Below are 115,343 nucleotides of genomic sequence, written 5' to 3'. Positions count from 1 at the left end.
CCGAAGCATCGCAGCAGTCGACAGTGGAAGAGTTGTCTTCCCGCCTTGACCGCTTGGGCAGTACAGTCAGTTTCTCGGCAGGCAAGTATGGCACAGTGGTCTCTGTGACCTCATTGACCAAGTTCTTGCCAGAGACGCTGGACATTATGCAGGAGCGTTTGTTCCAGCCAGCCTTTAACCAGGCCGACTTTGACCGTGTGAAGCAGCAGGCGCTTGAAGGGATCATCTACGAGCACCAACGCCCGGCATGGATGGCGGGGCAGGCGACCCGCGAGGTGCTGTTCGGTGGTACCTCCTTTAGCCTACCGCCGGAAGGCACCAAAGAGTCGCTTGAGTCGATCACGCTGGAAGATGTCAAAGCCTTCTACCGCCGCTACTATACCCCGAATGGAGCGGATATCGTCGTGGTTGGCGATATCGACAAAACCCAGCTGACCTCATCGCTAGGCTTCCTGGCTGATTGGCAGGGTATGCCGGAGCCGACGTATGTCACGCCGGAGTTGCCAGCGCAGCCAAAGCAGACCGTATGGCTGGTGGACAAACCGGGCGCACCGCAAACGGTGATCCGCTTGGCGCGCCAAGGGCTGCCATTTGATGCCACTGGTGAGCTATATGAAACCCAGCTGGCGAACTTCAACCTGGCGGGTAATTTCAACAGTCGGATAAACCTCAACCTGCGCGAAGATAAGGGCTACACCTATGGTGCCGGCGGTTACCAAAGCGGCGGCAAGGAAGTTGGTCTGTCGGTCTACTATGCCCAAGTCAGAGCGGATGCCACTTTGCCCTCGATAAAGGAGTTCTTGGCCGAGCTTGAGAAAATGTCGAGCAAAGGGGTGACCGACGAAGAGCTGAACTTCATGCGCTTGGCGGTGGGGCAGAAGGATGCCCTTAACTACGAAACGCCAAGTAAGAAGGCTCAGCTGCTGGGGCAGCTCCTGACTTACTCGCTGCCAGAGAACTTTGTCGAGACCCGCAATGAAATCGTCGCATCGATCACCAAATCGAGAATTGATGAGTTGGCGGCCAAGTGGTTCAACCCGGCGGATTACCAAATCATCGTGGTCGGTGATGCCGCCAGCCTAGAACCGCAGCTGGAAACCCTGGGTTTGCCGGTCAGGGCGTTTTCGCCAACCATGTAACCCTACTAGAGCCGGCCTTGTGCCGGCTTTCTTTTTTGTTATCGGCCCGGTATGTGTGATTGTTACTCCTAGGTAAAAGAGTTTCGATGTAATAATCATGGTAATCAGGATCATTTATGATTAATCTACCGGACTGAGTTGTTGAAGATTGAGAAGCACAGTGATGGATTTTTCACAAAGGCTGCAAAAAGTTGCGGCTAATCCTGATGCCCTAACCCAACTAGGGCGAGGCCTTGAGCGTGAAGCCCTGCGTATTACCCCAAACGGCAAGCTTTCCGGTGAGCCGCATCCGGCAGCGCTGGGGTCGGCATTGACCAATAAATGGGTAACGACAGACTTTGCCGAGCCATTGCTGGAGTTTATTACCCCTGTTTCTCAGGATGTTGACCACCTGCTGTCTCAGCTAAGTGATATTCATCAGTTTACCTACAGCAAACTGGGCAACGAAAAACTTTGGCCGATGTCGATGCCATGTGTGGTCGGGGATCAAGATGAGATCACCCTTGCCCAGTACGGCAGTTCTAACAGCGGTCAGATGAAGACCCTTTACCGTGAGGGCCTCAAGCGCCGCTACGGCAGCATCATGCAGGTGATCTCTGGGGTGCACTTTAACTTTTCCTTCCCGGACAGTTTTTGGGACGAGTTGTTTGGTGAGCAGCCGGAGCTAGAACGCCAAGAGGCTGTTTCCGATGCTTACTTTGGCTTGATCCGTAACTACTACCGTTTTGGTTGGCTGATCCCTTACCTGTTTGGGGCATCCCCGGCACTGTGCGGATCTTTCCTCGAGAATACCGAATCGAACCTAGATTTCGAGAAGATCGGCTGCGGTACTTACTTCCTGCCAAACGCCACCGCGTTGCGCCTGAGCGATCTGGGTTACACCAACCATGAACAAAGTTCGCTCAAGATTGGCTTCAATGGGCTGGAGCAGTACCTCGATGGCTTGAGAAAGGCGATCCGTACTCCATCTGCTGAATTTGCCAAGATCGGCGTTAAGGTTGACGGAGAATACCGCCAGCTGAACGATAACGTATTGCAGATCGAGAACGAGCTGTATGCACCTATCCGCCCTAAGCGTGTGGCACAGAGTGGTGAAAAGCCGTCAGAAGCCTTGAGCCGTGGCGGGGTTGAATATATCGAAGTTCGTTCATTGGATGTAAACCCGTTCAGCCCGATTGGCATAACTGCTGATCAGGTGCGTTTTCTGGATATGTTCCTGACCTGGGCTGTGCTGTCACCATCGGCTTCGATGGATGACGCCGAGTTAGAATGCTGGCGTGACAACTGGAACCGTGTAGTACTTGATGGCCGTAACCCTGATCTAATGCTTAAGATTGGCTGTAACGGCGAACGTTTGTCAGTCAAAGACTGGGGTACCCGTGTCTTTGGCGAGTTGGCTGATGTCGCCAAGGCGATGGATGCCGCTGCAGGAAACGATGCTTACCAGGATACGCTGGCCCGCCTGCAAACATGGATCGAACAGCCGGAGCTGACGCTGTCGGCACAGTTGCTTGATGCTATTCGCAAGCAGGATGGCATTGGTGCAGTGGGTGATAACCTGGCTGCCGGCCATGCTGCTAACCTTAATGATCGCCAGTATCAGTTCTATTCGGCGGATGTGTTCGAGCAGGAAGCGGTAGAGTCAGTCGAGCGACAAAAGCAGATAGAAAGCAGTGACGAGCTGTCTTTTGATGCGTTTCTTGATGAGTATTTCGCTGATATAAAATAAAAAAAGAGGGCAGCGACCTTGCTGCCCGATAATTCATTTCGCAGGGATGACAGCAGCGCTTGGCTGCTGTCATATATTCTGACCACAAGGATGGCGTGAAGTTCCATGTTTGCCCAATTAAAGGCTGCAAAACCTACCATGTCGCGGATGGCGCTGATTTTTTTTAGTGCTGTTATTCTTTCAGGCTGCGCTACACCTCCTCCCAAAGACCACGCCAACCTCTGTAATATCTTCCGCGAGTACCCGAAATGGTACGAGGCTGCATTGGATATGGAAGATGAGTGGGGGACGCCTATGCAAGTTGCGATGGCGTTTGTCAAACAGGAAAGCAGCTTCCGCCATGATGCCAGACCGCCCAAGAACTATGTTTTGGGGTTTATCCCATGGGGGCGGGTCAGCAGTGCCTATGGCTATGCCCAGGCACAGGATCCGGCTTGGTCGGATTACCAGAAAGCTACAGGTAATGGCGGCTCCCGAACTAATTTTGCCGATTCGCTGATGTTTATCGGCTGGTATACCCATGAAACCCAGCGTCAGCTGGGGATATCCAAGTGGGATGCCTACAACCAGTATCTGGCCTACCACGATGGCCGTGGCGGCTACCGCCGCGGTACCTACAAGTCCAAGCCCACTCTGTTACGGGTGTCCCGCCGGGTGGAGCAACAGGCCAAGGATTATGGCTGGCAGCTCAAGCAGTGTCGCCAAGAGCTGGAGAATAACCGCAGCTGGTGGCCGTTTTAACACCTGCCTATTAGGCAATCGCAAAACCCACTTGCTGGGTTGCTGCGGTGTGATATAACTTTTAATACGATTCTAAGTTGCGGGCTGTTGGTTGTGCCCGTTACTAGGCCAAGGAGTAAGGAAGCAATGCCTCTATTAGATAGTTTCACCGTTGACCACACCCGAATGCATGCCCCTGCCGTAAGGGTAGCCAAGACGATGCAGACCCCGAAAGGCGATACCATCACGGTGTTCGACCTTCGCTTCTGCCGCCCGAATGCCGATATCCTTAGTGAGCGCGGTATCCACACACTCGAGCATTTGTACGCGGGCTTCATGCGTAACCACCTTAATTCCGAGCAGGTAGAAATCATCGATATTTCGCCAATGGGTTGCCGTACCGGTTTCTATATGAGCCTTATCGGTACGCCCAGCGAGCTACAGGTTGCTGACAGCTGGACAGCGGCGATGGAGGATGTACTCAAGGTTGAGTCGCAGGACAAGATCCCAGAGCTTAACGAGTACCAGTGCGGCACTTACAGCATGCACTCGCTAGATGAAGCTAAGGATATTGCCCGCTATATCCTTGACCAAGGTATTGCTGTTAACAAAAATGATGAGTTGGCGCTGCCAGAGTCGATGCTGCAAGAGCTTAGCGTAAAGTAACTGGCGTTAAGCCACTTCGCGATTAAGGCGCGTTGCAATCGTTGATTTAGATATCACTGATTTTTAGATAAAACAAAGCCGGCGGTTGCCGGCTTTTTTGTTGAGTCGGGAAGGCAAGGTTAGCCTGTCTTCTTCAGCTGGTTGGGCAGTACCCGCACCTGCTTGATCATATTGTCGGACACCTCGATGATTTCCATTTGGTAGCCAGACACTTCAATGCTCAGTTGGCTGTCCGGGATATCTTCAAGGTGCTCCAGGATCAAACCATTGAGGGTACGAGGGCCGTCGGTGGGCAGTACCCAATTGAGGCTTTTGTTCAAGTCACGGATATTGGCGCTGCCTTCGATCATCAGGCTGCCGTCAGGCTGCGGCGTGATCTCCTCGGCCAAGGTTGGGCTGATTGAGGTGGTAAACTCACCAACAATTTCTTCCAGGATATCCTCAAGGGTGATAAGGCCCTGGATATCGCCGTACTCATCGACAATCAGGCCAATGCGCTCTTTGTTGCGCTGGAACTTCAGCAGCTGAATATTGAGCGGGGTACCTTCAGGAATGAAATACACTTCATCCGCCGCACGCAGCAGGTTTTCTTTGCTGAAATCATTCTTGTCCATCATCAGGCGGTAAGCTTCGCGTACCCGCAGCATGCCGACCACCTCGTCGATGGTATCGCGGAAAAGCACAATCCGGCCATGTGCCGAGTGGCTGAGCTGGCGGACGATCGACTTCCAGTCATCATTGACGTTGATAGCGGCAATTTCACTGCGCGGCACCATCAAATCTTCCACCGTGACATTTTCCAAATCGAGGATTGACAGCAGCATATCCTGGTGGCGGCGGGGAATTAACCCTCCGGCTTCATTCACCACGGTGCGCAGCTCTTCCGAGCTGAGCTTGCCGTCATTGGCCTTGTCGACCCTAAGGCCGAGTAGCATCAGGAAGCCGTTGGTGATGCCGTTGACAAACCATACCAGCGGGTAGAGCAGCTTCATCAGCAGCTTCAGTACGATGCTGCTGGCAAAGGAGATCCGCTCCGGGTAGAGCGTCGCAAGGGTTTTCGGGGTGACTTCGGCAAAGACCAGAACGACAAGGGTCAGGGCACCGGTTGCAATGGCAACCCCCATGTCACCGTAGAGGCGCATACCGAGGATAGTTGCGATCGCCGAAGCAAGAATGTTGACGAGGTTATTTCCAATCAGGATCAGGCCGATTAGCCTGTCTGGGCGCGCAAGGAGCTTCTCGACCCGTTTCGCCCCACGGTGCCCCTGGTTAGCCTGATGCCTCAGCTTATAGCGGTTGAGAGACATCATTCCGGTTTCAGAGCCGGAAAAATATCCGGAGATCACAAGAAGCAATATCAGGAGGGAGAATAGAACCCCCGTGGATATATCGTCCAAAAACCTATTTCCTTAACGTTTCTGTTACTTGAACTTTGTACCCAGACGAACCGGGTGTCAATGAATGGGGCATGGATTTATGCCCCAATAATGATTTCTTTGACGAAGCGGCTGCCAAAGTAGGCCAGCGTCAGCAGGAAGGCTCCGACCATGCTGAACCAGACAACCCGGCGTCCGCGCCAGCCTTTCTGGTAGTGGCCCCACAAGAGGACGGAATAGACACACCACGCCAGCAGTGAGAAAAGGGCTTTGTGGGTTTTGCCTTGGGCCAGTATGTCTTGGATGAAGATGAACCCGGTGACCAAGGTGACAGTCAGCAGGGAATTTCCGACTAAAATGATCTTGAAAAGCTGGCGCTCAACCATCATTAAAGGAGGGATGTTCGGGTTTATCAGCAGGCTCTTCTTATTCTTAAGCTTGTGATCCAACCAGGCCAGCTGGATTGCGTACAGGGTCGCAATCATCAGGGTCGAGTAGGAAAACAGCGCCAGCGAAATATGGAGCAGCACTTCTGGGTGGGTTTCCAGGTGGGTGATAAACGCGCCCGGCAGGAACGTTGCCGCAGTGAGGTTAATGGCGGCAAAGCTATAGACCACAGGCAGCAGGAACCAGACCCTCATCTTCAGCATGGCACCGGTAGTAATGGCGGCAATCAGCAGGCTGATCAGCGAGGCCACATTCAAAATACTGAGGTTTTGTCCCTGTCCACCCAGAATGAGATCTTTGAGCAGCAGGATATGCAGGGCAATAGCGGCCACGGCAAAAACAAAGACCGGCTTGGTCTTGATACCGTTGCTGTTGGTGAGGCCCGGTACAACCAGCCCTAGGGCAAGAAAGTAAAGGCATGCCGCTATGACGGCAATCAACATATCCATAGTAAACTTAACTATTTAAGATGGTAAGAGTTCGCAATTATACCTTGCTAGCCGCCCTCTCGCCATGGCAAAGCGAGATCAATGGCATACTGAAGCGGTTTTATCAGGGGATATCACAGTGAAAGTGTCCGTCAGGGCATGAAAGCAGGGTAAGGATTGCGTTATACTAGCCAGATCATATCGATTAGTTGCGTAACGAGCGAGTAGCACATGTTCGAAAATTTAACGGAGCGTTTATCGCGAACGCTTAAGAATGTCAGCGGCCGTGGTCGCCTGACGGACGACAACATCAAGGATACGCTGCGTGAAGTACGTATGGCGTTACTCGAGGCTGATGTTGCGCTTCCTGTTGTCCGTGACTTCGTCAAGCGCGTCAAAGAACGTGCGGTAGGTACCGAAGTATCGAAGAGCCTGACTCCGGGCCAGGAATTTATCAAGATCGTTCAGGCTGAGCTTGAAGCGGTTATGGGTGAAGGTAATGAAGACCTGAACCTCGCAAGTCAACCGCCAGCGGTTATCTTGATGGCGGGCCTGCAGGGTGCTGGTAAAACCACCAGTGTCGGTAAGCTGAGTAAGTTGCTCAAAGAGCGACAGAAGAAGAAAGTGATGGTAGTGTCTGCCGACGTCTACCGCCCTGCAGCGATCAAGCAGCTGGAAACCCTTGCCAACGATCTGGATGTTGACTTCTTCCCGTCGACGCCCGATCAGAAGCCGGTAGATATCGTTACCGCGGCACACGCTGAAGCCAAGCTGAAATTCTATGATGTCCTGATTGTCGATACCGCGGGTCGCCTGCACGTTGACGGCGAAATGATGGATGAAATCAAGGATGTCCATAAGGCTATCAATCCTGTCGAAACCCTGTTCGTGGTTGATGCCATGACGGGTCAGGATGCGGCCAATACGGCGAAAGCGTTTGACGAAGCCCTGCCTCTTACCGGTGTGATCCTGACCAAGGTCGACGGTGATGCCCGAGGTGGTGCGGCGCTGTCTGTTCGCCACATTACGGGTAAGCCAATTAAATTCCTCGGTATTGGTGAGAAGACCGATGCCCTAGAGCCGTTCTACCCAGACCGCGTAGCGTCTCGTATCCTTGGCATGGGTGACGTACTGTCTCTGATCGAAGATCTAGAGCGTAACGTCGACAAGGAAAAAGCCGAGAAGCTGGCAAAAAAATTCAAAGAGAAGAAAGGCTTCGACCTGGAAGATTTCCGCGGCCAGCTGCAGCAGATGAAGAGCATGGGCGGCATGATGGGCATGATGGACAAGCTTCCGGGTATGTCGCAGCTGCCAGACAATGTCAAAGATCAGGTTGACGACAAGATGTTCAACCAGATGGAAGCTATCATTAACTCGATGACGCCGAAGGAGCGCGAGCGCCCTGAGCTGATCAAAGGCTCGCGCAAGAAGCGTATCGCTATGGGTTCGGGTACCCAGGTGCAGGACGTCAACCGCCTGCTCAAGCAGTTCACCCAGATGCAGAAGATGATGAAGAAGATGCAGAAGGGCGGCATGAAGAACATGATGCGCAACATGAAAGGCATGATGCCACCGGGTGGTGGCATGGGCGGAATGTTCGGTCGCTAAGCGACAATCTTCCACTAAATCATTGAACTTGGGAAAGTCAACCTACTTTTACTGGTGAAAATTTAGCTAAAGCGGTTGCATTCGTCAGTTTAAAGAGTAAAATTCCCGAGCTTAATTTGGCACGGGCCCCGTTAGTATCCCTGGCGGGGCCGATTTCATTTACAGTAATGCAAAGAGGACGATATGGTTACCATTCGTTTGGCACGTCACGGCGCTAAGAAGCGTCCATTCTATCAAATCGTTGTTGCTGACTCTCGCGCTGCTCGCGACGGTCGTAACATTGAAAAAATTGGTTTCTTCAACCCGCTAGCTAAGGGTCAGGAAGAACGTCTACGTCTTGACCTTGACCGTGTTAACCACTGGGTTGGTCTAGGCGCAACTGTGTCTGACCGCGCAGCTAAGCTAATCAAAGACGCTGCTAAAGCGGCTTAATTAGCATGCCAGGTAATAGAGAAGCGATGAGTACACAAGACCGCATTGTTGTTGGCAAACTTGGTTCCACTTATGGCATCAAGGGTTGGCTCAAAGTTTTTTCTTACACCGAAGAAGCTGAAAGCATTTTTTCCTACCAGCCTTGGTTTATCAAAGTTAAGGGTGAGTGGAAGGAGTTCCGCGTTGAATCGTGGAAACGCCATGGTCAGGGGTTAGTCGCTAAGCTAGAAGGTCTGGATATCCGTGAGGATGCACAGATGTTCACTAACGCTGAAGTCTACGTATTGGCGGAACAACTACCAGCACTGTCAGACGACGAGTTCTACTGGCGTGAGTTGTATGGAATGACAGTGGTGACTACTGAAGGTTACGACCTAGGTAAAGTCACTGACATCCTGGAAACAGGTTCCAACGACGTTTTGGTGGTGAAAGCCAACCTGAAAGATGCTTTTGGCCAGAAGGAACGTTTAATCCCGTTCCTCGATGAGCAGGTCATCAAGTCGATTGATCGCACTGCTCAGCGGATCGAAGTTGACTGGGATCCTGGATTTTAATCCCCGGTAATAGGTGAACAAATGAAGGTAGGCATAATCAGCCTGTTTCCTGACATGTTTAATGCCATTACCAATTTTGGGGTAACAGGCCAGGCGGTAAAAAAAGGCCTCTTGTCAGTGGAAACGTGGAATCCTCGTGATTTTACCCACGACAAACACCGGACGGTTGATGACCGACCATATGGTGGCGGACCGGGTATGTTGATGATGGTACAGCCTTTGCGCGATGCCATTCACACTGCCAAAAAGTCTGTAGATGGCCAGGCTAAAGTGATTTACCTGTCACCTCAAGGCCGTAAGCTTGATCAAGCGGGTGTTGAGGAGCTGGCACAGAACGAGAACTTGATTCTTATCTGTGGCCGCTACGAAGGGGTAGATGAGCGCATTATCCAACAAGAGGTAGACGAAGAATGGTCTATCGGAGATTTTGTGCTGACGGGTGGTGAACTGCCGGCCATGACCTTGGTTGATGCAGTCGTCCGGTTTGTTCCGGGTGTACTGGGTGACTTTGCGTCAGCGGAAGAAGATTCTTTCGCAAATGGCTTGTTAGATTGCCCCCATTATACGCGTCCTGAAGTATTGGACGGGCAGGAAGTCCCTAAGGTCTTGTTGTCCGGCAACCACAAGGACATTAGCCGCTGGCGATTAAAGCAATCGCTGGGCCGAACTTGGCTGAGAAGACCAGAGCTCCTGGAAAATCTAGCTCTGACTGACGATCAGGAATTCTTGCTGGCGGAATTTATCCGCGAACATAAAGCAAGCATTTAATTAATTTAGTATCAGTTTATTCTAGGGTAAATACCAATGAGTAACATCATTAAGCAGCTCGAAGACGAGCAACTAAAACAAGACCTACCAACTTTCGCACCAGGTGACACTGTTGTTGTACAAGTTAAGGTAAAAGAAGGTAACCGCGAGCGTCTACAGGCTTTCGAAGGCGTTGTAATCGCTAAGCGTAACCGTGGTCTACATTCTGCATTCACTGTTCGTAAGATCTCGAACGGTGAAGGTGTTGAGCGTGCGTTCCAAACTCACTCTCCAATCGTTGACAGCATTACTGTTAAACGTCGTGGTGCAGTACGTCGTGCCAAGTTGTACTACCTACGTGAGCGTTCAGGTAAATCTGCACGTATCCGCGAGAAGCTTACTTCTAAGTAATTCGCGACGCGTAAGACGTTTATTGAAAAAGCCCACCGCAAGGTGGGCTTTTTTTATGCGTGAAAAATGGGTTTATATTTATCTGATGCAGGTGGGGTTTTATGTGCTTAAAAGTGAATAAGTGCAATGCATTCATTTTTATGTTATTGATTTAAAAGCGTAAAATTGCAAATGTCAGGGCGAAGTCAAAAATAATATAAATTTTGATTATATCTTATTCGTATTTTACATATTGAAATGAATGATGCATTGCGGCTCAGTCTTCATTCAGGATGATTAGTAACGCTATATACATAGGAGTTACTAATAATGAATAAATTTACAATTGCGTCTGTAGCAGTAGCGACTGCTCTTCTTGCCGGCTGTGGCGGCTCTTCAAGTTCTGGTGATGATAAAGACCTAGACCTACCTATTGGCGGTGAAGCAGAAGTATGTTTCAACCCAGTGCTTTGGCAAGATGGCACTCATGAAGTGAAGTGGCGTTATGACAATGATGCTTATAGTACAGAGCGACTAGCTATCACTAACGGTGTTGATTTTGATGAGCATAAAACAATTACACAGGTCGAACGTGTATATGCTTACTCAGAAACTCCATTTGGATCAGAGGCCGAAGCCAAACCACGCCGTGCACAACAGTCACGTAGTGGCCAATGGACGAATTCAAATTTCTATGTAATCGATGAGCAATCAGCATCGGTGTCATATGCTGGTGACATGGAATCTGACGACGTTAATTTTGATTCTGATGTAAATTCTCCTGCAGCACCACAATGGCTATTTGGCTCTAAAGAAGGTGAAACAACACCTGCTTCTTATACTACGACATGGGTTGAGGTTGAGGACGGACAGGAATTTCGTTATACCTGGGGACAAAGCAAGCGTAGTGTAACTTTTAATGGCTTTGATAAAGTTGATATCCTTGGTAAAGAAGTAAATGCATGCTCGTTTACAATTAAGACAACAACGGATGCTGACTTTGAGGGTGAAGCTGAAACAATGACTGAAACTTTAGAGCATTGGATTGACAAAGAAACAGGCCTTTTAGTTAAGTCTGTAACTCTCGAAGAGGGTGAAGATATTGAAGGATCATGGAGCTGGACAGAAGAAAAAGTACTTGAAAAGTACTCTATCGACGGCAAAGTGATCTTCTCTACTGAAGACGAAGAGCTTCCTGAAGTTTAATCGAGAAAACTGATTCTTCATTATGATAAACCAGCCCTGGTGGCTGGTTTTTTGTGTTTATATTCATAATAGAAAAATAACCTTTGCAGAGCCCAGAGCCCAGAGCCCAGAGCCCAGAGCCCAGAGCCCAGAGCCCAGAGCCCAGAGCCCAGAGCCCAGAGCCCAGAGCCCAGAGCCCAGAGCCCAGAGCCCAGAGCCCAGAGCCCAGAGCCCAGATATAAAAAAACCAGCCTTGCGGCTGGTTTTTGTGTTTTAGGGGGAAGTGAAAACTTACGCGGTTTCTGTGCTGCCTTCGACGTTCTCTTCGTCAGCAAGGTCTGTTTCGCCTTTGCCTTTAGAACGCTTGATAACATAGCCGGCGATAGATAGTGAGCCTACGATACCTGCGATAGTCGATACCGTCATTGGTAGGCCGAAACCTAGCTGGCCGTTGTTCAGGATGAAGGTAATACATACCGTGGTCATGAAGATGGCTGGAACAGTCGTCACCCAGTGCAGCTTGTTGTGGCGCAGTAGGTAAGCCGAAGCGGTCCATAGCATCATTACCGCGGTGCTCTGGTTGGCAAAGCCGAAGTAGCGCCAGATGATACCGAAGTCAACTTGGGTCAGGATGCCACCGATAACGAACAGTGGTAGTGCCATTAGCAGGCGGTTGCGCAGTGACTTCTGCTCCATGTTGAAGTACTCAGCCAGGATCAGGCGGCTTGAGCGGAACGCTGTGTCACCAGAAGTGATTGGCAGGATAACCACGCCTAGGAAAGCAATGATACCGCCGAATACACCTAGTAGACCGATAGACGAGCTGTAAACTACGTTGCCTGGGCCACCGTTGGCAACCGCGTCAGACAGTGCTTCAACTGAGCCGAAGAAAGACAGGGCTAGAGCACACCAGATAAGGGCGATAACACCTTCACCAATCATTGCTCCGTAGAAGACGAAGCGGCCGTTCTTCTCGTTTTCCATACAACGTGCCATCAGCGGAGACTGGGTTGCGTGGAAGCCAGAGATTGCACCACAAGCGATGGTGATGAACAGGGCAGGCCATAGTGGTAGGTCATTCGGGTTCATGTTGGTGAACATCTGGCTCATCTCGTAATCGCCAAGCAGTGTGTGCTCGCTCGAGAAGGCGATAGCCGTGATAAGGCCAACAGACATGAAGATTAGCAGCGCGCCGAACAGCGGGTAGAAGCGGCCGATAATTTTATCAACAGGGACGATAGTCGCGATGATGTAGTAAGCGAAGATGATAACCACCATGGTTGTCATCGACATGCCCATGCCGGTTTGCTCGTTCACCAGGTTAGTGATCATGCCAGCTGGTGCTGAAACGAAAACCACACCCACAAGCAGCAGAAGAACAATGGCAAAGATATTCATAAAGTGTTTTGCGCCATTGCCCAGGTAGCGGCCGGTAATGGTTGGTACAGACGCACCACCGTTACGAACTGATAGCATGCCTGAGAAGTAGTCGTGTACGGCACCGGCGAAGATACAGCCTAGTACAATCCACAGCATCGCGGCTGGGCCGTAAAGGGCACCCATGATTGGGCCGAAAATCGGGCCAACACCGGCAATGTTAAGTAGCTGAACAAGGTAAACTTTCTTGTTCGACATTGGAACGTAGTCAACGCCGTCTTGCTTGCTAAAAGCAGGCGTCTGGCGTTTTTCGTTGATACCGAAGATCTTTTCAATAAATGCACCGTAGATGAAGTAGCCACCTACCAGCGCCGCGACACACATCAGAAACCAGGCCATATCTTGTCTCTCTAATCCTATTGGAGTGGGGTTGGTATAGCTTTGCGTCCTTTGCCTCAACACCCTCGGCAACTGCGCAAAACTTATTTTAATAGCTGCCATCCTACTCGCTTGGGTTCAATATTCACCCGGTAAAGGGGTGAGTGGTTGTATGGCAGGGTGAGTGGTCGATAAAGCCATTAAGCGGTTTTATCGAGTTGGGTGAGCGGTTTTACCGAGGATTAAGCGGTGAAAGGGGGAATTTTAATTCCGTGATCATTGTCAGGGTATTGTGCCCTGAACCTTGCCAGTTGGCCGGTTTTGGACGGGTAACTTGGATGTGTTGGGGCTTTACTTATAACGGGATAGCCAAGGACAGGGGAGGCGTTCCCCCTGCTATTTCCTTGGCGGGAGAAAATGGGCTCAGGTTAACCCGAAGCGATCTTTGAGCTCTTTGAGGTAGCGGCGGCTTACTGGGACTTGGTGGTTGCTGAGCGTGGTAATTTCAGCCAGGCCGTTTTCCAATAATCTGATCTCCCTGATGGCGGTGGGGTGGATCAAATATTGGCGATGACAACGGATCAACGGGGTCTTTTCTTCCAGCGTTTTTAACGTCAGCTGGGTGGTTGCCTTGGTATCGCTGCTGACGACGTGGACGCCGCTCAAGTCAGAAAAAGCGGCTTCGATCTCATCGGGGCGAAGCAACAAAATTCGGTTGTGGCCGCTGCAGGGAATAAGCTCCAGCATGTCACTGATAAGTGGTGAGTAGTCGGCGGGTAGGCATTCCCGCACCAAACGCTTGATGGTCTTGGTCAGGCGGCAGGTTTCCACTGGCTTGAGCAGATAGTCAAAGGCATTGTCTTCGAACGCCTTGAGGGCGTATTCGTCGTAGGCGGTCACGAAAACTACCTTGGGCATGGTATCGGGGTCGAGCATACTCAGCATCTCTATACCGGTAATTTGCGGCATCTGGATATCGAGGAAAATCACATCGGGCTTGAGGGCATTGATTTTCTTTAGGGCTTCAATGGCATTGCTGCACTCGCCGATCACCTCGACCGACCCATTTTCTTCCAGCAGGTCGATCAGCTCTTCCCTGGCATATTTTTCATCATCAATGACAAGGGCCTTAATCATGCCGCATGCTCTCCGTTACGGTGTGTGAGGGTCTCAACGGGCAGCTTGATGGTTGCCCGGGTCCATTCGTGGGTTTGGTAGGTCATGGTCAGGCCATATTGCTTACCAAACATGTTCTTTAGGCGCTTGTCGACAATTTTCATACCAAGGCCGCTTTCTTCCCCGACAGGGGCATAGTTGCCTGCATTGTCCTCGACTTCGAGGATGACGTGATCCTGCTCGACAAAACCGTTGATGGAAATTTTACCATTTTCCAGTAGTGATGAAGTACCGTGTTTTATCGCATTCTCGACTAGCGGCTGGAGAGTAAAGGTGGGTACCTTCATGGCCATCAACTCGTTAGCGACATTTACCTCAACACTGAGCCGGTCTGAAAAGCGTGCCAATTCAATTTCCAGGTAGGCATGGATGTGCTGCAATTCTTCCTGTAGGGTGACCGTCTCGATATTTTGCTTGAGGTTACGGCGGAAGAACTGCGACAGGTGCTGGATCAACTGGCGCGCCTTGTCCGGGTCGCGCCTGACCACCGAGTTGATGGTATTGAGCGCATTGAACAGGAAGTGCGGGTTGACCTGGGCCTGCAACAGACGCAGCTCTGCTTGGGTAAGCAGATTCTGTTGCTGGATATAACGTCCAGTTAGGATCTGGTTGGACAGCAGTTTGGCGATCCCTTCGCCGAGAGTAAGGTTGACGGTAGAAAACAGCTTACGCTTTGGCTCGTAGAGTTTGATAGTTCCCAATACCTCATGGTTGCCGCCGACTAGCGGGATCACCAATGCTGAGCCGAGTTTGCATTTCTCATGGAGCGAGCACTGGTAGGGGATATCATAGCCATCGGCGTAGACCAACTCACAGCCATCAATGGCGCGGCGGGTGTAGCCGGAGGATATCGGCGTACCCGGCAAGTGGTGATCATCACCGATACCGATGAAGGCAAGGATCTTCTCTCGGTCGGTGATTGCAACGGCACCGACACCGGTTTCTTCATAGATGATCTTGGCGATCTTTTTAGTGCTCTCTTCATTGAAGCCTTGGCTGAAGATCCCTACCGATCGCTGGGCGATTTTCAGTGCCCGGCTGGAAAACGCCGCCGAGTATTTTTCGTAAATGGTTTTGCGGTCTTGGATGATACTCATGAAAAACGCCGCACCAACCGAGTTGGCGATTACCATTGGTAGGGCTATAGCGCTGACCAGCCCAAGGGCTTTTTCAAACGGCTGGGCAACCGCAAGGATGATCAGCATCTGGACGATTTCGGCCACCAAGGTGATCACAAATACCACTTGCGGACGGAAGATTTGATCAGCCTGTCCACGGCGGACATAGTAACTGTGCATGATCCCGCCAATCAGTCCTTCGGCAGTAGTGGAAATCGCACAGGCCAGGTCTGTAAAGCCGCCAAGGGTATAGCGGTGGAGGCCGCCGGTTAGCCCGACAGCAAAGCCAACAACAGGCCCGCCGAGCAATCCCCCCATCACTGCGCCAATTGCGCGGGTATTGGCAATGGCATCTTCTATGTGTAATCCGAAGTAAGTGCCTAAAATACAAAAGAGGGAAAACAGGATGTAGCAGGTAAAGCGCTGTGACAGCCGGCCTGAGATAGAGGTCAGAGGCATAAACAGCGGGGTTTTGCTAAGCAGGTAGGCCAGTACCAGGTACACGCTGAGCTGCTGTAAGAGAGAAAAAATCAGTTCCATTGCCATTGGGAGTGCGAGTGGGCATTGCCATTATGGTAACTGGCTTTGATGGATAGCGCCAAAAAAGCCATGCATGTAAACTTAGGTTTACAGTGGGTTTTTTTCTTTACATGGTGTTGCAATCATTACCTCAAGCCTGCTATTGTCAGCCTTACAGCAGGGTGTTCCTGTTTTTTCTTTTAGTTTTGTATTAATTAGTTTACAGGGAAGCCCGCATGCAAAAAGACCAGTTGAACAACGTCCATATCGAAAACGAGTCGGTACTGATCACTCCTCAGGAGCTACGAAGCAAACTGCCGGTCAGTGACAATGCCCTAAACTTCATTCGTGAATCTCGCCAGACGATTGCTGATATCATCCACAAACGCGACCACCGTTTGCTGGTGGTATGTGGCCCATGCTCTATCCATGATATTGAAGCCGCCAAAGAATATGCGGTGAAGCTAAAAGCGCTATCAGAAGAGCTGAGTGATCAGCTGTACATTGTAATGCGGGTTTACTTTGAAAAACCACGTACCACGGTGGGTTGGAAAGGCCTTATCAATGACCCTCACCTTGATGGCTCATTCGAAGTAGAGGAAGGCCTGCATATCGGCCGCCAGCTATTGATCGATCTGGTTGAGATGGGGATCCCGCTAGCCACTGAGGCTCTTGACCCAATCAGTCCGCAGTACCTCGGTGATCTGTTCAGCTGGGCTGCGATCGGTGCCCGTACCACGGAATCCCAGACCCACCGCGAAATGGCCAGTGGCCTGTCTATGCCTGTTGGTTTCAAAAATGGTACTGACGGTAGCTTGGGCACGGCGATCAATGCCATGCAGGCAGCAGCATCGGGCCACCGTTTCATGGGGATCAACCGTGATGGTCAGGTTGCGCTGCTAAATACTCAAGGTAACCCAGATGGCCACGTTATCCTGCGTGGCGGCAAGCAAACTAACTACGATTCAGTCTCTGTGACCGAGTGTGAAAACGAGATGAATGCGGCAGGTCTTTCTCCTTCGCTGATGGTAGACTGTAGCCATGCTAACTCCCGCAAGGATTACCGTCGTCAGCCGCTGGTTGCCGAAGATGTGATCCACCAAATCCGTGAGGGCAACAAGTCCATTATCGGTTTGATGCTGGAAAGCCACATTAATGAAGGAAACCAAAGTGCGGATCTTCCGCGTGGAGAAATGGCTTACGGTGTGTCTATCACTGATGCGTGTATCAACTGGGAATCGACAGATACCCTGCTTCGCCATACACACCAGGAGCTAACGCCATTCCTTCAAGAGCGTGTTGAAGACTAATTTCGCCACCTAAAGCAGAGAGCCATAGATGGTTGCTGAACTGAGTAAACTAAGAGATCAAATTGATGATGTCGACCGCCAGATGGTTGAGCTACTTGCTCGCCGTCTGTCTTTGGTCGAAGAGGTCGGCCATGTGAAAAGTCAGCATGGCTTGCCGATTTATGCCCCAGATCGTGAAGCGGCCATGTTGGCTTCACGCCGACAGGAAGCTGAAAGTAAAGGGGTACCGCCAGATCTTATCGAAGATATCCTGCGCCGTACCATGCGTGAGTCTTACGCCAGTGAAAATGATTCTGGCTTCAAATGCCTCAAGCCGGAATTGCGTCCGATTGTAGTAGTTGGCGGTCACGGCCAGCTAGGTGGTTTGTTCTGCCGCTTGTTTGAATTGTCGGGTTACCAGGTTCGCAAATTAGGCAGCCAAGACTGGGATAGGGCAGATGAACTGCTGGCTGATGCCGGTATGGTGGTGGTGTCGGTGCCGATCAATATCACCGAAACCATTATTTCCAAGCTGGGCAACCTGCCGGAAGACTGTATCCTTGCCGATCTAACGTCGGTGAAGAGTGGTCCGGTGCAAGCTATGTTGGAAGTGCACCGTGGGCCGGTTGTCGGCTTGCACCCGATGTTTGGTCCTGACATTGCCAGTTTGGCCAAGCAGGTTGTTGCGTACTGCGATGGCCGCAACCCGGAAAGCTACCAGTGGCTGCTGGAGCAGATCCAGATTTGGGGGGCGACCCTGAACCGGATCAGTGCGATTGAACACGATGAAGGCATGACCTTGATCCAGGCGCTGCGCCACTTTACGTCTTTTGCGTATGGGGTTCACTTAGCAGAGGAAGATCCTAAGCTAGAGCAGTTGATGTCACTCAGCTCGCCGATCTACCGCTTGGAGCTGGCGATGGTTGGCCGCCTGTTTGCGCAGGATGCCCAGCTGTATGCTGACATCATCATGTCATCGCCGCAGAACATTGCGATGATCAAGCGTTTCCACCAACGATTTGGCGAAGCGATTGCGATGCTGGATAACCAAGACAAAGAGACGTTCAAGCAGGCCTTTGGCCGGGTTGAAAATTGGTTTGGGGATTACGCCCAGCATTTTTTAACCGAGAGCCAGGGATTACTTAGACAGGCGAACGACTCGACTCACCGTACCTCGTCAGGTCGCTAAGCAAAGCGCCTTCGACATGAACAACAAAGCCCACGTACTTTGCAGTGCGTGGGCTTTTTAGTCTTTGGAGCCTAGAGCCCTAGAGCCCTAGAGCCCTAGAGCCTGTAGCTTAGAGAGTGGCATATTGCTGGATGGAATTTCAAAACCTACCTGACAGGGAAGTCAGGTTGGAGCTACATGGATGTATTTACCGCGTTTTTGAAATTCCCATCCAGTGATGTGCCTGTAGTGCCAGGCTACATCGCTTAGATCAAATCACCCGTCTCAGGATCAACTGGCTTGACGTTTTCGCTCGGGTAGCAACCCAGTACTTTGATAAAGCGGGTGAGGCGGGTCAGCTCTTCCAATGCTTCCTGCATCACTTCTGATTTCAGGTTTTCCTCGACATCGACGTAGAACATCTCTTCCCATGGGTTACCAATGACCGGACGTGATTCCAGCTTGGTCATATTGATGTTGAGGTTACGCAGTACCAACAGACACTCAACAAGTGAACCGGCTTTCTGCGCTGTTGACATGGTAAGGGTGGTCTTGGCTGGGATCAGCGAGGTGACTTCCACCGGTTTACGGGCAACCACAATGAAGCGGGTGTAGTTTTCCTGTTGGTTGGCAATATTGGTCTTGATTGGAGTAAGTCCATACAGCTCGCCACTTGAGGCATTACCGATAGCGGCTACGTTCGGCAGCTTGAGTTCAGCCACTTGCTTCATTGCTTCTGCAGTGCTTGAGCAGTACTCCTGGGTGATATTGCCCATTGAGTGCAGGTACTCGCTACACTGCTGGTGCGGTTGTGGGTGGGAGTATAGGGTATCAATGTCTTCTAGCTTGGTATCAACCGCTGCCAGCAGGCAGTGCTCGATAGGCTGGTTGATCTCACCGACAATCGACAGGCTAGTGTGCTGCAGCAAGTCGTAGACTTCGTTGATTGAGCCCGAGCTGGTATTTTCGATTGGCAGCACGCCATAGTCGGCATTGCCAATTTCTACCGTATGCAGCACATCGCGGAAGGTCGAGCAGCTGATCTCCACCAGTTTGGTTTGCTTCTTGCTGAAGTAGCTGCGGCTGGCCAGGTTGGAGTAAGACCCTTTGGCGCCAAGGAAAGAGACGCGGGCGACAGGTTGCAGGCTCTCTGGATTGGCAATCTTTTGCAGGAATGCCTGTTGGAACAAGACGGAGTCTTCGATAATGGTATGGAAGATCTGGGTAACGTACTGGGCATCCAGCTGCAATGACTGGCCTGTTTCGATCAAGCGAAGCAGCAGCTCTTGCTCGCGGGTCTGATCGCGCACGGGCTTGGCGGTTTGGATTTTGCTCTTGGCGACTTCAAGGCTGAGCTGACGGCGCTCGGCAAGCAGCTTAAGAATTTCGTTATCGATACGGCTGACGTTAGTTCGGATCTCGTCCAGCGAATACTGCGGTTCTGTCATTGTCGCTCCCTGTCTTATTCATACAAAAAAGCCCCCTTGGTTAAGGAGGCTGTCTGTTCGTCTTTAGCTTGTTTCTCGCGTAACGAATAGCCCCCACTAAGGTGACATAAAAAAGAAGCTAAAGAAAAACAGTTGGGTTATTTGCATAAATACTAAATGTTATGAATTTGGGTTAGTTATGGCTCAACATTATTAAGCCTTGGAAAGGTTGTCAAGCAGAAACTAAACAGCCCTGCTAGGCAGGGCTGTTTATAAAATCCTCTTGAATAATTATGCTTCTTCTTCGGCTTCTGTTTCTTCGATCTGCGGTTTATTGCTGTGGCTTGCACGGCGTGCCGTTGGTTTGTGAGCTTGTTTATTCAGTTGGCGTTCCAGCTTCTGGTATACCTCGGTAATCGCACCGTACATATCGTCATGCTCTGCTGAGGCGACTAGTTGACCTCCCGGAATAGCAGCAGATGCTTCAATTTTAAATTGGCGGTTTGGCTCAGTGCTGATCACAGCGTGTTTGCTGATGAGTGGAACTTGATACTTTTCTAACTTCTTGAATTTAAACTCAATACGCTCACGGATAGCAGGGGTGATATCTAGGTTTTTGCCGGTAATGTCTACTGTCATAATTATCTTTCCTCTTTTGCTACCCTTCGTTGGGTTGACTTCAGATTACTAAATTCAGGAATCAATAATGTGATCAAGATCACGATTGTGTTGTTAAAATATTGTCCAGAAAAATTCTGTGATCAGGCTTTGCTTGTTGCAAAAAAGTTTGAAGAAAGTGCTTGTAGAACACCAGAAACTTGGGGCAGTATGAGGAAAGAACGAACGCTGATGGCTGGTGCTGCTCAGGGTTTTTTTCGATTTATAACAACAACTTGAGTTAATTTTGACCAGTCTCTTTATCAAGCGGCAGTCTCTTATCAAAGCGGATAGTGACAGTATTCAGATATACATAAAAAAACAGCAGCCAATAGGCTGCTGTTTTTTTATGTTCGCTCAACTGCCCATTAAACTGGGTTGAGTGCGATAAGCTTGCGGGTGTTTTCCAGCGGCTCGCTCAAGCCGAGTTTTTCGTAGGCGCTTTCCATAATCAGCAGAGACTTACGGGCAGCCTCAGTATTTGGGTACTCGCGCTGAATAAGCTGAGAGCGATTGACGGCTGCCACCCAGGCTTCACGACGAAGGTAGAAGTCGGCAGCAGCTAGCTCGTACTCAGCCAGACGATTTTTCAAAAAGACCATACGCGCTTGGGCATCAGCAGCATAACGGCTGTTCGGGTAGCGCTCTAGCAAGCGTTTGAAGTCACGGAATGCTTTGCGGGCAGGTTCTGGATCGCGGTCGTGGCGATCGATATTGAACAGGTCATGCATAAAGCTACGATCTTGCGCCATGCTAGTCAGGCCACGCATGTACAATACCCAGTCGGCTTTTTCATGGGCCGGGTTCAAGCGGTTGAAACGGTCGATCGTTGCTTCTCCCAAAGCAAGATCATCGTTTTTGTAGTAAGCATAAATCAGATCCAGCTGAACCTGTTCAGAGTACGCACCGAACGGGTAACGGGAATCCAATGTTTCCAGTCGTTCGATGGCGGTTGTCCAGCTACCACTTTGCAGGGCCTGCTGGGCAGTGGCATAAAGTTCAGATGGCGGTACGTCCGGTACCACTTCTTCCGTGCTTGAACAGCCTGAAAGTATGGCGACGGCAAGAAGAGACGATAGAGTCAGGCGTTTCATTGCGGCGACTGTTTCCTTGATAAATAATTTTATTTCGGCGGATCCATTACGGTCTGAGCCGTTAACAGATACAATGACACTATTATGTTATTTTACGCAGCGTTTGACGTTTAGTCCCACGCTTTTTAAAAAAGTTCGCTATGGCACAGCAGATAGAGTTAACAAATACAGTAAATGATAGTCAACTTGGCTTGCGCCTTGATCAGGTTATCGCTGAATTATACCCCGATTACTCCCGCTCACGGATCAAAGAGTGGATCCTTAATGGCATGGTTTCTGTCGATGGGGAAATCACGACCAAGCCACGTTTGAAAATGATGGGCGGTGAAGAGCTGTTTATCAAAGCGGAGATCGAGGACGAAGTCCGCTGGGAAGCTCAGGATATCCCGTTAGATATCGTACATGAAGACGAGCACATTATTGTTATCAACAAGCCGCGTGACTTTGTCGTTCACCCGGGGGCGGGAACGCCAGATGGTACGGTGCTCAATGCGCTGCTGCACCATTGCCCGGCGTTGGCTGAAGTGCCGCGTGCCGGTATCGTCCACCGTCTGGATAAAGATACCACTGGGCTTATGGTGGTCGCGAAAACGATCCAGGCGCAAACCCGCCTTGTTCGCGCGCTGCAAAAGCGCCGCATCACCCGTGAGTACGAAGCGATTGCCATGGGCAAGATGACGGGCGGTGGTACGGTAGACAAACCTATCGGCCGTCACCCGACCAAGCGCATTTGTATGGCTGTCAGTGAGTTTGGCAAGCCGGCAATCACCCGTTTCCGAGTGGCGGAACACTTCCGCGAGCATACCCGTATCATTTTACGTCTTGAAACGGGCCGTACGCACCAGATCCGTGTTCACATGTCTTACCTGAGCCACCCACTGATTGGTGATGCGATATACGGTGGTCGCCCTCGTCCGCCGAAAAATGCATCTGATGAGTTGGTACAAGCTCTGCGAGCTTTCGACCGACAGGCCCTGCATGCGCGTATGCTTCGCCTTGAACATCCAATCACCGGTGAGCTGATGGAATGGCGTGCACCGCTACCAATTGATATGGTCGCGATGATCAGCATCCTGCGCAAGGACAAAGAAGCGCACCAAGAGGAAGAATACTGATATGTGGATCGTCCCTGACTGGCCAGCTCCAGCCAATGTCAAAGCCATTGCGACAACACGCGAAGGCGGTAATAGCGCTGGGCCATACCAAGGTTTGAATCTTGGTAACCATGTTGGGGATGACCCCGAAGTTGTGTTGCAAAACCGCCAGTGGTTACAGCAACAACTTGGTTTGGACACTGCCCCCGTTTGGCTGAATCAGACCCATAGTATTGATGTGGTCAACCTTGAGCGCCCAAGCGTAGAGGCAGTAGATGCTGATGGCAGCTACACGGCGCAAAAGCATCTCCCTTGTGTGGTGATGACGGCTGATTGCCTACCGGTGATTTTGTGTGATCGCCAAGGCACACAAGTTGCGGCAGTCCATGCCGGCTGGCGTGGCTTGGTCGATGGTATTATCGAACAGGCTGTCGCAAAGTTTTCAGTACCGGGCTCGGAGATCATGGCTTGGCTTGGGCCTGCTATTGGCCCACTGGCCTTCGAGGTGGGGGGCGAGGTGCGGGAACAGTTTCTTGCTCATGATCCTGCCGCTACGGACGCCTTCAAACCCCATGGTGAAAAATGGTTGGCCGATCTTTACCTGCTGGCACGCCAGCGCCTTGCCAGTGTCTCCGTGGGGGAGGTGTTTGGCGGGGAAGCTTGTACTTATGCGGATGCCGGGCAATTCTACTCCTACCGGCGCGATGGGGTAACAGGCCGCCAGGCAACCCTGATCTGGCTGGAATAGCTTTACTTGTTGGTTTCTTCAAGGCCCTGCATATGCAGGGCTTTTTTATTGTTTCTATATAACCGTATGAATTAGCACGTGAAACATACGTATCTAAAATTAAGGAAGGAAATTTCAGCTTGAAAAATGCACAGTAGGCCACCATATCTTATCGTGAGAGAAGATTAGGAGGACTTATGCGTCTTGACCGTTTTACTAGCAAATTCCAGATGGCAATCTCTGATGCTCAATCGCTAGCATTGGGACGGGACCATCAGTATATAGAGCCAGCCCACTTGATGGTGGCGCTGCTGAATCAGGATGGCAGTACCATCCGTCCACTTCTTACCCTATTGAATGTTGATATCGCCCAATTGCGCTCTGGCTTGTCTGAATTGTTGGAGCGGCTGCCTAAAGTGAGCGGTATCGGCGGTGATGTCCAGTTGTCACATGGCATGGGCATGTTGTTCAACATGTGTGACAAGCTGGCCCAGAAACGCAAAGACAAATATATCTCGTCTGAATTATTTATCTTGGCAGCCGTAGACGACAAAGGCCCGCTAGGCCAGCTGTTGAAGGAAAAAGGGCTGACTGCAGACAAGATAGAGCAGGCGATTGAAAAAGTCCGTGGTGGGCAGAATGTTGATGATCCCAATGCAGAAGAAAACCGCCAGGCATTGGAGAAATTTACCATTGACCTGACCGAACGGGCTGAGCAGGGCAAGCTTGATCCTGTGATCGGACGTGATGATGAAATTCGCCGTACCATCCAGGTATTGCAGCGTCGTACTAAGAATAACCCAGTCATTATTGGTGAACCGGGTGTCGGTAAAACGGCGATTGTCGAAGGCTTGGCACAGCGGATCGTAAATGGTGAGGTGCCTGAAGGTTTGCGTCACAAGCGTGTGCTCTCCCTTGATATGGGCGCGCTGATCGCCGGAGCAAAATACCGTGGTGAATTTGAAGAGCGCCTGAAGTCAGTGTTAAACGAGCTGTCGCAGGAAGAAGGCAGCATCATTCTGTTTATTGATGAGCTGCATACCATGGTCGGTGCCGGTAAAGGTGAAGGCTCCATGGATGCCGGCAACATGCTCAAACCGGCATTGGCCCGCGGTGAACTTCACTGTGTAGGCGCGACGACGCTGGATGAATACCGTCAGTATATTGAAAAAGATGCTGCGCTTGAGCGTCGTTTCCAAAAGGTGCTGGTGGATGAGCCGACGGTAGAAGATACCGTGGCCATTTTGCGTGGCCTGAAAGAGCGTTATGAGCTACACCACCATGTCGAGATCACCGATCCGGCGATTGTGGCTGCTGCCGGCCTCTCGCATCGCTACATCTCCGATCGCCAACTGCCGGATAAGGCCATCGATCTGATTGATGAAGCGGCATCAAGCATCCGCATGCAGATAGACTCGAAACCGGAATCTCTTGATCGTCTTGAACGACGGATCATCCAGCTCAAGATTGAACAGCAGGCACTGGAAAAAGAGAGTGATGATGCTAGTCAGAAGCGCTTGAGCGATCTACGAGATGAACTGGATAAAAAAGAGCGCGAATATGCCGAGCTAGAAGAGGTGTGGAATGCTGAGAAAGCCGCTCTGTCTGGCACCCAGCATATTAAAACAGCACTAGAGCAAGCCCGTACCGATATGGAAATTGCCCGTCGTGCGGGTGATCTCAACCGGATGTCTGAGCTGCAGTACGGCAAAATTCCTGAGCTTGAAAAACAGCTCGACTTGGCTGCCCAAGCTGAGATGCAGGAAATGAGCTTGCTCAAGAACAAGGTGACTGATGCTGAAATTGCGGAAGTGCTTTCCCGTCAAACCGGGATCCCGGTAGCCAAAATGCTCGAAGGGGAGCGCGACAAGCTACTTCGCATGGAAGAGGCGTTGCACAAGCGGGTTATCGGCCAAGATGAAGCGGTCGATGCTGTCGCCAATGCCATTCGCCGTAGCCGGGCAGGATTGTCAGATCCAAACCGTCCGATTGGTTCGTTCCTTTTCCTCGGCCCTACCGGGGTAGGTAAAACCGAGTTGTGTAAGTCATTGGCACACTTCATGTTTGACAGCGATGATGCCATGGTGCGGATTGATATGTCCGAATTTATGGAGAAACACTCTGTGGCTCGTTTGGTCGGTGCGCCTCCTGGCTATGTCGGTTACGAAGAAGGGGGCTACCTAACAGAAGCGGTACGCCGCCGTCCATATTCGGTAATTTTGCTTGATGAGGTTGAGAAGGCTCACCCTGATGTCTTCAATATCTTGCTGCAAGTGCTGGATGACGGTCGATTGACCGATGGTCAGGGACGGACAGTCGATTTCCGTAATTGCGTAGTGATTATGACGTCTAACCTAGGCTCGGATCGTATCCAGGAGCATTTTGGCGAATTGGACTACGAAGGCATTAAACAAACGGTAATGGAAGTGGTGGGACAGCATTTCCGACCTGAGTTTATCAACCGAGTTGATGAAACTGTGGTCTTCCATCCATTGGGCGCTGAGCATATCAAGAGTATTGTCAGTATCCAGATTGCTCGATTGGTTAAACGTCTAGAAGAGCGTGATTACCAGCTGAAGCTGGATGATAGTGCGTTGGATCTTATTGCCGAGGCTGGATTCGATCCTGTATTTGGTGCCCGTCCTTTGAAGCGTGCCATTCAGCAATATGTGGAGAACCCACTGGCTCAAGATATATTGTCAGGCAAGTTTGTTACAGGGAAACCAATTAACATCGTTGCTAATGAAGGCCATATCGAAGCGAAACAATAGCTAGCAGGTAATTATGTCGCCAATGAAGCCCTCCCCTTATAGGAGGGCTTTTTTACATTCATTTACCATTGAATTCATTTCATATTCATCCTCGTTTAACTAGCCTACGTAATGTCATTACAAACAAGATGATTCAGGCAATGAGACTCACTCCCTTTTCAATCTCTTTTTAGAGCCTAAATAAAAATGCCTGAGAACATAAGAAAGTGGAGGATGTATGAAATCAATGATGGATAAGCTGCTGGGCGAAGCGAGCAAGTATCTAGATACAAGCAAGTACTCAGATAAAGGGAAGTCGGATTCAGGAACAAAAGCCAGTTCGTCAAGCGACCTGTTAAAAGGCGCATTAGGTGGTGGGGTAGTCGGGGCGCTGCTAGGTAATAAGAAAACCCGAAAATTGGCAAAAAAATATGGGACAAAAGCAGCTGCTGTTGGGGGAACGGCACTTGTTGGTACTTTGGCCTACCAGGCATATAAAAATTGGCAGCAGGATGAAGCAGCACCAAATACAGCGTCGGTTTCAGAGCCAGTATTTCAACAACAGCTGGATACAAAAGCGGGTTTGCTGATACAGGCAATGGTGTTTGCTGCTAAATCTGACGGGCATATCGATCAGCAAGAACGTGCCGCTATTGCCAATTGGGCCGCTGAGCAGGGTTTGGGTGTTGATAGCGAAGCCGCTATTTTGCAGTGGGTAGATGCGCCACTGGATCCGAACGTGCTTAGCCAGCAGGTGGACAATATGGCATTGGCATCGGAAGTTTATTTAGTTTCACTTCTGGCAATAGATGTGGACCATTTTTTGGAGCGAGCTTACCTTGATGAGCTGGCTAAAGCATTGCAGTTACCTACTGAGTTGGTGATGCGAATAGAAGAACAAGCTGAAATGTAGTGTGATATTTCTTCTGAATTGCGCATATTGATTAACAAGTAATCATCTGGTTCGTTTTGAGAAAATAATTGAATTTAAAGTGTTGCCAAACCCAACCAAGTCTCTATAATGCGCCTCCGTTGTCACGGCAAAGCACTGAATCAGAGCGGTTGTGGCAAACATTGTTCTTTAACAATTTGACCATGCAATCTGTGTGGGCACTCGTGAAATGATAGTCAACAAAAGAATTATCAATGAAACTGAGTGACCAAATCGAATCGGAAACAGCCTTGAGCTGAATATGAGGAGAGCACAGTCAATTCATTCATTACTTCGGTAATGGATTAACAGTATTCATTGAGCCGCTATTTATTTAGCAGCAATCAAATTTTAATTGAAGAGTTTGATCATGGCTCAGATTGAACGCTGGCGGCAGGCCTAACACATGCAAGTCGAGCGGCAGCGACATAAACAATCCTTCGGGTGCGCTTATGGGCGGCGAGCGGCGGACGGGTGAGTAATGCCTGGGAATATGCCCTGATGTGGGGGATAACCATTGGAAACGATGGCTAATACCGCATAATCTCCTTGTTCTTTACGAACGGGAGCAAAGAGGGGGACCTTCGGGCCTCTCGCGTCAGGATTAGCCCAGGTGAGATTAGCTAGTTGGTGAGGTAAGAGCTCACCAAGGCGACGATCTCTAGCTGGTCTGAGAGGATGATCAGCCACACTGGAACTGAGACACGGTCCAGACTCCTACGGGAGGCAGCAGTGGGGAATATTGCACAATGGGGGAAACCCTGATGCAGCCATGCCGCGTGTGTGAAGAAGGCCTTCGGGTTGTAAAGCACTTTCAGTCGTGAGGAAGGCGTTATCGTTAATAGCGGTAGTGTTTGACGTTAGCGACAGAAGAAGCACCGGCTAACTCCGTGCCAGCAGCCGCGGTAATACGGAGGGTGCGAGCGTTAATCGGAATTACTGGGCGTAAAGCGCATGCAGGCGGCTTGTTAAGCCAGATGTGAAAGCCCGGGGCTCAACCTCGGAATAGCATTTGGAACTGGCAGGCTAGAGTCTTGTAGAGGGGGGTAGAATTTCAGGTGTAGCGGTGAAATGCGTAGAGATCTGAAGGAATACCGGTGGCGAAGGCGGCCCCCTGGACAAAGACTGACGCTCAGATGCGAAAGCGTGGGGAGCAAACAGGATTAGATACCCTGGTAGTCCACGCCGTAAACGATGTCTACTTGGAGGTTGGTGTCTTGAACACTGGCTTTCGGAGCTAACGCGTTAAGTAGACCGCCTGGGGAGTACGGTCGCAAGATTAAAACTCAAATGAATTGACGGGGGCCCGCACAAGCGGTGGAGCATGTGGTTTAATTCGATGCAACGCGAAGAACCTTACCTACTCTTGACATCCAGAGAACTTTCCAGAGATGGATTGGTGCCTTCGGGAACTCTGAGACAGGTGCTGCATGGCTGTCGTCAGCTCGTGTTGTGAAATGTTGGGTTAAGTCCCGCAACGAGCGCAACCCCTATCCTTGTTTGCCAGCACGTAATGGTGGGAACTCCAGGGAGACTGCCGGTGATAAACCGGAGGAAGGTGGGGACGACGTCAAGTCATCATGGCCCTTACGAGTAGGGCTACACACGTGCTACAATGGCGTATACAGAGGGCGGCCAACTTGCGAGAGTGAGCGAATCCCAGAAAGTACGTCGTAGTCCGGATTGGAGTCTGCAACTCGACTCCATGAAGTCGGAATCGCTAGTAATCGTGGATCAGAATGCCACGGTGAATACGTTCCCGGGCCTTGTACACACCGCCCGTCACACCATGGGAGTGGGCTGCACCAGAAGTAGATAGCTTAACCTTCGGGGGGGCGTTTACCACGGTGTGGTTCATGACTGGGGTGAAGTCGTAACAAGGTAGCCCTAGGGGAACCTGGGGCTGGATCACCTCCTTAACGATATGACTGCGTTTTATGCAGTGTCCACACAGATTGCTTGGTTGAAATGTAAAGAACATGTCTAGGTTCCCAAACCTAGAAAACACTTAGTCCCATTCGTCTAGAGGCCTAGGACACCGCCCTTTCACGGCGGTAACAGGGGTTCGACTCCCCTATGGGACGCCACGGGTCGTTAGCTCAGTTGGTAGAGCAGTTGACTTTTAATCAATTGGTCGCAGGTTCGAATCCTGCACGACCCACCATTCTTTCTCACGAAGGAATTAAAACTATCGTGGGCGATTAGCTCAGTTGGGAGAGCACCTCCCTTACAAGGAGGGGGTCACTGGTTCGAGCCCGGTATCGCCCACCACTCTTTTTTTTAGAAAGACACCATTTCGATGGGGCTATAGCTCAGCTGGGAGAGCGCCTGCCTTGCACGCAGGAGGTCAGCAGTTCGATCCTGCTTAGCTCCACCACTCTCTAAGGTTTTTTCCTTAAGAATCCTTAGAAAGTGGATATCGAAACCTATTCGTTTAGGTAGAGAAATACACATGCTCTTTAACAATCTGGAAAGCTGACTAGTAAATTGAATTCTTTGAATTCAATACTAATAGTTTTATCTCTCTTTATTTAAGAGAAGTAAAACGAGTTCTCAAGCAACACACATTCAAGTGTCTTGTGTAAGAGTCCGGCGAAACACAGTTCATCATACTCAGATGGACAACCTTGGTTGTTGAGCCATACGAAACCTCTTGGGGTTGTATGGTTAAGTGACTAAGCGTACACGGTGGATGCCTGGGCAGTCAGAGGCGATGAAGGACGTGCTAACCTGCGATAAGCCAAGAGAAGATGGTAAGAATCACTATACTCTTGGATTTCCGAATGGGGAAACCCAGCTGCATAAGCAGTTATCAATGCGTGAATACATAGCGCATTGAGGCGAACCGGGGGAACTGAAACATCTAAGTACCCCGAGGAAGAGAAATCAACCGAGATTCCGGCAGTAGCGGCGAGCGAACCCGGATTAGCCCTTAAGCTAGTTTTGCGACAGGTGAATGAGCTGGAAAGCTCAGCGATACAGGGTGATAGCCCCGTAACCGGTAGCGCATTTCGAGTGAAATCGAGTAGGACGGGACACGTGATATCCTGTCTGAACATGGGGGGACCATCCTCCAAGGCTAAATACTCCTGACTGACCGATAGTGAACCAGTACCGTGAGGGAAAGGCGAAAAGAACCCCTGTGAGGGGAGTGAAATAGAACCTGAAACCGTGTACGTACAAGCAGTAGGAGCCCTTCGGGGTGACTGCGTACCTTTTGTATAATGGGTCAGCGACTTAATTTTAGTAGCAAGGTTAACCGTTTAGGGGAGCCGTAGGGAAACCGAGTCTTAACTGGGCGTTCAGTTGCTAGGATTAGACCCGAAACCAGGTGATCTAGCCATGGGCAGGTTGAAGGTGAGGTAACACTTACTGGAGGACCGAACCGACTAATGTTGAAAAATTAGCGGATGACTTGTGGCTAGGGGTGAAAGGCCAATCAAACCTGGAGATAGCTGGTTCTCCCCGAAAGCTATTTAGGTAGCGCCTCGGACGAATACTACTGGGGGTAGAGCACTGTTAAGGCTAGGGGGTCATCCCGACTTACCAACCCTTTGCAAACTCCGAATACCAGTAAGTACTATCCGGGAGACACACGGCGGGTGCTAACGTCCGTCGTGGAGAGGGAAACAACCCAGACCGCCAGCTAAGGTCCCAAAGTTATAGCTAAGTGGGAAACGATGTGGGAAGGCTCAGACAGCCAGGATGTTGGCTTAGAAGCAGCCATCATTTAAAGAAAGCGTAATAGCTCACTGGTCGAGTCGGCCTGCGCGGAAGATTTAACGGGGCTAAGCTATACACCGAAGCTGCGGCAATGCCATTTATGGTATTGGGTAGGGGAGCGTTCTGTAAGCGGTTGAAGGTGCATCGTAAGGTGTGCTGGACGTATCAGAAGTGCGAATGCTGACATGAGTAACGATAAAGGGAGTGAAAAACTCCCTCGCCGGAAGACCAAGGGTTCCTGTCCAACGTTAATCGGGGCAGGGTGAGTCGACCCCTAAGGCGAGGCCGAAAGGCGTAGTCGATGGGAAACGGGTTAATATTCCCGTACTTCTTACTATTGCGATGGGGGGACGGAGAAGGCTAGGTGGGCCTGGCGACGGTTGTCCAGGTTCAAGGGTGTAGGCTGTAATCTTAGGCAAATCCGGGATTACACTAGGCTGAGACCCGATGTCGAGGTGCTACGGCACTGAAGTCATTGATGCCATGCTTCCGGGAAAAGCCTCTAAGCTTCAGATAGTAAGGAATCGTACCCCAAACCGACACAGGTGGTCGGGTAGAGAATACCAAGGCGCTTGAGAGAACTCGGGTGAAGGAACTAGGCAAAATGGTACCGTAACTTCGGGAGAAGGTACGCTGCCGGCGGTGACGAGACTTGCTCTTTAAGCTGCTGGCAGTCGCAGATACCAGGTGGCTGCAACTGTTTATTAAAAACACAGCACTGTGCAAAATCGAAAGATGACGTATACGGTGTGACGCCTGCCCGGTGCCGGAAGGTTAATTGATGGGGTTAGACTTCGGTCGAAGCTCTTGATCGAAGCCCCGGTAAACGGCGGCCGTAACTATAACGGTCCTAAGGTAGCGAAATTCCTTGTCGGGTAAGTTCCGACCTGCACGAATGGCGTAATGATGGCCACGCTGTCTCCACCCGAGACTCAGTGAAATTGAAATCGCAGTGAAGATGCTGCGTACCCGCGGCTAGACGGAAAGACCCCGTGAACCTTTACTACAGCTTGGCACTGAACATTGACCCTACATGTGTAGGATAGGTGGGAGGCTTTGAAACCATGTCGCTAGATATGGTGGAGCCGTCCTTGAAATACCACCCTTGTAGTGTTGATGTTCTAACGTCGCCCCGTTATCCGGGGTGCGGACAGTGCCTGGTGGGTAGTTTGACTGGGGCGGTCTCCTCCCAAAGCGTAACGGAGGAGCACGAAGGTGGGCTAATCACGGTCGGACATCGTGAGGTTAGTGCAATGGCATAAGCCCGCTTGACTGCGAGACTGACAAGTCGAGCAGGTGCGAAAGCAGGTCATAGTGATCCGGTGGTTCTGTATGGAAGGGCCATCGCTCAACGGATAAAAGGTACTCCGGGGATAACAGGCTGATACCGCCCAAGAGTTCATATCGACGGCGGTGTTTGGCACCTCGATGTCGGCTCATCACATCCTGGGGCTGAAGTCGGTCCCAAGGGTATGGCTGTTCGCCATTTAAAGTGGTACGCGAGCTGGGTTTAGAACGTCGTGAGACAGTTCGGTCCCTATCTGCCGTGGGCGTTGGATGATTGAGAGGGGCTGCTCCTAGTACGAGAGGACCGGAGTGGACGAACCTCTGGTGTTCGGGTTGTGTCGCCAGACGCATTGCCCGGTAGCTAAGTTCGGAATCGATAACCGCTGAAAGCATCTAAGCGGGAAGCGAGCCTCGAGATGAGTCATCCCTGAACCTATAAGGTTCCTGAAGGGTTGTTGGAGACTACGACGTAGATAGGCAGGGTGTGTAAGCGTTGTGAGGCGTTGAGCTAACCTGTACTAATTGCCCGTGAGGCTTAACCATACAACACCCAAGGGGTTTTGCACTGAAATCGTTCCAGACGATTATCAGTATTTCCTACATCCATGTAGGTTACGGACTCCACGAACACTTGAATGTGATTGAGATACTAGATTGCTGGTTCCTAGTTCCTAGGAAGAGCAAAAGACAGTTTTCCAGAGAGTTATGGGTTCCTTCTAGGATCTAGGTTCTAGGAACTCGTAACTAAAAGAATTTGCTTGGCGACCATAGCGCTGTGGACCCACCTGATCCCATGCCGAACTCAGTAGTGAAACGCAGTAGCGCCGATGGTAGTGTGGGGCCTCCCCATGTGAGAGTAGGACATCGCCAGGCTCCCAATTTAGTGCGGAGTGGTAGTTCAGTTGGTTAGAATACCGGCCTGTCACGCCGGGGGTCGCGGGTTCGAGTCCCGTCCACTCCGCCAATCATTAAGTCCCTAGCAGCAATGCTGGGGATTTTTTGTATGTGCAGTTCAGTTGGTTAGCTTATTTACCTTGAAAGCAGCGGCCTGTCACGCTGCCGTAGGCATTCGCGGGTTCGAGTCCCGCTTGTACGCCAGCCCGGCCGTTCCGCCACTTATTAAGAAGCCTCAGCAGAAATGCTGAGGCTTTTTTGTATTTATTTTTGGGTATATATGGTGATGGTTGCTGAACTGTAGGAATCGCATCTGCATGCTTTTGGGGAATATTCGTTCATTTTTAGAGCTTACGCTCTGTTTTTTAATGTTTTGAAATGATTGTAAGTTGTTGTATTGAATCGTGTTGTGATAATTTCTTGGCGCGATGTATGCCATGGTATGCAATTCGTTAAAACTCATATATGGAATAAAAATGGACATAAAAATAAAAAAACGGCTGCTTACAAGCGCCTTACTCTCTGTGTTGTTAGCAGGGTGTGGTGGGGATAGCAAGGATGCACCAAATGCCGAATTCGATGTGAATACTGAGTTTGCCGCGACTTACTTGCAGTCGATTGGTAATGAGCAGGCTGACTCAGTTTCGGGTTACGCATCAAAATCGGCCAAGTCGACACAGGTTACACAGGACAAGCGTTATGACGGTGAACTTGAAGTCACTGATATTTTGACGAATGACAAACAAACATTTGATTGGCCTGTCACCCAGAAAGTTGATAGTGATGGCAATGTCGAGACCATTTCGCATCGCTCATTGGCACTAAAACCAGGAACCTATGACTTTGTATTGCTACTGAGTTCAAGGGATTCCCAGCAGCGACAATATGTCGCCCAGGCCCTAGGCGAAAAAATTGTTGATGGCGTAGAACCTGAAATTGACTTTATATTGTTGCCAAACCTAGGCGATACAATCAGTGACTTTGATAAAGTACAGTATGTTTCTAAACTGACGTTCTCTTGGCCGTCAGAAGAGCTGGAAGCACTGAACAACCCACAGTTTGGTTTATCTATTAATAATGCAGCCGAAACGGTTTACACCATCAACAAGGAAACAGGGATTGCCGAGATCATCATGAATGTAGAGCCAGGGGAGTACCTGATGGCGATGCGTCTTTATGATGGTAACTTGATGGTGGGCAAGAGCGAGGATGAAGAGAACCGCATTAACTTCGTTGAAGGTGAAGATGCGAAGATGGATGTCATCCCTCTTCAGACCGATGTCGACTTTGTGCTTGATGAGCTTAAGGATGAAGGCACATTTAGCTTTGTCATTCCCAATGAAGTTGTGGAGGAAGCGGGCTCGGCACAAGATTTGGCGCTGATTGTCCGGTTGAGCGGCGAGCATGTTCCCCCGCAGGAGAAAGTGCTAGAAGTCAAAGATTTGAACGGCACCTATAAAGCCAGTGAGCTGTTTTTGACCGGCGGCCAAGATACAGTCGCGGCATACCTTGCATTCCACCAGGCTAATGAAGCCTCGGACCAATATAACTCGGTACCGTTCGCAAGCTGTAACACCTCTATCAATGTCGAGATTAACCAGACCCTAGGTTGTAAGCTTGAGCTTAAGCGGGAGAGCATTATTTCCGGCCGTATCCTTGGAACGATGATGTTAAGCGTTCTGGATCGGGATTGGCTGCCAGCGATGGGCGCTGAGGTTTATATCAATGATAAATTGGTTGGCCTGACAGGCTCTGAATACAATACGGGTTCTTTTAAGGCTCATTTGGTTGCAGGTGAGCATAACATTGCCGTTCGTGACAGTATCTTCGGTGCCTCTGAAACCTTGGTTATGGAGCCCTTGGCGGTTGAAAACCTGCTTTTGCACCTAGAGAAGCGTGATGATATTGGTGATGGCTATTTTGAGAAACACCAACAAATCTTTTATGGAGGAAGTGGTGAGGATCGCTATGCTGATTCGTCAGCGTTAGCTGATATTACTGGTAACGGTCATCTTGATCTCGTTGCGGGTAAGCGAACTAATGGTGTAATGATTTACCAAAATGATGGCAAGGGTAATTTCACCGAGTCTGAAATGAGTTTTGTAGATCAACGCCGCACTAACGCCATCGTTGCTGCTGATTTAAACGGTAACGGCCGCCAGGATCTTGTTCGAGCGACGTCTGATGGTGATCAGATTTTCTTCAATGATGGAAACGGCAAGCTCGTTGATTCCGGTGTCTTGCTTGGTAAAGGGGCGACAAGAACTATTGCTGTCGGTGATTTGAATGGAAACGGCTATCTAGATATTGTTGTTGGCCAACAATTTAGGGCGCCTCTGATTTATTTCAACGATCGCAAGGGTGGCTTTATTGATAGTGATGAGTATTTGAGTGAGCATAGTGCTGCATCTTATTCATCTAACGTGGCGCTTGCCGATGTTGATGGGGTAAATGGGTTAGACATCATCTATGGTGGCGGTGACAACAGCACCATGATTTACCTCAATGACGGAGAAGGTCATTTTACCGATTCCGGTCAACGCTTTGGCGTCAGCCAAAAAGAGAAGCGCTTTAATGTTGCCGTGGGTGATGTGAATGGTAATGGCAAGCCGGACATTCTCCTTACCAATATGGACTTTCAGGGCGTTGAGCAAAATAACTTGTATATCAATGATGGCACCGGAGTATTTGAAAAATCCGATGTTCCATTTGGTGTCAATGGCCGGGCTGCCGCTTTTGCTGATGTAAACAGTAATGGCCACTTGGATGTGGTTATTACAGGCACATATGTTGAAGATGCTCAGCTTTACTTCAATGATGGTTCTGGTCAATTTGCACCATCAAGTAACGGTAATTTCGGCAAATATCACAATGAACCGTTATTTGGCGATCTGGATGATGACGGCGATTTGGACTTGATTCTGTTTGGTTCGAGCGACAGTGGGGTTTACCTTAATCAACCCGCCCCATGATAAATAAATGGCAGCCTCGGCTGCCATTTTTTATTGAGGCTAACGTAGGGTGAATAACGCTTAATACCCTCGGTCAATCAAGCCATAACTCGAGCTTGATTGGCTATCTTGGCAGTCATCTGGATAACCCGGGTTGATCACCGTACCCACAGTTTGTTTCCCGGCACAATAATCAAATCGTCCTTTGAGATAACCGGCACGGTATTTCTCGTAGTCAATTTCAGCATAACCGCCGCGTTTACCGAGATCTATTTCACTCAGTTCACGATATCCTTGCTCTCCATGGTAGGCGCCAAGCTCTTCCCATTGTTGGTTTTTCGCCAAGTCGGCTTCATACTGGCTGGAACAGGCACCAAGGAAAACAAACGATACCGCCAATAAGCATATTTTCAGAAACCTAACCATGGTGCCCCCTCAATTTAAAGAACTGAGTTAATTATGGTTTATCCGTTGAGAGTTGCCACTGCCCGGCGCCCACTTTCGCTCATGGTGCCGAGCATAGCGAGTAGCAGTCCTAAACCTGCGCCAACGACCATAATACCGCCCAAGTGCCACGCTTGGCTGATCCCTAGTTTTAGCAGGCCATTGCTGAGCAGAGAGGCAAAGACCATCTGGCAGGCACCGGACAGGGCTGAAACCGTACCGGCCTTGTTACCATAAGGAACAAGCAGCAGTGACTGGGCGCACGGGAAGGCAATCCCATTGGCCATCGCCATCAAGAAGTGGCCGGTGACCATCCAGACTGGTGACAGCGGCGCAGCGATTAATACCGAGCCGGCGACAAAGTGAAGCAAAGGGGAGAGCATCAGCATTCTTTGCGTGCCCAGCCGTGGCCGCAGCCGCTGGCAGACCAAACCGCCACAGAGCAAACCAAATGCTGGCCCCATCGCCCAAAGGGCGTAGCGCTCGGAGCTCATTCCTATCTGTACCTGCATAATAAACGGCATCATCGAAATTGACAGGACAACCAGCGCGAAGTTAACCCACCCAATACCGGCAAATGACAGGAAGTGCCGCTCTTGAATCAACGACAGGTAGGATTTTGCCAGTTGTCTGACCGATGGGGGGCGCTGTGCTGTTGCAAGGGTTTCGCTGAAGCTAAGCAGCAATAATAACCAGACAACTGCGATATAGCCGAGCAGGACGATGAAGACCGTTAACCAGCCAAAGTGGTGGTTGACGATACCGCCGATAACGGGAGCCATAATCGGGGTAAAGGCGGCGACAATTGCCACCCAGGTCATTGCTTTCACCAGGTCTTGCCGTTGGTAGCTGTCGCGAATAGTGGCGCGGGCTAAGACTGCCACGCTACCCGCCCCCATCCCTTGGATGATGCGACCGAGTAGCAGCCACTGGAATGAATCGGCTTTCATCACCCCGACAGCCAGTCCGGAGGCGGCGATAAGCAAACCGGCTAGCAACACGGGCCTGCGGCCGAAGACATCAGATAACGGGCCGTAGAGAAGCTGTGAGGCGCCGAAGCTGAATAAATACCCTGAAACCAGCAGTTGTACCTGCTCGGTTGAGAGCTTAAGAGAGTGGGCGACGGCAGGGAGTGCAGGAAAAACCAAGCCAAGGCTTAATTGACCAATGCTGACAATCAAGCATGCAAGTAATAGTGGTTTCCAGTTAAATCCGGCCATCTTCCCCTCCTGTAATGTGACTGATACCCAAGTGGCTTGAGTCTGCTGGGTTCAGAGCGAAATCAATGTGCTCAGTTCAAGGAAAATAACCGAATGGAATAGCTAGCCTATTGCGAGGTTATCTGACGTTGAAGTGGGTGCATTAGGTTAGCTCCCGAAGGGCGAGAAGAGATGATGTTGAGCTGCTTTGGGCTGCACAATAGCAGCGGACTGGGCAAATGCTGCTTATCCTAGATATCTTGCCTTTCTCGCTGAACCAAGCATATTTAAGTGACTTGGATATCAATATTATGCACGGTTAGGCGGGGTAGGATAAGCAGCGCAGGCTCAATGGATTATTTCCTATATGGAACGAGCGGATAATTACTTGCTAATGATGTAGGTAAATGGGCTTGAGAAGGAAAATTTGCTGCCGCTAGTTTGTACCTTGCCCTGTTTCATGGCAACCAGTACCTCTTTTTGAACCTTAACCAGGGAAAAGAAGCGGATCACCATGAAGACAATAAATACTGGCATGATGATTTGTGTCACCGGCATGATATGCAGCACCATCTCATTTATCAGCCATACCGCCAACATTAGCAGCATCACGTATAGTGAGTGGGGTTTGAGGACAATTTTGACTTGATTATCAGTCTCTTCCCGTTCAAAGAAAAATGACATCTCTCTCTCCATGTTGTTATTTGCCGATACCCTCTCATAAACGCCAGTCAGTTGGCAATCTGACGAGGAGACTTTGTGACTGATCGTGCATGCCGTTTTGTTACATTTTAAGACCTGAAATAACGGTTAGCGTTGGCGGATTAGGAATAGAGGGGGAGAGGTCGCTCAGGGGAGAAGCAGCCAAGGGATAACTTGGAGGGGCTAAGTTGTGTTGAAATAAAAAACGCCTCACAAGAGGCGTTTTTTTCAGGCGATTAGTTGTTGCTGTGCAACTCACTGTTTAGTTCAACCGCTGATTTGTTTGCCAGGCACTCAATTTGGCCTGTCATTGAGTTGCGGCGGAACAGCAGATCAGAGACGCCAGCTAGGTCACGGGCTTTCACCACTTCGACTTCCTGGCCGCTCTTGTCCAGCATGCGTACTTTTGAGCCTGCAGTAACGTACAGGCCAGATTCAATCGTACAACGGTCACCCATAGGGAAGCCCAGGCCAGCATTGGCACCTAGCAGGCTGTTTTCACCGATAGAAACCACGACTTTACCGCCGCCAGATAGCGTACCCATGATAGAGGCACCACCACCGATGTCAGAGCCGTTGCCAACAACAACACCTGCGGAGATACGGCCTTCAACCATGCTCACGCCGGTTGTACCAGCATTGAAGTTGATGAAGCCTTCGTGCATAACGGTTGTGCCTTCGCCCACGTGCGCACCAAGGCGAACACGAGAGGTATCAGCAATACGTACGCCTGTTGGTACCACGTAGTCCACCATTTTAGGGAACTTATCGACACAATCGACAGTGATAGTTTCGCCGTTTAGGCGAGCTTCCATTTGGCGGTCTGCCAGTTCTGGCAGATCGATTGGGCCTTGGTTGGTCCAAGCGATGTTGTGCAGCAGGCCAAAGATGCCGTCCAGTACAACGCCGTGCGGCTTAACTAGGCGATGAGAGATAAGTTGTAGCTTCAGGAAGCCTTCGGCAACAGAGGCAGGCGCTTCGTCAGTCGCAAGGATCACTACAACCAGCGGTTGCTCTGATGCTGCCGCTTTAGTTGCGAAGTTAGCGCTGGCTTCTTCGCCTGCTGCGCTGAAAGCAGCTGCAAGGTCGGCGCACTGGGCTGCCGTGACTTCGATAGCCTGATTACCTTCCTTGTAATCAACGATAGCGGCAATGGCATCAACTAGCGCGTCAGCTGGGTTTAGGATCGGGGTTGGAAAAAACGCTTCGATGATTTTGTTATCGCGGTTTTTGGTTGCAGTACCAAGGGCTAGTGAAAAGCTGGCCATTACTGTTGGTTCTCCATGTCAAAGTAATTCATGCCGGACGCAGTTGGCCGGCAAAGTGTGATGAACCCATCATAAAGACACTTGCGCCGATATTGAAGGGGGGAGGGGGTAATCGGTGAAAAATGATGAAATTATGACAATGGGAAAACGCTCGCGCTGTTGATAAATTCAACGTCGGGATTTATAGCTGCAGGCAATAAAAAACCTCCTTGGAAAAGGAGGTTTATCATGAAGAAAACTAGCTGGCTTAGTAATTAAGCTGCAGCATCATCCTTCTGCTCAGCAATAAGCTCAGGCTTTACCGCTTTTTTCTTCGGAGCTGCTTTCTTCTTAGCCCCTAGTGCAACTAGCACGTCTTCACGTTTCTGTGCCAAGAACAGCGAAAGCTCTTCTTGCTTGGCTTCATCCTCGAAAAGTTCACTTTCGCCTAGCAAAGTAAACATCTCGTCAGCCATATCTAGCATCTTGTCGTATGCGTCGGCTTCGGACTTAGAGGTGAAAGTCATCTTTTCTTCTCCGTTGCGCTCAACTACATATTTGACGATAACAGCCATGGTCACCCTCTCCCGAAATTGATTTACTGGCTGTTTATACAGTAGCATTAAGGGCAATGTCCAGTGATAAGCGTGTTAATGTGATGGCAAGAGAAAAATTTTCGCAAATATATGCCCGAGCCGCGGAGCGCAAGGGTGGGGAAGGTGTGCTAGAGAGCATGTTGTCGGCACCATTGCCCGCTGAGGCACTCAAACAGATCGGTGATGACCGCTGGCTTGCCGCATTTACCCAGAAGGTATTTCAGTCCGGGATCAGCTGGCAGGTTGTGCGCAACAAATGGCCTAATTTCGAAGAGGTCTTTTTTGGTTTTGATATCGAGAAAATGCTGTTGATGCCGACTGAAATGTGGGAGCGAAAAGCGACTGAGCCAGCCATTATCCGCCATTTGGGCAAAGTGATGACTATTCCGGAAAACGCCCAGATGATCCACGAGGCCGCCCTTGAGCATGGTTCGTTTTCTGCAATGGTAGCCGACTGGCCGCAGGACGATATTACCGGCCTTTGGCGCTACCTGAAAAAGCACGGCAAGCGCCTGGGGGGCAATACTGGCCCTTATACTTTGCGCATTATGGGCAAAGACACGTTTATCCTGAGCGGGGATGTCGAAGCTTACTTGCGTCAAACCGGTATCATTGATGGTGGTAGGGATACCCAGAAATCCCTATTGGCAGCACAGGGTGCATTCAGTGAGTGGCAGCAGGAATCTGGCCGGCCGCTGTGTCAGATCAGCCAGATCATCGCATTTAGCTGTGGTGATAACCGCGTTTAACCACCTGCTGTTTCAAGGTTGGCTTGGCATAGCGGAGAATTCCACTGTTGGCAAAACTCGATAAACAGCTTTAGCAATGGGCTCTGGTATTTTTCCTTGTGGTAGAGCAGCCAGTATTGGCGGTGCATATCAAGGGGGACTGATAAAATTGTCAGGCGGTTGTCTTTCTCTGCGTGCTCAACGGCGCGGCGGGATAGCAGTGTGAGGCCGAGCCCGGCTGCCGTGCAGTTGATAATGGCTTCGGTGTTGTTGAGCTCAAAAGCTTGGTGCCAGCTTTCCAGCCTTGGTGCCAGGCGGCCGAGGAAATACTCACGGGTGCCAGAGCCAGGCTCGCGCAGGATCCACTCGCTATGCTCAAGATCGCTCAGGCTGAGTTGCTTTATCTTGGTCAGCGGGTGCCCTGGGTGGCAGGCTACCACCATTTCATCGCCTAGCCAGGGTATTACTGCCAGGTTGTCAGCCTGCACTTTGCCTTCGACCAGGCCGATGTCTAGCTCGAACTCACCTAGCATGTGGCAGATCTGGGCGGTATTGGCAATAAATAGGCTTTGATCGCAATGATCAGATTGCTGGCGGAAATCCCGTAGCAAAAACGGGGTGACCTGGTTACCTACCGTATCACTCGAACCAATCTTGAGTTTCCCGGTTACCGGGCCTTCCTGGCTGAAAAGCTGTTCGATATCTTGGCTTCTCGCCAACAGCTCATCGGCCAATGGCAACAAGCGCTTGCCTTGTTCGTTGATCAGCAGGCGGTTATTGTTGCGGTCAAACAACTTATGGCCAAGCTGCTTTTCCAGCTCGGAGAGCGCCATACTGACCGCTGGCTTGGAGAGGAACAGCTTTTCTGCAGCAGCAGTAATGGTCAGTTCCTGGGCGACAGTGACAAACACTTTCAATTGACGTAGGGCGATATTCATTGAATTAGCTCTTGTTCTGTTTTTCTTAACTACGCATTAAATATATTCAATTATCCTAAACCATAAACAGTCGTTACACTACCTGGGTGTTCAATAGTAGTGACGTAGCAGTCTTTGGGGAGTAACGAAATGATTACAGTAACAAAGCAAAAAGTGCTGGGCGCCCCGACTCCAATGGCTGGGCTAGCTTTGGGTATCGCAAGCTTGGGTTGGTGCTGGGAAAATGCCGCCGATCTGGGTGGCCGGGGGCAGCTCACCGGCGCCGGAATAGCGAGTGTTTTGTTGGTGGTGCTGCTTTTCAAGTTTGTTATTCACCCGCGGGCGCTGTGGCAAGATCTCAGCCACCCGGTCGTAGGCAGTGTAGTACCGACGTTTGCCATGGGAACCATGGTGGTATCCAAGGAACTGGGGATCTATTACCCAATTGCCGGGCAGGCCCTGTGGCTAGCAGCCGTGGTGTTGCACCTTATCTTCTTGGCTCTGTTCACATACCACCGAGTCAAGGATTTTGAACTGCACCATATGGTACCAAGCTGGTTCGTCCCACCGATTGGTATTATCGTCGCCGACGTTGCCTTTCCTGGCGGGGCATTACGCCCATTAGCGGAAGGTCTGCAGCTTTTCGGTATGGGGATCTACGCGGTCATGTTGCCTTTGATGGTATACCGTTTAATTTTCAGCCATGAAATCCCGGATGCGGCGAAACCAACCATTGCGATTATGGCAGCACCGGCCAGTCTGTCTCTAGCGGGCTACCTAACGGTCACCCAAGTGCCATCTCCGGTTATGATTGCTTTGCTCGGTGGGATTGCGGTATTGATGACCTTCGTGATTTATTTGGCGCTGGTACGCTTGCTACGTTTGTCATTTAGCCCAGGCTACGCGGCATTTACCTTCCCATTGGTGATTAGTGCCACAGCTATGTTTAAAACAGCAGCATGGATGACCGCCCAGGGTTACGGTGCGGAGTATGTCAACCAGGTGTCCTTACTGGCTCATTTGGAGCTGTATGTTGCCACTGCAGTCGTGGGTTATGTCGCGCTTCGTTATGCGGCATTCTACCGTCCGGTTTCCCAGCTGCTGCACTGCCTGACACCCAACCGTGTGTGAGGTTTCAGCTCGCCTTTATGCTTAAAATTCGGTGTCATAAAAGGCGTTTCAAAAGCGGCTTGATTAAATGCCCAGCAACGCTGGGCATTTTAATGATTTGAATTTGCAGCCAATCCATTGATGGTAGACAATCAAAGGTAATTTCCTCTACCGGTGAGTACCTGCGTGTTTACTGTCTATCACTCCAATCAACTGGATCTCCTGAAATCCCTGCTTGTCGAGCTAGCCCGCCTCGAACCTCTCGATAACCCGTTCGAGCAAGAGCAGATCTTGGTCCAAAGTCCAGGCATGTCGCAGTGGTTGAAGCTCGAGCTGGCCAAGTCTCAGGGGATCGCAGCCAATATCGAGTTCCCGCTGCCTGCGACGTTCATCTGGAACATGTTCACCAAGGTTCTCAGCGATGTGCCCGAGCGCAGTGCCTTCAATAAAGAGGCGATGACCTGGAAGCTGCTTCAGGTGTTGCCGGAGCAGTTGTCGAAACCCGAGTTTTCGCCGCTGGCCAACTATTTGAGTGATGATCCTAACCAGGTCAAAAGCTATCAGCTGGCAGAGAAAATTGCCGATATCTTTGACCAGTATTTGGTGTACCGGCCGGAGTGGATCCAGGCTTGGGAGTCCAATGCTATCGATCCGGAGCTGGTGGAAGAGCATCCTTGGCAGCCATTATTGTGGCAGGCGCTCTATGACCATACCCTTGCCCTGGGTCAGTCGCCGTATCACCGTGCCAACCTGTACGATAACTTCATCGAAACCCTAGAGGGCTATCTTCAAAGCGGCTCGTCATTACCGGAAGGCTTGCCGAAGCGATTGTTTGTTTTTGGTATTTCGGCCTTGCCACCCCGTTACCTAGATGCACTGGCGGCATTGGGTAAGCATATCGACGTGCATTTGATGTTCACCAATCCATGTCGCCATTACTGGGGGGATGTGCGAGATCGTAAATTCCTCGCCCGCTTGGCAGCCAAGCAGCGTCAGCAGCTGCAGTGGTGTGCCGACCACAGCGAGCACGGTGCGGTGATCTCACCGCTCAAGGGGGACATCGACGCCAACGTGGTCGATGAAACCCACGAGGGCGCGGTAGGCAATACCTTGCTGGCCTCACTCGGTAAGCTGGGCAGGGATAACCTGTATCTGCTATCGGATATGGAAGCCTATGAAGTCGAAGCCTTTGTTGATATCGAGCCCGACTCATTGCTCCATGCGGTCCAGGCCGACATCCTCAACCTCGAAGACCGGGTCAATGACGAAATTACCGAGTCCAGCCTTCACAAGCTGGCAATAGGCGCTGATGACTCTTCGCTAAGTGTCCATGCCTGCCACTCGCCGATGCGCGAAGTGGAAGTGCTGCACGATAACCTGTTGGCGATGCTGGCCGACAACCCTGGGTTATCGCCCCGGGATATTGTGGTGATGGTGGCGGATATCAACAGCTATAGCCCGTATATCCAGGCGGTATTTGGCAATGCGCCTGGTGATCGCTATATCCCATTCTCAATTTCAGATCGCAGTGCCGACCAGGAAAACCCGGCACTGTTGGCCTTCCTACGTTTGCTGGCCCTGCCGGAAAGCCGCTGTCAGGCCTCGGAGCTGCTGGAGCTGCTTGAAGTACCGGCAGTGATGGCCCGGTTTGGCTTTGATAGCGATAAGTTCGAGCGGGTCAAACTGTGGATCGAAGAAGTGGGGATCCGCTGGGGGCTGGATGATGACACCGCCGAAGAGTTTGCCTTGCCACGTCAGCAACAGAATACCTGGCTGTTCGGGTTACAGCGTATGCTGTTGGGTTATGCGATGCCGCAGGAAGCCGGTTTGTACCAAGGCGTGTTGGCTTATGAAGAGGTACAAGGACTGGATGCCGAATTGGCCGGCCAGCTTGGCCTGTTCATCGAAACCCTGATGCTTTACCGCCAGCATTTAGCCCTGCCACAACCGATCACTCGTTGGATTGCGGTGCTCAACCAGATGCTCGATGACTGCTTTGCGGTGGATATCGATGGTGAGCTAGTGCTGAGGATGATCCGCGATAAACTTCAGCAGCTTGAGCTGCAACTGGCCGATGCCGGCTATGATTCGGACATTACTCCTGCAGTGATGCGCGATTACCTTAACGGCAAATTATCCGGCGAGCGGGTCAGCCAACGCTTTTTGGCCGGGCAGGTTAACTTCTGTACCCTGATGCCAATGCGCTCGATCCCGTTCAAGGTAGTGTGCCTGCTGGGGATGAACGACGGTGTGTACCCGCGCTCAATCCCACCGGAAGGGTTTGATTTGATGGCTGGCCGTAACCGCCATGGTGACCGCTCGCGCCGGGATGATGACCGTTACCTGTTCCTGGAGGCTATCCAGTCAGCCCAGCAGGCGCTGTATATCAGCTATGTGGGGCGCTCTATCCAAGACAACAGCGAGAAGGTCCCGTCGGTACTGGTCAGTGAACTGCTTGAATACTGCCAGCAGGGATATTGTCTTGCCGGTGATGAGGCGTTGCCGGTTGATGAGTCGGCAAACAGGCTGGTGGCCAGTCTCACCCAAACCCACCCCTTGGTGCCGTTTAGTCCGCAGGCGTTCAGTGGTGGTAAGCATAGCTATGCCGCAGAATGGCTGCCGGTGGCCAACCAGGCCTTTATTGAGCCTGAAGCGTTCCAGTCGTCCCCGCTAGAGCCGGATCTGAGTGATGACCGTGCAGAGGGGATCCTTGAACTGGCAGAGCTATCGCGTTTCTGGCGTCTGCCAGTGCAGTATTTCTTCAACCGCCGCCTGAAAGTCTTCTTCGATGGCCAACAAGGCGGGCCGGAAGACGATGAGCCGTTTGCGCTCGATGGCTTGGGCCGCTACCAGCTGCGTGAAGCCCTGTTGACAACATTCCTTGATTGCCAGAGGCAATCACAAGGCCAACAAGCAGTTAGCCGCGATCAGGCGTTCGAGCAGTTTGCCCGCTACCAGCAGGCTGCCGGTGGCTTGCCGGTCGCCCAGTTTGGCGAGCTGGAATTGATGGAAGAGCGAGGGCAGATAGAGCAACTGACCGATAGTGTGGTTCAGTACCTGTCCCAGCCATTGCCGGATGTCGAAGTCGATTGTGTGGTAACCGTTGCCGGACGCGGGATCCGGTTGCAAGGCTGGCTTAAGCACATGACCCAGCAGGGGCTTGTCCGCTATCGCCCAGGCAAAGTCCGGGCCCAGGATATTCTGGCTTGTTGGCTCGATCACCTCTGCTTGGCAGTAATGAAACCTAGTCAGCCGACCTACCTGATTGGGATTGATGGTACCTGGCAGCTCGAGCCTGTCTCTGCCCAGTATGCCATGGAGCAACTAGCCGTTTTAATCGAAGGCTATGACGGTGGTTTGACCCAGCCTTTGCCATATTTCCCTCGTACCGCCCATGCCGGGATCCAAGCTTGTATCGATAAGAAAGGTCAGTGGTGTGACGACGATGCCACCCTCTCAAAAGCGGCAGGCAAAAGGGCGGAAGCCTTCAATGGCGGCTATATGTTCGACGGTGAGGGTAACAACAGTTACATCTACCGGGTGTGGCCACTGTGGGACGACGAGTTAGCTGAACAGTCGCAGCGGTGGGAAGACCAAATATTGAAGCCTGTTGTGAAACAGTTGCGAGAGGTTGAACAGAGCTAATCGTACTGAGGATAAAGCAGGAGAGGTGTAGCGTGGCCGCCAGCAAATCATTATTGATTGTAGGGTGTTCGCTGTACGGCCACCGGTCCAGAGGTTGACCAAATTTCGTGGCTCAGATACTAGCGGACCAGATAGGTGGAAACCGTGAAACGTCTCTCATATTGATAGATGGGTTAGTGCTGAAATTCGGTATATTTATTTGAATTCGTGCTAGATCACAAAAAATTATTTCGAACGGGTTGGGTTTTGTAATGAAACCGTGGCCCTGTTCACTGATAGGAATTGGCGTATTCTATGACTCAACACTCACTTCTCATCACTCCGGAGCCGCTGGAGCCGATGCGATTTCCTCTTCATGGCAACCGCTTGATCGAGGCATCGGCCGGTACCGGAAAAACCTTCACTATTGCCAGTTTGTATTTGCGCCTGCTGCTTGGCCATGGTGATGACCACACCCGTTTTCCTCGCGAGCTGACGGTTGACCAGATCTTGGTGGTGACCTTTACTGAAGCAGCGACGGCAGAGCTTCGAGACCGGATCCGGCGCCGGATCCACGATGCCCGTTTGGCATTCAGTCGTGGCAGCAGCAGTGACCCGGTGATCAAGCCTTTGCTCGAAGATATCAAGGATCACAAAGCGGCAGCGGCTATCTTGCTACAGGCCGAGCGCCAGATGGATGAAGCGGCGATCTTTACCATCCATGGCTTTTGCCAGCGGATGCTGACCCAGAATGCCTTTGAGTCGGGCAGTCTATTTAACAATGAGTTTGTCACCGAAGAAAGCCACTTGCGGGCGCAGGTAGTTGCCGACTTCTGGCGCCGTAATTTTTACCCGCTGCCTCGAAGCCTGGCGGCAGAAGTTCGCAAGCTATGGGCGGCGCCCGGAGCGCTGCTATCGGAGATCAATCGGTTCTTGTCCGGGGCCGAAATAACAGTACGTGCGCCGGAGCTATCAGGCAGCCTCGAGCAGGTCCACGAAGAGAACCTGAAGCGAATTGATCATGTGAAGCAATTATGGCGTGAGAGTGCCGGTGATCTGCATGACATCATTGCCAGCTCCGGCGTGAACAAACGCAGCTATACCAAGACCAGTTTGCCAAAGGCACTGGCGGAAGTGGCTGAGTGGGCAGAGCGGGATAACACCGGCTACCAACTGCCAAAATCATTGGACAAGTTTGATCAGCAAGTGTTGTTTGACAAAACCAGCAAGGGCCAGCCACCGGAGCATCCGGTATTTGTGGCGATTGGTGAGCTGTTGGCTAACAAGCCTAATGTACGTGACCCCTTATTGGCACATGCGATCAAGGAGTGTCGTCAGTTACTGAGCGACGCCAAGCAGCGCAAGGGCTGGTTATCGTTCGATGATTTGCTGACCCAGCTATCGGCGGCGTTGAGCCAGGATGAGAGCGGTTTGCTGGCTAGCCGCATCCGCCATTTGTTCCCGGTGGCGATGATCGATGAATTCCAGGATACCGATCCGCTGCAGTACAGTATTTTCAGCACAATTTACGGCGAGCAGCGCCTTGAAGAAGCATCGCCGGAAGGTGAAAGCAGCCCTTGTGGTTTGTTCATGATCGGCGATCCCAAGCAGGCTATCTATGCCTTTCGTGGTGCCGATATCTTTACCTATATCCAAGCGCGTCGTCAGGTAACCGCTCACTACACGTTGGGTACCAACTGGCGTTCGACCGCCGAAATGGTCGGTGCAGTGAACCGCATCTTCCAGCATCCTGACCGTCCGTTTATCTATGACGAGGATATCACCTTCCTGCCGGTCGACTATAGCCCCAAAGCCCAAGGCCGTGGCTGGGCGCTTGACGGCGTCAAACAGTCGGCAATGTGCTTTTGGCACCAAGAAGCCGAAGAGCCGGTCAAAAAAGGTGATTACCAGCAGGTGATGGCCGAGGCGACCACAGCAGAAATTCAAAAAATCCTCACTTTGTCACAGCAGGGCAAGGCAACACTGGTGGATGGCGAGCAGCACCGCCCGATCCATGCCAGCGATATTTCGGTATTGGTGAGAACCGGTAGCGAAGCGGCGTTGGTCCGCCGCACCTTGGCCGACCAGGGTATCGCCAGTGTCTACCTGTCCAACCGTGACAGTGTGTTTTCCTGCACCGAGGCGATGGATTTATTGCGCTTCTTGCAGGCGGTACTGACCCCTGAAGATGACCGCAATATGCGGGCAGCATTGGCTTCCAGCCTGTTTGGCCTGACCGCGCATGCGTTGGATGCGATGAACACCAGCGAAACCGTCTGGGAGCAGTATGTGTCGGAGTTCCGCGCTTACCGCAAGCTGTGGCAAACCCGCGGGGTATTGCCAATGCTGCGATTCATGCTGGCCCAGCGCCAGATCCCCGAGACCTTGCTGAGCCAAAATGGTGGTGAGCGGCGGGTGACCGATATTTTGCATATTGGTGAGTTGTTGCAGCAGGCGAGCCAGACTCTGGACAGTGACCATGGCTTGCTACGCTGGCTGGCGGAACATATCGAAGAGCCCAACGGCAATGTTGATGAGCAGCAACTGCGTTTGGAGTCCGACAGGAACCTCGTGCAGATTGTCACTATCCACAAGTCAAAAGGCCTTGAATATGACATTGTGTTCTTGCCTTTTGTTTGTAGCTACCGCGAAGCCAGTACCGCGCTGTTTCATGATGAGCAGAGCCAGCAATCAGTGTTGGATATTGCCGCCAATGAAGAGAGTATGGAGCTAGCCGAAAAAGAGCGACTAGCTGAAGACTTGCGCCTGCTGTATGTGGCCCTGACCCGTGCGGTTTATGGTTGCTATATCGGTATGTCGCCGATCCGCAACGGCTTGAGCCGCAAGGAGCCGACTGGCCTGCACCGCTCGGCGATTGGTTGGTTGGTACAGAACGCCCATGAGGGGGGCTTGGCTGAGCTGGCCAATGCCTTGCACTCACTGGCTTCACAATCCGAGGCTGTGGCTGTATTGCCACCTCCACCTTTGCCTGAAGAGCTTTGGCTGCCTGTTGAAGGTGAAAAGCCACAGCTGTCGGCGTCGGTGTTTGATAAAGATATCGACCGTAGCTGGTGGATCACCAGTTACTCGGGGTTGGTCAAGCAAGGCCATAGTCACCATGATGCTTCTTTCGAGTTGCCGGGCTTTGATACGGATTCGTCGGGCGATGAAGCCCTGGGGGATGAGGACGTCGAGCCAGCAAGATCGATCTACACCTTTCCGAAGGGGGCGCGTCCGGGGACTTTCCTGCATACCCTGTTTGAGGAAATTGAGTTTACCGCCCCGGTCGACGGCCCGGAAACCACTGGGAAGATCCTCGAACTGCTTCGACTTGAGAACTACGACGAGGAATGGCTCCCGGTATTGCAGACCATGATCAGCGATGTGCTGTCGTGCCCGCTTGATGGCGATGCGATGCGCCTGGGCGGGTTGGCTCCGTCCCAGCGCCTTACCGAAATGGAGTTCATGCTGCCGATTAATCTGCTTTCGGCTCCACTGCTCAACAAGGTGATTGCCCGCCATGATAAATTGTCGGCCAAAGCTGGTGAGTTGGGCTTTGCCACCGTTAGCGGGATGCTCAAGGGCTTTATCGATTTGGTGTTCGAGCATGATGGCCGCTACTACGTACTGGACTGGAAGTCTAACTGGCTCGGTGACGATCCGGGAGTGTACCGTGATGGCATGCTGGGTCAGGCGATGGTTGAACACCGCTACGATCTGCAGTACCAGCTCTACGCATTGGCGTTGCACCGCTTTCTCAAGGCCCGTAAGGCCAACTACAACTACGATGACCACTTCGGTGGTGTGTATTACATCTTCTTGCGGGGCGTAAAGGCCGGCAGCGATAGCGGCATATTCAAAGCCAAGCCATCACTGGCCCTGCTGAGCGAAATGGAGACCTTGATTGACGGAGAATCCCCAGATGCCTAATCAACTTGAGAGTAACGCTTACCACGGGGGCTTGGCTCAGCTTGAAAATCTTGTTCGTCAAGGTTACCTGCGCCCGCTGGATCACCAATTTGCCAAATTTGTCGCCCAGGGAGACAAGCAATCGGCAGATCCGCTGGTGGCACTGATTGCGGCATTGGCGAGTTATGAACTGGGGCAGGGCCATGTATGCCTGCTGTTGTCACAGCTTGATACTGCAAGGTTGTTTGGCTTGCCAGCCAAGCTCAGCTTACCGCTGGTTGATGGCCTGCCAGAGCCTCAGTTGTGGCAGGCGCATTTGGCCCAATCGGAGGCGGTTTCTAACGGTAGCCGGCCGACACCGCTGGTGATGGATGGCGACAGGGTTTACCTCAACCGCTACTGGCAGTTCGAGCAAATGGTCGCCAACCAGCTGCGCCTGCGGGCACAAAGCGGCGGAGATGGCTTGCAGCCTGAATTGATGGCAGCCAAGCTCGATGAGCTGTTTGCCCGCGATTACCGTTACTTATTTGCTGCCCTCCAGCAGTTGGCACAGTCTGGTGGCACCCCAGAGGACAGGCAGCGTGAAGTCTGCGACAAATTGGATGTTGTCACTCCGCAAATGCTCGATTGGCCGGCGATTGATACCGCACTTTTGTCAGCCGCTAGCGTGGATGACTTAGTGGTACTGGGTGGTTTGGTGCCTGCTAATTGTTGCTTGAACTGGCAGAAAGTTGCGGCGGCTGTTGCCCTTACTCGCCAGTTTGCGGTGATTTCTGGTGGTCCGGGTACCGGTAAGACAACCACAGTGGCGAAACTGCTGGCGGCGCTGGTGACTCAGGCCATTCAGCGTGATGAGCGGGATGAACACGATGTGCTTCAGCTACCTGATATCAAGCTGGTTGCGCCGACCGGTAAAGCGGCAGCCAGGTTGACCGAATCAATCGGTTCGGCGGTAGACTCGTTAGCCGTTGACGATGTGGTGAAAAGCAATATTCCGACCCAGTCGAGTACAATCCACCGCTTGTTGGGAGCTATCCCTAACCGGGTTGCCTTCCGCCATAACCGGGACAACCCGCTGCACCTGGATGTGCTGGTGGTCGATGAGGCCTCGATGGTCGATTTGCCGATGATGGCACGCCTGCTCGATGCCTTGCCGCCACATGCCAAGCTGATCCTGCTTGGCGATAGGGAGCAGCTCGCATCGGTCGAAGCAGGCGCGGTACTGGGTGATATATGTGGCTTTGCCGAGCAGGGCTATACCCCAGCGCAAAGCCAGCTGCTAGGCCAGTTGACCGGTTTCCAGTTCCAGCAGGCACAAGCGGCCCCTGCTATGGTTGCCGATAGTTTGTGTATGCTGCAAAAGAGTTACCGCTTCCATGCTCAGTCGGGAATCGGCCAGCTAGCCAAGGCAATCAATAGTGGCAAGCCATATCTGGTTGAGCAGGTGTGGCAGAAAGGCTTTAAGGATCTCCAGCATCACCCGTTGAGTAGTGACTCCTACCTGACCATGATCACTTATGTCGTGGCCTTTTACAGCAAATATCTTGATGCGATTGAAAAAGGCGAGGCACCGGGCGAAGTGCTCCAAGCCTTTGCCCAGATCCGCTTGCTTTGTGCGGTGCGGGAAGGCGACTTTGGTGTGGCTGGCTTGAACCAGCGCATTGAAAGGGAATTGGCGCGCAAGGGCAAAATCGCCCCGGGCGAAGATACCTGGTATGTCGGCAGACCGGTCATGATCAGCCAGAATGATCACGGCTTGGGGTTGTACAACGGTGATATCGGGATTGCGATGTACGACAGTGAGGCAGACCCAGTGACGGGCAATCGTCCGCTTAGGGTCTATTTTGAAATGCCGGACGGGACTATCCGTGGTGTGTTGCCAAGCCGCTTGCCTGAGCATGACACGGTTTACGCCATGACTATCCACAAATCACAAGGCTCAGAATTTGCCGATACCTTGATGGTACTGCCGCCAGACTTCAGCCCGATCTTGACGCGTGAGCTAGTGTATACCGGGGTGACGCGGGCCAAGTCCAAGCTGTATATGTTTGCCACCAAAGATGTCCTTAACCGTTCCGTGACGATGCGGACAGAGCGGGCGAGTGGCTTGGCGGGCTTGTTATCGTAAGCTGACATGACAGCAGAATGACAATTTAAAAAACGCACGAGTACATCCATGTAGCTCCGACCCGCCATCCCTGGCGGGTAGGTTTTTAAATTGTATTCTGCTATCAGTTTTGAGTGGCTACTGAGGTCGGTTGGAAGCGATTATCGCCTACAAGTCGAGGATCAGAATCTTGGAGCGGCGCTGGAAGTTGTACAGCGCCTTCTTGGCAACCGGTAGGCTCTCGACGCTGGATTCGCTGAAACCCTGCTCCCGGAACCAGTGCAGGCTGCGGGTAGTGAGAACAAACAGGTGGGCGAGCCCCATCCGCTTGGCTTGCTGTTTGAGCTGGCTCAGCAGCAAGGCTCCTCGGTCACCGTCGCGGAAATCGCGGTGCACGGCGACACAGGCCATTTCAGCCATACGCTCATCAGGGAAGGGGTACAATGCCGCGCAACCTATGATCAGGCCATCACGCTCAATAATAGTGAACTGTTCTACTTCCTGCTCCAGTTGCTCTCGCGAGCGGCGGACCAAGATCCCGTCTTGTTCCAATGGGCGGATCAACTCAAGGATCCCGCCAATATCATCAATTGTCGCCTGACGAACCTGCTCGGCACTTTCCATCACAATTTGGGTGCCGATGCCATCGAGTGAGAACAGCTCCTGAATCAACGCACCATCCTCCTTATAGCTGATCAGGTGGCTACGGGGGGTCCCAGCCCGACAAGCAGTGATTGCGCCACGCAGGAAGCGGCCAGTGCCTCGCTCCTCCTGTTGCAGCGCAACCAGCCGCTGCAGAGCGTGCTCAGCCTCAATGGGCAGCATTTCAGACACCACGCCTCCTTCGCTATCCAATACCCCCTGCTCGGAACAAAAGCCGATGAGCTTGTCTGCTTTTAGCTTGATCGCCAGTTGGGTGGCAATTTCTTCCGAGGTCAGGTTGAAACACTCACCGGTTACCGAGCTGGCGATGGGGCCGAGTAGCACTATGGCGCGCTGATCAAGCTGGCGATGGATAGCTTCGGTATCAATGCGGCGGATCCGGCCGCTGTGGGCATAGTCCACACCGTCATCAATGCCAAGAGGCTGGGCGATGACGAAGTTTCCGCTGACAATATTGATTTGCGAGCCCGCCATCGGTGTATTGTTCAAGCCCATCGAGAATCTTGCCGTGATATCGAGCTGAAGGTGGCCTGCCGCTTGCTTGGCAATTTCCAGCGCCCGCTCGTCAGTGACCCTCACTCCCTTGTGGTAGGGCGTCGTGTAGTTCATTTGCTCGGCCAGACTCGAGATCTGCGGTCTGGCGCCATACACCATCACAATGCGTAGCCCTAGGCTATTGAGCAGGGCGATATCATTGACGATATGGGAAAAGTTTTCATGGGCGATGGCTTCCCCGCCAACCATGATGACAATGGTTTTGCCAATATGGGCGTTGAGGTAGGGGGCCGACTGGCGGAACCCTTTGACCAAGGCGGTACTTCTGAACTTCACGGCTGGCTTTCCTTGTAGCTGTGTGGCAAATGTGCAGGCTTATGCCTCACGAAGAGGCAATAGAGATGTTATTAATGATTATGCGATTTATGTCAATAAAAATTCACGAGCTGTCCATGTTATAGCTATGCAATACCCAGATAAAAGTTGGGGAGAAGATCTCGTTATTTGCCATGGTAAGCAGATAAGTACCGAAAGATCGGTGCTTTGGGGTATATTGGCGGGGAAACGCGCTATGTTATTAAGAGTTATGGCCACAAAGCAAAAGACCTCCTTGTTTACTCACCGACTGATCAGTTTTGCCATGGCAGTAGCCGTCACCGGCGCAATTGCGTTGGGTTTGTTGCTGGCTGGCTTGTTTGATAACGCAATAGCGCAAGAAAAGCACCTGCCTGATATCAACGGAATCTGGACCGAGCAGGATGTTGCTCCTTATGCCGCGGACAGCTTTGAAATCCGTCCTGAAGGCGTATTTGTCAATGGCCGTCAGGTTAATACGCAATATCAATGGGATGGCAGCAATCTTGAATACCTCAAGGGGGGCACCCTTTACTCTTATTCTTTTTTATCCGGCCGGCTGATCCGCCAGAGCCCTGCGCATTATGTCTCTTCTTTTTCCCGTCGGAACATAGCTCTTCGCCAGCCTGAATAATTCATTTGCATCGCTAGTTTATCGTTACTTTTGGCAGCTCACGCAGTAGTTGGTTGACCGGGACTTGTTTAATGGCAACTTTTCGCATGATATCGGCGGTATTTGGGCTGCCACCTAAACACCGCTGGATCACGGTATTGATCTTGTGCGGTGAGTTCCCTTCGCTGACCAAGCTTCTTATCCACTGGTATTCAATAGAATTGATGTTCAAAAGGGTATCCTTGCCGACTTTGAGTGGTGGGTACATTGACGCCTCCTTGCGCTTCCAGATGACAGTTCTATTACGCTTTTATTAATTACAGGACAACTATGACACAAATATGACAGAAGTGGCATATAAGTGCGTTTGGGTAAATTATGCGAGGCAATTCAGACAAACCGCTGACACAGATAAGAAAATGATCGGCAAAATAGTCCTTGGGAGTAACCGTTTGTAGGCGGGAGTGCCACAGTTGGTTACACTGATGAGAATTGAATTCCAACCAAACGACATAGGATTCACGGTGTTTCGAAAAGCAACGATTGCTCTTTTTATTATGGGGTTGGTTGGCTGTGCCAAGCCAACTGATCGTGGTCAGCAATACCTGGATGGCGAGTTTGACCAAGTACTCAACCAGGTAGCCCTTGTAGAGTCTGACAAGCCGAAAGACTTTAGCCAGTTCTCCAACCAGATGGAGAAAGTTATCGAGCGCTCTCCGTCAATGGCGGCGAACTACCAAGCTCTCTACCGGCAGATAGAAAACTGGGTAGCGGCTGGAAGTGAGCTGTCCGACCTGGGTAACTACGGCATTGAAGTCGCCCAGATGGGGGGCGGGGACGGTCATGGCAACGTGATGTTCACCGGCTACTTTTCTCCGGTGATCGAACTACGTCATCAGCCGGACGAGGAATTCCGTTACCCGGTGTACGGTATGCCGGAATGTGACGGGAAATGCCCTAGCAGGGCAGAGATCTATGGCGGGGCACTGGAAGGCAAGGGGCTTGAGCTGGGCTACAGCGCCTCGATGCTTGATGTCTTTATGATGGAAGTACAGGGCAGTGGCTTTGTCCATTTCGATGACAGCGATGAGCTTCAGTACTTTGCCTACAGGGGTAAAAACGGCCACCGCTACGTCAGTATTGGCCGGATCCTTATCGAGCGCGGGGAAGTGCCGCGTGAGAAGATGTCGCTCAAGGCGATTGATGAGTGGGTAAGCCAGCAGGATGAGGAGACCGTCCGCGAGCTGCTGGAGCAAAACCCGTCTTATGTCTTCTTCAAGCCGCAGGACAACCTCGACGTGATGGGAACTGCGGGGATCCCGCTGCAAGCGCATGCCTCGGTCGCGGCGGATCGCGACTACTTGCCGATGGGCAGTGTGCTGCTGGCAGAAGTGCCCCAGCTCGATGAAGCTGGCAACTGGAATGGAAAGCATGTGCTTAAATTATTAATGGCACTAGATACGGGCGGGGCGGTGAAGAAAAACCACCTTGACCTATACCACGGCATGGGTACCCAGGCCGGGGTGGATGCCGGGCATTATAAGCACTTTGGCCGGGTCTGGAAGTTAGGTCTCCAGGGCACCCAAACCGAGAAGCCTTGGGTTGCGCCGTAGTGTAGCTGTTTAGTTACTTAGTCTAGCTTTCCGGTTTAACTTTTACCGACTGGACAATTTCCCAAAGAGTGCGTATAAATCGCACTCTTTCTTTATGAATGTGTGAACAGCGCGGAACAGCCATGCGAGAACTAGATACCCCAGCATCAGACAATTACAACCAGCGTTTCGGCGGAACCCGCCGCTTGTATGGTAACAGCGAAGTGGAGATTTTCCGTGCCGCCCATGTGTGCGTAATTGGCATTGGCGGTGTAGGCTCATGGGCTGCAGAAGCGCTGGCACGTTCTGGTATCGGTGAGTTGACCCTGATTGATATGGACGATGTCTGTGTCACCAATATCAATCGCCAGATCCATGCCATGTCAGGCACGGTAGGCCAGAGCAAAATCGAGGTGATGGCTGAGCGTATCAAGCTGATCAACCCTGAGTGCAAGGTCAACCTGATTGATGATTTCATTACGCCGGAGAATATCTCGGAGTACATCGACGGTCGCTATGACTACGTGCTGGATGCTATTGATAGCATGAAGCCGAAAGCGGCGCTGCTGGCATACTGCAAAAGCAACAAGCTCAAAGTGATCACCACAGGTGGTGCCGGCGGCCAGATTGACCCGACCCAGATCCAAATTGCGGACTTGACCAAAACCATTCAGGATCCGCTGGCGAAGAAGCTGCGTGACACCCTGCGTCGTCACCATAACTTCCCGAAGAACCCAAAGCGCAAGTTTGGTATTGATTGTGTCTTCTCGACCGAACAACTGAAGTACCCGCAGGCTGATGGTTCAGTATGTGGGGTGAAATCGACTGCTGAAGGGCCGAAGCGAATGGACTGTGCCAGCGGCTTTGGTGCAGCGACTATGGTGACCGCCACCTTTGGTTTTGTTGCTGTCTCTCGTATTTTGCAGAAGCTGGTCGATAAGCACCTGCAGAAATAAAGTATCTGGGCAATACCAGGTAAAGAAAAGCGAGGCTGAGCCTCGCTTTTTTGATCTTGTAAGCTTGGTATTAGGTATTGTTTTACCCTTCTGCTAACGCCTTGATTTGCTGAACAATTGCCTTAAGCCCGTTACCGCGTGAAGGACTGAGGTGGGCGATCAGATTGAGCTGCTCGAAATAGCCATCAATATCGAATGCCTTGATCTGCTCGGCGTTTTTGCCTTCATAGGCGGCGAGTACTAGGGTGATCAGTCCGCGCACTATACGTGCATCAGAGTCGGCCGCAAAATGGAAACTGCCGTCTTCCTGTTGCTGGTGGGTGAGCCATACTTGGCTTTCGCAACCACTGACCTTAAGCTCATCCTGCTTTAGCTCTTCAGGCATGGCAGGTAGTTTTTTCCCCAGCTGGATCACGTTGCGGTAGCGATCTTCCCAGCCGTTGGCCTGGCTCATCTGCGCGATAATCGCTTCGCAGGTAATTTCGGTACCAAAAGGGTGGCTTGGCAGCGTCATAATCTCTCCTAAAGCAGGCTGCAGGCTTTGTGCAGCGCAGCAATGAATTGGTCAATATCTTGTTCGGTATTATACAGCGCAATCGACACTCGCAGTGTGCCACTGACGCCAAGTGCGTCCATCATCGGGTGGGCACAGTGGTGGCCGGCGCGTAGGGCAATGCCCTGCTGGTCAAGCAAAGTGGCAATATCTTGATGGTGCACGCCTTCCACCACGAAGGAAAACAAGCTGGCATCTGGCTGCAGGCCGACAATCTGTAAGTCTTCGATATCCTGGATACCTTCGATAGCACGCTGGCGCAGGGCGTGGATATGTTGCTCGGCACCTTTATGGTCGATGCTTCCCAGCCAGTTGATGGCGGCGGCCATCGCGAGGCTGCCGGCAACATTGGGCGTACCGGCTTCGAACTTGCCAGGCAGGGCAGAGAATGTCGTGCCGTCAAAGCTGACCTTTTCCACCATTTTGCCGCCGCCGTGCCAAGGCGGCATCGCCTCAAGCAGGGCTTTTTTGCCATACAGCACGCCAATGCCTGCCGGGGCAAAGATCTTATGGCCGGAGAAAACATAGAAATCAGCATCGAGTGCCTGCACATCGACAGTTTCGTGGGCCACAGCCTGGGCACCGTCAATCACGGTAATTGCCCCGATATCGTGGGCAGCCTGGATGATGGTTTCGACCGGGTTGCGGGTGCCCGTTACATTGGTGACATGGGCAACGGCCACAATCTTGGTTTTAGCCGTTAAGCGCTGGGCAAAAGCATCCATATCCAAGGTGCAATCGCCGTGCATTGGAATTTTCACCACTTTGGCCCCGGTCTGCTCGGCGACGATCTGCCACGGCACGATATTGGCGTGGTGCTCCAGTTCGCTAACCAGAATTTCATCACCTGCCTGCAAGGTATTGCGGGCATAGGTTTGGGCGATCAGGTTTAGGGCTTCGGTAGCGCCGCGGGTCCAGATAATTTCCTTGCTGTCGGCGGCATTGATGAAGCGCTGTACGGTCTCTCTTGCTTGCTCGAACTGTGCCGTCGCGGCTGCAGTAAGGGTATGGCTGCCGCGGTGAACGTTGGCGTTGTGGCCACTGTAGTACTGCCGGATTGTCTCAATTACCTCAAGTGGCTTTTGGGTGGTGGCTGCACTGTCGAGGTAGACCAGTGGCTGGCCATTGCATTCTTGGGCCAGGGCAGGAAATTGCTGGCGAATACGCTGGATATCAAATTGGGCAGTCATGGTGTGTCACATAGCAAAAAAGACAAGGGGGAGATCATGCGGCGAAAAAAACAATAGGGCAAGTATTTCTCCGGTTGCTTCAATTATAAGTGGTGTGGGATCGGCACGTCGAGGTCTGGCTGCTTATATCTATTAAGCTGAAGATAAAAAAAAGGCACTGCGTTGGGGCGCAGTGCCAAGAATTAATTTTGACAGACAGGTCAAAAATACAGGAAGTAAAATTGGTAGATTGACTACCTATCCGGCATAACCCGGACAATATGCAAACACAACATCGCAACTGTGTGGTCGGCCAAAAGCCTGAGGGCTAAAAACTTGGCCTTGCTCACCGTTGCGGGGCAAATCATATGGTTTATGTAGCACTTGAACAATGGACATTTTATAATGTTTCCCATAAAAAAAACTAATGCAGGAAAAGTATGTCTAGACGTCTCCCTCCACTCAATTCACTAAAGGTGTTCGAAGCGGCAGCCCGAAACCTCAGTTTTACCCGTGCAGCGGAAGAGTTATTTGTCACACAAGCTGCTGTAAGCCACCAAATTAAAGCGCTTGAAGAATTTTTGGGGCTCAAATTATTTCGTCGTCGTAATCGCTCTTTATTGCTAACTGAAGAGGGTCAAAGCTATTTTCTTGACATAAAAGACATCTTTTCTGCAATCTCAGATGCCACGGATAAGGTCTTGGAACGCGGCGCGAAAGGTGCACTAACCATTAGTTTACCTCCTAGTTTTGCCATCCAGTGGCTGGTGCCTCGCCTAGCAGATTTCAACGAGCAGCATCCGGATATCGATGTGCGGATCAAAGCGGTGGATTTGGATGAGGGCTCTCTGACAGAAGATGTCGATGTAGCTATCTATTACGGCCGGGGCAATTGGCCGGGGTTACGGGCTGATAAGCTCTATCAGGAATTCCTATTGCCGGTGTGCTCGCCGATGTTGCTTAACGGTGCCAAGCCGCTGCGCAGCCTGGACGATCTTAAGCTTCATACCCTGCTGCACGATACCTCGCGCAAAGAGTGGAAAAACTATGTTCGCCACCACGGTATCGAGGGCACCAACGTCAACCAAGGGCCGATCTTCAGTCACTCGACCATGGTGCTGCAGGCGGCGGCACACGGCCAGGGGATAGCCCTTGGCAATAACGTGTTGGCGCAGCCTGAGCTGGAAGCCGGCCGCTTGGTGTGCCCGTTCGATGAAGTGCTGATGAGCAAGAACGCCTTCTTCCTCGTATGCCAGGAGCGACAGGCTGAAACCGGACGTATTCAGGTTTTCCGTGATTGGGTATTGGCGAAAGCGGCCCGCGAGCAGGAAGATATGCCAGATGTGGAAGATGGTCTGTAAGGCAGGGGAGAGGCTGGAAAAACGATGACTGAATATATTATTGATACACCGCCAAGCGGCGAGTACAACGCGACTTTCCTGTTTGCCCACGGGGCCGGGGCTGGTATGGATCACGAGTTCATGGCTGATATCGCCAAAGGCTTAGCCCTTAAGGGGATCCGGGTGGTGAGGTTTGATTTTCCCTATATGGTAAAGCGCCGTGAAGATGGCAAGAAACGCCCGCCGGACAGGCAGCCTAAGCTGTTGCTGGATTTCCAGCGCCATATTGAGGCGTTTGCCGAACAGGGCAATTTGGTGATTGGCGGAAAATCCATGGGCGGGCGTATGGCGAGCCTTATTGTCACTGATGTCGCTGATGAATCACCGGATGTGGCGAACTGCCAAGGGAAGGTCAAGGGGGTTGCGTGCCTGGGCTTTCCCTTCCACCCGCCGGGCAAGCCCGAGAATTTCCGTGGCGACCACCTCAGAACGATTGGCCTGCCGACGCTTATCCTGCAGGGAGAGCGCGACACCTTCGGGACCCGCAGCGAGGTCGAAGGCTGGGAGTATGTCCAGAGCGTTGACGTTAGCTTTTTGCCGGACGGCGACCACAGCTTCAAGCCGCGCAAGGCGTCGGGCCATACCGAGCCGGGCAACCGCCAGCTGGCGGTGAAAGTGCTGGCGGAGTTTATCAACGCATGTACAGCCAAGGAGTAAGGCATGGAAGAAAATAAAGCGAGCCGTTGGCTGCTGGTGTTTGCGGCACTGAGCGGGGCTGTGACGGTGTCGCTGGGGGCCTTTGCTGCCCATGGCTTGAAGGCACAACTGCCGCCGTATTTGCTCGGGGTGTTTGAAACTGGAGTCCAGTACCAGGCATGGCATACTTTGGCGATTTTTGGTTGTGCAATATTGGCACGCATTCTTCCGTCAAAAGGGGTATCATACGCAGCCCTGTTTTTTGTGGCAGGGATCATACTCTTTAGTGGCAGCCTGTATGCGCTGGCGTTGACGGGTATTAAGTGGTTTGGCCCCATCACCCCGATGGGAGGCGTCTGTTTTATCATAGGCTGGGTAGCGCTCGCAGTGGCTGCCTGGCGTTCAGCTTGAGGGTTGAGAGTGAATCAAGTTCTGTTGTACTGCCGTCCCGGCTTCGAGAAGGAATGTGCCGGTGAAGTTCAAGACAAAGCAAATGCACTGGAGTTGTATGGCTTTCCTCGCGCGAAAAACAATACTGGCTATGTATTGTTTGAGTTTTACCAGCCGGGTGATGCGGATACGTTTATCCAGCAGCAGCCGTTTTCCGAGCTGATCTTTGCCCGCCAGATGGTCGCGGTAATGCCAATGCTGGAAGGCTTGCCGCAAGAAGACCGTATCTCGCCAATCATGGAAATGGTGGCAGACTTCCCTCGCTGCGGTGATCTGCGAGTTGAAACGCCAGATACCAACGAAGCCAAAGAACTGTTGAAATTCTGCCGCAAGTTTACTGTGCCGCTGCGTCAGGCACTGCGCAAGTCTGGAGCGATGTACGCCAAGGACAACCCGAAGAAGCCGGTTCTGCACCTGTGCTTCATTGCGCCGGGCTGCTGTTTTGTTGGTTACTCTTACACGACCAACAATTCGCCGTTCTTCATGGGCATTCCACGCCTTAAGTTCCCATCGGATGCGCCAAGCCGCTCAACCCTGAAGCTGGAAGAAGCGTTCCACGTGTTTATCCCGCGTGATGAGTGGGATGAGCGCCTGGCTCCTGGCATGTGGGGTGTTGATTTGGGCGCTTGCCCTGGCGGTTGGACTTACCAGCTGGTGAAGCGCTCGATGTTTGTCCACGCGATTGATAATGGTCAGATGGCACAGAGCTTAATGGACACCGGACAAGTTAAGCATCACGCGGTTGATGGCTTCAAGTTTGAGCCACCGCGCAAGAACGTGACCTGGATTGTCTGCGACATGATAGAAAAGCCGGCCCGAGTCGCTCACCTGATGGGTGACTGGTTGATCAAGGGCTGGGCGAAAGAAGCGATCTTTAACCTTAAGCTGCCGATGAAAGGCCGCTATGACGAGGTACTGCAGGATATCGAGAACCTGAAAGTGTACTTGATCCAGAACGGGGTGAAGTTCAACCTGCAGGCCAAGCACCTGTACCACGACCGCGAGGAAATCACGGTACATATCCAGCGCCTGGATAACCGCTCGCCGCATTAATAGTTGGCATAGCTATGAAACACCACCACCAGGTGGTGTTTTTGTATTGGTCGTATAGAAAATATGGAATGAGATCAGGGCCTAGGAAAAGCGGACCCTTGGTTCTAGGAAGAGCAAAAATCAAAATCTTGATCAAGCTAGGATTTGGTAATTTCTTCCCTAGGATCTAGGATCTAGGATCCAGGATTCGCTCTTTCTATCCTCCCGCTGTAAAACGAATATCCTGCAAATTGAATCCCAGTACCAAATCGGTTTTCAGTGAGGCAACCTGCTTGGAAGCCACGGCTTCATCACGGCTGGCATCGATTTTCTTCTGCCATTTTGGCGGTAGATCATCTGCTGCTAAAATAGCTTCGAGGTTCGGGTAGAGGCTAAGCAGCTCGACGGCAGCTTTGGGGCCGATCCCGGTAACGCCGGGGATTTTGCTCGAGCTTATTCCTGCCAAGCCCCAGTAGTCAGGCAGTTGCTCGGGATTGACGCCGAATTCTTTTTCGACAAACGGGCTGTCGAGCCAGCGCTGCTGGAAGTAATCACGGATCCGCAAGGTTGGCTGGAGCAATTGGCAATAGCCCTTGTCGGTGGAAATGATGGTGACTTGCTGGCCGCGGGAGGCCACTTTCAGTGCCAGCGTTGCTACTAAATCATCGGCCTCGTCACCGTCAGAAAGCAGCGAGTCGATCCCCATGTCCATGAATGCGTCCTGGATAATATCCATCCCCGTCATCAGCTCGTCCGGCATTGGCTTGCGCCCTTCCTTGTAATGGGGCAGCAGCTCGGCACGCCAGCCGCGGTCTTCACCATGGTGATCAAACACCGCCACGATGTGGGTAGGCTGGCTGCTCTTGATGATTTTTCCCAGCGCCTGGCAGCAGACTTTGGCGGTGTTGTGGACATCGGGTTCGCCATGCTGGGCGGCATGGACGCGGCGGATCAGGTTGAGGGCATCAATAATGACAAGGTGGATAGACGACATAGCGTAAACCGTGTAGCAGTAAAGAAAAAAGGGTCAACAGACCCTTTATTGTACGCATAGTTGCTGGCAATGTGCACCGCCATCTGGCAGGCGGCGGTGATTATTTCGCAATCGGCGGGGCGGCGGTGATGATTTCATAGCACGGCTCGTAGTGGCTACCGGGCAGTTTCATTCGCTGCTGTTCGACGAACTGGGCGAGCAGTTTGTCCATTCGCTTCATCAAGGTGAGATCGCCATTGATTTTGAAGCGGCCCCTACGCTCGATTTCCCGGATACCCTCTTCTTTGACGTTACCGGCTACGATACCTGAGAACGCCCGGCGCAGGTTGGCTGCAAGGTGCTCGGGGCGTTGGCTCATGTGCAGGTCGAGGCTGGCCATGGATTCGTGGGTTGGCTCGAAGGGCAGCTGGAATTCCGGCGGAATAACCAGTGACCAGTTGTAGCTGTAGGCATCGCCGGTTGCCAGGCGGTGCTCTTTGATCAGCGGCATGGCGGATTTCATCACCCGAGCAACCTTCTCGGGGTCGTCAATAATGATCTGGTAGTGCTTGGTGGCATCTTCACCCAGGGTGTCGCGGATAAAGCTGTCGAGGGTGCGGAAGTAAGGCTCGGACTCTTTTGGCCCGGTCAGTACCACCGGCATTGGCTGGTCGGCATTTTCCGGCTCCATCAGAATACCGAGGATATACAGTAGCTCCTCGGCGGTACCTGCACCGCCCGGGAAGATGATAATACCATGGCCAACCCGAACGAAAGCTTCGAGGCGCTTCTCGATATCCGGCAAAATCACCAGCTCGTTGACAATCGGGTTCGGCGGCTCGGCGGCGATGATCGATGGCTCGGTCAGGCCGATAAAGCGGCTGTTGGGGAAACGCTGCTTGGCATGGCCGATGGCAGCACCTTTCATTGGCCCTTCCATTGCTCCGGGACCACAGCCGGTACAGATGTTGAGTTCGCGCAGCCCGAGTTCGTTGCCGACTTCACGGGTGTATTGGTACTCGACCGGGTTGATTGAATGGCCGCCCCAGCACACAACGATGTTGGGGTCTTGGCCTGAGCGGACGGTTTGGGCGTTGCGCAGCACGCTGAAGACAAAGTTGGTGATGTGCGGCGAGCTGGTTAGGTTGATGTCCTTGCGCTGCTGGACGTGCATGTTGACGTAGACGATATCGCGCAGGACAGCGAACATATGCTCCTGGATCCCGCGGATGATCCTGCCATCGACAAACGCGTGCTCTGGCGGGTTCATTAGCTCGAGTTTGATGCCGCGCTCGCGGCGCATCACATTGACATCGAAGCTTTTGTTTTTTTCCAGCAGCTCTTTTGAGTTATCGGTGTGGCTGCCCGAGTTGAGCACTGCCAGCGAGCAGTTTCGGTACAGGCGGTAGATATCACTGGAGGCCGTTGCTTTGAGCAAGTCGACTTCATGCTGGGACAGTAGGTCCATCGCACCTACCGGACTGATATGAGTGATCATGGTAACCTCCCTGGTCATGGCAAGGCGGCGGTATCCACTGGGTGTATTCATTGTAGGAAGAATCGGTGAATACTGCCGGGTGAAGCAGAAAGTAAACCGGTTGGGAGTACACTCTGTTTCCTGAAGATCAGCCTAAGAGAAATGTTAAATACAAGTGACTGATATATTTACCATACACAGAGTAGCCCGTTTTTACCAGCCATTGATAGGTTGATAATTTGGCGGTGGTCAGAAAATCCAGAAAATCCGGTTGCTGCCGGCACTGCGCGCACCTGTGAGTGCTTTGTCGGTACGCTCGATAATATCAGAGGGGGTATCGTTGCTCTCGAACAGGGTTGCTCCCATTGATACCGTGATGGCAACGTCTTTGTCCCGGAACCGGAAAGGCAGCTGGGCGATAGCCTGGCGGATAGTTGCAAGGCGCTGGTTGCGTTGCTCTTCGGTCACATCGGGCAAGATGAGCATGAAGGCATCATCGGCGAAGCGGCCGATAAAGTCCGTCGGTTCAAGCTGCTTGCGGATAGTCCGGGCGATGATCTTGAGGATTTTATCACCGGCCTGGTGGCCATATTGCTGGTTCACGGCACTGAAGTTATCGATATCGACCAAGGTCACGCAAAGCGGGTGCTGGTAGCGCAGCCAGCGGCGGTACTCATGCTCCAGGCGCTCATTGAGGGCGCTGCGGTTATAGACTTTGGTCAGGTTGTCGAGGAAGATCCGCTGTTCTTGGTCGGTGAGCCGCTGGCGGTAATCCTGGGTCTGTTCATACAGGTGGGCGACCTTTGACTTGTTGTAGCTCAGCTGTTCCAGCAAGGCTTTCTCGCGTTTTTCCAAGGCCTTGTTGCGCTCGGCAAGTAGCAGAAGCTCTTTGGTGAGGTGGGTCAGCTCAGGCCGCCAGCTATCAAGCTGCTTGTGGGTTTGCAGCCCTGACTTGATGGATAGTGCCAGCTCGGCGAGCTCATTGGTCATTTCACCGCGGTGCTCGTAGATAGTGTGGCTTTGCTCGGCACTTTGCTGGGTCGTTTTGCTGAGGGTGCCCAGCTCCCCGTTCACATTATCGAGGAACTGCTGCGAAGCTTGCCTTTCCTGGTGGGTGCCTGCGAGCACCAGACGGAGGACTTCCAGGGCTATGACCATTAATTCTGGCGCGACAACCCCTTTTAGCAACTGGTTCCTGATGGTCAGTAACTTGTCACCGGCCTCCCCATCAAAGTCGAGTTCGGTGATCAGGTGCTGGAGCTCAGCTGTCAGCTTGGTCAGTAAGTCTTGTTGGATAGCCGTCGGGTTGCTTTGCAGCCCTTTGGTCGCAACCAGCTTGAGGGCCCGCTCGTAAAGCGACATCAAGCCGAGGACATGCTGCAAAGAGCCTGACAGAGTTTGGGCTGGCTGAGATAAGAGCTGCTGGAGGTCGCGTTTTAGCTGGGCGGGCAGGCCCGGGAAGCGGCGCAGGATTTCACTGTTGCGCTGAAACTGCTTATCCAGCATTTCCCGCTCTTTGGGGTGGGCATCGCCCATTTTGTTTGCCAGCCGCTCGACCACGGCAATCCGCGGGATGAGTTTGCTGATGTCTTTTTGCTGCTCAAGATCCTGGCGTAGGTGCGCGAGTTTTTCATCGAATTCGGCATCAAGCCCGCGGCAGGCGACAGAAAGCCGGCTGATCAGGCGTTTTAGGATCGCAAGTTCACGCCGGGACTTCAGGGAGGCGTCACGGTGAGCGAGTTGAGCTTGATCCAAACGCAGCTTCAACTGACTCAGTTGGGAAGCAACGGCATTTATGTCTGTCACAGAGTATTCGTGTAATCCGTAGTGGTAAACTTGTTTCTTATCAGTGATTTAAAGTATTGGTAAGATAATTAATGCTACCAAAAACTCCCTTATAAAACATAGTTATCGGCCATGAGGTGAATAAATCCATAGGATTAACTGATATTTTTGTCAGAATCGTGATCACTGTTCCAGCTAATGTCGCAACTGCCTGAAGTTTGTACTTTTACCAGCCCGTTATGGATGCCCTGGATACATGAGCGGCGGATATTGTCACTGGCAAAGCTTGCTGCCGGGGCTGCATCTATTGCACTGAGGTGCACCCATTGGCTGCCGGACTCCTGCTTGCTGATTTCGCGGGCGGCATTGGTCGCCATTAGCAGGATATCGAGCAGTTCGTGGTCGTTTATCGCGGTGTAGGCCCTTGGCAAGAACGGGTACTCCGCCATGCCAATTCTGACCCGGTTGTCGATATGCTTGCCTTCGAGGAAGCGGTCAACCAACTGCTGCAGTGATCCTGCCAATTGATCCGGTGCCGAGTCGAGCCGTGAATTCGGTTCGATATACAGGAACATGGCATCGGAGAAGTGGTAAAGCCTGGCAGGCTCGCAAATCTGCTGGGTGAGGTATTCGCCAAACTGGCGTTCGAGATCCAGCCCTTGCTGATAACCGTGCTTGAGGTAAATATGCTTGAGGAATGGCACCTCAAACAGGGCAAAGCGCAGCCGGTCGCTCAGCGGTTCGTTGATGATCTCCCCAAGGTGCCATTGCTCGAAGTTGGCACTGCTCTGCTGCAGGGAATTTGGCAGCTTGGCGGTCAGCATCCGCAGGTTCCTCAGCCCGCTCCTCGGGTGGGTATAGAAGTCATTGCGCAAGCGCAGCAAGCGGGCCTGCAGTTGCTTGGCCGTTTTGTGCCTTCTCATCAGCACAATAAATATGACGCCAGTCAGGCAGAATAGGAAGGTGGTGACGTTCTTTTGCTTGTACAAGGCTTTGCTGCTTTCAAACTGCTGCCGCTCCAGCTCTTCCAGGTGCAAAGCGCGCTCAAGCATGCGCTGTTGCTGCTTGAACACCTCGACGTTACTCTTCACCTGGGCCTGCTGCTTGGTGCTGAAAAGCTGCTCATAGCGGCGCTGGCTCAATAGGGCATTATAGAAATCACTCTGCTGCTCGAAGGCCTTGGAAAGCAGGCTTTCTCCCTCTAGTTGTAACTCACTGTTGCCGATGCGGCTGGCAGCAATCAAGCCGGTTTGCAGGTTGGAAACCGCCTCCTCGAGGCTACCCTCAGCGAGGTCCAGTTCGCCCTGAAGGATTTGGGCTTCGGCCAAGATAGCCTCGTTCCCGGTTTGGGTTGCCAGCAGGCGAGTATGGTGGAGGTATTGCTCCGACTTCGGGTAGTTGTAAAGCTGGAGGTAGACTCGGGCAATATTCAGGCGCAGCCTTGCCGAGCGTATTTCACTGTTGAGCTGGTTCTCTTGATCCAGGGCGTTGAAGTAATGGACCAGGGCGAGGTTGTAGCGCCCTTGCTGTTCATAGATCGACGCGATCAGCTCAAGGGTTTTGGCCAATGGCCTGCTGCGGTCGTAATGCTCGAAAAACTCACCGGCCTGGGTGGCATGCTCCAGCGCCTTGTCAAATACCTTGCGTTGTTCGAACAGAACCGCCAGCTCGAAATTGGCGATGGCGGTCTGGGCCTGATCTTCATTCTCAACAGCGAGCCAGTAGCCGCTCAGCAGCCGGTCAAGTGCGGTATCGTAATGTCCATGCTTGAAGTAATGCCGACCGACAACCAGTTGGTAATGAATTAATTCTTTCGGGTCGTCGAGGTTGATCAGGTAGCGCTTGGCTTTCAAGAAGCCTTTGTCGGCCTGGCTTTCCTGGCCGGTAGCCGAATCGATAATAGAGCGCTGCATCAGCGATTGATACTGCAGGCGTTTGATCTGGCTGTCGAGCATCAGGTTGGTGCTGGCTGCAATTTCCGTATCAATTTTATCGAGCATCTTCAGCGAGCGGGCACTGTTTTTTAGGTTGCCCCAATAAATATCGGCATGGATCAACTGGCTTTCCAGCCGGCTGAAGGTCAGCTTTTCCTCAGATGAAATGTCGATAGCCTGCTTGATAGCCGTTTGGGCCTTGTCGGGTTGGTTGAGCAGCAAGTGGGCTTTGGCCAAAATCTGCAAGGCATTGACCGTGCTTAGCGGTGTTCTTACCGAATGGTCAGTTTCGTCGTTGATATGGACGCGGGATGTTTCTTTGGGGGCACTTAATCGTCGCTGATCAAGGTAGCGGGTAGTCATAACCAGAGATTGCTCAGGATTGGTTTGGAGCAGCTCATTGGCTTCTGCCAGAATTGGCGTGGTAAAAATTTTTGCTTGTGTGCTGAACGAGATGGTGCCTAGGAGCAGCAAACGTATCAGCCAACGGCGAGCAGACATACTTTCAAAAACCCAAAAAAACAGTACCACCAATATTAATGGGTTAGCCTACCAAGTCCAGCAAAGTCTTCGATTTTGCTGGACTAATCCCCAAGTAACTCGGATATGCACCAGGCTGGGTAATTTTTTGCACATTTGAATGCATCAATTACGCTGGTGCTATTGGCGAGCTGGGCTACTGTCTGGCCAGGCGGAAGTTATCGCTTGGTGTTTTGCCCATGTTGGTACGGTATGGGTTGATGTCCAAACCGCCGCGGCGGGTATAACGGGCGTAAACGGTCAATAGCTCTGGCTTACAGTACTTCATAATGTCAGTGAAAATACGCTCGACGCACTGCTCGTGGAACTCGTTGTGGTTACGGAACGAGATCAGGTAGCGAAGCAGCTTCTCGCGGTCGATTTTCTTACCGGTATAGGAAATACGCACGCTGCCCCAGTCTGGCTGGCTGGTGATCAGGCAGTTGGACTTCAGCAGGTGGCTGTGCAGGATTTCAGTGACCGTTTCCTCGGAGGCGGCACCTTCGAGGTGCGATGGATCAAACTCGTAATCGGTAATTTCGATATCTTGCTCGTCGATGCACTCACCGAAGAAATTGGCGATAGGCTGGTCATCGAAGTCAGACAGGGGCTGGACCGTTACATCGACATCGGCGCCCGCACACTCACTCAGATCTTTTTGCAGGGTATCAGCAATTTGCTGCCAGCTGTCGAACTTGGTCTGGTTGAAGCTGTTGAGGTAAAGCTTGAACGACTTGGACTCAATCAGGTTCGGGCTGCTGGCAGGCAGGCGCACCTCGCCAATAGCCACTTGCGGTAGGCCTTTTTTGTTTAGCCAAGACAGCTCGTAGAGTGTCCAGATATCATAACCGGTAAACGGCAGGGTATCGCCAAGGGACAGATCATCTCGGTTCAGGCTGCGTGGCACCGGCTGAAGAAGAGATGGGTCATACTGATCGATATATTCCGTCGTTTTACCTAGGGTCAAACCGGCTAATTCTTTCGCGTCTTGATATTTGCTCATACTGTCCTGGACACACTTGGATTAGAATAGCCAAAGTTTACTTAATCTTTTGAGAGGTTGCGAATGAATCATCCCGTTGCAACGGCGTTATCTGAATTTTCTTCCCGTTTCTTGCAAGCATGGTGTGATGCAGATCAAGGTTTTCCCCGCAGTGACGATCTTGTGGGCCTGTCATCACCGTGCGTAAAGGCGGATGATGGTTACGAAGTGACTTGGCAACCTGCATTGCGCTCGCCGATGGGCGATCTTGCCGGTGTTGAGAAAGGGATTGAACTTCGCCTGCACGAAGACATCGTTGTTTTCTACGGTGCCCAGTTCAGTGGCGACATGGCCGCCAGGTTCCAAACCGTGACTGGTGAGATTGAATTTGATTTGCTGCAGGCTTTCAGCGAAGACGATGTGCTACGGCTGCAGGAGAATATTTTAGGCCACCTGGTGACCCAGCGTCGTTTGAAACTAAAGCCAACCGTATTTATCGGGGCAATGGACTCCGAAAGCGAGGTGGTCTCGGTGTGCAACCTCACCGGAGAGGTGATTTTGGAGACGTTGGGCAAGGACAACCGCGAAGTGCTTGCGCCAAGCCTGGAAGCTTTCTTGGCAGCGCTAGTACCTGTGGTCAAGGCTGGGTAAGTTATGTACGTTGTCGAATTGCAATTTGAGTGTTTTGATAACACCACTGTTGCGGCTGTTGATGCTGCGATTAATGGGCTGATGGATGCGCTGCGCTACAACGGGCAGGTACTGGGGCGCGAGTTTCCTATCGTTATGGACGAGGGCGCTTTCAAGGTGCGGGCAGTTTGCCCGGAAGAGGAGAGCTTGCATTCCCGGTTCCATAGCCCTCAGGTAAAGGCTTGCATGAACCGCCTGAACCAGGCCAGCCTGCTCAGCCCCAAGGTGAGGCTGTTGGGGAGGGATCTGAACTCCGAAGCGGCTGCCGAGAACTTTTCGCCGAGCTGGCAGGTGATTTACACCACGTATGTGCATACCTGCTCGCCATTGCGCTGCGGCGAAACGTTAATGCCGATCCCGCTATACCGTCTGCCGGAGCCGACGCTGAACGGTGACCACAAAGCGGTGGTGAAATGGCAGACAGAATGGCAGGCGTGCGATGAAATACAGATGGCCGGGGCTTGCCAGGCAGAACATGCTGCCCTGCATGAAATCCGTGATGCCGATAGTGATATTTTCCGCCGGGGCTGGGACTTGCGCGGGCGGATCGAGTACATCACTAAAATCCCGACCTACTACTATCAATACCGAGTTGGCGGCGAAAGCCTTGAAAGCGAGCTTAACCGGCCGTGCCCGAAGTGTGGCGGCCAGTGGCGGTTGGATGAGCCGCTGCATGGTATTTTCCACTATAAGTGCGACAAGTGCCGTATCGTCTCCAACCTTTCTTGGGATTTCCAGTAATAAAAAAGCGCAGAAGGCTCTGCGCTTTTTTCATTTCGTATCCTTGCAGTGTCTATTGTTAGGGCTGCTGGCTTTCCAGTCTTTCCAACCGTGCCGTGAGGGCCGCCACCTGTTGCTCCAAAGCGGCTATGCGCGCTTCGGCTGAAGGTTGGCTCTCTACTTTTTCAATTTTTGGCACGCGTGCACTCGATTTCCAGCTCTGCAAAGCTTTGATGATGAGCGGCATCGGTAGCGGGTCAGCCAGCCGGGCCTTGATCAGTGCCACTGAGGGCTCTTTGCCTTCGGCAACCAAGGCATCGATAGCATCGGTCAGGGCTTGGGTAATTTCAGATGACATGCTGTTTCCTTGTTGCTGTCGTTTGCCAGCTATTTTCCCTCAATCATACCTGTGGGCACAACTGTTACTCGGTAGGTTATTTCCTCAGCTATTTTCTTTCTTACTTTCTTCTTATTTTCTCAATAAGGCATCCAATTGGTCGATGACTTCACACCAGTCGGCATCTTGCTCTTGTGATTCTTTGAGAAAACGTTTCTGGGAGGGTTGCCAGAAGTTGGCCTCGGATAGCTGCTCATGCTGGGCTAGGTGGTGTTCGGCTAAGAAGGTTTCGATAAATTCTTTGGAATTGTTCAATCCCAACTGGCTGAAGAGAGATTCAAGGTTGTGGTTGAAGGTTTCCATGGTCACTCCTTGGCTAGCGCATATTGTTTTATGACTAATTATAGAGAAATTTTACAGCCTGACAGGTTCCATTCATGTTCAAGGTATTCCTATTCATCTCGTGCGCTTGTGAGAGATCTCTTACAAGGGTGTGGGACATTAAGGAAACAGAAGATACGAATAAACGCACTTGTGCGTATAAGTTGTTGTTATTAATGGTTATTTTTGTTTTGGTGTGATTTTTCCTGCTGCATCGGTTAAAAGAAATTTGCGATAACTGCTGTTTTGCCTAGGGGGAAATACGTAATATTAACCCTGTCGGAAGGAACTGACGGAACGGAACAGGAAATAAGCCAAGGATTTGGTTTGTCTCAGGAAGAGACCGGTGTACTAGGATGGTATGTCGAACAAGGACTGTGAAGGGATAGCCGAGGAACGGCAAAACGGTAAGCAGGATGTTTACCAGTCAGGATGACACAAGGACCACTTCAGGAAGAAGTTAGGGACACCTCCAGGATGGATGTTGAGAGTCAGGACAGGATGGACTAACGGGTCAGGATGGCCACAGGATCACTTCAGGACGAAGTAAAAAAGGACAATGCTGAAGGAATACAGCTGTCAACGGAATGATGCAGGGAGCACCATAGTAGCGGGATTGCTGCAAGTAAGACCTAAGGGCGCAACGAAAGTTGCGCCCGTTCTTTTTTGCGTCAGCAAAAATACTTCCGATATCCCCGTTTAAGCGCTTTAGCTTTTTCACTTGTCTTATTGTGTATCGCACAGGCTCTAGGAAGAGCTGGCCCTAGGTCCTGGTCAGAGCAAAAGCAAAGACAGAGCTTGACGTCCTACTGCCTTGTCAACACCCAGGATACAGGATCCAGGATCTAGGCTCCCAACCACTTACCTCTACATCATAGGGCCAAAGCTGTCATATTTTAGACTAATCCCTGTAACTTAAATGAAACGCAGAATAATACCCTTGTGAAACGAGATGCAGTTATAGCCTTGAGCGTTTGTGAGAGATCTCTTACAAAGCTGTGAGACTAACAAAGATCGAGTTTGGCCAATAGAGTCGGTAATCCTTTTTATTTTATTAAATATCAATGATTTAATGTTTTTATTTTTATGATGAATGATCTCGTGCGAACTATGGCACGTGATAGTCAATTGTATGAAATCATATTGGGCGTAAGATGGTTCTCGTCAACAGGGAGTTGGGACAGGATTTGGAAAGCAGAAGGACGCTGCAAGCCTAGGAAGGGCAGTGCTAACAAGGTCGTTAGCAGATAGGAAGTCACGGACACGGAACGGAAACCGTCGGGGATCAGGAAGATTGCCGTCAGGATGAGTAGGACAGCTTTAGAATAAGCCGGAACACCTCAAGGATTGGGGCTTAGGGATAGCGCTCTGGGATAGGACAAGAGGAACCCTTCAGGATGAAGGCAGGGACACCGCCAGGAAGGATGAGAGAGTCGCACAAGGATATCGCGACGGGTCAAGGAACTACCAAGGACAACCCGGGGATGGGGTTTAGGGATTACCGCTAAGGAATTTAGAAAAACAAGGACAGTCGCAGGGAGCACTATCGTAGCAGGACAGCTGCATGTAAGACCTAAGGGCGCAACTCAAGTTGCGCCCGTTCTTTTATTGTCTGCCAGTTAATCACTTCTGATAACCTTCAATATGCGCTTAGCAAGAACTACCCGTCTTTCAATAAGTCACACAGGCCCTAGGAAGAACGGATCCTAGTTCCTGGGAAAAGCAAGAGCTTGACGTTTAACCGCTTTTTTAAATCCTGCAGGATCTAGGATCTTATTTACTCTCCCGGCATCCGGTGCGGCGGTACATGGATCGTCAGCGGGTGGAAGCCCTTCATCACAATGTGCCCCTGATAGGCATCTTGGCCATTGGCGGAAAACTCAAATAAATAAATAGTATGCCAGCCCCAGCGACCGTTGCGATCACGCAGTCGGTGCTCTCCCCTTGCCGTATTGAGCAATTGCAGTCCCAAGTGTTCGCAACGCTGGTTGATGAAGTAATTGGCTAGCTCGGTTTGTCGTCGCTGCTGCCAGAACAGATAGCCAATAATGGCCAGCAGCAAGATCCCCAGCAGATTTTCCATATCAAAATATCCTTTTACTTCCCCCGGCAGGATAAGTCGGGGGAAGGCTCTATCAAGTTACTGAGTGTTTCGGGCGTGTTGCTGAAGCTTAGTAATGGCATCAACCAGTGCCGGATCGGCTTGGCCGTGCAGTACCTGCAGCATGATCCCGCGCAGCATCGGTAGCATGACCAAGTCGGCAAAAAGCTGGTTGAACAGTGCTTGCTCGCCGGTTTCGGCAAGGCGCAGCAGGAAGGTAGTTGCTATTTGGGTATCGGCCAAACCATTCCAGCAGCGCCCCGCCACTGCGACCAGCACTTCCGGGTGACAAAGCTCAGGCTGGACTAGCAATTTTTCAAGCTGCAGGCGTAGTATCGATGCGTCGGCACCTGACAGGGCGCGGATCAATGCCGCGACCAAGAATAGATCCGGGGTGCCGACTGCCGTCTCTTCGTCCAGGCGCTCGGCCAAGCGTGCTGCCAAAGGCTCCGGTAACTGACAATGCTCCAGGCAGCCTAGCAAGGCGTACAAAGGGGTCAGTGGCAGGTTGTTGATGGCTTTTCGCAGCAAAGTCGCATTGTTTTCTTGCTTGATGCGGGCACAGACATCGGCCAGCCCCTGTAGGCCAACACCTTGCCATTTGTCCCAGCCCAGCTCGCCGGTCAGGTAATGCTGGGCATGTTCGTAGTATTGGCTGGCTGAGAGGGCAAGCTGGCTTCGTAACTGGGCGTGGAAGATAGCCATCTTGTCATCGCTTGGCTTGAAGGTATACGGGTTGGCAGCCAGTTTCTCCTGCTCTTCCTCGGTCGGCGTGCTATTGAGGGTGGCGCCCATCGCTTCGATAACATATTTGATGAAGTCGCCGACGGCGGCTTGTTTGAGCAGACCGCGTTCGTCAAGCGGCAGGCGCAAAAACCAAATCCACGGTGGGTTGCCAGCCTGCCAGAACGAGATAGACAGGTGGGCATGCTGCTGCAGTGGCCATGGATAGGGCTGGCGGTTGTCTTCCACTGCCTTGAATTGCTCTATATCGATCTCATTAACCCGGCGGCCAAGGTCGAAAATCTTGTACTGGCAGCCAGCGTTGTCTAAGAGTTGGGTCAGGGTATGAAAATTATCCATGGGCAGTCTCAGTGCTCCTTATATCAAGGACAACGAGTATATACCAAACCCTATTGTGGTGCAGTTGCCATGACACTTTCTCGCTCGGCAGCCATTATGGTTACCTTGGGCTGGCGCTTCGGAGGTGGTATCCTTCGCCGCCTAAATCCAGACAATCCCTTATTTCGAAGATAATCATTGTAGAGGTCCCGTGATGGATAGAGCCCAGCATTGCCAGCTGTTATTGGAAAAACTCACCACAGTGCTGCAAGAAAATGATTACTGGGAGGCCGAACAACCCTCGTTTGAGGCGCTGAGCAGCAGCCAGCCGTTTGCCATTGACACCCTGCGTTGCGAGCAGTGGCTGCAGTGGATCTTTACTCCCAAGCTCGGCCATATGATTGCAATGAATATGGCATTGCCTGCCGCCTTTGAAATTTCCCCTTATGTTGAGGAAGCGATGAAAGAAGCCAAGGGCCTGGCGGCTATCTTGGCGGTGACTCGTGAACTTGACCAATTATTTAAGAGTAAATAGTGATGGAACTCGAGATCCTTTACCGCGATGAACATCTGGTCGCAGTCAACAAGCCTGCGGGTATGCTAGTGCACCGCTCGTGGCTCGACCGCCATGAAACGGTGTTTGTGATGCAGACCTTGCGCGATCAAATTGGCCAGCACGTGTTCCCATTGCACCGTTTGGACCGGCCGACATCCGGGGTGCTGCTGTTTGCCCTGTCGAGTGAAACGGCCTCGCTAATGATGCCGATGTTTGCCGGCCGTGATGTGAAGAAGACTTACCATGCAGTGGTTCGCGGCTGGGTCAAGGAGGCAGCGGTATTGGATTACCCGCTCAAAGAAGAGCTGGATAAAATTGCCGATAAAGATGCTGACCAAGACAAAGAAGCCAAAGAGGCCATCACCGCCTATGCGCCGCTGGCCAAGGTAGAAACTGATATTCCGGTTGGCCGCTATGCCACTAGCCGTTACACCCTGGTGGAGATGAAGCCGGAGACGGGGCGCAAGCACCAGCTTCGCCGCCATATGCACCACCTGAGCCACCACATTATTGGGGATGTGAACCACGGTGATGGCCGTCACAACCGGATGTTCCGCGAAAATTATGACTGCCGCCGCTTAATGCTGCATGCTTCGCGCTTGCAACTGTTGCACCCGCTGACGGGCGAGCAACTGGATATTCGTGCCGGTGTTGACGAGGCCTGGATGCGGGTGATGGACGCTTTCGATTGGGTTCCGACTTTGATGATGCCTGATGCTTCGTAACTGCTGCGTCCAGTAACTTCAGCGCTTTGTAATGTCAGATAGTCAATAAACTTGCATCCAACCTCTTCAAAGGCCACAGTTAATATTATCGTGGTGTTTGGACACAAAGGATGGTGTTGGATGATGGCGAAAATAGGTGTGTTTGTCGGCTCTGTGTTCGGCGGGGCTGAAGAGGTTGCCCAAGAGGTCGAACGCTACTTGGTTGAGGCGGGGCATCAGGTCGAGTTGTTCCTGGAGCCAACCTTGGATGAGTTTCTCGGATACCAGCAGGATCTGGCGCTGGTGGTATCGTCAACGACTGGGCAGGGAGAGATCCCCGATAATTTACTGCCACTTTACCAGGCACTCAACGATACCTTTCCCTTGATCCCTCAGCTTCGTTACGGGGTCATCGCCCTCGGTGATTCTAGCTATGGCGAAGATCGTTTTTGTGGTGGGGGACGGCAGTTTGACGAGCTGCTGCTCCAGCTTCAGGCCAAGCCGCTGACTGAGAGGCTGGATGTCGATGCCTGTGTCAACTTCGATGCACTGGAAGTGGCGATGCCTTGGCTAGAGGGCTGGGCCAAGCAGGCTGATGCTGCCTAGCGTTGCAAAACCAACCCGCGAAAAATAGCGGGTTGGGTGGCATCTGTGCGACATAACCGGGGCGATCACTTCAGCTTTTCCAGATCCGCCTCGATCTCTGAGATCTTGTGGCTGACCACTTGCTCCAGGTGGCGCAGGTCACTGAGGATCTTCTTCTTGATATCGACTTCGCTGTGCTTCTTGTTGGTGATGCGGTCGAGCTCATCGATGATGAAGGTCAGGGTGCGGTTGATCTCAGTGACTTCCTTGTATTCCCGGCTCCCGCTGTTAATCATCACGGATTTGCGCTGGCGGGGAAATTTAAACTTCACGCTTTTGGCGAACAGCTCTCCTTTCTGCTTGGCAAAGTAGATCTTCAATATGTCGTTGGCGGCTTCCTGCCGTAGGCTGTAGCGTTCAATGGTGTCCGGCTTTTCGACGCCGATGGCGGTGAGGTTTGGGTACATACTGGCCTCGTGTTTCTGTTGTTATAGATATTGGAAGTGTTATTGGCTTTATAATTATCGTGATACGGTCAGTGGCCGATTAACGGGGGACTAGGCGGGCTAGCTCCCCGTTTTATATAGGGCTATTTCTTTTCTAAACGCTCTATGAGAGCGTCTCTCAGCTGCTCCTGTTGTGCTTCGCTGAGTTGCTCTCCGTCCTGGTTGGTAACGATGAAGAAGTCCTCGGCCCGTTCGCCGATAGTGGTGATCTTGGCGGCCTGTAGGCTAATGCCCTGGCGGGCAAACACCGAGCCTACCCGGGCCAGCAGGCCTGGCATATCCAGTGCAACCAGCTCGATCATGGTCTTCTTGCCCGACTTGGTCGGCAGGAAATCGACCTTAGTCTTGACGTTGAAGTGCTGCAGCTTGTATGGCGGCCGCTTCCGCTTGCGGTCAGACTTCATTTGCGTCAGCGCTTTGACCAGCGCCCGTCGAACAGTCTGGTGGCGGTTTTCACCCGGTGCCTTGCCTGTTGGCTCAAGCACCATGAAGGTATCGAGAGCAAAGCCGTCTTTGCTGGTCATGATTTGGGCATCGTGAACACTGAGGTTCTTTTTGTCCAGCTCGGAAACCACGATGGCAAACAGCTTGGGTTTATCCTGGCAATAGACGAAGACCTCGGTACCGCCGCGGGTAGGTTTTTGGCTGATCAGGATCAGTGGCTTGCTGTGATCTTCGTGCTTGAGGATCGCTTCAGCATGCCAGGCGATTTGCTTATGAGTGTGACGCAGGAAATAGTCGGCTTTGAATCGTTGCCACAAGACTTCGATATCGCGCGGGGCAAAACCTTCGCTGCGCAGCAGGGCGGAGGCCATCTGTTGGTTGTGGCGGATCCGCTCGCGCATATCAGGCGGGTTTTCCAACCCGCGGCGCAGGGCTTTCTGGGTGGAGTAGTATAGTTCAGCCAGCAGGGTACGCTTCCAGCTATTCCACAGTTCCTGGTTGGTGGCGCAGATATCGGCCACGGTCAGACAAATCAGATGATCAAGTCGTTCTTCGTCGCGCACTTCCTTGGCAAACTCGGTGATCACTTCCGGATCGTAGATATCTCGGCGCTGGGCGGTCACTGACATCAGCAGGTGCTGGTTGACCAGCCATTTGACCAAGTTGGCCTCGGGCTTGGACAGCCCGTGCTGGATGCAGAACTCGTAGGCATCGACGCCACCGAGCTCGGAGTGATCGCCGCCCCGGCCTTTGGCGATATCATGGAAGATCGCCGCCAGCAGCAGGAGCTCTTTTTTGGTGACGCGCGGATAGACTTCGCAGCAGATCGGATGGCGGTCGCGATTAGCCGGATCACTGAACTTGTTGATGTTTTTGAGTAGCCGGACGGTGTGCTCGTCAACGGTGTAGACATGGAACAGGTCAAACTGCATCTGGCCGACAATCTGGCTCCACTGCGGCAGGTAGGCAGAGAGCACGCCATGGCGGTGCATCAGCTTGAACGCCCTAAGCAGGCAGTTGGGTTGGCGGACCAACTCCATGAACTTATCCCTTGCCGCCGGGATCTCGATCAGGAAACGGTTGAGCCTGCGTCGCGCGGTGCGCAGCTGGCGAAGGGTAGGGGCGGCGATCCCTTCTATCTGCGAATTGCGGGCAATATGCAGGAACATATCGAGAATGGTTTCCGGCCGTGCCTGGAACAATGCCGGTTTGGTGGCTTCAATTAAGTGGCCACGTAGCTGGAAGTCCTCATCAAGCAAGATAGGCTCCGGGGCGGCTCCCTTATTGAGGATCGCTTGGTCAAATAGCTGCAGCAGCATCTTGTTGAGTTCGGCGACACGGCGCAGGGTACGGTAGAAATCCTTCATCATCATTTCGACCCCGCGGTTCCCCTCGCCTTGGTAGCCGAGCAGATCGGCAACGGACGCCTGGTGGCCGAAGGTCAGGCGGTTGTCGTAACGGCGCAGCTCGCAGTGGAGGGCAAAACGGATCCGCCACAGGGAATCCTGGCACTCGACCAGCTCGCGGTATTCGGCGTCGGTCAAAAAGCCGAATCGGCTCATTTCCAGCAGGCTGGTGGCACCGAAATGGCGGCGGGCCACCCAGCTCAAGGTATGGATATCACGCAAGCCCCCCGGGCTGGACTTGATATCCGGCTCCAGGTTGTAGGTGGTATCGTGGTAGCGGGCATGGCGGGTTTTCTGCTCATCCAGCTTGGCTTGGTAGAACTGCTCGCTGGGCCAGAAGCTGCCGTCGTTCAAGCGCTCTTCCAGCTGCTGGTAGGTATCCTGGTTGCCGCACAGCCAGCGTGATTCCTGCAGGTTGGTCGCAACGGTCAGATCATCCTGGCCGATGTTGATACACTCGTCGATGGTGCGCACGCTGTGGCCGACATCAAGCTTGAGATCCCACAGTAGGGTGAGGAAGGCGCTGACGGTATTGCCGGTGCTGTCGTCGATAGGGGCTTGGCTCAAAACCAGGATGTCGACATCCGAGAGCGGGTGCAGCTCGCCACGGCCGTAGCCGCCGACAGCGACCAATGATAGGGTCGGGTGATCAGCCAAGCCAAAATGCTGCCACAATCGCTCAAGTAAGTGGTCAATATAGCGGGAGCGGGCTTCGACTAAATGGGTCACCGGGTTATGGGCCAGAAACAAGGCTTTCTGGTTTTCGGTAAACTGGTCGAGCTCGAGGCGGAGTTGCTCGGGCGCCATCGGATCAACCTGTTCGGTCTCTGGGTGAGAAATAGGATCTGTCATTGCCGTCCATGCATAGTCAATACTCTTGGTATAACCCTATCACGGTCGGGGCTGATAGCAATAAAAAAGCCGACCTAAAGGCCGGCTCTGCAACAGGTTAAGTCATGCGATGCATGGCTTAGTTGTTCATCAGGCGCGGGATAGTGTCATCGCTGCGTAGGGTCAGAACTTCACAGCCTGTTTCGGTCACCACGATGGTGTGCTCGTACTGGGCTGATTTCTTGCCGTCACCGGTGTAGACCGTCCAGTCATCCTGGGCATCAACTGTACAGCCGAACTTGCCGGCGTTGATCATCGGCTCGATAGTGAAGCACATACCTGCCTTTAGTACGGTGCGGTCGCCGTTGCGGTAGTGGACAACCTGCGGCTCTTCGTGGAATTCACTGCCGATACCGTGGCCGCAGAAATCCTTAACAATCGAATACTTGTTCAGTGGGTTCTTTTTGTTGTTGTCCTTGATGAACTTCTCGATCGCGGTACCGATATCACCCACGCGGGCACCCGGCTTCACTTTGCGCATACCAACATAAAGGGCTTCTTGGGTGACGCGGCACAGGCGCTTGTCGCCAGGAGTGACATCACCAACCATGAACATCTTCGATGTATCGCCGTGGTAGCCTGCAGGTCGCACGCTCAGGTCAGCATTTTCGTCATTCGGGACGATCACTGTGATATCAACGTTGATGATATCGCCGTTTTTCAGTACCGCAGGCTTCAGCTGGCCGTTGCTACCCATCTCATCCTGGCTGGCAGGGATGCCGTGGCACACGATGTGGTTGATAGACGTACAGATAGATTTTGGAAAACCGTGGTAATCAAGCGGGGCCGAGTAGGCGCCTTTTTCCAACGCATAATCATGACAGATCTGGTTAAGTTCATCTGTCGTCACACCTTCTTTGATGTGAGGTTCGATCATTTCCAGCACTTCAGCGGCCAAACGGCCGGCAGCGCGCATTTTTTCGATCTCTTCAGCCGTTTTGATCTTGATGCTCATTCAATCTTCTCTGTTTGATTGTTACTTCTTCTTTACATGGTAACAGTGAGGGGGCTGGATGGAAACCAAGATTCGGCACAATCACCGAATTGAAAACATTGGTGCTGGATTTTGGTTGTGAAAATATGGTATAAAGCGCGCCGTAATCGGGTAATTGGATTTCGATTCAGTTACGTCGGTTGCACTAAACTTTTATTAATCACTCACACATATCGGCACATCTTCCGGGGTGCTCAGCAGTTTTTCGCGAAACTGTAACGCCAGTGGCGTTGTCTGGGTCGGTAAGATGGGATATGTGGACGCCTAACCCCATAGAGGAATATTCAATGGCAACTGTATCAATGCGCGACATGCTTAAGGCTGGTGTTCACTTCGGTCACCAAACTCGTTACTGGAACCCAAAGATGAAGCCATTCATCTTCGGTGCTCGTAACAAGGTGCACATCATCAACCTTGAGAAAACTGTACCAATGTTCAACGACGCTCTAGCAGAAATCAACAAGATTGCTGCTCGCAAGGGTAAGATCCTTTTCGTTGGTACTAAGCGTGCAGCCAGCGAATCTATCAAAGAAGCTGCAGTTAACTGTGACCAGTACTACGTAAACAACCGTTGGTTGGGTGGTATGCTGACTAACTGGAAAACTGTTCGTCAGTCAATCAAGCGTCTAAAAGATCTTGAAACTCAGTCTACAGACGGTACTTTCGACAAGCTAACCAAGAAAGAAGCGCTAATGCGTACTCGTGAAATGGAGAAGCTTGAGAAGTCTCTAGGCGGTATCAAGAACATGGGCGGCCTACCAGACGCTATGTTCGTAATCGATGCTGATCACGAGCACATTGCTATCAAAGAAGCGAACAACCTGGGTATCCCAGTATTTGCAGTAGTAGATACTAACTCTAACCCAGACGGCGTTGATTTCGTTGTTCCAGGTAACGATGATGCAATCCGTTCTATCCAGCTTTACACTGGTGCTGTTGCTCAGACTGTTACTGAAGGCCGCAACCAAGACATCGTTGCTCAAGCAGAGCAAGACGGTTTCGTAGAAGCTGAATAATAGCCGCGCTCCTTTGAGCATCTTAAGTTACCTTGTGTAAACTAAGAATGGTTACCAGGGGCCGATCATGGCCCCTGATTTTTACACCAAGTATTCAAAACTGAGGATATAACAATGGCAACAGTTACAGCTGCCCTAGTTAAAGAACTGCGTGAACGTACTGGCGCAGGCATGATGGAATGTAAAAAAGCGCTTGTTGAAGCTAACGCTGACATCGAGCTAGCGATCGAAAACATGCGTAAGAGTGGCGCTGCTAAAGCTGCTAAGAAAGCAGGTAACGTTGCTGCTGAAGGTACAATCCTAACCAAAGACGCGAACGGTGTTGCAGCTCTTCTTGAAGTTAACTGCCAGACTGACTTCGTTGCTAAAGATGCAAGCTTCCTAGCTTTCGCTAACGAAGTTCTAGACGTTGCTCTAGCTGAGCGCCTAGACGTTGCAGCTCTTCAGGCTAAGTTCGAAGAAACTCGCGTAGCGCTAGTTGCTAAGATCGGTGAGAACATTTCTATCCGTCGCGTTGAGTTCATCGAAGGCGAGAACATCGCTTCTTACCGTCACGGCGACCGCATCGGTGTTGTTGTAGCTGGTAACGGCGACGCAGAAACTCTGAAGCACATCGCTATGCACGTAGCTGCTTCTAAGCCTGAGTTCGTGAACCCAGAAGACGTACCTGCAGACGTAGTTGAAAAAGAGCGTCAGGTTCAGGTTGAGATCGCGATGAACGAAGGCAAGCCAGCTGAAATCGCAGAGAAGATGGTTGTTGGCCGCATGAAGAAATTCACAGGCGAAATCTCTCTAACTGGTCAGCCATTCATCATGGAACCTAAGAAGTCTGTTGGCGACATCCTTAAAGAGAAAGGCGCTACAGTAACTAACTTCATCCGCCTAGAAGTTGGTGAAGGTATCGAGAAAGCTCAAGAAATGAGCTTCGCTGAAGAAGTAGCAGCAGTACAGAAGGGTTAATCCTTCTTGCTAAGAACTCCAAAGACCGTAGCCTAGGCTGCGGTCTTTTTACAACTCCGTATCTATATTTGTAAGCCTGGAAGGTAAACTAATGACCACGAATCCTAAACCGACTTATCAACGTATTCTACTCAAACTCAGTGGGGAAGCACTGCAGGGCGAGGAAGGTTTTGGTATTGATGCACAAGTTCTTGACCGCATGGCTCAGGAAATCAAAGAACTGATTGAACTAGGTGTACAAGTTGGCCTTGTTATCGGTGGTGGTAACCTGTTCCGTGGTGCTGGCCTAGCAGAAGCAGGTATGAACCGAGTTGTGGGCGATCACATGGGTATGCTTGCTACCGTGATGAACGGCTTGGCAATGCGTGATGCGCTGCACCGTGCCTATGTGAACGCTCGAGTAATGTCAGCCATTCCTCTGAACGGCGTTTGTGACAACTACAACTGGGCTGACGCGATTAGCCAGCTACGCCAGGGCCGCGTGGTAATTTTCTCTGCCGGTACCGGTAACCCGTTCTTCACCACCGACTCGGCTGCGTGCCTACGCGGTATCGAAATCGAAGCTGACGTTGTGCTGAAAGCAACAAAAGTTGACGGTGTGTTCACAGATGACCCAGTTAAGAACCCAGATGCCGTTCTTTGTGATAAGCTAAGCTATCAAGATGTTCTTGAGAAAGAACTGAAAGTAATGGATTTGGCCGCATTTACGCTTGCTCGCGACCACAGCATGCCAATTCGCGTGTTCAACATGAACAAACCTGGTTCCCTGCGCCGTGTGGTAATGGGTGAGCAGGAAGGTACGTTGATCTCTAACGACTAAGTCTTGCGAGTAAGTGACGCCACTTATTCTTATCGGGAGCGACTAGGCTCCCGTCTTTACCGAATCATTAAGGGTATTAATCGTGATTGATGCAATCAAACAAGATGCGCAAGAGCGCATGGGTAAAAGCGTTGAAGCGCTGAAAAACCAGCTGGCTAAAGTACGTACTGGCCGTGCACACCCAAGCCTGCTAGACACTATCTACGTTGAGTACTACGGTGCAAACACGCCGCTTAAGCAGCTTGCAAACGTTGTAGCTGAAGACTCGCGTACTCTGGCGATCACGGTTTTCGACAAAGAGCTAACGCAGAAAGTTGAAAAAGCGATCATGATGTCTGACCTGGGTCTGAACCCAATGTCAGCGGGTACTGTTATTCGCGTTCCATTGCCACCGCTAACAGAAGAGCGCCGTCGTGATCTGGTTAAGATCGTTCGCGCTGAAGCGGAGCAGGGCCGTGTTGCAGTACGTAACATCCGCCGTGACGCAAACGCAGATGTGAAAGCACTGCTGAAAGACAAAGAGATCTCTGAAGACGACGATCGTCGCGCACAGGACGATATCCAGAAGCTGACTGATGCAGCTGTGAAGGACATCGAAGTGATCCTAGAAGCAAAAGAAAAAGAGCTAATGGAAGTTTAAGGCTGAGCCTTAATTTCGATTGCTTGAAATGGTTTAGGGCGCTGTGCGTGCAGCACAGCGCTTTATTTTTGAGGGATATGTATGGCAGAGCATACAATCGACACTGCACTTGGCACTGACAGCTTGCCAAAGCACGTTGCCGTGATTATGGATGGCAATGGACGCTGGGCAAAAGCCAAGGGTAAGCCTCGAGTGTTTGGCCACAAGGCCGGCGTTGAAGCCGTACGTAAGACTGTCTCGACCGCAAGCCGCCTGGGAATCCAGTGTGTCACACTGTTTGCGTTTAGCAGTGAGAACTGGCGCCGCCCCGAAGACGAAGTCTCTTTGCTGATGGAATTGTTCATGACTGTACTCGGTCGTGAAGTAAAGCGCCTCCACAAGAACAATATTCGCTTGCGGATCATCGGTGATACTCGCCGTTTCAGCGAGCGCTTGCAGAAAAAAATCGCAGATGCAGAAGCATTGACGGCTGGCAATACCGGTTTGGTGCTGAACGTGGCAGCCAATTATGGCGGCCAGTGGGATATTTTGCAGGCTGCAAAGCAACTTGTTCAGCAAGCGACTGAGCAAGGACTCACAGATTCAGATATCACTGAAGACATGCTGGCTTCAGGGTTATCTACAGCAGGCCTGCCTAATGTCGATCTCCTAATCCGTACCAGTGGTGAATGCCGGATCAGCAACTTCATGCTGTGGCAGACGGCTTACGCCGAACTGTATTTCACCGAGCAGCACTGGCCGGATTTCGACGAACAGAGCTTTGTTGAGGCGATGGTATGGTTTGTTAACCGCGAGCGCCGTTTTGGCTGCACCGGTGAGCAAATCCAGGCGTTGATGGATAAATAACTATCCGCTCGTCGGCGCTGACAGGATTATGTATTTTATAGGGCATCTGGCTAGAGTCTCGATGCCTTTTTTACTGGTAATCGGATTACCCGAAACACCGTCGTCGATAGGCGCGGTCACAATAGAAAAATGAGAGGACGCAGTTTGCTTAAGCAACGTATTATTACCGCAGTCATTCTCGCTCCCCTAGTAATCGCAGGAATTTTCCTTTTGCCTTTTCCTGCTTTCATTGCCGCCCTTGCGGCTATTACCCTACTGGGGTTCTGGGAGTGGACGCAATTTGTTGAAACAAAATCTCGGCTAATGGCAATGGTGCTTCCAGTTGCTGCTACGCTGGCTTCACTGGTTGTTATGCCGACCGATGTCGAAACCTTGTCAGCATTGGCCTCATCCCACCAGGCGATGTTACTGATAGGCGGCCTGTGGTGGATTGTCGCCTCGGCACTGGCCATTAGCTACCCGGGTAGTACCAAGTTCTGGTCTTCAGCTCCTCCTCTCAAGCACCTCTTTGGCTTATTGACCTTGCTTCCTTTCTTCTGGAGCGTGCTGATGCTCCGTGCCGTCAACTATACCGACAACCCATACCACGGCGCTAAACTCGTGATGTTGGTGTGCTTCCTGGTGTGGGCGGCGGATACCGGTGCTTATTTCTCAGGCAAGCGATTTGGCAAACACAAGATGGCCCCGGCGGTTAGCCCGAACAAAACGATTGAAGGCTTGGTCGGTGGTGCAGTATTGGCTGTTGCGATCACTTGGGGTGGTGCGGCATTGATGGGGATTCCGTTTGCGAGCCTGTCCAGCCTGCTGCTGATTGCGGTGGTGACCGTGGTTGCCTCGGTACTGGGTGATTTGGTAGAGAGTATGTTTAAACGTGTTTCTGGCATCAAAGACAGCGGAAATATCTTACCTGGCCACGGTGGTATCCTTGACCGTATCGATAGCCTGACAGCCGCCCTACCTGTATTTGCCCTACTTTATTTATGGCTGGTGTAAGCTAGCCTTCTATTTTCACGCCGGCAGTGTAAGTCATTACTTACTTGTTTGCTGCCGGCTTGAGTGCCATGCTCAATTGGCCAGTCAATGATTGTTTGTTGTTAAGTGATAGTATGCGTAAGTTAACGATTCTTGGTGCGACGGGATCCATAGGTAGCAGCACATTGGCGGTTGCTGCACAAAATCCCGAATTATTCGACGTTGTAGCCCTTGCGGCAGGCAGCAATAGCCAGAAAATGTTCGAGCTGTGCCGCCAGTGGCAGCCGAAGTACGCGGCAATGGCCTCGGAAAGTGCGGCTGAAGCGCTGCGCATACTGCTGGAGCAACATGGGGTGGCAACCGAGGTACTGGCCGGCGAAGCGGGTATGTGCCAGGTCGCGTCGCTTGACGAGGTTGATACCGTGATGGCGGCGATTGTCGGTGCGGCCGGCTTGATGCCAACGATGGCTGGGGTCAAGGCAGGCAAACGCATTCTGCTGGCCAACAAAGAAGCCTTGGTGATGTCCGGACAGATGTTTATCGACGCCTGCCGCGAGCATGGTGCCGAGTTGCTGCCGGTAGACAGCGAGCACAATGCGATTTTCCAGAGCTTGCCTGAGCAGGTGCAGCGCGCAATGGGATATTGCGACCTGGATGCGGCGGGGGTAAGCAAGATTTTACTTACCGGCTCTGGTGGCCCGTTCCGCTATACCGATGTGAGCGAGCTGGCGGCGGTGACGCCGGCGATGGCGATTGCTCACCCGAACTGGTCAATGGGGCCGAAAATTTCGGTCGACTCGGCCACTATGATGAACAAGGGGCTGGAGTTTATCGAGGCGCGCTGGCTGTTCAATGCCTCCCGTGAGCAGATGGATGTGATTATTCACCCGCAATCTGTTATCCATTCCATGGTGCAATACAAGGATGGCTCGGTGCTGGCCCAGATGGGGCTACCTGATATGAGAACCCCGATTGCCTGTGCGATGTCCTATCCTGAAAGAGTGGATGCCGGTGTTGCGCCGCTTGATTTCAGCCAGGTCGGTGAATTTACCTTCCTGAAGCCGGACTTTGCCCGCTACCCATGTCTGAAACTGGCGATGGATGCCTGTTTTAGCGGTCAGGCGGCGACAACAGCACTTAATGCGGCCAATGAAGAGGCCGTTGCGGCGTTTTTGGACAATCGCCTGGGCTTTACCGATATTGCCAGGGTGAACAGCCAAGTATTGGAGTCTGCCTCACTGGTTGAGCCAACTGACTTGGAAAGCGTAATTGAGCTAGATAGAATGACCCGGGTCTTGGCACAGGAAGTAATACGTAAGGTATCGTTATGACAGGAATTTTGTGGAACCTAGGTGCATTTCTACTCGCCCTTGGCATATTGATTGCCGTACACGAATATGGGCACTTCTGGGTAGCACGCCGCTGCGGAGTCTATGTCGAGAAATTCTCGATCGGCTTTGGCAAGGCTCTTTGGCGCAAAATTGGCAAGGACGGTACTGAGTATACCCTAGCAATGATCCCGCTGGGCGGCTACGTCAAGATGCTTGACGAGCGCGTCGAGCCCGTTGATTCTGATCGCCGCCATATGGCCTTCAACAATAAGAAACTGTGGCAGCGAAGTGCTATCGTTGCCGCCGGGCCACTGGCTAACTTCTTGTTTGCTATATTTGCTTATTGGGTTGTTTACCTGATTGGCGTCCCGGCTGTGAAGCCTGTGATTGGTGAAATTGCGCCACAATCGATAGCTGCTGAGGCAGGAATTGAAAGTGGGATGGAACTAAAGACCATTTCAGGAATCAAAACCGCAGATTGGGAATCCGTTAATATGGCGATGATCTCCCATATTGGCGACAAAGAAATGGTGCTGACGGTGACCGAACCGGGTACCAGCTACCAAATCGAGAAGAAGCTTGATTTGACGGGCTGGTCGTTTGATCCTGAAAGTGAGCGTGTACTTACCACATTGGGGATCACGCCATACTCGCCTAAAATTACTTTGGTGATTTCACAACTTGTGGAAGACGGAGCAGCAATTTCCGCCGGATTGCGTTTAAATGACGAAATCATTGCAATCGATGGGGAAAGCGTGACCGCCTGGCAGCAAGTGGTTGATGCCGTGCGCTCCCATCCTCAGCAGGCGCTGGAAATGGAAGTAATGCGCGACGGTGAGCCGGTTGTGCTGTCACTGACCCCGGCCGAGAAAGAGGCTGGAGGTGAGCTTGTTGGCTACGCGGGGTTTGCACCGAAAGTGGAACCATGGCCTGAATCGTACCGCATTAATTTGCAGTACGGCCCGATTGAGGCGGTGGGTAAGGCTGCAGAAAAAACCTGGCAGCTTGTCACATTGACCTTTGATATGGTGACCAAATTGGTGACCGGCGATGTGGCGATGAAAAATTTGAGCGGCCCGATCTCAATTGCCAAAGGTGCAGGAATGACCGCCGACTACGGTGTGGTGTATTTCTTGGGCTTCCTGGCTTTGATCAGTGTCAATCTGGGGATTGTCAACCTGTTGCCGCTTCCAGTATTGGATGGTGGACATTTGATGTTTTTTGCCATCGAAGCGGTAACACGTCGTCCTGTGTCTGAACGTGTTCAGGATATAGGCTATAGAGTGGGCTCAGCCATTTTGGTTGCATTAATGGCTGTTGCGCTATTCAATGATTTTACCCGCCTTTAATAAGAGCGTTTTAGCAAGGAATAATCAGAACAGTAATGGCGATGAAAAAACTGTTGGTCGCATCGCTACTGCTAGGCAGTAGTGTTGCGCAGAGTGCGGAACAATTTGTAGTAGACGATATCCGCTTTGAAGGACTCCAGCGTGTTACGCTCGGTGCCGCATTGCTCCAGATGCCGGTGAGGGTTGGTGACAATGTCGACGATGGCGATATTTCCGAGATGATCCAGTCGCTGTTCGCGTCGGGTAACTTCGAGGATATCCAGGTCTTCCGTGACGGCAATACCTTGCTGGTTCAGGTGCAGGAGCGCCCGACGATTGCCAGCATTACCTTCTCGGGTAACAAGGCCATCAAGGAAGAGCAGCTGACAGAGAACCTGGATGCGTCACGTATCCGGGTCGGCGAATCGCTCGACCGCACGACCCTGAGCAAAATTGAAAAAGGGCTGGAAGACTTCTATTACAGCGTCGGTAAGTACAATGCCACGGTACAGGCAGTGGTTACGCCGCTACCGCGAAACCGTGCAGACCTGAAGTTTGTCTTCACTGAAGGTGTATCGGCTGAAATCCAGCAAATCAACTTTATCGGCAATGATGTATTCAGCGACGAGGAGCTGCGCGGCAAGTTCAAGCTGCAGTCGGAAGTGTCGTGGTGGAACTTCTTTGCTGACAAGAAATACCAAAAGCAGGTGCTGGCCGGGGACTTGGAGACCCTGCGCTCGATGTACCTCAACAACGGTTACCTTAAGTACCGCTTAGACTCGACCCAGGTTGCTATCTCCCCGGACAAGAAAGGGGTCTACATTACCCTGAAAGTGGACGAAGGCGAGCAGTACAAGATTGACAACGTGCAGCTGCGCGGCAACCTGCTGGGCAAGAGCGCCGAGCTCGAGTCGCTGATCGCCATTAACAGCGGTGATGTATACAGCGGCGCAGAAGTGACAGCCCTCGAAGAAGCACTCAAGCGCAAGCTGGGTGAACTCGGCTATGCCTACCCGCAGGTCAACACCATTCCTGATTTCGATGACGACAACCAGGAAGTCACCCTGATCATCAATGTCGAGCCGGGCAAGCGTATCTATGTCCGTAACATCGGCTTCTCGGGTAATACCTCAACCAAAGACGAAGTCTTGCGCCGTGAAATGCGCCAGATGGAAGGCAGCTGGCTGAACTCACGTTCGGTAGAGCGTGGTAAAGAGCGCCTGAGCCGTACCGGCTTCTTCGAAACCGTTGATGTACAGACGGTCCGTGTCCCGGGCACTGACGACCAGGTTGACTTGAACTACACCGTCAAGGAAGCCAACGCCGGTAACATCAACTTTGGTGTCGGCTATGGTACCGAGTCGGGGATCAGTTTCCAGGCGGGTATCCAGCAGGATAACTTCCTGGGCACCGGTAACCGTTTCGGCATCAATGCGATGATGAACGACTACCAGAAGAACGTCAGCCTGGAATACCGCGACCCTTACTTCACCCTCGATGGCATCAGCCTTGGTGGTAAGGTGTACTACAACGAGTTCGAGGCGTCCGACGCCAACATCTCCGACTATACCAACCAGAGCTACGGTGCTAGCCTGACTTGGGGTTTCCCGTTTGATGAGCTGAACTTCCTCGAATTTGGCCTGGGCTACGATCACAACAAGATCTCCAATACCCAGGAGTACTACCAGATCGAGAAGTTTAAGTCGATCCACGGCTTTGACCGCGGCGATAACGTCATCGAGCTGGATGACTTCAACTGGTCGGTATCCTGGACCCGGAACAACCTCAACCGTGGTTACTTCCCGACAGCCGGTAACCACCAGCGTGCCTCGTTCCGGATGACCATCCCGGGATCTGATGCCCAGTTCTTCAAGGCCCAGTATGATGTCCGCCAGTACTTCCCGTTGACCGAAGACCACGGCTACAGCCTGTTGCTTCGTGGCCGGGTAGGCTATGGTAATGGTTACGGTACCACCGACAACGGCAGTGACCAGTTGCTGCCATTCTACGAGAACTACTATGCCGGTGGCTTCTCGACCCTGCGTGGTTTCCGTTCTAATACCGTGGGTCCTAAGGCTGTATACCTTGATTACAGTGGTGGCGGCAACAACCCTGACCTGATTGGTTCGGATGATGCTGCCGGTGGTAACGCCGTAGCCCTGGCCAGTATGGAGCTGATCGTCCCGACGCCATTTGCGTCCGAGGAGGTCCGCAACCAAATCCGTACCAGCGTATTTGTCGACGCCGGTACCGTGTGGGATACGGAATATGACCTCCGTGACTCGGATGGCAAGTACATCAATGATTATTCCGATCCGTCGTTGATCCGTGCGTCTTATGGTGCCGCCCTGCAGTGGATGTCGCCAATGGGACCGCTCGTATTCTCGATTGCTAAGCCAATCAAGAAATACGAGGGTGATGATGAAGAATTCTTCACCTTCACGATTGGTCGAACATTCTAAATATTTGAGGAGATACCCTTTGAAACAGTGGATGAAAGCGGCTGGCCTTAGCCTTGTGATTCTGTCGTCGTCATTTTACGCCCAAGCCGCAGAAGCCGCACAGAAAGTGGGTTATGTAGCAACCGGCCAGGCGATGGCCCAATTGGCCCAGCGATACAATGTGTCTGAAAAACTGCGTAACGAGTTCAAGGACCGTATCGATGAGTTGCGTGGTATCGAAAGCCGCATGAAGACCAAAGTCGACAAGATCAAGCGTGATGGCGAGCTGATGAGCTCAAGCGAAAAGACCAAGCTACAGCGCGAGATGCAGTCTCTTGAGTCTAACTACAAACTGAAGGCACAAGCCCTGCAGGAAGATCAGCGCCGCCGTGGTGCAGAAGAAGAGCAGAAGCTGGTTCAGAAACTTCGTACTGCGATCCAGGATGTGGCCAAGCGTGAAGGTTACGACCTAGTCGTTGATGCTAATGCGGTATTGTACGCAAGCCCGAAAGACGATCTGTCTTCTAAAGTGATTTCTGCCGTTAAGTAAGCTTGCCTTAACGTCTCAGAAACTCTGTATATAAGTCGAAAGGATGGGGGATACTTTGGTAAACTTCATGCTTTCGACTTGTTTTATTTGGGGTGGATGCCCCTAGCGTATACTGGTCTTACCAAGTGGAATGGTATTCTGCGTCAACATAGGTACCTGATAGAGGGGTATCTACTTGTTGTAACAAGATAGAATTACCGGTTGGTGGTGTGGTATGCCAACACAGAATTAAAAATATATAAGGTATCGAATGGCTGGAATGACTCTTGCTGATATAGCAGCTAAGCTGGGTGCTGAACTTCGTGGTGATGGCACTGTAGTTATCGAATCTATTGCGGGGATGGCGACGGCCGATGAAGGCCAGATCACCTTCTTGTCGAGCAGTAAATACCGCAAGCAATTGGCGGAGTGCCAAGCGGCAGCTGTAATGCTTAAGGAAGCGGATGTTGAAGGGTTCGAAGGCAACGCTCTGCTGATGGCCGACCCTTACCTGGGCTACGCCAAAGTGGCTCAACTGTTGGATACGACGCCGGCTGCAGCATCAGAGGTAGCGCCGTCTGCCTATGTGGATCCTACCGCTGAAATTGGTGCAAATGTGGCTATCGGCCACAATGCGGTGATCGAAGCCGGTGCACGTATTGGTGACAATGCCCAGATTGGTGCGGGTTGCTTTATTGGCAAGAATGCCCAAATCGGTGCAGGCACCAAATTGTGGGCCAACGTGACGATTTACCACAGTGTGGTACTGGGCGAGCAGTGCCTGGTCCAGTCAAGCACGGTGATTGGTGCAGACGGCTTTGGCTATGCCAATGACAAAGGCGAGTGGGTGAAGATCCCGCAGCTGGGCAGTGTGCGTATCGGCAACCGGGTAGAAATCGGTGCTTGTACCACCATCGATCGCGGTGCTCTTGACGATACCATCATCGAAGATAACGTGATCATCGACAACCAGATGCAAATCGCCCACAACGTGCAGATCGGATATGGTACGGCCATGGCCGGTGGTACCATTGTGGCTGGCAGTACCAAAATTGGCAAATACTGCATTATCGGCGGCGCATCAGTGCTCAACGGCCATATCGAAATCGCCGACGGCGTGACCATTACCGGTATGGGGATGGTGATGCGTAGCATTGAAGAGAAGGGGATGTACTCTTCAGGTATCCCGCTTCAACCAAACAAGGAATGGCGTAAGACAGCCGCTCGTACAATGAAAATTGACGAGATGAACAAGCGTCTTAAGGCCGTTGAAAAGCAACTGGAAAAAGGCGAATAAGCGCCTGCCAGGAACCGTCTTCGCGGCCAATCAGACTGGCCGCTTTGCTTTTCGAGCGAACCGCATTTTTAATTTTTCAAACAGGAATTCAGTTTTGACTAGCGAAAATAAAACGCTGAATATTACAGAGATTCAAGAGCTTCTTCCGCACCGTTACCCGTTCTTGATGATTGATCGCGTAACCCATTACGAAGAAGGCAAGACCCTGACAGGCATCAAGAATGTATCTGTCAACGAGCCTCAGTTTACGGGCCACTTTCCAAAAATGCCGGTCTTCCCGGGTGTGATGATCCTTGAGGCGATGGCCCAGGCAACAGGCCTGTTGGCATTCAAAACCTTTGGTGCGCCGGCTGAAAACGAGCTGTACTACTTTGCCAGCGTTGATAACGGTAAATTCCGCAAACCGGTTGTACCGGGCGACCAGTTGGTTATCGAGGTGGAATTCCTGAAGGAGCGCCGTGGTATTGCTATGTTTAATGGTGTAGCGAAAGTTGATGGCGAAGTGGTTTGTTCAGCAGAGCTGAAATGTGCAAGACGAGAGTTTTAATGATCCACGAAACTGCGCAGATTCACCCGTCGGCGGTGATTGAAGAGGGCGTTAAGATTGGCGCCAATGTTACGGTTGGCCCGTTTACCTACATCGGCAAAGATGTCGAGATCGGTGACGGCAATGAGATCATGTCGCATGTCGTGATCAAGGGCCCGACCAAGATCGGTAACGATAACCGTATCTTCCCGTATGCTATTGTTGGCGAAGAATGCCAGGACAAGAAGTACAACGGCGAGCCGACCCGCCTTGAGATTGGTGACCGCAACGTGATCCGCGAAAGCGTTCAGATCCACCGTGGTACTATTCAGGACAAAGGCGTCACCATCGTAGGTAACGATAACCTGCTATGCGTAAACGCCCACATTGCCCACGATGTCGTGGTCGGTAACCACACCCACATCGGTAACAACTCGATTTTGGGCGGCCACGTAACTGTTGCCGATCATGCAGGTGTGATGGCGCTTTCTGCTATTCACCCATTCTGCACCGTAGGCGCCTTCAGCTACGTTGGCGGTTGTTCGGCAGTGGTCCAGGACGTGCCGCCATATGTGCTGGCGCAAGGTAACCACGCAACACCTTACGGCTTGAACCTGGTTGGCTTGCAGCGTAATGGCTTTGAGAAAAAAGAGCTGCATGCACTGCGCCGCGCCTACAAGGAAATTTACCGTTCAGGTAAGACTATGGAAGAAGTGAAGCCGGTTCTGGCCGAGATGGCAGAAGAGTGGCCGTCTGTAGGTTTGCTGCTGGATGCACTGAATAACACCGAACGCGGAATTATTCGTTAAGATGACGAAGCCACTTCGAATAGGAATTGTCGCCGGGGAAATCTCCGGCGATATTTTAGGTGCCGGCTTTATGCAGGCGGTACGCGAGCAGTACCCGGATGCCGAGTTTGTTGGCATTGCCGGGCCACGAATGCAGGCCGAGGGCTGCGAGACGCTATTTGACATGGAAGAGCTGGCGGTGATGGGCATTGTCGAAGTGCTTGGTCGCCTGCCGAGACTGTTCAAGGTCAAGGCTGAACTGGTCAAGTATTTCACCGACAACCCTCCAGATGTCTTTGTCGGCATCGATGCGCCGGACTTTAACTTGCGGCTTGAACGTAACCTCAAAGATGCCGGGATCAAAACCGTGCATTACGTCAGCCCGTCCGTATGGGCCTGGCGCCAGAAGCGGATCTTCAAAATCGAAGCGGCGACCAACCTGGTGCTAGCCTTCCTGCCGTTCGAGAAAGCCTTCTACGACAAGTTCAACGTTCCGTGTGAGTTTATCGGCCATACCATGGCCGATGCGATCCCGATGGAGACCGATCAGGCTGCTGCGCGCGAGCTACTAGGGCTTGAGCAAGACAAACGCTGGCTGGCGGTATTGCCGGGTAGTCGTGGCGGCGAAATGGAGCTGCTGGCTCCGCCGTTTATCGAAACTTGCAAGCTACTCAAGGCGCAGCACCCGGATCTTGGGTTTGTCGTTGCCTTGGTCAACCAGAAGCGACGTGCCCAGTTTGAACAGGCATGGCGTGAAACTGCGCCTGATCTCGATTTCGTGCTGGTCGACGATACCGCGCGCAATGTCATGATCGCCTCTGATGCAGTACTGCTGGCATCCGGCACGGTGGCGCTGGAGTGTATGTTGGTCAAAAGGCCGATGGTGGTAGGTTACAAGGTCAAGCCGCTGACAGCGTGGCTGGCCAAGAAGATGCTTAAGACCAAGTATGTGTCGCTGGCCAATATCCTTGCCGACCGCGAGCTGGTACCGGAGCTGCTGCAGGATGACTGCACTCCAGAAAACTTGGCTGCTGAGGTGAACCGTTTCCTCGAAGCCGACAACACTGAGCTGATGGCTGAATTTAGCCGCCTGCACCAGCTGATCAAGTGTAATGCGGATCAGAAGGCTGCAGAGGCGGTATTACAACTGATTGATAAGTAACATGAGCAAAGAACTAGAACCGTTTGAGTATCCAGTAGCAAGCTGTATTGCCGGTGTCGATGAAGTCGGCCGAGGCCCATTGGTCGGGGCGGTGGTGACCGCCGCGGTGATTTTGGATCCGGCCAACCCGATCGAGGGGCTGACAGACTCGAAGAAACTAACCGAGAAGAAGCGCAACTTGCTGTTTGATGAAATCAAAGAGAAGGCACTGGCTTGGTCACTAGGCCGCTGCGAGCCGGAAGAGATCGACCAGCTCAATATCCTGCAGGCGACCATGGTGGCCATGCAGCGTGCGGTTGCCGGGTTGTCTGTCCAACCTGATTTTGTGTTGGTGGATGGTAACCGTATTCCTGAGCTGCCGATGGCCGCACAGGCGGTAGTGAAGGGTGATTTGCGAGTTGCCGAGATCAGTGCCGCATCTATTCTGGCGAAAGTCACCCGCGATCGCGAGATGGAAGTATTGGATGCCGAGTATCCGCAATATGGCTTTGCTAAGCACAAAGGGTATCCAACCAAGGCGCATTTTGAGGCACTAGCCGAGCATGGCGCTATCGAGCAGCACCGCAAAAGCTTCAAACCGGTCAAGCGCATCCTCGGGCTGGACTGAAAGCGGTTATAATCCTGCCAACTCGCGGATTTTTGCACCCCTTTAATTTCCTCGGCATTAAAAGATGGTGATTAGAGTCAACAGCCATGGTGCTTTGGGCTATAATCACCCTCTTGTTTCTTGAACAGCTCTATTCTGGTTAGTCATGGCTGAACCTCGTTTTATTCATCTCCGTGTCCACAGTGACTTCTCTATGGTAGACGGCTTGTCCAAAGTGCCGCCGCTGGTGAAAACCGTGGCTGGTATGGGCATGCCCGCCATGGCACTGACGGACTTTACCAACCTGTGTGGCTTGGTGAAATTCTACTTTGCTGCCCATGGCGCCGGCATGAAGCCGGTCATCGGGGCGGACTTTAAAGTGATGTCCGAAGAGATGGGCGAGGAGCTGTGCGATTTAACTGTGCTGGCTTCTGATAACGATGGTTACCAGAACCTGACCATGTTGATTTCCAAGGCCTACCAGCGCGGCCATGTCCAACACCTTCCGGTGATGGATAAGGAGTGGCTGGTAGAGCACAAAAAAGGCCTGATCCTGCTATCGGGCGGCAAGAGCGGCGATGTCGGTAAGGCGTTGCTCAAGGGTAACCAGCAGCTGGTCAGCAAATGCGTTGAGTTCTACCAGGAGCACTTTGCGGATGCCTACTACCTCGAGTTGGTACGTACCGGCCGTGCCGATGAAGAAGCCTATCTGCACTTTGCCATTGAACTGGCCGAGCAAGCCGAGCTGCCAGTGGTGGCAACCAATGACGTCCGCTTCCTGACGCCTGATCAGTTCGATGCTCACGAAATCCGTGTAGCGATCCATGACGGCTATACCCTTGCCGATCCGAGCCGTCCGAAGCTTTACAGCGAACAGCAGTACCTGCGCAGCGAAGAAGAGATGTGCGAGCTGTTTGCCGATATCCCTGAAGCGCTGGAAAACAGTGTCGAGATCGCCAAGCGCTGTAATGTAACCGTGCGTTTGGGAGAGTACTTCCTGCCGAACTTCCCGACCGGGGAGATGACCATCGAAGACTTCCTGATCAAGGAGTCGCAGGAAGGCCTAGAGCGTCGTTTGAAATTCTTGTTCCCGGATGAGAAGGAGCGCGCCGAGCGCCGCCCTGAATATGACGAGCGACTTGATATTGAGCTCAAGGTTATCAACCAGATGGGCTTCCCGGGCTACTTCTTGATCGTAATGGAGTTCATCCAGTGGTCGAAAGACAACGGGGTGCCGGTTGGTCCGGGTCGTGGTTCGGGGGCGGGCTCTCTGGTGGCCTACGCGCTTGATATCACCGATCTTGACCCGCTGGAATTCGACTTGCTATTCGAACGTTTCCTTAACCCGGAACGTGTATCGATGCCCGATTTCGATATCGACTTCTGTATGGACAAGCGTGATCAGGTGATTGATCACGTGGCCGAGATGTATGGCCGGGATGCGGTATCCCAGATCATCACCTTCGGTACCATGGCGGCGAAGGCGGTTATCCGTGACGTAGGCCGTGTACTGGGCCACCCGTACGGCTTTGTCGACCGTATCTCCAAGCTGGTACCGGCAGAGCCGGGCATGACGCTGGCCAAGGCTTTCGAGGCCGAGCCACAACTACCGCAGGTGTATGAGGCTGATGAGGAAGTCAAAGATCTGATCGACATGTGTCGCATCCTTGAGGGTGTGACACGAAATGCGGGTAAACACGCCGGTGGCGTGGTGATCTCCCCGACCACAATCACTGATTTCGCCCCGCTGTATTGCGATGCCGAAGGTGCCAACCCGGTTACCCAGTTCGATAAGAACGACGTTGAAACTGCCGGTCTGGTTAAGTTCGACTTCTTGGGTCTGCGCACCCTGACTATCATCGACTGGGCGCTGGGGATGATTAACCCTCGCCTTGAGGCCCAGGGTAAGGAGCCGGTTAACATCGCGGCGATCCCGATGGACGATGCCAAGTCGTTCGCCATGCTGCAGCGCTCGGAATCCACCGCGGTGTTCCAGCTTGAATCGCGCGGGATGAAAGATCTGATCAAGCGTCTTCAACCGGACTGTTTCGAAGATATGATCGCACTGGTAGCCCTGTTCCGTCCGGGCCCGTTGCAATCAGGCATGGTAGATAACTTTATCGACCGTAAGCACGGCCGCGAGGAAGTGTCTTACCCGGATGCGACTTGGCAGCATGATAGCCTACAGCCAATTCTCGAGCCGACCTACGGCATCATCCTCTATCAGGAGCAGGTGATGCAGATCGCCCAGGTCCTGTCTGGCTATACCCTGGGTGGCGCGGACATGCTCCGTCGTGCGATGGGTAAGAAAAAGCCGGAGGAGATGGCCAAGCAGCGTGCTACCTTCGAAGAAGGCGCGATAAAGAACGGCGTCGACGGCGAACTGGCGATGAAGATCTTCGACTTGGTAGAGAAGTTCGCCGGCTATGGTTTTAACAAATCCCACTCCGCCGCCTATGCACTGGTTTCTTACCAGACATTGTGGCTAAAAGCGCACTATCCAGCCGAATTCATGGCGGCGGTAATGACTGCCGATATGGATAACACCGACAAGATCGTCGGTCTGGTAGATGAGTGTCACCGGATGAAGCTTGAGCTGCTGCCGCCTGATGTCAACAAGGGGCTGTATCGCTTCAATGTTGATGACAACGGTGCCATTGTTTACGGTATCGGTGCGGTGAAAGGGGTCGGTGAAGGTCCAATTGAGAACATTATTGCCGCACGCGAGAAAGGCGGCCACTTTAAGGATCTGTTTGATTTTTGTGCCCGAATTGACACCAAAAAGGTGAATAAGCGGGTACTGGAAAAATTAATAAAATCCGGCGCTATGGATCGTCTAGGCCCTAACCGTGCCGCCATGATGGCGACTCTGGACGATGCCATCCGTGCGGCAAGTCAGCACCATCAGGCAGAAGCGTTTGGCCAGACCGACATGTTTGGGGTCTTGACGGCTGCGCCGGAAGAGGTCGAGCACGCCTATGCCAATATTCCTGAATGGCCGGATAAAGTCTGGCTGGAAGGAGAGCGCGAGACTCTCGGGCTATACCTGACGGGTCACCCTATCAACGCCTATGTGCCAGAGCTCAAACACTACACCACCTGGCGCCTGAAGGATGCCCATCCGACCGGACGAGACAAAGTCGTCACGGTTGCCGGGTTGGTTATCGGAGCCCGGGTGATGACCACCAAGCGCGGCACCCGGATTGGTATTCTCTCTCTTGATGACCGCAGTGGCCGGATGGAAGTGATGCTGTTCTCAGATGCGCTGGAACGCCACCTGGATTTGATTGAAAAAGATAAAATTTTGGTCGTTTCCGGACAGGTCAGCTTTGATGATTTCAATGGCGGCCTTAAAATGTCGGCCCGGGAAGTGTTGGACATCGCAGATGCGAGAGAAAAGCACCTACGCGGCCTTGCCATCTCGCTTACAGAGAGGCAAATTGATCAACAGTTTTTTGAACGTTTCAGCAAAGTGCTGGAACCGCACCGTGCAGGTACCGTACCTGTCAACGTGTACTATCAGCGCTCGAATGCCCGCGCCAAATTGACTCTGGGAACAGAGTGGCGTGTTACCCCGGCAGATCAACTAATCTCTGATCTCAAAATATTGCTGGGTGATAAGCAGGTTGAGCTTGAGTTTAATTAAAATAGCCCATAGTTATCTATTACAGATACCCAGAATTATGAGCAAAAGGACTGAAATGGTATGAGCCTGAACTTCCTTGAGTTTGAACAACCGATTGCTGAACTAGAAGCAAAAATTGAAGCACTGCGTGACGTATCGCGTCGTGATGAATCTAAATCGGTTGATTTGGATAAAGAAATTGAGCAACTGGAAAAGAAGAGCTTAGAGCTGACCAAGAAAATCTTTGGTGATCTTGGTGCTTGGCAGGTGGCTCAGTTGGCACGTCACCCACAGCGCCCATACACGTTCGACTATGTCGAGAACATGTTGACCGAGTTCGACGAGCTGGCCGGTGACCGCGCATTTGCTGATGACAAAGCCCTAGTTGGTGGTATTGCTCGTCTTGACGGCCGCCCTATCATGGTGATTGGCCACCAGAAAGGCCGTGAAACCAAAGAGAAAGTGCTACGTAACTTCGGTATGCCAAAGCCGGAAGGTTACCGTAAAGCCCTTCGCCTGATGAAGATGGCTGAGCGCTTCAACATGCCTATCGTGACTTTCATTGACACCGCGGGCGCATACCCAGGTGTTGGTGCGGAAGAGCGCGGCCAGTCTGAAGCGATTGCGACCAACCTAAAAGAGATGGCCGGCCTTACAGTTCCTGTGATCTGTAATGTTGTGGGTGAAGGTGGTTCAGGCGGTGCGCTGGCGATCGGTGTAGGTGACTGCGTTAACATGTTGCAGTACTCAACCTACTCGGTGATCTCGCCTGAAGGCTGTGCCTCTATCCTATGGCGCGATTCTGACAAGGCCCCGCAGGCTGCTGAAGCGATGGGTATGACGGCTGAGCGCTTGAAAGAGCTTGAGCTTATCGACAACATCATCGAAGAGCCGCTAGGTGGCGCACACCGCAATGTGGCTGAGATGGCAGAGTCGTTGAAGAAGCAGATCTTGGCGACGTTGGAAGAACTTGACCAGCTTGATACCGAAACGCTGCTTGAGCGCCGTTACCAGCGCCTGATGAGTTACGGTTACTGCTGATTAGCAGAATAGGCCAATGATGTTGGCCATATCGCGAATCTAACGGGTCAGTCTTAGGGCTGGCCCGTTTTTTTATTCTGTTACTCACCGCTGCTGCTACTGAGAAGGTATACTTTCGCAGTGTGTTATTTCGGATGTCACTCAATGCTTTATGCCAATTTAGAAGCTCGTTTAGCTGCCAGCCTCGAAGCCAATGTTGCCATTGCAGCGGGCAAGCCTGCCCATTTTGTTCTCGCCCTCAGCGGTGGAATGGACTCAAGAGTGCTGCTGCATTTGATGGGGCGCTATTTAGAGCAACACCCAGAGGCATCCTGCAAAGCTGTTCATGTCCACCATGGCCTGAGTGCCAATGCCGATCATTGGGCTTCCCTCTGTGCGGAATGGGCAGCGCAAGCTGGGGTTGAGTTTGCCCTCGAGAAAGTGACCCTGCGATTGGGCAAGCGGACCAGTGTAGAGCAGCAGGCGAGGGATGCCCGCTATTCGGCTTTGAGAGCCCACATGCAGCCCGGTGACATTCTGCTTACGGCCCAGCATGCCGATGATCAGCTGGAAACCGTGCTGCTTGCCCTGAAGCGGGGGAGTGGGCCGGCAGGGCTGTCAGCCATGCCGCAGCGAATCGCTTTCGCCTCAGGCTGGCATGTCCGTCCTTTGTTGGATCAGTCTCGCGCCGCCATCGAACACTATGCGCAAGCGCATGAACTTGATTGGGTAGAGGATGAGAGCAACAGCGACGAGCGTTATGACCGTAACTTTCTGCGCCACCAAGTCACACCGCTGTTAAATACCCGCTGGCCGGGGATCCGCAAGGCGGTGACCCGCAGTGCCGCACTCTGTGCTGAGCAGGAAGCCTTGCTGCAGGAGCTGCTTGCCGAGCAGCTCTGCCAGGCGATGTCGGCCGATCAGAGTTTGGATATCTCTTGCCTGCATCCGGACAAACCGGGCAGCGAGCGGCGGGGCAAAGCACTGCTGCGCCATTGGCTTGCGGCCGTTGGCGTGAAGATGCCCTCGCAAGCGCAGCTGGATCAGGTGTGGCACTCTGTTATCTTGGCCCAGCCTGACGCCAACCCCAAGGTGTGCTGGGGGGAGGTCGAAGTACGACGCTTCAGGCAGCGCCTGCATGTCATCCCGCCTTATGAGGATATATCCGATGCGGTGGTTGCTTTGCAATTGAATCAAGCCTGTCGGCTTCCTGCCGCGATTGGGTCGCTGTCGTTGTCGGAGTCAGGGGCTGGCCAGCTTCGCTTGCCAAGAGCAGGTGAGCCGGTATCGGTGCGCTTCGAGCCTGCTGGATTGGAAGTCCAGCCAGTGGGGCGGGTAGGCAAGCGCAAGCTGAAGAAACTATTTCAGGAGTATGGTGTGCCGAGCTGGCAGCGGCGGCGGACACCATTGCTGTTTTATGGGGAACAGTTGGTGGCGGTGGCGGGACTGTTTGTCGTTGAGGAATTTGCAGGCAAGGAGTGTGACCTCACATGGCACTACGAGCAGGAATGAGTGCACAATATTATGACTTTATTTAGTATTTGTTGTTGAAAAAAGGCACAATTTAGAGAGCTGAGTGTCTTGTCGTGCCAGCGCTATACCCAGATGCTGGGAATAAAAAAATGGATAACAGAAATAATAATGAGGACCTGATGAAGAAAGTTTTAGCTTGTGTAATGTTTGCCGCCATGATGGCAAGCCCTGCCATGGCTTCGGGTGATCCGGTTGCCGGTAAAGCGAAAGCCGCAGTATGTGCCGCCTGCCATGGTGCTGATGGCGTCGCGGTGATCCCGGGCTACCCGAACCTTAAGGGGCAGAATGAGCAGTATTTGGTTAGCTCGCTAAAGGCATACAAAAACAAAGAGCGCACTGGCGGTATGGCGATGGTGATGCAGCCTCAGGCGTCTATGCTCAGCGATAATGATATTGCCAATGTCGCAGCGTATTTTGCCCAGATGAAATAAACCGGTTTTGCCGGAACCCAAAATGATGAATCGCCCTGCCTTTATACCAATAAGGCGGGGCGTTTTTTTATGGATTAACGCCGTAAACTAATATTTCCATCTAGCTGATTATCTTTTGCCCAATTGATTCCTCTGTTGTTGCTAAAAATCACAGAGCACATTATTGTACTAGCACACTGATACGTTGATGTAGTTTAGGAGTCATTATGAGTAAACCATCCACACTTGGGGGCGCGTGTATTATCGCCAGTGTTTGTGTTGGGGCAGGCATGCTTGGGTTGCCAAGTGCAGGTGCGGGTGCGTGGACGCTATGGAGTGTGATTGCTATTTCACTCACCATGGTCATGATGACGCTGTCTGGTTGGTTGCTGCTAGAAGCACTCAAGCATTACGAGATAAAAGCTTCATTTAATACTGTGGCCAAAGATGTGCTGAGTAAAAAGGTAAACCTAGTTAATAACCTCTCTCTTTATTTTGTCGGCGGCATCCTGCTTTACGCATACATCTCATCGTCTGGTATGATTTTCAGCGAGATACTGGGTGTGTCGCGTGAGTTGGCGTCGGTATTGTTTGTTGCACTCTGCTCGGCCTTTGTTCTGCACTCGACCCGTGCCGTTGACCGTATTTCCATTGTGCTGATCTTGTTTATGATCATTAGTTTTGTGCTGGGTGTTTCCGGGCTGGCTTCAAATATTAGTATGCCGACGTTGTTTGCTCAAGGCGAAGCAGAAAGCTCTTACTCTGCTTATGCGCTAGCTCTACTGCCAGTAGCGTTGACCTCGTTTGGCTACCACCACTCAGTGAGTACAATGCGTGACTACTACCAGGATGAGAACCGTGCAAAAAAAGCGATTCTAGGTGGTACGGTTATCGCTCTGACATTCTACCTTGGCTGGGTGGTTTGTATCTTCGGTAACCTGCCGCGCCAAGATTTCGGCCCGGTAGTTGCTGCGGGTGGTGGTGTGGATGCCTTGATCCCGGCGCTGACATCAGCTATTGATTCAAACAGCATCAAACAGGCGCTGCATATTTTCTCTATTGCCGCGATTGTTTCATCATTCATTGGTGTTGGTTTGGGTGTGTTCGATTACTTGGCAGACTTGTTCGGCTTTGAAGACTCCAAGCAAGGCCGCCTGAAAACTTGGGGCGTGACATTTCTTCCGCCATTGGTGTTTTCACTAGTTGCCCCGTTTGGTTTTGTCGCGGCGATTGGCTTGGCGGGCGCAGCCGCGACGATTTGGACCTGTATTATCCCAGCAACACTGGCAAAAACATTGCGCCAGCGCGCCCCAGAACAACAAGGTTTTGTGGCTCCAGGGGGGAATGTAACGATTTATGCTGTTATTGCATTCGGGGTACTGACCGCTGCTTTCCACCTCATGGCGATGGCGAACTTGCTGCCGGTATTTAGTGGCTAAAAAGCTAAATTAAAACTGAGCATTCAGTAATAGAGATACAAAAAACGGAAGCCGAGGCTTCCGTTTTTTATGGGTTTTCGTACTCGATTTTGCAATCGCTAATCGCAAGAACTTACCTAAATTGCTTGGCTTGCGGCAGGTAGTCAAAGCCCGCACTCGCGAGCCTGGCAACCAGCTTGTCCTTGTCGATATCGTAGTATTTGACCAGGGCGTCCAGATCGCCGAACTCATCACGGATCTTCATGTTGACGATGCTCATTAGCATCACGGGATCCATGGTCTCGTATTTGTTCAAATCCATTACGCGTCCTCGTGGTCGCTCATCAGCAAATTCGCTGCAGCAAAGGCAGCCCGCTCGCGAACGTCTTCCGGCAGCGTGTCGTTGGCGGCGATGTCATTCAGTGCCTTGACGGCGCAATGAATCGCATTGGGGATATAGCCTAGCTCACCACCACCAATTTGCGCGTAGATCATACGCACTTGTTCGCAGCACTCATAAACTTTCATAGTTTGTCCTTCATAAACAGTGATTTCGGCAACCAACTGGGAGGTTTTCAGCAGGCTGGCGAAAACATGTTTATTTGGTTTTCACTATACCAAAGACTGGCTGGGGACGGCAGGGGGATTTAGCGCGTGCGCTTTTGTTTGTACAGATGGCGGTCAGCGCGGTCCACTAGGGTGATATTGGTGTCACCTTTCTGGTAGACACTAAAGCCGCTGGAGCAGCCGATGTTCAGTGTGCGTAGGGTGGAGTCGTCTGCCATTAGGGCGTCTAGCCTGCGGATCACGTGCAGGGCAGAAGTATCGGTGGCAGGCTGGAGCAGGACGGCAAACTCATCACCGCCGACACGGTAACAGCGGTCTGTGGCACGTACTGATTTTTTCAGCAGCAGGGAGAAATGGCGGATCACCTTGTCACCGTCGGGGTGGCCGAAGCGGTCATTGACCTGCTTGAAGTTGTCGAGGTCGAACATCGCCAGTACCAGGCCGAGGTTACGGCGTTCGCTCATTGCAATAGCGTGGTTGATATCCTGCTCGAAGCTGTTGCGGTTGCCAAGCCCTGACAGGTAGTCACGCAATGCCATATTTTTGACTCGGCGATACTCCAATGCACAGGCGAGTGGCCCGGCAAACAGGCGGTGGTAGGTATGGAGCAGGTTGACTTCGTCTTTATCAAGCGCATAGGGCGTTTGGTACTGCAATTTTCCCAAGTCCTGTTTGTTGAAGCGCAGAATAAATGTTTGCCTGTTCTGGGTATTGGCACCCTGGCGAACAAGCGTGGTGATGTCGTCTGATTGCCATATTAACCTACTGATATCTATCTGCTTTTCAACTTCTCTCGAGAAGATGTCAAACAACAGGCTAATATCCAGCTTTCCCTGGAGTTTTTGTAGCAAAAGCAGGCGCTGATCAGCCCCAAGGGGTTTAGTCCTTGGTCTTATATGCTGGCTGTCGGCCTGTTTGTCATTCCAGTGGAGTGGATCCATACATGTGTCAAAAAATTAATAGGGAAGTTACTATAGGCAAATAATGAGCCATTTCAATACCTAAACCGAGTTTATATTATTAATCATCTGATTTAATTAAGAAACTGCGAAGGCAACCTTCTTTTTCCTGGGTATCCTCATAGCCCATTTTGATCAGGGCATGGATATAGGCCGGTTCGAACAGGATATAACTGGTGATGGCCGCATCATCTTTGGGGCTGATCCCTATCAACTGCATTAAGCCACGGGTCATCGGGGGCAGGTGGCAGTAGTACCTGCGGGCCAGTTGCTCGAAAGACTGGCTGGGTGACAGGTGGATATGCTCAATTTTCCTGAGTTTTTGCTTGGTTTCAGCTTCGGGGAGGCTGTCGATAAGCGCATTGATACGCGACAAGCTCTCCAGGTCTGCGGTGAGGGTATCACTGAAGATAGTATCCATCAGGTGGCCACCGAGTGCCGCCAGGCCGGGGGCCCGGGTATGATCCGGGCTATCGAGTTTCTGGTTGATAAGATCGATGATGAGGATTTTGTCAGCACCCATTTTCAGCGACGGGCGCAGTGGTGCCAGCTGGTGGATCGAGCCATCCCCATAATACGCCTGCCCGATACGGGTAGCAGGAAAGACCAAGGGGATCGCAGAGGAAGCCAGCAGGTGATCGGTGGTGATCAGTGAGCGGCGGCCTTTTGATTTTGCCCGGTCCCATTCATGGATCTCTGGCTGGCCTTGGAAAAAGCTGACCGAATGGCCACTTTTGTAGCTGGAGGCTGTAATAGAAATACCATGGAGGTTTCCGGCAGCGATTTGCTTTTCCAGCCGGGAGTAGTTGTTTACCTGGCCGAGCAGTTGGCGCAGGGGACGGTTGTTGAGCAAGCCGAATGGCGGCCGTTCGTGGTGGTGCGCCTGGAGGCGGGCAAACCACTGGCTGGCCAGGTAGCCGCTCATCCCGCTTGGGGTGGTGGCAAAAATACGCCGGCTATGCAGCCGCGACCAGATCCATTCTAGCTTCTTGACCCCAAGACGAAAGCAGGAGGCATAGCAAGCAATCGACGTGGCATTGATAGCCCCTGCCGAGGTGCCGCAGTAAATACTGAACGGGCTGTGGTGAACCCGGGGGTACCACTCCGAAATGGCCTTGAGCACCCCGACCTGATAGGCTGCCCGCGCTCCCCCTCCGGTGAGGAGCAGGCTGATCTTTGGCTTTTCCCTGCCCATAGCGCTCCTTTCTTTTCGTTATATTTATAACTATATCCTTATTTTTACTGATGGTGGAACATAGGCTTAGCACTTTGCTACTGGGAAGACAGAATTTGGGCTTTCATCGCACGGGCATGCTCAAAAGCATCAAGGGTTTGTTAGGCTGGCTGGTCGATTTGTTCGAGGGTGTTAATGATAAAGTCAGTGACCGCTTGAAGCGCTTTTTCCGCCTCACGTTTGGTGTATCATTTGCCAATACAGAAAATTGAAACAAAAAGGCCTCCGCGAGGGAGGCCTTTGGGAACTGAATCGTATTGCGATTAAGCTAGCTTCTGCTTAACGAACTCAACGATATCTGTCACAGCTACGCCTTCTTTGGTGCCGGCACGACGGTCTTTGTATTCCATCTCACCGTTTTCTAGGCTGCGGTTACCGATCACGATAGTGTGCGGGATACCGATCAGCTCGTGGTCAGCAAACATAACGCCTGGGCGCTCTTTACGGTCGTCGAATAGCACTTCGATACCAGCAGCAGTCAAGTCAGCGTATAGCTTCTCAGCCGCTTCCTTCACTTCAGCCGATTTCGCCATGTTCATCGGTACGATTGATACCTGGAATGGGGCAATCGCGTCAGGCCAGATGATGCCGTTTTCATCGCTGTTCTGCTCGATAGCAGAAGCAACCACACGGGATACACCGATGCCGTAACAACCCATCTCTAGGATAACGTTCTTACCGTCAGGACCAAGCACGCCACAGTTCATCTTCTCTGAGTAGTTTGTACCCAGCTGGAAGATGTGACCTACTTCGATACCACGCTTAAGCTGGATAGTACCCTGACCACATGGACTTGGGTCACCTTCAACCACGTTACGTAGGTCTTCTACCTGGCCAAGCTCAACATCACGACCCCAGTTGATACCGAAGTAGTGTTTGTCATCAACGTTAGCACCCGCGCCGAAGTCGCTCATTACCGCTACAGAGCGGTCAACGATGAACGGCAGTTTCAGGCCAACAGGGCCTAGTGAACCTGGGCCTGCACCGATAAGGGCGCGGATTTCTTCTTCGGTTGCCATTTCAAGCGGAGAAGCAACGTCTTTAAGGTTTTCTGCTTTAACTTCGTTCAGCTCATGGTCACCACGGATGATCAGGGCAACAAGCTCGGCATCGATTTCTTCAGAAGCCTTAACGAATAGCGTCTTAACGGTTTTCTCGATTGGCAGGTCGAACTGCTCAACCAGCTCAGCGATAGTCTTCGCGTTCGGTGTGTCAACCAGCGTCATCTCTTGAGTTGGCGCAGCCAGCTCAGTTGCAGGCGCTAGAGCTTCTGCTTTTTCGATGTTTGCCGCGTAGTCAGACTCGGTAGAGAAAGCGATCAAGTCTTCGCCGCTCTCAGCCAGTACGTGGAACTCGTGAGAGCCGCTACCACCGATAGCACCGGTATCAGCCAGTACTGGACGGTAGTCAAGACCCATGCGGTCGAATGCCTTGCAGTATGCTTCATGCATCGCATCGTAAGACTTCTGCAGACCTTCTTTGTCGATGTCAAAGCTGTACGCATCCATCATGCAGAATTCACGTGCACGCATCACACCGAAGCGAGGACGGCGCTCATCACGGAATTTAGTCTGGATTTGGTACAGGTTTAGCGGCAGCTGCTTGTAAGAGCTCACTTCGTTGCGCACAAGGCTAGTGATCACTTCTTCAGCTGTCGGGCTAAGTACAAACGGACGCTCATGACGGTCAGTAAAGCGAAGCAGTTCAGCACCCATCTTTTCAGATCGGCCTGTCTCTTCCCATAGTTCGAACGGCTGAACCACGGGCATCAAAGTCTCAACAGCACCTGCATTGTTGATTTCTTCGCGAACAATGTTCTCGACCTTACGTAAAACACGCAGACCTGTAGGCAGCCAGGTGTAAAGACCTGAAGCCAGCTTACGGATCATACCTGCACGAAGCATTAGCTGATGGCTAACAACTTCTGCGTCATTTGGAGTCTCCTTCAGAGTAGAAAGAAGATAGTTACTGGTACGCATTGATGGTATCCGTTTGTTTAGATGAAAATAAGAGTTGTGGGGGACAGGCCCCAGCCACCGATAGCGGCGGTAACCGCATATACTACCAGCCAATTGCCCGTTAGCCAAAGGGATTGGATAGCTGCAGCGGGTAAATTGCCCTTAAATCGATAGCCCTGGGTTAGTTGACTATTCTTTGGCGCATATTTGGCGATTACCTGGAGAGCGGCTTATCCAATGCCATCACGGTCACCACATCGTTGGTAACGGTGAATTTAACATTGTAGTCGAACAGGTGGACGGCATATTCCTTGCTGTCTTCCTTGCCTTTTTTGTAGGCCGGGCGCGGATCTTGCGCCAACACTTCTGCAATGACAGCTCGTTGGCGTGCGAGTTGTTTTCCTTTGAACTGGCTCTCGGCCTTGTCGCTAAATTCCACCGGCAAGGTGGCCGGTTCGCCATCGGCAAAGCCACCATGAGCATGAGGTAGGCTATCGGAGTAGGGGATGTAGGGTTTGATATCGACGATTGGGGTACCGTCGACCAAATCCACACCGCCGAGTTCGATGATGACATCGCTGCCTTGCTGGCGCACACCCAGCAATTCGACGGCAGACATGCCAATGCCATTGGGGCGGAAGGTTGCCCGACTGGCAAAGACCCCAATGCGTTCGTTGCCGCCAAGGCGTGGCGGGCGTACAGTTGGCCGCCAGCCAGCTTCCAAATTTTGGTCAAACAAAAACAGCAGCCACAAGTGGCTGAACTGTTCTAACCCTCGAACGGCTTCAAGGGCATTGGCCTCGCCTTGCAGGATGATTTCAGAGCGTGCACTGGGAACCAATCCCGGCTGGCGCGGGACGGCAAACTTTTCTTTGTAAGGGGAGCGGACAATGCCGATAGGTTCTATTTGGTAGTGCATCTTGCTTGCTTAGCTCTACAGCTGGCTAGTTTATTTGACGCTGAAAATACCATAAAAAAACAAATAGCGCTTGTTGATAACAGTTATCAAGTGCCATGTTATAACATATCTTTTGTATTGATTGCTCTCTAAGGACAAGAAAATGAAAGCAGGTATTCATCCCGAGTATCGGGACGTTGTGTTCCACGACACCAGTGTTGATAAGTATTTCGTGGTTGGTTCTACACTGAAAACCGATAAAACTATCACCTGGGAAGATGGCAAGGAGTATCCGTATTTTACGCTGGATGTGTCGTCTGAATCCCACCCGTTCTATACCGGCAAGCAGCGTGTGATCAGCTCAGAAGGCCGTATGGCTAACTTCAACCGCCGCTTTGGTCAGTTTGGTGGAAAGAAAGGACAATAAGATGCAGGTGTTGAGTTCGCTGAAAAGTGCCAAAAACCGGCAGCGTGATTGCCAGGTAGTGAGACGCCGCGGCCGGATTTATGTTATCTGCAAGTCTAACCCGCGTCTCAAAGCGGTGCAGGGCAGGGTAAAAAAGAAGAAGTGATAGGAAAGCCTAGAAACAAACAAGCCCCTCGATTGAGGGGCTTGTTTGTTTTAGGGGGAAATGGTTATTTGAGGAGGAATATTACCAACCCTTAACAACACCACCTTGGAAGATTTCTTTAGCTGCTTCGTAAACCACTTCAGACTGGTATGCCTTGATGAAGGTCTGTACGTTTTCTGCGTCAACGTTGTCTTCACGGGCAACAATCAGGTTCACGTATGGAGATTCTTTGTCTTCAACAAACACACCGTCACGCTCTGGCGTCAGGTTGATGCTGCTCGCGTAAGTTGTATTGATGATGGCTAGCTGAACATCGTCTAGGGAGCGAGGTAGCTGTGCAGCTTCTAGCTCAACAATTTTCAGGTTCTGAGGGTTTTCAACAATGTCCAGTACGGTTGCGGTTAGCCCTGCACCTTCTTTCAGCTTAAGAAGACCCTGCTGCTCAAGCAGTAGAAGAGAGCGACCAAGGTTGGTTGGATCGTTTGGTACTGCGATCTGGTCGCCGTCTTTTAGCTCATCGATAGATTCGATTTTGCTTGAGTAGCCTGCAATCGGGTAAACAAAGGTGTTACCGGCAACAGCAAACTTGTAGCCACGGTCGGTGATTTGCTGGTCAAGGTATGGCTTGTGCTGGAAGGCATTGGCATCGATAGAACCTTCTTCTAGTGCGGCATTCGGTGAAACGTAATCGGTAAAGGTGATGAGCTCAACATCTAGGCCGTATTTCTCCTTGGCTTCTTTCGCTGCAACTTCAGCTACTTGTTCTTCAGCGCCAGCCATAACCCCAATTTTAACTTTGCTGTTATCAACCACTGCGTCTTTTTCGCCACAACCGGTCAGTACCAATGCTGATGCCAGGCCGGCGACGGCGAATAGGTTCTTCAAATTAAAAGCCATGTTACTTCTCCTTAAAACTGGGGTTTTCCGTAATACTAGATGGAATATGGTTATTCTGTGTTTGTTGTCGATGTTGTTCGTTATCAGTGCTGCGCCTTACCTGTGGTCGAAGCGCTTGACCAGGTGGTCGCCGGCAGACTGGATCAGCTGAACCAGGATAACCAGCATCACTACGGTAATGAGCATGACGGTGCCGTCAAAACGCTGGTAGCCGTAGCGGATACCGACGTCACCGAGGCCGCCGCCGCCGACAGTACCGGCCATCGCCGAGTAGCTCACCAAGGTCACCAGGGTAATGGTTACCGCATTGATGATGCCAGGCAGTGCTTCAGGCAGCAGTACTTTGCTGATGATCTGGCGTGGGGTTGCGCCCATCGCCTGTGCCGCTTCCACCAAACCGGTTGGCACTTCCAGCAGTGCCCCTTCAACCAAACGGGCAATGAATGGGATTGCGCCGACAGTCAATGGCACGATAGCTGCCGCAGTACCGATCGAGCTGCCTACTACGAAGCGGGTGAACGGGATAATTGCTACCAGCAGGATAATAAATGGGATCGAGCGGCCGATGTTGGTCACGATACCCAACACTTTGTTGAGCGCCGGGTTGGCCAGCAGGCCATTCTCTTTGGTCAGGTGCAGGGCAACGCCGACCGGGATACCGATCAAAAAGCCAATAAGGCCAGAGGCAAAGACCATGACCAGGGTTTGGCCGAGAGCGTCGATCAGCAGATCAACCAAACGTTCGTTCTGGGTCCACCAGGTGGTAATTGAATCAAGCAACATAGCCCAATACCTCTACATTTACTTTGTGATCGCGAAGGAAGTTAATGGCTTGTTCTGCCGCTTGTTCGGTACCGAAGAACTCGGCCAGCATCAGGCCGAACTTGACGCCACCGGCATAATCCATGTCTGAGCTCAGGATACTGATATCAATGTTGAACTCGCGGGCCACCTGGGAAATCAGCGGGGCATCGACCGACGCGCCGGTAAATTCCAGGCGGATCAGCGGGTAGCTGTTGTCGATGCGGGTTTCAACCATCCGGGCACGGTAGTCTTCCGGAATGGAGAGATCCAAGGTTGAGCGGATAAACTCGCGCGCCAGTTCGGTTTTCGGGTGGGCGAAGATATCGCCGACCGGACCTTTCTCGACCAGCTCGCCGTCGCCGATAATCGCCACTTCGGAGCAGATGCTTTTTACGACATCCATTTCGTGGGTGATCAGCAAAATAGTCAGGTTGAGCTTGCGGTTGATTTCTTTGAGCAGTGTCAGGATCGACTGGGTCGTCGCTGGGTCAAGGGCGCTGGTGGCTTCGTCACACAGCAGCACTTTTGGGTCAGACGCCAGGGCACGGGCAATCGCCACACGCTGTTTCTGGCCACCACTTAGGTTGGATGGGTAGGACTCGCTCTTGTCAGCCAGGCCAACCAGATCCAGCAGTTCGTCGACCTTGGCCTTGGTAGCGGCCTTGCTAATACCTGCCAGCTCAAGGGGCAGGGCAACGTTGTCGAAAACGCTACGGGATGACAGCAGGTTGAAGTGCTGGAAGATCATGCCGATCTTGCGGCGGGCCTGGGTCAGTTCTTTGTTTGAGAGTTGCGTCAGGTCGATACCATCAACGATGACGTGACCGCTGGTTGGGCGCTCGAGCAGGTTAACACAGCGGATCAGGGTACTTTTACCGGCACCGGAAGAACCAATCACCCCGAAGATGGTGCCTTGCTCAATGGTCAGGTTGATCTCACGCAGAGCGTGGATTTCCTTGGCCCCTTGATAGAAGACTTTATTGACTCTGTTTATTTCTATCATCGTTTTTCCCAAATCCTATACCGTGTTGATGACGGGCACGCCCATCAATGGCTGAGACCGGTATATTGTTATGTTGTGTATTGCATTTGCATTATTTTATTGATGCATGAAGCCTGTCTGCCAATTGCATCTATGGCTTTGATGCTATGGGCTAACATAAATGAAGTCAATAGATATTTTTACGTCTAGATGTCTAAATGGCTTTATAGCCATAATCCCAGTGTGAGTATTATAGGTTGCTCTTCTTTAATAGGGGTGAGAGAAACAGGTGAATCCCATTGCTAGCCGTGCCATAATTTGGGGCATAACGAATACAGCGAGACAGAGGGCTGACGCTTGGCCAAACCAGCAGTTTTTATTGACCGTGATGGCGTGATTAACATTGATCACGGCTATGTCCACACTACCGATGACTTCGAATATGTCGAGGGTGTGTTTGAAGCCTGTAAGAAACTTAAGGCGATGGGGTACATGTTGGTATTGGTGACCAACCAGTCTGGCATTGCCCGTGGTATGTTCACCGAAGACGAGTTCCTGACCCTGACTGAGTGGATGGACTGGAATTTTGTCGACAACGGTGTTGAGTTCGATGGTATCTACTACTGCCCGCACCACCCAACAGAAGGCAAGGGTGACTACCTGCAGGATTGCAACTGCCGCAAGCCAAAGCCTGGGATGTTCATTTCTGCCCGTGACTTCCTGAAAATTGATATGGCCGGCTCGGTAATGATCGGTGACAAGGCCGATGATATCAAAGCCGCTGGTGCTGCTGAGGTGGGGACTAAAATCCTGGTCCGTACCGGCAAAGCGATTACTGAAGAAGGTGAGCAGCTGGCTGATGCCGTACTCGGCAGCGTAGCAGATGTGCCGGGCTGGTTAGCCGCACAGTAATATAATAGACATAGCTGCAAAACGGCGCGATAGCCGGTGGCTGTGCCAGAGGAAGGTCGCTAAAGCGGCCTTTTTTTTGCCTTAAATTCCTGTCTTCGATGTTGGTTAAATTGACCATTTTGCGAACTATTTTGCCACCCCTCCGGATTGAATAGCCTTTTGATTATTCTAAGTTAATGAATAAAAGGATTTTACAAGTGGCATGCATACTGCAATACATCAACCACAGATGACAAAAAATGGATGAAGACAATGGTTCATAGTATTGCGAAGTGGGTTGTAGCGGGTAGTTTGTTGGTGGGTTCAGGTTACGGAGTTGCTGATACGCTTGATACGGCGGCTTGGCAGGAAGAAACCAAACTGTTAATGGCTCAGCAGAAACAACAGGTAATGGCGGAGATGCAGTTGGATCACCAAGAGCAGCTCAAGCACTCGCTGGCCAAGGGGCAGCAAGCTGTGCTGGCGGACCTGGCCGAGCGTCAGTTCTACCAGCCGTTGTCGTCACCGGGCGACAACCCCCTGCAGGTTGCCTCGAAGGGCAGCGATAAAAAAAGGGAAGCCATTGCCAAGCAGTAGCTTCCCTAAACAGTGCGACTGACTCACACCAATTACAGGTAAAGTGGTTCAGCTCTAGGCTGCGGTGCTAGCCCTGATCTTGCAAGAAGGTAACCCAGGGGCCAGCAGTACCTCTCATGTCCTCCGACTGGGCGGCGACCTTCATTGCCTTGAGTGCACTGCCAAGCTGGTTGAGCTCGAAGTGTGCCATACCACGCAGGTAGGCGAGCTCA

99 protein-coding genes, 5 tRNA genes, 3 rRNA genes and 1 other annotated feature (2 of these 108 only partly in view) are annotated in these 115,343 nt (G+C 52.0%); of the genes, 67 read left to right on the top strand and 40 right to left on the bottom strand.

The window, feature by feature from the left end:
- The 4 genes from ACXAGQ_RS04610 to luxS all read left to right on the top strand — a co-directional run.
- Positions 1 to 1,139, top strand: partial view of a M16 family metallopeptidase gene (locus tag ACXAGQ_RS04610; RefSeq protein WP_475252169.1) — the final stretch only. Its footprint begins 1,726 nt before the window's first position; the window shows 1,139 of its 2,865 coding nt (coding positions 1,727-2,865); its start codon lies beyond the left edge, outside the window; its stop codon occupies positions 1,137 to 1,139.
- Between the two features lie 160 nt (positions 1,140 to 1,299).
- The gene (gshA, locus tag ACXAGQ_RS04605; protein WP_475252167.1) at positions 1,300 to 2,868 is read left to right on the top strand and encodes a glutamate--cysteine ligase; all 1,569 of its coding nucleotides are present in this window, start codon (positions 1,300 to 1,302) and stop codon (positions 2,866 to 2,868) included.
- 138 nt (positions 2,869 to 3,006) lie between these two features.
- Positions 3,007 to 3,609, top strand: coding sequence for a transglycosylase SLT domain-containing protein (locus ACXAGQ_RS04600; RefSeq protein WP_475254665.1), 603 nt, complete (start codon positions 3,007 to 3,009; stop codon positions 3,607 to 3,609).
- A gap of 126 nt (positions 3,610 to 3,735) precedes the next feature.
- Positions 3,736 to 4,254, top strand: coding sequence for an S-ribosylhomocysteine lyase (luxS, locus tag ACXAGQ_RS04595; protein WP_475252165.1), 519 nt, complete (start codon positions 3,736 to 3,738; stop codon positions 4,252 to 4,254).
- A 119-nt stretch (positions 4,255 to 4,373) separates the two neighbouring features.
- Here luxS and ACXAGQ_RS04590 read toward each other — a convergent pair whose 3' ends face one another.
- Complete coding sequence (locus tag ACXAGQ_RS04590) at positions 4,374 to 5,651, bottom strand: HlyC/CorC family transporter (RefSeq protein ID WP_475252163.1); 1,278 nt, start codon at positions 5,649 to 5,651, stop codon at positions 4,374 to 4,376.
- A gap of 77 nt (positions 5,652 to 5,728) precedes the next feature.
- Complete coding sequence (locus ACXAGQ_RS04585) at positions 5,729 to 6,526, bottom strand: cytochrome C assembly family protein (RefSeq protein ID WP_475252161.1); 798 nt, start codon at positions 6,524 to 6,526, stop codon at positions 5,729 to 5,731.
- A gap of 210 nt (positions 6,527 to 6,736) precedes the next feature.
- Between ACXAGQ_RS04585 and ffh the strand changes: the two genes are divergently transcribed.
- From ffh to ACXAGQ_RS04555, 6 genes are all read left to right on the top strand, one after another.
- The gene (gene ffh, locus ACXAGQ_RS04580) at positions 6,737 to 8,113 is read left to right on the top strand and encodes a signal recognition particle protein (RefSeq protein ID WP_475252159.1); all 1,377 of its coding nucleotides are present in this window, start codon (positions 6,737 to 6,739) and stop codon (positions 8,111 to 8,113) included.
- Positions 8,114 to 8,296: 183 nt separating this feature from the next.
- Positions 8,297 to 8,545, top strand: a complete 249-nt coding sequence (gene rpsP / locus ACXAGQ_RS04575) for a 30S ribosomal protein S16 (protein ID WP_039468642.1) — start codon at positions 8,297 to 8,299, stop codon at positions 8,543 to 8,545.
- Positions 8,545 to 9,099 (top strand): ribosome maturation factor RimM, encoded by a 555-nt coding sequence (gene rimM / locus ACXAGQ_RS04570; protein ID WP_475254664.1) that lies wholly within the window; start codon positions 8,545 to 8,547, stop codon positions 9,097 to 9,099. Before rpsP ends, rimM begins: the two co-directional genes overlap by 1 nt.
- 21 nt (positions 9,100 to 9,120) lie before the next feature.
- Entirely contained in the window at positions 9,121 to 9,867 is a 747-nt protein-coding gene (trmD, locus tag ACXAGQ_RS04565; protein ID WP_475252157.1) for a tRNA (guanosine(37)-N1)-methyltransferase TrmD, read from the top strand.
- Positions 9,868 to 9,903: 36 nt separating this feature from the next.
- Positions 9,904 to 10,257 (top strand): 50S ribosomal protein L19, encoded by a 354-nt coding sequence (rplS, locus tag ACXAGQ_RS04560; RefSeq protein WP_107351786.1) that lies wholly within the window; start codon positions 9,904 to 9,906, stop codon positions 10,255 to 10,257.
- Between the two features lie 309 nt (positions 10,258 to 10,566).
- The gene (locus ACXAGQ_RS04555; RefSeq protein WP_475252155.1) at positions 10,567 to 11,442 is read left to right on the top strand and encodes a hypothetical protein; all 876 of its coding nucleotides are present in this window, start codon (positions 10,567 to 10,569) and stop codon (positions 11,440 to 11,442) included.
- A 270-nt stretch (positions 11,443 to 11,712) separates the two neighbouring features.
- On the opposite strand, the gene ACXAGQ_RS04550 is transcribed toward ACXAGQ_RS04555, so the two are convergent.
- The 3 genes from ACXAGQ_RS04550 to ACXAGQ_RS04540 form a co-directional block, all read right to left on the bottom strand.
- The gene (locus ACXAGQ_RS04550) at positions 11,713 to 13,197 is read right to left on the bottom strand and encodes a carbon starvation CstA family protein (protein WP_107300789.1); all 1,485 of its coding nucleotides are present in this window, start codon (positions 13,195 to 13,197) and stop codon (positions 11,713 to 11,715) included.
- Positions 13,198 to 13,599: 402 nt separating this feature from the next.
- Complete coding sequence (gene btsR / locus ACXAGQ_RS04545; protein ID WP_475252153.1) at positions 13,600 to 14,313, bottom strand: two-component system response regulator BtsR; 714 nt, start codon at positions 14,311 to 14,313, stop codon at positions 13,600 to 13,602.
- The gene (locus ACXAGQ_RS04540; protein WP_475254662.1) at positions 14,310 to 16,010 is read right to left on the bottom strand and encodes a LytS/YhcK type 5TM receptor domain-containing protein; all 1,701 of its coding nucleotides are present in this window, start codon (positions 16,008 to 16,010) and stop codon (positions 14,310 to 14,312) included. The genes btsR and ACXAGQ_RS04540 overlap by 4 nt, the downstream gene beginning before the upstream one ends.
- Before the next feature lie 215 nt (positions 16,011 to 16,225).
- Between ACXAGQ_RS04540 and ACXAGQ_RS04535 the strand changes: the two genes are divergently transcribed.
- Together ACXAGQ_RS04535 and tyrA are read left to right on the top strand one after the other, a co-directional pair.
- Complete coding sequence (locus tag ACXAGQ_RS04535; RefSeq protein WP_475238493.1) at positions 16,226 to 17,299, top strand: 3-deoxy-7-phosphoheptulonate synthase; 1,074 nt, start codon at positions 16,226 to 16,228, stop codon at positions 17,297 to 17,299.
- A gap of 28 nt (positions 17,300 to 17,327) precedes the next feature.
- Positions 17,328 to 18,467 carry a bifunctional chorismate mutase/prephenate dehydrogenase gene (gene tyrA / locus ACXAGQ_RS04530; RefSeq protein WP_475252151.1) on the top strand — a complete coding sequence of 380 codons (1,140 nt, stop codon included), beginning with the start codon at positions 17,328 to 17,330 and terminating at the stop codon, positions 18,465 to 18,467.
- Positions 18,468 to 18,712: 245 nt separating this feature from the next.
- Here the strand turns inward: tyrA and pheA are convergent, their stop codons facing one another.
- Both pheA and hpf read right to left on the bottom strand, forming a co-directional pair.
- Complete coding sequence (gene pheA, locus ACXAGQ_RS04525; protein WP_187463891.1) at positions 18,713 to 19,894, bottom strand: prephenate dehydratase; 1,182 nt, start codon at positions 19,892 to 19,894, stop codon at positions 18,713 to 18,715.
- Positions 19,895 to 19,916: 22 nt separating this feature from the next.
- Positions 19,917 to 20,039 (bottom strand) — a sequence feature (Phe leader region).
- A gap of 125 nt (positions 20,040 to 20,164) precedes the next feature.
- Positions 20,165 to 20,512 (bottom strand): ribosome hibernation-promoting factor, HPF/YfiA family, encoded by a 348-nt coding sequence (gene hpf, locus ACXAGQ_RS04520; RefSeq protein ID WP_107300783.1) that lies wholly within the window; start codon positions 20,510 to 20,512, stop codon positions 20,165 to 20,167.
- Between the two features lie 69 nt (positions 20,513 to 20,581).
- Here hpf and ACXAGQ_RS04515 point away from each other — a divergent pair, with 69 nt between their 5' ends.
- Complete coding sequence (locus tag ACXAGQ_RS04515) at positions 20,582 to 20,770, top strand: hypothetical protein (protein WP_475252149.1); 189 nt, start codon at positions 20,582 to 20,584, stop codon at positions 20,768 to 20,770.
- A 128-nt stretch (positions 20,771 to 20,898) separates the two neighbouring features.
- Here the strand turns inward: ACXAGQ_RS04515 and bamD are convergent, their stop codons facing one another.
- A complete protein-coding gene (gene bamD, locus ACXAGQ_RS04510) occupies positions 20,899 to 21,624 on the bottom strand; it encodes an outer membrane protein assembly factor BamD (RefSeq protein ID WP_475238498.1) in 726 nt (241 codons plus the stop codon).
- Between the two features lie 140 nt (positions 21,625 to 21,764).
- Between bamD and rluD the strand changes: the two genes are divergently transcribed.
- The 13 genes from rluD (at position 21,765) to ACXAGQ_RS04445 (ending at position 36,002) form a co-directional block, all read left to right on the top strand.
- Positions 21,765 to 22,739: a 23S rRNA pseudouridine(1911/1915/1917) synthase RluD gene (rluD, locus tag ACXAGQ_RS04505; RefSeq protein WP_475252147.1), complete on the top strand. Its 975-nt coding sequence runs from the start codon at positions 21,765 to 21,767 to the stop codon at positions 22,737 to 22,739.
- Position 22,740: 1 nt separating this feature from the next.
- Positions 22,741 to 23,466 (top strand): peptidoglycan editing factor PgeF, encoded by a 726-nt coding sequence (gene pgeF / locus ACXAGQ_RS04500; protein WP_475252145.1) that lies wholly within the window; start codon positions 22,741 to 22,743, stop codon positions 23,464 to 23,466.
- Positions 23,467 to 23,642: 176 nt separating this feature from the next.
- Positions 23,643 to 26,216, top strand: a complete 2,574-nt coding sequence (gene clpB / locus ACXAGQ_RS04495) for an ATP-dependent chaperone ClpB (RefSeq protein WP_475252143.1) — start codon at positions 23,643 to 23,645, stop codon at positions 26,214 to 26,216.
- A gap of 217 nt (positions 26,217 to 26,433) precedes the next feature.
- Positions 26,434 to 27,108: a tellurite resistance TerB family protein gene (locus ACXAGQ_RS04490; protein WP_475252141.1), complete on the top strand. Its 675-nt coding sequence runs from the start codon at positions 26,434 to 26,436 to the stop codon at positions 27,106 to 27,108.
- Positions 27,109 to 27,478: 370 nt separating this feature from the next.
- A 16S ribosomal RNA gene (locus tag ACXAGQ_RS04485) occupies positions 27,479 to 29,045 on the top strand.
- A gap of 92 nt (positions 29,046 to 29,137) precedes the next feature.
- Positions 29,138 to 29,213, top strand: a tRNA-Glu gene (locus ACXAGQ_RS04480).
- A gap of 1 nt (position 29,214) precedes the next feature.
- Positions 29,215 to 29,290, top strand: a tRNA-Lys gene (locus ACXAGQ_RS04475).
- 31 nt (positions 29,291 to 29,321) lie between these two features.
- Positions 29,322 to 29,397: transfer RNA gene (locus tag ACXAGQ_RS04470), tRNA-Val, on the top strand.
- A 30-nt stretch (positions 29,398 to 29,427) separates the two neighbouring features.
- Positions 29,428 to 29,503 (top strand) — tRNA-Ala (locus ACXAGQ_RS04465).
- Between the two features lie 288 nt (positions 29,504 to 29,791).
- Positions 29,792 to 32,679, top strand: a 23S ribosomal RNA gene (locus ACXAGQ_RS04460).
- 214 nt (positions 32,680 to 32,893) lie between these two features.
- Positions 32,894 to 33,009 (top strand): 5S ribosomal RNA (gene rrf / locus ACXAGQ_RS04455).
- The 16S, 23S and 5S rRNA genes sit together here with 5 tRNA genes alongside, the layout of an rRNA operon.
- 14 nt (positions 33,010 to 33,023) lie before the next feature.
- Positions 33,024 to 33,100 (top strand) — tRNA-Asp (locus ACXAGQ_RS04450).
- Positions 33,101 to 33,506: 406 nt separating this feature from the next.
- Positions 33,507 to 36,002, top strand: a complete 2,496-nt coding sequence (locus ACXAGQ_RS04445) for an FG-GAP repeat domain-containing protein (protein WP_475252139.1) — start codon at positions 33,507 to 33,509, stop codon at positions 36,000 to 36,002.
- Between the two features lie 60 nt (positions 36,003 to 36,062).
- Here ACXAGQ_RS04445 and ACXAGQ_RS04440 read toward each other — a convergent pair whose 3' ends face one another.
- From ACXAGQ_RS04440 to ACXAGQ_RS04420, 5 genes are all read right to left on the bottom strand, one after another.
- The gene (locus ACXAGQ_RS04440; protein WP_475252137.1) at positions 36,063 to 36,407 is read right to left on the bottom strand and encodes a DUF2799 domain-containing protein; all 345 of its coding nucleotides are present in this window, start codon (positions 36,405 to 36,407) and stop codon (positions 36,063 to 36,065) included.
- Between the two features lie 38 nt (positions 36,408 to 36,445).
- Positions 36,446 to 37,645 carry a multidrug effflux MFS transporter gene (locus tag ACXAGQ_RS04435; RefSeq protein ID WP_475252135.1) on the bottom strand — a complete coding sequence of 400 codons (1,200 nt, stop codon included), beginning with the start codon at positions 37,643 to 37,645 and terminating at the stop codon, positions 36,446 to 36,448.
- Between the two features lie 363 nt (positions 37,646 to 38,008).
- Complete coding sequence (locus ACXAGQ_RS04430) at positions 38,009 to 38,308, bottom strand: hypothetical protein (protein WP_475252133.1); 300 nt, start codon at positions 38,306 to 38,308, stop codon at positions 38,009 to 38,011.
- Positions 38,309 to 38,562: 254 nt separating this feature from the next.
- A complete protein-coding gene (gene dapD, locus ACXAGQ_RS04425) occupies positions 38,563 to 39,594 on the bottom strand; it encodes a 2,3,4,5-tetrahydropyridine-2,6-dicarboxylate N-succinyltransferase (protein ID WP_475252131.1) in 1,032 nt (343 codons plus the stop codon).
- 254 nt (positions 39,595 to 39,848) lie between these two features.
- The gene (locus ACXAGQ_RS04420) at positions 39,849 to 40,148 is read right to left on the bottom strand and encodes a YebG family protein (RefSeq protein ID WP_475252129.1); all 300 of its coding nucleotides are present in this window, start codon (positions 40,146 to 40,148) and stop codon (positions 39,849 to 39,851) included.
- 83 nt (positions 40,149 to 40,231) lie between these two features.
- Here ACXAGQ_RS04420 and ACXAGQ_RS04415 point away from each other — a divergent pair, with 83 nt between their 5' ends.
- Positions 40,232 to 40,918, top strand: coding sequence for a DNA-3-methyladenine glycosylase I (locus ACXAGQ_RS04415; protein ID WP_475254661.1), 687 nt, complete (start codon positions 40,232 to 40,234; stop codon positions 40,916 to 40,918).
- Here ACXAGQ_RS04415 and ACXAGQ_RS04410 read toward each other — a convergent pair.
- Positions 40,915 to 41,835: a LysR substrate-binding domain-containing protein gene (locus tag ACXAGQ_RS04410; RefSeq protein WP_475252127.1), complete on the bottom strand. Its 921-nt coding sequence runs from the start codon at positions 41,833 to 41,835 to the stop codon at positions 40,915 to 40,917. The two genes, ACXAGQ_RS04415 and ACXAGQ_RS04410, sit on opposite strands and share 4 nt — an antisense overlap.
- Positions 41,836 to 41,964: 129 nt before the next feature.
- Here ACXAGQ_RS04410 and ACXAGQ_RS04405 point away from each other — a divergent pair, with 129 nt between their 5' ends.
- The 4 genes from ACXAGQ_RS04405 (at position 41,965) to recD (ending at position 52,585) form a co-directional block, all read left to right on the top strand.
- Positions 41,965 to 42,945 carry a TDT family transporter gene (locus ACXAGQ_RS04405; protein WP_475252125.1) on the top strand — a complete coding sequence of 327 codons (981 nt, stop codon included), beginning with the start codon at positions 41,965 to 41,967 and terminating at the stop codon, positions 42,943 to 42,945.
- 165 nt (positions 42,946 to 43,110) lie between these two features.
- Positions 43,111 to 46,569 carry an exodeoxyribonuclease V subunit gamma gene (gene recC / locus ACXAGQ_RS04400; protein ID WP_475252123.1) on the top strand — a complete coding sequence of 1,153 codons (3,459 nt, stop codon included), beginning with the start codon at positions 43,111 to 43,113 and terminating at the stop codon, positions 46,567 to 46,569.
- Between the two features lie 294 nt (positions 46,570 to 46,863).
- Positions 46,864 to 50,478: an exodeoxyribonuclease V subunit beta gene (recB, locus tag ACXAGQ_RS04395; protein ID WP_475252121.1), complete on the top strand. Its 3,615-nt coding sequence runs from the start codon at positions 46,864 to 46,866 to the stop codon at positions 50,476 to 50,478.
- Positions 50,471 to 52,585 carry an exodeoxyribonuclease V subunit alpha gene (gene recD, locus ACXAGQ_RS04390; protein ID WP_475252119.1) on the top strand — a complete coding sequence of 705 codons (2,115 nt, stop codon included), beginning with the start codon at positions 50,471 to 50,473 and terminating at the stop codon, positions 52,583 to 52,585. The genes recB and recD overlap by 8 nt, the downstream gene beginning before the upstream one ends.
- A gap of 147 nt (positions 52,586 to 52,732) precedes the next feature.
- Here recD and argA read toward each other — a convergent pair whose 3' ends face one another.
- Positions 52,733 to 54,058: an amino-acid N-acetyltransferase gene (gene argA / locus ACXAGQ_RS04385; protein WP_475252118.1), complete on the bottom strand. Its 1,326-nt coding sequence runs from the start codon at positions 54,056 to 54,058 to the stop codon at positions 52,733 to 52,735.
- A gap of 235 nt (positions 54,059 to 54,293) precedes the next feature.
- Between argA and ACXAGQ_RS04380 the strand changes: the two genes are divergently transcribed.
- The gene (locus ACXAGQ_RS04380; protein WP_475252116.1) at positions 54,294 to 54,710 is read left to right on the top strand and encodes a DUF2850 domain-containing protein; all 417 of its coding nucleotides are present in this window, start codon (positions 54,294 to 54,296) and stop codon (positions 54,708 to 54,710) included.
- A gap of 13 nt (positions 54,711 to 54,723) precedes the next feature.
- Here the strand turns inward: ACXAGQ_RS04380 and ACXAGQ_RS04375 are convergent, their stop codons facing one another.
- Positions 54,724 to 54,957 carry a hypothetical protein gene (locus tag ACXAGQ_RS04375; RefSeq protein ID WP_475252114.1) on the bottom strand — a complete coding sequence of 78 codons (234 nt, stop codon included), beginning with the start codon at positions 54,955 to 54,957 and terminating at the stop codon, positions 54,724 to 54,726.
- Between the two features lie 256 nt (positions 54,958 to 55,213).
- Here ACXAGQ_RS04375 and mltA point away from each other — a divergent pair, with 256 nt between their 5' ends.
- Both mltA and tcdA read left to right on the top strand, forming a co-directional pair.
- Entirely contained in the window at positions 55,214 to 56,302 is a 1,089-nt protein-coding gene (gene mltA, locus ACXAGQ_RS04370) for a murein transglycosylase A (RefSeq protein ID WP_475252112.1), read from the top strand.
- Positions 56,303 to 56,424: 122 nt separating this feature from the next.
- Positions 56,425 to 57,237 (top strand): tRNA cyclic N6-threonylcarbamoyladenosine(37) synthase TcdA, encoded by an 813-nt coding sequence (gene tcdA, locus ACXAGQ_RS04365; RefSeq protein WP_475252110.1) that lies wholly within the window; start codon positions 56,425 to 56,427, stop codon positions 57,235 to 57,237.
- 82 nt (positions 57,238 to 57,319) lie between these two features.
- Here tcdA and csdE read toward each other — a convergent pair whose 3' ends face one another.
- The gene (gene csdE, locus ACXAGQ_RS04360) at positions 57,320 to 57,751 is read right to left on the bottom strand and encodes a cysteine desulfurase sulfur acceptor subunit CsdE (protein WP_475252108.1); all 432 of its coding nucleotides are present in this window, start codon (positions 57,749 to 57,751) and stop codon (positions 57,320 to 57,322) included.
- Positions 57,752 to 57,759: 8 nt separating this feature from the next.
- Positions 57,760 to 58,980 (bottom strand): cysteine desulfurase CsdA, encoded by a 1,221-nt coding sequence (gene csdA / locus ACXAGQ_RS04355; protein ID WP_475252107.1) that lies wholly within the window; start codon positions 58,978 to 58,980, stop codon positions 57,760 to 57,762.
- 419 nt (positions 58,981 to 59,399) lie between these two features.
- Between csdA and ACXAGQ_RS04350 the strand changes: the two genes are divergently transcribed.
- Genes ACXAGQ_RS04350 through rlmM form a run of 4 tightly spaced genes read left to right on the top strand, consistent with a single transcriptional unit; the run spans position 59,400 to position 62,498 of the window.
- Positions 59,400 to 60,320, top strand: coding sequence for a transcriptional regulator GcvA (locus ACXAGQ_RS04350; protein ID WP_475252105.1), 921 nt, complete (start codon positions 59,400 to 59,402; stop codon positions 60,318 to 60,320).
- Positions 60,321 to 60,344: 24 nt separating this feature from the next.
- Positions 60,345 to 61,016 carry an alpha/beta family hydrolase gene (locus ACXAGQ_RS04345; protein WP_475252103.1) on the top strand — a complete coding sequence of 224 codons (672 nt, stop codon included), beginning with the start codon at positions 60,345 to 60,347 and terminating at the stop codon, positions 61,014 to 61,016.
- A gap of 3 nt (positions 61,017 to 61,019) precedes the next feature.
- Positions 61,020 to 61,406 (top strand): DUF423 domain-containing protein, encoded by a 387-nt coding sequence (locus tag ACXAGQ_RS04340; protein ID WP_475252101.1) that lies wholly within the window; start codon positions 61,020 to 61,022, stop codon positions 61,404 to 61,406.
- Between the two features lie 9 nt (positions 61,407 to 61,415).
- Complete coding sequence (gene rlmM, locus ACXAGQ_RS04335; protein ID WP_475252099.1) at positions 61,416 to 62,498, top strand: 23S rRNA (cytidine(2498)-2'-O)-methyltransferase RlmM; 1,083 nt, start codon at positions 61,416 to 61,418, stop codon at positions 62,496 to 62,498.
- Positions 62,499 to 62,694: 196 nt separating this feature from the next.
- Here rlmM and xni read toward each other — a convergent pair whose 3' ends face one another.
- From xni to queF, 5 genes are all read right to left on the bottom strand, one after another.
- On the bottom strand, positions 62,695 to 63,471 hold the full coding sequence (gene xni / locus ACXAGQ_RS04330; RefSeq protein WP_475252097.1) for a flap endonuclease Xni: 777 nt from the start codon (positions 63,469 to 63,471) through the stop codon (positions 62,695 to 62,697).
- Between the two features lie 100 nt (positions 63,472 to 63,571).
- On the bottom strand, positions 63,572 to 64,948 hold the full coding sequence (gene ppnN / locus ACXAGQ_RS04325; protein ID WP_475252095.1) for a nucleotide 5'-monophosphate nucleosidase PpnN: 1,377 nt from the start codon (positions 64,946 to 64,948) through the stop codon (positions 63,572 to 63,574).
- 228 nt (positions 64,949 to 65,176) lie between these two features.
- Positions 65,177 to 66,733 carry a GGDEF domain-containing protein gene (locus ACXAGQ_RS04320; protein WP_475252093.1) on the bottom strand — a complete coding sequence of 519 codons (1,557 nt, stop codon included), beginning with the start codon at positions 66,731 to 66,733 and terminating at the stop codon, positions 65,177 to 65,179.
- 134 nt (positions 66,734 to 66,867) lie between these two features.
- Complete coding sequence (locus tag ACXAGQ_RS04315) at positions 66,868 to 69,147, bottom strand: tetratricopeptide repeat-containing diguanylate cyclase (RefSeq protein WP_475252092.1); 2,280 nt, start codon at positions 69,145 to 69,147, stop codon at positions 66,868 to 66,870.
- Positions 69,148 to 69,322: 175 nt separating this feature from the next.
- Entirely contained in the window at positions 69,323 to 70,168 is an 846-nt protein-coding gene (gene queF / locus ACXAGQ_RS04310; protein ID WP_475252090.1) for an NADPH-dependent 7-cyano-7-deazaguanine reductase QueF, read from the bottom strand.
- Between the two features lie 63 nt (positions 70,169 to 70,231).
- Between queF and syd the strand changes: the two genes are divergently transcribed.
- Positions 70,232 to 70,798 carry a SecY-interacting protein gene (syd, locus tag ACXAGQ_RS04305; RefSeq protein WP_475252088.1) on the top strand — a complete coding sequence of 189 codons (567 nt, stop codon included), beginning with the start codon at positions 70,232 to 70,234 and terminating at the stop codon, positions 70,796 to 70,798.
- 3 nt (positions 70,799 to 70,801) lie between these two features.
- Positions 70,802 to 71,578: a Zn-ribbon-containing protein gene (locus ACXAGQ_RS04300; protein WP_475252086.1), complete on the top strand. Its 777-nt coding sequence runs from the start codon at positions 70,802 to 70,804 to the stop codon at positions 71,576 to 71,578.
- Between the two features lie 58 nt (positions 71,579 to 71,636).
- Here the strand turns inward: ACXAGQ_RS04300 and ACXAGQ_RS04295 are convergent, their stop codons facing one another.
- From ACXAGQ_RS04295 to ACXAGQ_RS04280, 4 genes are all read right to left on the bottom strand, one after another.
- The gene (locus ACXAGQ_RS04295) at positions 71,637 to 71,915 is read right to left on the bottom strand and encodes a hypothetical protein (RefSeq protein ID WP_475252084.1); all 279 of its coding nucleotides are present in this window, start codon (positions 71,913 to 71,915) and stop codon (positions 71,637 to 71,639) included.
- A 111-nt stretch (positions 71,916 to 72,026) separates the two neighbouring features.
- A complete protein-coding gene (locus tag ACXAGQ_RS04290; RefSeq protein ID WP_475252082.1) occupies positions 72,027 to 72,257 on the bottom strand; it encodes a DUF2789 domain-containing protein in 231 nt (76 codons plus the stop codon).
- Between the two features lie 1,795 nt (positions 72,258 to 74,052).
- Positions 74,053 to 74,358, bottom strand: coding sequence for a DUF3301 domain-containing protein (locus ACXAGQ_RS04285; protein ID WP_475252081.1), 306 nt, complete (start codon positions 74,356 to 74,358; stop codon positions 74,053 to 74,055).
- 57 nt (positions 74,359 to 74,415) lie between these two features.
- Positions 74,416 to 75,459, bottom strand: coding sequence for a DUF3549 family protein (locus ACXAGQ_RS04280; RefSeq protein ID WP_475252079.1), 1,044 nt, complete (start codon positions 75,457 to 75,459; stop codon positions 74,416 to 74,418).
- Between the two features lie 193 nt (positions 75,460 to 75,652).
- Here ACXAGQ_RS04280 and ACXAGQ_RS04275 point away from each other — a divergent pair, with 193 nt between their 5' ends.
- The 3 genes from ACXAGQ_RS04275 to ACXAGQ_RS04265 all read left to right on the top strand — a co-directional run bounded on the left by ACXAGQ_RS04275 (position 75,653) and on the right by ACXAGQ_RS04265 (position 77,304).
- Positions 75,653 to 75,973 carry a YqcC family protein gene (locus tag ACXAGQ_RS04275; RefSeq protein ID WP_475252077.1) on the top strand — a complete coding sequence of 107 codons (321 nt, stop codon included), beginning with the start codon at positions 75,653 to 75,655 and terminating at the stop codon, positions 75,971 to 75,973.
- 2 nt (positions 75,974 to 75,975) lie between these two features.
- Positions 75,976 to 76,719, top strand: a complete 744-nt coding sequence (gene truC, locus ACXAGQ_RS04270) for a tRNA pseudouridine(65) synthase TruC (RefSeq protein ID WP_475252075.1) — start codon at positions 75,976 to 75,978, stop codon at positions 76,717 to 76,719.
- 120 nt (positions 76,720 to 76,839) lie between these two features.
- A complete protein-coding gene (locus tag ACXAGQ_RS04265) occupies positions 76,840 to 77,304 on the top strand; it encodes a flavodoxin (RefSeq protein ID WP_475252073.1) in 465 nt (154 codons plus the stop codon).
- Between the two features lie 65 nt (positions 77,305 to 77,369).
- Here ACXAGQ_RS04265 and ACXAGQ_RS04260 read toward each other — a convergent pair whose 3' ends face one another.
- The 3 genes from ACXAGQ_RS04260 to map form a co-directional block, all read right to left on the bottom strand.
- Positions 77,370 to 77,750: a DUF3461 family protein gene (locus tag ACXAGQ_RS04260; RefSeq protein ID WP_475252071.1), complete on the bottom strand. Its 381-nt coding sequence runs from the start codon at positions 77,748 to 77,750 to the stop codon at positions 77,370 to 77,372.
- A 122-nt stretch (positions 77,751 to 77,872) separates the two neighbouring features.
- The gene (glnD, locus tag ACXAGQ_RS04255) at positions 77,873 to 80,446 is read right to left on the bottom strand and encodes a bifunctional uridylyltransferase/uridylyl-removing protein GlnD (RefSeq protein WP_475254659.1); all 2,574 of its coding nucleotides are present in this window, start codon (positions 80,444 to 80,446) and stop codon (positions 77,873 to 77,875) included.
- Positions 80,447 to 80,609: 163 nt separating this feature from the next.
- Positions 80,610 to 81,485: a type I methionyl aminopeptidase gene (gene map, locus ACXAGQ_RS04250; protein WP_475252069.1), complete on the bottom strand. Its 876-nt coding sequence runs from the start codon at positions 81,483 to 81,485 to the stop codon at positions 80,610 to 80,612.
- 326 nt (positions 81,486 to 81,811) lie between these two features.
- Between map and rpsB the strand changes: the two genes are divergently transcribed.
- The 20 genes from rpsB (at position 81,812) to ACXAGQ_RS04150 (ending at position 104,793) form a co-directional block, all read left to right on the top strand.
- On the top strand, positions 81,812 to 82,540 hold the full coding sequence (rpsB, locus tag ACXAGQ_RS04245; protein ID WP_146157117.1) for a 30S ribosomal protein S2: 729 nt from the start codon (positions 81,812 to 81,814) through the stop codon (positions 82,538 to 82,540).
- Positions 82,541 to 82,654: 114 nt separating this feature from the next.
- Positions 82,655 to 83,500, top strand: a complete 846-nt coding sequence (gene tsf / locus ACXAGQ_RS04240) for a translation elongation factor Ts (protein WP_475252067.1) — start codon at positions 82,655 to 82,657, stop codon at positions 83,498 to 83,500.
- Positions 83,501 to 83,591: 91 nt separating this feature from the next.
- The gene (gene pyrH, locus ACXAGQ_RS04235; RefSeq protein WP_107301032.1) at positions 83,592 to 84,320 is read left to right on the top strand and encodes a UMP kinase; all 729 of its coding nucleotides are present in this window, start codon (positions 83,592 to 83,594) and stop codon (positions 84,318 to 84,320) included.
- Positions 84,321 to 84,402: 82 nt separating this feature from the next.
- Entirely contained in the window at positions 84,403 to 84,960 is a 558-nt protein-coding gene (gene frr, locus ACXAGQ_RS04230) for a ribosome recycling factor (protein WP_107301033.1), read from the top strand.
- Between the two features lie 81 nt (positions 84,961 to 85,041).
- A complete protein-coding gene (locus ACXAGQ_RS04225) occupies positions 85,042 to 85,806 on the top strand; it encodes an isoprenyl transferase (protein WP_475252065.1) in 765 nt (254 codons plus the stop codon).
- Positions 85,807 to 85,950: 144 nt separating this feature from the next.
- Positions 85,951 to 86,799, top strand: a complete 849-nt coding sequence (locus tag ACXAGQ_RS04220; RefSeq protein ID WP_475252063.1) for a phosphatidate cytidylyltransferase — start codon at positions 85,951 to 85,953, stop codon at positions 86,797 to 86,799.
- A gap of 113 nt (positions 86,800 to 86,912) precedes the next feature.
- Positions 86,913 to 88,109 carry a 1-deoxy-D-xylulose-5-phosphate reductoisomerase gene (gene ispC / locus ACXAGQ_RS04215; RefSeq protein WP_475252061.1) on the top strand — a complete coding sequence of 399 codons (1,197 nt, stop codon included), beginning with the start codon at positions 86,913 to 86,915 and terminating at the stop codon, positions 88,107 to 88,109.
- Positions 88,106 to 89,458: a sigma E protease regulator RseP gene (gene rseP / locus ACXAGQ_RS04210; RefSeq protein WP_475252059.1), complete on the top strand. Its 1,353-nt coding sequence runs from the start codon at positions 88,106 to 88,108 to the stop codon at positions 89,456 to 89,458. The genes ispC and rseP overlap by 4 nt, the downstream gene beginning before the upstream one ends.
- Before the next feature lie 35 nt (positions 89,459 to 89,493).
- Positions 89,494 to 91,899, top strand: coding sequence for an outer membrane protein assembly factor BamA (bamA, locus tag ACXAGQ_RS04205; protein WP_475252057.1), 2,406 nt, complete (start codon positions 89,494 to 89,496; stop codon positions 91,897 to 91,899).
- 19 nt (positions 91,900 to 91,918) lie between these two features.
- Complete coding sequence (locus ACXAGQ_RS04200) at positions 91,919 to 92,428, top strand: OmpH family outer membrane protein (RefSeq protein ID WP_475252055.1); 510 nt, start codon at positions 91,919 to 91,921, stop codon at positions 92,426 to 92,428.
- 250 nt (positions 92,429 to 92,678) lie between these two features.
- Complete coding sequence (lpxD, locus tag ACXAGQ_RS04195; RefSeq protein ID WP_475252053.1) at positions 92,679 to 93,704, top strand: UDP-3-O-(3-hydroxymyristoyl)glucosamine N-acyltransferase; 1,026 nt, start codon at positions 92,679 to 92,681, stop codon at positions 93,702 to 93,704.
- Positions 93,705 to 93,798: 94 nt separating this feature from the next.
- Positions 93,799 to 94,251, top strand: a complete 453-nt coding sequence (fabZ, locus tag ACXAGQ_RS04190) for a 3-hydroxyacyl-ACP dehydratase FabZ (RefSeq protein ID WP_039458239.1) — start codon at positions 93,799 to 93,801, stop codon at positions 94,249 to 94,251.
- Positions 94,251 to 95,039, top strand: coding sequence for an acyl-ACP--UDP-N-acetylglucosamine O-acyltransferase (gene lpxA, locus ACXAGQ_RS04185; RefSeq protein WP_475252051.1), 789 nt, complete (start codon positions 94,251 to 94,253; stop codon positions 95,037 to 95,039). The genes fabZ and lpxA overlap by 1 nt, the downstream gene beginning before the upstream one ends.
- A 1-nt stretch (position 95,040) precedes the next feature.
- The gene (gene lpxB, locus ACXAGQ_RS04180) at positions 95,041 to 96,180 is read left to right on the top strand and encodes a lipid-A-disaccharide synthase (protein ID WP_475252049.1); all 1,140 of its coding nucleotides are present in this window, start codon (positions 95,041 to 95,043) and stop codon (positions 96,178 to 96,180) included.
- 1 nt (position 96,181) lies between these two features.
- Positions 96,182 to 96,787: a ribonuclease HII gene (rnhB, locus tag ACXAGQ_RS04175; protein ID WP_317524571.1), complete on the top strand. Its 606-nt coding sequence runs from the start codon at positions 96,182 to 96,184 to the stop codon at positions 96,785 to 96,787.
- A 145-nt stretch (positions 96,788 to 96,932) separates the two neighbouring features.
- Positions 96,933 to 100,412, top strand: a complete 3,480-nt coding sequence (gene dnaE / locus ACXAGQ_RS04170) for a DNA polymerase III subunit alpha (RefSeq protein WP_475252047.1) — start codon at positions 96,933 to 96,935, stop codon at positions 100,410 to 100,412.
- Positions 100,413 to 100,472: 60 nt separating this feature from the next.
- Entirely contained in the window at positions 100,473 to 101,432 is a 960-nt protein-coding gene (gene accA, locus ACXAGQ_RS04165; RefSeq protein WP_475252046.1) for an acetyl-CoA carboxylase carboxyl transferase subunit alpha, read from the top strand.
- 144 nt (positions 101,433 to 101,576) lie between these two features.
- Entirely contained in the window at positions 101,577 to 102,923 is a 1,347-nt protein-coding gene (gene tilS, locus ACXAGQ_RS04160; RefSeq protein WP_475252044.1) for a tRNA lysidine(34) synthetase TilS, read from the top strand.
- A gap of 140 nt (positions 102,924 to 103,063) precedes the next feature.
- Positions 103,064 to 103,375, top strand: a complete 312-nt coding sequence (locus tag ACXAGQ_RS04155; protein ID WP_475252042.1) for a c-type cytochrome — start codon at positions 103,064 to 103,066, stop codon at positions 103,373 to 103,375.
- A 206-nt stretch (positions 103,376 to 103,581) separates the two neighbouring features.
- Entirely contained in the window at positions 103,582 to 104,793 is a 1,212-nt protein-coding gene (locus ACXAGQ_RS04150; protein WP_475252040.1) for an aromatic amino acid transporter, read from the top strand.
- A 112-nt stretch (positions 104,794 to 104,905) separates the two neighbouring features.
- Here the strand turns inward: ACXAGQ_RS04150 and ACXAGQ_RS04145 are convergent, their stop codons facing one another.
- The 6 genes from ACXAGQ_RS04145 to tsaA form a co-directional block, all read right to left on the bottom strand.
- On the bottom strand, positions 104,906 to 105,094 hold the full coding sequence (locus tag ACXAGQ_RS04145; RefSeq protein ID WP_475252038.1) for a DUF4250 domain-containing protein: 189 nt from the start codon (positions 105,092 to 105,094) through the stop codon (positions 104,906 to 104,908).
- Positions 105,094 to 105,300: a YaeP family protein gene (locus ACXAGQ_RS04140; protein WP_475252036.1), complete on the bottom strand. Its 207-nt coding sequence runs from the start codon at positions 105,298 to 105,300 to the stop codon at positions 105,094 to 105,096. Before ACXAGQ_RS04140 ends, ACXAGQ_RS04145 begins: the two co-directional genes overlap by 1 nt.
- Positions 105,301 to 105,419: 119 nt before the next feature.
- A complete protein-coding gene (locus tag ACXAGQ_RS04135) occupies positions 105,420 to 106,280 on the bottom strand; it encodes a GGDEF domain-containing protein (protein WP_475252034.1) in 861 nt (286 codons plus the stop codon).
- A gap of 79 nt (positions 106,281 to 106,359) precedes the next feature.
- Entirely contained in the window at positions 106,360 to 107,493 is a 1,134-nt protein-coding gene (locus ACXAGQ_RS04130) for a patatin-like phospholipase family protein (protein ID WP_475252032.1), read from the bottom strand.
- Between the two features lie 302 nt (positions 107,494 to 107,795).
- Positions 107,796 to 109,511, bottom strand: a complete 1,716-nt coding sequence (locus ACXAGQ_RS04125) for a proline--tRNA ligase (protein WP_475252030.1) — start codon at positions 109,509 to 109,511, stop codon at positions 107,796 to 107,798.
- A gap of 193 nt (positions 109,512 to 109,704) precedes the next feature.
- A complete protein-coding gene (gene tsaA, locus ACXAGQ_RS04120) occupies positions 109,705 to 110,409 on the bottom strand; it encodes a tRNA (N6-threonylcarbamoyladenosine(37)-N6)-methyltransferase TrmO (RefSeq protein WP_475252028.1) in 705 nt (234 codons plus the stop codon).
- Between the two features lie 142 nt (positions 110,410 to 110,551).
- Between tsaA and ACXAGQ_RS04115 the strand changes: the two genes are divergently transcribed.
- Together ACXAGQ_RS04115 and ykgO are read left to right on the top strand one after the other, a co-directional pair.
- Complete coding sequence (locus tag ACXAGQ_RS04115; RefSeq protein ID WP_475238646.1) at positions 110,552 to 110,815, top strand: type B 50S ribosomal protein L31; 264 nt, start codon at positions 110,552 to 110,554, stop codon at positions 110,813 to 110,815.
- A gap of 1 nt (position 110,816) precedes the next feature.
- Complete coding sequence (gene ykgO / locus ACXAGQ_RS04110) at positions 110,817 to 110,960, top strand: type B 50S ribosomal protein L36 (protein WP_187461365.1); 144 nt, start codon at positions 110,817 to 110,819, stop codon at positions 110,958 to 110,960.
- 81 nt (positions 110,961 to 111,041) lie between these two features.
- Here the strand turns inward: ykgO and ACXAGQ_RS04105 are convergent, their stop codons facing one another.
- The 3 genes from ACXAGQ_RS04105 to metN all read right to left on the bottom strand — a co-directional run bounded on the left by ACXAGQ_RS04105 (position 111,042) and on the right by metN (position 113,664).
- Positions 111,042 to 111,857, bottom strand: a complete 816-nt coding sequence (locus tag ACXAGQ_RS04105) for a MetQ/NlpA family lipoprotein (RefSeq protein WP_475252026.1) — start codon at positions 111,855 to 111,857, stop codon at positions 111,042 to 111,044.
- Positions 111,858 to 111,953: 96 nt separating this feature from the next.
- Positions 111,954 to 112,640: a methionine ABC transporter permease gene (locus tag ACXAGQ_RS04100; protein ID WP_475252024.1), complete on the bottom strand. Its 687-nt coding sequence runs from the start codon at positions 112,638 to 112,640 to the stop codon at positions 111,954 to 111,956.
- The gene (metN, locus tag ACXAGQ_RS04095; RefSeq protein WP_475252022.1) at positions 112,630 to 113,664 is read right to left on the bottom strand and encodes a methionine ABC transporter ATP-binding protein MetN; all 1,035 of its coding nucleotides are present in this window, start codon (positions 113,662 to 113,664) and stop codon (positions 112,630 to 112,632) included. Before metN ends, ACXAGQ_RS04100 begins: the two co-directional genes overlap by 11 nt.
- 336 nt (positions 113,665 to 114,000) lie before the next feature.
- Between metN and gmhB the strand changes: the two genes are divergently transcribed.
- Both gmhB and ACXAGQ_RS04085 read left to right on the top strand, forming a co-directional pair.
- Complete coding sequence (gmhB, locus tag ACXAGQ_RS04090; RefSeq protein ID WP_475252020.1) at positions 114,001 to 114,555, top strand: D-glycero-beta-D-manno-heptose 1,7-bisphosphate 7-phosphatase; 555 nt, start codon at positions 114,001 to 114,003, stop codon at positions 114,553 to 114,555.
- 252 nt (positions 114,556 to 114,807) lie between these two features.
- Complete coding sequence (locus tag ACXAGQ_RS04085; RefSeq protein WP_475252018.1) at positions 114,808 to 115,131, top strand: hypothetical protein; 324 nt, start codon at positions 114,808 to 114,810, stop codon at positions 115,129 to 115,131.
- Positions 115,132 to 115,198: 67 nt separating this feature from the next.
- On the opposite strand, the gene ACXAGQ_RS04080 is transcribed toward ACXAGQ_RS04085, so the two are convergent.
- Positions 115,199 to 115,343, bottom strand: the 3' end of a protein-coding gene (locus tag ACXAGQ_RS04080; RefSeq protein ID WP_475252016.1) for a tetratricopeptide repeat protein. 1,076 nt of this gene lie beyond the right edge of the window; the window shows 145 of its 1,221 coding nt (coding positions 1,077-1,221); the start codon falls outside the window, past its right edge; it ends in the stop codon at positions 115,199 to 115,201.

The sequence above is a fragment of the Photobacterium sp. ABD4_091 genome (genome assembly GCF_056160145.1).
Note: the sequence above shows the minus strand (reverse complement) of the source record. Positions and strands in the feature narration are given on the sequence as shown.

Excerpts from the sequence above, each read along its gene's own strand:
- ACXAGQ_RS04600 (WP_475254665.1), top strand. The coding sequence starts at position 3,007 with ATGTCGCGGATGGCGCTGATTTTTTTTAGTGCTGTTATTCTTTCAGGC.
- luxS (WP_475252165.1), top strand. The coding sequence starts at position 3,736 with ATGCCTCTATTAGATAGTTTCACCGTTGACCACACCCGAATGCATGCC.
- ACXAGQ_RS04585 (WP_475252161.1), bottom strand. The coding sequence starts at position 6,526 with ATGGATATGTTGATTGCCGTCATAGCGGCATGCCTTTACTTTCTTGCC.
- ffh (WP_475252159.1), top strand. The coding sequence starts at position 6,737 with ATGTTCGAAAATTTAACGGAGCGTTTATCGCGAACGCTTAAGAATGTC.
- rpsP (WP_039468642.1), top strand. The coding sequence starts at position 8,297 with ATGGTTACCATTCGTTTGGCACGTCACGGCGCTAAGAAGCGTCCATTC.
- trmD (WP_475252157.1), top strand. The coding sequence starts at position 9,121 with ATGAAGGTAGGCATAATCAGCCTGTTTCCTGACATGTTTAATGCCATT.
- rplS (WP_107351786.1), top strand. The coding sequence starts at position 9,904 with ATGAGTAACATCATTAAGCAGCTCGAAGACGAGCAACTAAAACAAGAC.
- ACXAGQ_RS04555 (WP_475252155.1), top strand. The coding sequence starts at position 10,567 with ATGAATAAATTTACAATTGCGTCTGTAGCAGTAGCGACTGCTCTTCTT.
- ACXAGQ_RS04550 (WP_107300789.1), bottom strand. The coding sequence starts at position 13,197 with ATGGCCTGGTTTCTGATGTGTGTCGCGGCGCTGGTAGGTGGCTACTTC.
- btsR (WP_475252153.1), bottom strand. The coding sequence starts at position 14,313 with ATGATTAAGGCCCTTGTCATTGATGATGAAAAATATGCCAGGGAAGAG.
- ACXAGQ_RS04540 (WP_475254662.1), bottom strand. The coding sequence starts at position 16,010 with ATGGAACTGATTTTTTCTCTCTTACAGCAGCTCAGCGTGTACCTGGTA.
- ACXAGQ_RS04535 (WP_475238493.1), top strand. The coding sequence starts at position 16,226 with ATGCAAAAAGACCAGTTGAACAACGTCCATATCGAAAACGAGTCGGTA.
- tyrA (WP_475252151.1), top strand. The coding sequence starts at position 17,328 with ATGGTTGCTGAACTGAGTAAACTAAGAGATCAAATTGATGATGTCGAC.
- pheA (WP_187463891.1), bottom strand. The coding sequence starts at position 19,894 with ATGACAGAACCGCAGTATTCGCTGGACGAGATCCGAACTAACGTCAGC.
- hpf (WP_107300783.1), bottom strand. The coding sequence starts at position 20,512 with ATGACAGTAGACATTACCGGCAAAAACCTAGATATCACCCCTGCTATC.
- bamD (WP_475238498.1), bottom strand. The coding sequence starts at position 21,624 with ATGAAACGCCTGACTCTATCGTCTCTTCTTGCCGTCGCCATACTTTCA.
- rluD (WP_475252147.1), top strand. The coding sequence starts at position 21,765 with ATGGCACAGCAGATAGAGTTAACAAATACAGTAAATGATAGTCAACTT.
- pgeF (WP_475252145.1), top strand. The coding sequence starts at position 22,741 with ATGTGGATCGTCCCTGACTGGCCAGCTCCAGCCAATGTCAAAGCCATT.
- clpB (WP_475252143.1), top strand. The coding sequence starts at position 23,643 with ATGCGTCTTGACCGTTTTACTAGCAAATTCCAGATGGCAATCTCTGAT.
- ACXAGQ_RS04490 (WP_475252141.1), top strand. The coding sequence starts at position 26,434 with ATGAAATCAATGATGGATAAGCTGCTGGGCGAAGCGAGCAAGTATCTA.
- ACXAGQ_RS04445 (WP_475252139.1), top strand. The coding sequence starts at position 33,507 with ATGGACATAAAAATAAAAAAACGGCTGCTTACAAGCGCCTTACTCTCT.
- ACXAGQ_RS04440 (WP_475252137.1), bottom strand. The coding sequence starts at position 36,407 with ATGGTTAGGTTTCTGAAAATATGCTTATTGGCGGTATCGTTTGTTTTC.
- ACXAGQ_RS04435 (WP_475252135.1), bottom strand. The coding sequence starts at position 37,645 with ATGGCCGGATTTAACTGGAAACCACTATTACTTGCATGCTTGATTGTC.
- ACXAGQ_RS04430 (WP_475252133.1), bottom strand. The coding sequence starts at position 38,308 with ATGTCATTTTTCTTTGAACGGGAAGAGACTGATAATCAAGTCAAAATT.
- dapD (WP_475252131.1), bottom strand. The coding sequence starts at position 39,594 with ATGGCCAGCTTTTCACTAGCCCTTGGTACTGCAACCAAAAACCGCGAT.
- ACXAGQ_RS04420 (WP_475252129.1), bottom strand. The coding sequence starts at position 40,148 with ATGGCTGTTATCGTCAAATATGTAGTTGAGCGCAACGGAGAAGAAAAG.
- ACXAGQ_RS04415 (WP_475254661.1), top strand. The coding sequence starts at position 40,232 with ATGGCAAGAGAAAAATTTTCGCAAATATATGCCCGAGCCGCGGAGCGC.
- ACXAGQ_RS04410 (WP_475252127.1), bottom strand. The coding sequence starts at position 41,835 with ATGAATATCGCCCTACGTCAATTGAAAGTGTTTGTCACTGTCGCCCAG.
- ACXAGQ_RS04405 (WP_475252125.1), top strand. The coding sequence starts at position 41,965 with ATGATTACAGTAACAAAGCAAAAAGTGCTGGGCGCCCCGACTCCAATG.
- recB (WP_475252121.1), top strand. The coding sequence starts at position 46,864 with ATGACTCAACACTCACTTCTCATCACTCCGGAGCCGCTGGAGCCGATG.
- recD (WP_475252119.1), top strand. The coding sequence starts at position 50,471 with ATGCCTAATCAACTTGAGAGTAACGCTTACCACGGGGGCTTGGCTCAG.
- ACXAGQ_RS04380 (WP_475252116.1), top strand. The coding sequence starts at position 54,294 with ATGTTATTAAGAGTTATGGCCACAAAGCAAAAGACCTCCTTGTTTACT.
- ACXAGQ_RS04375 (WP_475252114.1), bottom strand. The coding sequence starts at position 54,957 with ATGTACCCACCACTCAAAGTCGGCAAGGATACCCTTTTGAACATCAAT.
- tcdA (WP_475252110.1), top strand. The coding sequence starts at position 56,425 with ATGCGAGAACTAGATACCCCAGCATCAGACAATTACAACCAGCGTTTC.
- csdE (WP_475252108.1), bottom strand. The coding sequence starts at position 57,751 with ATGACGCTGCCAAGCCACCCTTTTGGTACCGAAATTACCTGCGAAGCG.
- csdA (WP_475252107.1), bottom strand. The coding sequence starts at position 58,980 with ATGACTGCCCAATTTGATATCCAGCGTATTCGCCAGCAATTTCCTGCC.
- ACXAGQ_RS04350 (WP_475252105.1), top strand. The coding sequence starts at position 59,400 with ATGTCTAGACGTCTCCCTCCACTCAATTCACTAAAGGTGTTCGAAGCG.
- ACXAGQ_RS04345 (WP_475252103.1), top strand. The coding sequence starts at position 60,345 with ATGACTGAATATATTATTGATACACCGCCAAGCGGCGAGTACAACGCG.
- ACXAGQ_RS04340 (WP_475252101.1), top strand. The coding sequence starts at position 61,020 with ATGGAAGAAAATAAAGCGAGCCGTTGGCTGCTGGTGTTTGCGGCACTG.
- xni (WP_475252097.1), bottom strand. The coding sequence starts at position 63,471 with ATGTCGTCTATCCACCTTGTCATTATTGATGCCCTCAACCTGATCCGC.
- ppnN (WP_475252095.1), bottom strand. The coding sequence starts at position 64,948 with ATGATCACTCATATCAGTCCGGTAGGTGCGATGGACCTACTGTCCCAG.
- ACXAGQ_RS04315 (WP_475252092.1), bottom strand. The coding sequence starts at position 69,147 with ATGTCTGCTCGCCGTTGGCTGATACGTTTGCTGCTCCTAGGCACCATC.
- queF (WP_475252090.1), bottom strand. The coding sequence starts at position 70,168 with ATGAGCAAATATCAAGACGCGAAAGAATTAGCCGGTTTGACCCTAGGT.
- syd (WP_475252088.1), top strand. The coding sequence starts at position 70,232 with ATGAATCATCCCGTTGCAACGGCGTTATCTGAATTTTCTTCCCGTTTC.
- ACXAGQ_RS04300 (WP_475252086.1), top strand. The coding sequence starts at position 70,802 with ATGTACGTTGTCGAATTGCAATTTGAGTGTTTTGATAACACCACTGTT.
- ACXAGQ_RS04295 (WP_475252084.1), bottom strand. The coding sequence starts at position 71,915 with ATGTCATCTGAAATTACCCAAGCCCTGACCGATGCTATCGATGCCTTG.
- ACXAGQ_RS04290 (WP_475252082.1), bottom strand. The coding sequence starts at position 72,257 with ATGGAAACCTTCAACCACAACCTTGAATCTCTCTTCAGCCAGTTGGGA.
- ACXAGQ_RS04285 (WP_475252081.1), bottom strand. The coding sequence starts at position 74,358 with ATGGAAAATCTGCTGGGGATCTTGCTGCTGGCCATTATTGGCTATCTG.
- ACXAGQ_RS04280 (WP_475252079.1), bottom strand. The coding sequence starts at position 75,459 with ATGGATAATTTTCATACCCTGACCCAACTCTTAGACAACGCTGGCTGC.
- ACXAGQ_RS04275 (WP_475252077.1), top strand. The coding sequence starts at position 75,653 with ATGGATAGAGCCCAGCATTGCCAGCTGTTATTGGAAAAACTCACCACA.
- truC (WP_475252075.1), top strand. The coding sequence starts at position 75,976 with ATGGAACTCGAGATCCTTTACCGCGATGAACATCTGGTCGCAGTCAAC.
- ACXAGQ_RS04265 (WP_475252073.1), top strand. The coding sequence starts at position 76,840 with ATGATGGCGAAAATAGGTGTGTTTGTCGGCTCTGTGTTCGGCGGGGCT.
- ACXAGQ_RS04260 (WP_475252071.1), bottom strand. The coding sequence starts at position 77,750 with ATGTACCCAAACCTCACCGCCATCGGCGTCGAAAAGCCGGACACCATT.
- glnD (WP_475254659.1), bottom strand. The coding sequence starts at position 80,446 with ATGGCGCCCGAGCAACTCCGCCTCGAGCTCGACCAGTTTACCGAAAAC.
- map (WP_475252069.1), bottom strand. The coding sequence starts at position 81,485 with ATGAGCATCAAGATCAAAACGGCTGAAGAGATCGAAAAAATGCGCGCT.
- rpsB (WP_146157117.1), top strand. The coding sequence starts at position 81,812 with ATGGCAACTGTATCAATGCGCGACATGCTTAAGGCTGGTGTTCACTTC.
- tsf (WP_475252067.1), top strand. The coding sequence starts at position 82,655 with ATGGCAACAGTTACAGCTGCCCTAGTTAAAGAACTGCGTGAACGTACT.
- pyrH (WP_107301032.1), top strand. The coding sequence starts at position 83,592 with ATGACCACGAATCCTAAACCGACTTATCAACGTATTCTACTCAAACTC.
- ACXAGQ_RS04225 (WP_475252065.1), top strand. The coding sequence starts at position 85,042 with ATGGCAGAGCATACAATCGACACTGCACTTGGCACTGACAGCTTGCCA.
- ispC (WP_475252061.1), top strand. The coding sequence starts at position 86,913 with ATGCGTAAGTTAACGATTCTTGGTGCGACGGGATCCATAGGTAGCAGC.
- rseP (WP_475252059.1), top strand. The coding sequence starts at position 88,106 with ATGACAGGAATTTTGTGGAACCTAGGTGCATTTCTACTCGCCCTTGGC.
- bamA (WP_475252057.1), top strand. The coding sequence starts at position 89,494 with ATGGCGATGAAAAAACTGTTGGTCGCATCGCTACTGCTAGGCAGTAGT.
- lpxD (WP_475252053.1), top strand. The coding sequence starts at position 92,679 with ATGGCTGGAATGACTCTTGCTGATATAGCAGCTAAGCTGGGTGCTGAA.
- lpxA (WP_475252051.1), top strand. The coding sequence starts at position 94,251 with ATGATCCACGAAACTGCGCAGATTCACCCGTCGGCGGTGATTGAAGAG.
- lpxB (WP_475252049.1), top strand. The coding sequence starts at position 95,041 with ATGACGAAGCCACTTCGAATAGGAATTGTCGCCGGGGAAATCTCCGGC.
- rnhB (WP_317524571.1), top strand. The coding sequence starts at position 96,182 with ATGAGCAAAGAACTAGAACCGTTTGAGTATCCAGTAGCAAGCTGTATT.
- dnaE (WP_475252047.1), top strand. The coding sequence starts at position 96,933 with ATGGCTGAACCTCGTTTTATTCATCTCCGTGTCCACAGTGACTTCTCT.
- accA (WP_475252046.1), top strand. The coding sequence starts at position 100,473 with ATGAGCCTGAACTTCCTTGAGTTTGAACAACCGATTGCTGAACTAGAA.
- tilS (WP_475252044.1), top strand. The coding sequence starts at position 101,577 with ATGCTTTATGCCAATTTAGAAGCTCGTTTAGCTGCCAGCCTCGAAGCC.
- ACXAGQ_RS04155 (WP_475252042.1), top strand. The coding sequence starts at position 103,064 with ATGAAGAAAGTTTTAGCTTGTGTAATGTTTGCCGCCATGATGGCAAGC.
- ACXAGQ_RS04150 (WP_475252040.1), top strand. The coding sequence starts at position 103,582 with ATGAGTAAACCATCCACACTTGGGGGCGCGTGTATTATCGCCAGTGTT.
- ACXAGQ_RS04145 (WP_475252038.1), bottom strand. The coding sequence starts at position 105,094 with ATGGATTTGAACAAATACGAGACCATGGATCCCGTGATGCTAATGAGC.
- ACXAGQ_RS04140 (WP_475252036.1), bottom strand. The coding sequence starts at position 105,300 with ATGAAAGTTTATGAGTGCTGCGAACAAGTGCGTATGATCTACGCGCAA.
- ACXAGQ_RS04135 (WP_475252034.1), bottom strand. The coding sequence starts at position 106,280 with ATGGATCCACTCCACTGGAATGACAAACAGGCCGACAGCCAGCATATA.
- ACXAGQ_RS04130 (WP_475252032.1), bottom strand. The coding sequence starts at position 107,493 with ATGGGCAGGGAAAAGCCAAAGATCAGCCTGCTCCTCACCGGAGGGGGA.
- ACXAGQ_RS04125 (WP_475252030.1), bottom strand. The coding sequence starts at position 109,511 with ATGCGTACCAGTAACTATCTTCTTTCTACTCTGAAGGAGACTCCAAAT.
- tsaA (WP_475252028.1), bottom strand. The coding sequence starts at position 110,409 with ATGCACTACCAAATAGAACCTATCGGCATTGTCCGCTCCCCTTACAAA.
- ACXAGQ_RS04115 (WP_475238646.1), top strand. The coding sequence starts at position 110,552 with ATGAAAGCAGGTATTCATCCCGAGTATCGGGACGTTGTGTTCCACGAC.
- ykgO (WP_187461365.1), top strand. The coding sequence starts at position 110,817 with ATGCAGGTGTTGAGTTCGCTGAAAAGTGCCAAAAACCGGCAGCGTGAT.
- ACXAGQ_RS04105 (WP_475252026.1), bottom strand. The coding sequence starts at position 111,857 with ATGGCTTTTAATTTGAAGAACCTATTCGCCGTCGCCGGCCTGGCATCA.
- ACXAGQ_RS04100 (WP_475252024.1), bottom strand. The coding sequence starts at position 112,640 with ATGTTGCTTGATTCAATTACCACCTGGTGGACCCAGAACGAACGTTTG.
- metN (WP_475252022.1), bottom strand. The coding sequence starts at position 113,664 with ATGATAGAAATAAACAGAGTCAATAAAGTCTTCTATCAAGGGGCCAAG.
- ACXAGQ_RS04085 (WP_475252018.1), top strand. The coding sequence starts at position 114,808 with ATGGTTCATAGTATTGCGAAGTGGGTTGTAGCGGGTAGTTTGTTGGTG.